This is a genomic window from Pseudomonas mohnii (genome assembly GCF_900105115.1).
GTDB lineage: Bacteria > Pseudomonadota > Gammaproteobacteria > Pseudomonadales > Pseudomonadaceae > Aquipseudomonas > Aquipseudomonas mohnii.
This window is the reverse complement of the sequence record NZ_FNRV01000001.1, coordinates 3161240-3272850: the sequence shown is the minus strand read 5'-3', so window position 1 is coordinate 3272850 and position 111611 is coordinate 3161240. Positions and strand designations below refer to the sequence as shown.

General features: G+C 59.1%; 106 protein-coding genes, 2 tRNA genes, 4 rRNA genes and 1 pseudogene (2 of these 113 running past the window's edge). 52 read left to right on the top strand and 61 right to left on the bottom strand.

Annotated features, from left to right (window positions below):
* Positions 1–557, bottom strand: the 5' portion of a protein-coding gene (gene fmt / locus BLV61_RS15145; RefSeq protein ID WP_090466166.1) for a methionyl-tRNA formyltransferase. It extends 403 nt beyond the left edge of the window; 557 of the gene's 960 nt are visible here — the first part of the coding sequence; the start codon lies at positions 555–557; the stop codon falls past the left edge of the window.
* Between the two features lie 70 nt (positions 558–627).
* A complete protein-coding gene (def, locus tag BLV61_RS15140; RefSeq protein WP_034149418.1) occupies positions 628–1134 on the bottom strand; it encodes a peptide deformylase in 507 nt (168 codons plus the stop codon).
* 171 nt (positions 1135–1305) lie between these two features.
* Here def and BLV61_RS15135 point away from each other — a divergent pair, with 171 nt between their 5' ends.
* The 3 genes from BLV61_RS15135 (at position 1306) to tsaC (ending at position 4131) form a co-directional block, all read left to right on the top strand.
* Positions 1306–2331 (top strand): LysM peptidoglycan-binding domain-containing protein, encoded by a 1026-nt coding sequence (locus BLV61_RS15135; protein WP_090466164.1) that lies wholly within the window; start codon positions 1306–1308, stop codon positions 2329–2331.
* An 81-nt stretch (positions 2332–2412) separates the two neighbouring features.
* Complete coding sequence (gene dprA / locus BLV61_RS15130; RefSeq protein ID WP_090466162.1) at positions 2413–3519, top strand: DNA-processing protein DprA; 1107 nt, start codon at positions 2413–2415, stop codon at positions 3517–3519.
* A 54-nt stretch (positions 3520–3573) separates the two neighbouring features.
* On the top strand, positions 3574–4131 hold the full coding sequence (gene tsaC / locus BLV61_RS15125; protein WP_047535709.1) for an L-threonylcarbamoyladenylate synthase type 1 TsaC: 558 nt from the start codon (positions 3574–3576) through the stop codon (positions 4129–4131).
* Between the two features lie 130 nt (positions 4132–4261).
* On the opposite strand, the gene BLV61_RS15120 is transcribed toward tsaC, so the two are convergent.
* The gene (locus tag BLV61_RS15120) at positions 4262–5239 is read right to left on the bottom strand and encodes an NADPH:quinone reductase (RefSeq protein ID WP_047535711.1); all 978 of its coding nucleotides are present in this window, start codon (positions 5237–5239) and stop codon (positions 4262–4264) included.
* A 165-nt stretch (positions 5240–5404) separates the two neighbouring features.
* Here BLV61_RS15120 and hemF point away from each other — a divergent pair, with 165 nt between their 5' ends.
* Positions 5405–6319 (top strand): oxygen-dependent coproporphyrinogen oxidase, encoded by a 915-nt coding sequence (gene hemF, locus BLV61_RS15115; protein ID WP_047535713.1) that lies wholly within the window; start codon positions 5405–5407, stop codon positions 6317–6319.
* A 13-nt stretch (positions 6320–6332) separates the two neighbouring features.
* Complete coding sequence (gene aroE, locus BLV61_RS15110) at positions 6333–7154, top strand: shikimate dehydrogenase (RefSeq protein WP_090466160.1); 822 nt, start codon at positions 6333–6335, stop codon at positions 7152–7154.
* 83 nt (positions 7155–7237) lie between these two features.
* Here aroE and BLV61_RS15105 read toward each other — a convergent pair whose 3' ends face one another.
* The 3 genes from BLV61_RS15105 to betC all read right to left on the bottom strand — a co-directional run bounded on the left by BLV61_RS15105 (position 7238) and on the right by betC (position 11362).
* Positions 7238–8806, bottom strand: coding sequence for a SulP family inorganic anion transporter (locus BLV61_RS15105; protein ID WP_090466158.1), 1569 nt, complete (start codon positions 8804–8806; stop codon positions 7238–7240).
* Between the two features lie 104 nt (positions 8807–8910).
* The gene (choX, locus tag BLV61_RS15100; RefSeq protein WP_047535718.1) at positions 8911–9831 is read right to left on the bottom strand and encodes a choline ABC transporter substrate-binding protein; all 921 of its coding nucleotides are present in this window, start codon (positions 9829–9831) and stop codon (positions 8911–8913) included.
* Between the two features lie 16 nt (positions 9832–9847).
* Entirely contained in the window at positions 9848–11362 is a 1515-nt protein-coding gene (gene betC / locus BLV61_RS15095) for a choline-sulfatase (protein WP_090466155.1), read from the bottom strand.
* A gap of 114 nt (positions 11363–11476) precedes the next feature.
* Here betC and BLV61_RS15090 point away from each other — a divergent pair, with 114 nt between their 5' ends.
* Entirely contained in the window at positions 11477–12427 is a 951-nt protein-coding gene (locus BLV61_RS15090; RefSeq protein ID WP_047535723.1) for a choline sulfate utilization transcriptional regulator, read from the top strand.
* Here BLV61_RS15090 and BLV61_RS15085 read toward each other — a convergent pair.
* Positions 12424–13086 (bottom strand): NAD(P)-dependent oxidoreductase, encoded by a 663-nt coding sequence (locus BLV61_RS15085; RefSeq protein ID WP_090466152.1) that lies wholly within the window; start codon positions 13084–13086, stop codon positions 12424–12426. The two genes, BLV61_RS15090 and BLV61_RS15085, sit on opposite strands and share 4 nt — an antisense overlap.
* A gap of 84 nt (positions 13087–13170) precedes the next feature.
* Between BLV61_RS15085 and BLV61_RS15080 the strand changes: the two genes are divergently transcribed.
* Entirely contained in the window at positions 13171–13497 is a 327-nt protein-coding gene (locus BLV61_RS15080) for a DOPA 4,5-dioxygenase family protein (RefSeq protein WP_090466149.1), read from the top strand.
* On the opposite strand, the gene BLV61_RS15075 is transcribed toward BLV61_RS15080, so the two are convergent.
* Positions 13498–13899 carry a GFA family protein gene (locus tag BLV61_RS15075; protein WP_090466146.1) on the bottom strand — a complete coding sequence of 134 codons (402 nt, stop codon included), beginning with the start codon at positions 13897–13899 and terminating at the stop codon, positions 13498–13500.
* Between the two features lie 320 nt (positions 13900–14219).
* On the opposite strand from BLV61_RS15075, the gene BLV61_RS15070 reads away from it, so the two are divergent.
* The 9 genes from BLV61_RS15070 to BLV61_RS15030 all read left to right on the top strand — a co-directional run bounded on the left by BLV61_RS15070 (position 14220) and on the right by BLV61_RS15030 (position 24575).
* A complete protein-coding gene (locus BLV61_RS15070; protein ID WP_047535731.1) occupies positions 14220–15527 on the top strand; it encodes a CitMHS family transporter in 1308 nt (435 codons plus the stop codon).
* Between the two features lie 85 nt (positions 15528–15612).
* The gene (locus tag BLV61_RS15065; protein ID WP_047535732.1) at positions 15613–16380 is read left to right on the top strand and encodes a TerC family protein; all 768 of its coding nucleotides are present in this window, start codon (positions 15613–15615) and stop codon (positions 16378–16380) included.
* A 287-nt stretch (positions 16381–16667) separates the two neighbouring features.
* Entirely contained in the window at positions 16668–18326 is a 1659-nt protein-coding gene (locus BLV61_RS15060; protein ID WP_047535733.1) for a Na/Pi cotransporter family protein, read from the top strand.
* 102 nt (positions 18327–18428) lie between these two features.
* A complete protein-coding gene (locus BLV61_RS15055; protein WP_090466143.1) occupies positions 18429–19805 on the top strand; it encodes a M16 family metallopeptidase in 1377 nt (458 codons plus the stop codon).
* 175 nt (positions 19806–19980) lie between these two features.
* Positions 19981–21009, top strand: coding sequence for a DUF5924 family protein (locus tag BLV61_RS15050; protein ID WP_090466139.1), 1029 nt, complete (start codon positions 19981–19983; stop codon positions 21007–21009).
* A 54-nt stretch (positions 21010–21063) separates the two neighbouring features.
* Positions 21064–22212 carry an ABC transporter permease gene (locus BLV61_RS15045; RefSeq protein ID WP_090466136.1) on the top strand — a complete coding sequence of 383 codons (1149 nt, stop codon included), beginning with the start codon at positions 21064–21066 and terminating at the stop codon, positions 22210–22212.
* Complete coding sequence (locus tag BLV61_RS15040) at positions 22209–23012, top strand: ABC transporter ATP-binding protein (RefSeq protein WP_047535743.1); 804 nt, start codon at positions 22209–22211, stop codon at positions 23010–23012. Before BLV61_RS15045 ends, BLV61_RS15040 begins: the two co-directional genes overlap by 4 nt.
* Before the next feature lies 1 nt (position 23013).
* Entirely contained in the window at positions 23014–23952 is a 939-nt protein-coding gene (locus BLV61_RS15035) for an MlaD family protein (RefSeq protein ID WP_047535745.1), read from the top strand.
* Positions 23949–24575 carry an ABC-type transport auxiliary lipoprotein family protein gene (locus BLV61_RS15030; RefSeq protein ID WP_047535747.1) on the top strand — a complete coding sequence of 209 codons (627 nt, stop codon included), beginning with the start codon at positions 23949–23951 and terminating at the stop codon, positions 24573–24575. The genes BLV61_RS15035 and BLV61_RS15030 overlap by 4 nt, the downstream gene beginning before the upstream one ends.
* A 127-nt stretch (positions 24576–24702) precedes the next feature.
* Here the strand turns inward: BLV61_RS15030 and BLV61_RS15025 are convergent, their stop codons facing one another.
* The 5 genes and pseudogenes from BLV61_RS15025 to BLV61_RS15005 form a co-directional block, all read right to left on the bottom strand.
* Positions 24703–25932, bottom strand: a complete 1230-nt coding sequence (locus BLV61_RS15025) for a nucleoside recognition domain-containing protein (RefSeq protein WP_090466133.1) — start codon at positions 25930–25932, stop codon at positions 24703–24705.
* A gap of 226 nt (positions 25933–26158) precedes the next feature.
* On the bottom strand, positions 26159–27490 hold the full coding sequence (gene gltP, locus BLV61_RS15020; protein ID WP_047535749.1) for a glutamate/aspartate:proton symporter GltP: 1332 nt from the start codon (positions 27488–27490) through the stop codon (positions 26159–26161).
* 770 nt (positions 27491–28260) lie between these two features.
* Positions 28261–28350, bottom strand: a pseudogene (locus BLV61_RS32120) (inhibitor of vertebrate lysozyme family protein); the annotation flags it as partial.
* A gap of 2 nt (positions 28351–28352) precedes the next feature.
* Positions 28353–28517, bottom strand: a complete 165-nt coding sequence (locus BLV61_RS15010; protein WP_003170804.1) for a DUF1328 domain-containing protein — start codon at positions 28515–28517, stop codon at positions 28353–28355.
* A 72-nt stretch (positions 28518–28589) separates the two neighbouring features.
* Entirely contained in the window at positions 28590–28877 is a 288-nt protein-coding gene (locus BLV61_RS15005; protein WP_090466130.1) for a hypothetical protein, read from the bottom strand.
* Positions 28878–29259: 382 nt separating this feature from the next.
* Between BLV61_RS15005 and algB the strand changes: the two genes are divergently transcribed.
* Both algB and BLV61_RS14995 read left to right on the top strand, forming a co-directional pair.
* The gene (gene algB, locus BLV61_RS15000) at positions 29260–30606 is read left to right on the top strand and encodes a sigma-54-dependent response regulator transcription factor AlgB (RefSeq protein WP_047535787.1); all 1347 of its coding nucleotides are present in this window, start codon (positions 29260–29262) and stop codon (positions 30604–30606) included.
* Positions 30607–30613: 7 nt separating this feature from the next.
* Complete coding sequence (locus tag BLV61_RS14995) at positions 30614–32404, top strand: KinB sensor domain-containing domain (RefSeq protein WP_090466126.1); 1791 nt, start codon at positions 30614–30616, stop codon at positions 32402–32404.
* A 6-nt stretch (positions 32405–32410) separates the two neighbouring features.
* Here the strand turns inward: BLV61_RS14995 and BLV61_RS14990 are convergent, their stop codons facing one another.
* The 7 genes from BLV61_RS14990 to BLV61_RS14955 form a co-directional block, all read right to left on the bottom strand.
* On the bottom strand, positions 32411–34024 hold the full coding sequence (locus BLV61_RS14990) for an EAL domain-containing protein (RefSeq protein ID WP_047535792.1): 1614 nt from the start codon (positions 34022–34024) through the stop codon (positions 32411–32413).
* 76 nt (positions 34025–34100) lie between these two features.
* Positions 34101–34880 carry an N-acetylmuramoyl-L-alanine amidase gene (locus tag BLV61_RS14985; RefSeq protein ID WP_090466123.1) on the bottom strand — a complete coding sequence of 260 codons (780 nt, stop codon included), beginning with the start codon at positions 34878–34880 and terminating at the stop codon, positions 34101–34103.
* A 103-nt stretch (positions 34881–34983) separates the two neighbouring features.
* Positions 34984–37044, bottom strand: coding sequence for a GGDEF domain-containing protein (locus tag BLV61_RS14980; RefSeq protein WP_090466120.1), 2061 nt, complete (start codon positions 37042–37044; stop codon positions 34984–34986).
* On the bottom strand, positions 37041–37919 hold the full coding sequence (locus BLV61_RS14975) for an endonuclease/exonuclease/phosphatase family protein (RefSeq protein WP_047535800.1): 879 nt from the start codon (positions 37917–37919) through the stop codon (positions 37041–37043). The genes BLV61_RS14980 and BLV61_RS14975 overlap by 4 nt, the downstream gene beginning before the upstream one ends.
* A 14-nt stretch (positions 37920–37933) precedes the next feature.
* On the bottom strand, positions 37934–38575 hold the full coding sequence (gene dsbA, locus BLV61_RS14970; protein WP_090466117.1) for a thiol:disulfide interchange protein DsbA: 642 nt from the start codon (positions 38573–38575) through the stop codon (positions 37934–37936).
* Positions 38576–38774: 199 nt separating this feature from the next.
* On the bottom strand, positions 38775–39398 hold the full coding sequence (locus BLV61_RS14960; protein ID WP_047535802.1) for a c-type cytochrome: 624 nt from the start codon (positions 39396–39398) through the stop codon (positions 38775–38777).
* Positions 39399–39444: 46 nt separating this feature from the next.
* Positions 39445–39735, bottom strand: a complete 291-nt coding sequence (locus BLV61_RS14955) for a c-type cytochrome (RefSeq protein ID WP_047535803.1) — start codon at positions 39733–39735, stop codon at positions 39445–39447.
* A gap of 191 nt (positions 39736–39926) precedes the next feature.
* Here BLV61_RS14955 and yihA point away from each other — a divergent pair, with 191 nt between their 5' ends.
* Positions 39927–40568, top strand: a complete 642-nt coding sequence (yihA, locus tag BLV61_RS14950) for a ribosome biogenesis GTP-binding protein YihA/YsxC (RefSeq protein ID WP_047535804.1) — start codon at positions 39927–39929, stop codon at positions 40566–40568.
* Positions 40569–40859: 291 nt separating this feature from the next.
* Here yihA and polA read toward each other — a convergent pair whose 3' ends face one another.
* Positions 40860–43664, bottom strand: a complete 2805-nt coding sequence (polA, locus tag BLV61_RS14945) for a DNA polymerase I (protein WP_090466113.1) — start codon at positions 43662–43664, stop codon at positions 40860–40862.
* A gap of 74 nt (positions 43665–43738) precedes the next feature.
* On the opposite strand from polA, the gene BLV61_RS14940 reads away from it, so the two are divergent.
* On the top strand, positions 43739–44029 hold the full coding sequence (locus tag BLV61_RS14940) for a DUF2782 domain-containing protein (RefSeq protein ID WP_047535807.1): 291 nt from the start codon (positions 43739–43741) through the stop codon (positions 44027–44029).
* Between the two features lie 57 nt (positions 44030–44086).
* Positions 44087–45037 carry a homoserine kinase gene (locus BLV61_RS14935; RefSeq protein WP_047535808.1) on the top strand — a complete coding sequence of 317 codons (951 nt, stop codon included), beginning with the start codon at positions 44087–44089 and terminating at the stop codon, positions 45035–45037.
* A gap of 45 nt (positions 45038–45082) precedes the next feature.
* On the opposite strand, the gene BLV61_RS14930 is transcribed toward BLV61_RS14935, so the two are convergent.
* The gene (locus BLV61_RS14930; protein ID WP_177329338.1) at positions 45083–46003 is read right to left on the bottom strand and encodes a zinc ABC transporter substrate-binding protein; all 921 of its coding nucleotides are present in this window, start codon (positions 46001–46003) and stop codon (positions 45083–45085) included.
* A 66-nt stretch (positions 46004–46069) separates the two neighbouring features.
* Here BLV61_RS14930 and zur point away from each other — a divergent pair, with 66 nt between their 5' ends.
* Genes zur through BLV61_RS14910 form a run of 4 tightly spaced genes read left to right on the top strand, consistent with a single transcriptional unit; the run spans position 46070 to position 48875 of the window.
* Positions 46070–46552 (top strand): zinc uptake transcriptional repressor Zur, encoded by a 483-nt coding sequence (gene zur, locus BLV61_RS14925; RefSeq protein ID WP_047535811.1) that lies wholly within the window; start codon positions 46070–46072, stop codon positions 46550–46552.
* Positions 46552–47337, top strand: a complete 786-nt coding sequence (gene znuC / locus BLV61_RS14920) for a zinc ABC transporter ATP-binding protein ZnuC (RefSeq protein WP_090466108.1) — start codon at positions 46552–46554, stop codon at positions 47335–47337. The genes zur and znuC overlap by 1 nt, the downstream gene beginning before the upstream one ends.
* Positions 47330–48118: a zinc ABC transporter permease subunit ZnuB gene (znuB, locus tag BLV61_RS14915; protein WP_047535815.1), complete on the top strand. Its 789-nt coding sequence runs from the start codon at positions 47330–47332 to the stop codon at positions 48116–48118. Before znuC ends, znuB begins: the two co-directional genes overlap by 8 nt.
* A gap of 37 nt (positions 48119–48155) precedes the next feature.
* Positions 48156–48875 (top strand): PA5502 family lipoprotein, encoded by a 720-nt coding sequence (locus tag BLV61_RS14910; protein ID WP_090466105.1) that lies wholly within the window; start codon positions 48156–48158, stop codon positions 48873–48875.
* Positions 48876–48980: 105 nt separating this feature from the next.
* On the opposite strand, the gene katE is transcribed toward BLV61_RS14910, so the two are convergent.
* On the bottom strand, positions 48981–51119 hold the full coding sequence (katE, locus tag BLV61_RS14905; protein WP_090466102.1) for a catalase HPII: 2139 nt from the start codon (positions 51117–51119) through the stop codon (positions 48981–48983).
* 209 nt (positions 51120–51328) lie between these two features.
* Here katE and BLV61_RS14900 point away from each other — a divergent pair, with 209 nt between their 5' ends.
* From BLV61_RS14900 to BLV61_RS14890, 3 genes are all read left to right on the top strand, one after another.
* Positions 51329–52336, top strand: a complete 1008-nt coding sequence (locus tag BLV61_RS14900) for a methionine ABC transporter ATP-binding protein (protein WP_090466098.1) — start codon at positions 51329–51331, stop codon at positions 52334–52336.
* Positions 52336–53010: a methionine ABC transporter permease gene (locus BLV61_RS14895; protein WP_047535826.1), complete on the top strand. Its 675-nt coding sequence runs from the start codon at positions 52336–52338 to the stop codon at positions 53008–53010. The genes BLV61_RS14900 and BLV61_RS14895 overlap by 1 nt, the downstream gene beginning before the upstream one ends.
* Before the next feature lie 74 nt (positions 53011–53084).
* Positions 53085–53858, top strand: a complete 774-nt coding sequence (locus BLV61_RS14890) for a MetQ/NlpA family ABC transporter substrate-binding protein (protein WP_090466094.1) — start codon at positions 53085–53087, stop codon at positions 53856–53858.
* 197 nt (positions 53859–54055) lie between these two features.
* On the opposite strand, the gene BLV61_RS14885 is transcribed toward BLV61_RS14890, so the two are convergent.
* From BLV61_RS14885 to BLV61_RS14865, 5 genes are read right to left on the bottom strand one after another with little or no spacing between them, the layout of a single operon-like run.
* Positions 54056–54691 (bottom strand): SCO family protein, encoded by a 636-nt coding sequence (locus BLV61_RS14885; RefSeq protein ID WP_047535832.1) that lies wholly within the window; start codon positions 54689–54691, stop codon positions 54056–54058.
* Positions 54688–55587, bottom strand: a complete 900-nt coding sequence (cyoE, locus tag BLV61_RS14880; protein ID WP_047535836.1) for a heme o synthase — start codon at positions 55585–55587, stop codon at positions 54688–54690. The genes BLV61_RS14885 and cyoE overlap by 4 nt, the downstream gene beginning before the upstream one ends.
* A complete protein-coding gene (locus tag BLV61_RS14875; protein ID WP_090466091.1) occupies positions 55575–56648 on the bottom strand; it encodes a COX15/CtaA family protein in 1074 nt (357 codons plus the stop codon). The genes cyoE and BLV61_RS14875 overlap by 13 nt, the downstream gene beginning before the upstream one ends.
* Before the next feature lie 10 nt (positions 56649–56658).
* Positions 56659–57252 (bottom strand): hypothetical protein, encoded by a 594-nt coding sequence (locus tag BLV61_RS14870; RefSeq protein ID WP_047535841.1) that lies wholly within the window; start codon positions 57250–57252, stop codon positions 56659–56661.
* Entirely contained in the window at positions 57218–57958 is a 741-nt protein-coding gene (locus BLV61_RS14865) for an SURF1 family protein (protein ID WP_090466088.1), read from the bottom strand. The genes BLV61_RS14870 and BLV61_RS14865 overlap by 35 nt, the downstream gene beginning before the upstream one ends.
* Before the next feature lie 70 nt (positions 57959–58028).
* On the opposite strand from BLV61_RS14865, the gene BLV61_RS14860 reads away from it, so the two are divergent.
* Complete coding sequence (locus BLV61_RS14860) at positions 58029–58232, top strand: twin transmembrane helix small protein (protein WP_008064738.1); 204 nt, start codon at positions 58029–58031, stop codon at positions 58230–58232.
* Positions 58233–58289: 57 nt separating this feature from the next.
* On the opposite strand, the gene BLV61_RS14855 is transcribed toward BLV61_RS14860, so the two are convergent.
* The 4 genes from BLV61_RS14855 to coxB form a co-directional block, all read right to left on the bottom strand.
* Entirely contained in the window at positions 58290–59177 is an 888-nt protein-coding gene (locus BLV61_RS14855) for a cytochrome c oxidase subunit 3 (protein ID WP_047535850.1), read from the bottom strand.
* A 25-nt stretch (positions 59178–59202) separates the two neighbouring features.
* A complete protein-coding gene (locus BLV61_RS14850) occupies positions 59203–59757 on the bottom strand; it encodes a cytochrome c oxidase assembly protein (RefSeq protein WP_047535851.1) in 555 nt (184 codons plus the stop codon).
* Positions 59758–59892: 135 nt separating this feature from the next.
* A complete protein-coding gene (gene ctaD, locus BLV61_RS14845; RefSeq protein WP_047535857.1) occupies positions 59893–61479 on the bottom strand; it encodes a cytochrome c oxidase subunit I in 1587 nt (528 codons plus the stop codon).
* 82 nt (positions 61480–61561) lie between these two features.
* Positions 61562–62689, bottom strand: a complete 1128-nt coding sequence (gene coxB / locus BLV61_RS14840; RefSeq protein WP_047535858.1) for a cytochrome c oxidase subunit II — start codon at positions 62687–62689, stop codon at positions 61562–61564.
* A gap of 370 nt (positions 62690–63059) precedes the next feature.
* Between coxB and BLV61_RS14835 the strand changes: the two genes are divergently transcribed.
* Positions 63060–63701 carry a hypothetical protein gene (locus tag BLV61_RS14835; RefSeq protein ID WP_047535859.1) on the top strand — a complete coding sequence of 214 codons (642 nt, stop codon included), beginning with the start codon at positions 63060–63062 and terminating at the stop codon, positions 63699–63701.
* A 120-nt stretch (positions 63702–63821) separates the two neighbouring features.
* Here the strand turns inward: BLV61_RS14835 and BLV61_RS14830 are convergent, their stop codons facing one another.
* The 3 genes from BLV61_RS14830 to BLV61_RS14820 form a co-directional block, all read right to left on the bottom strand.
* Positions 63822–65348, bottom strand: a complete 1527-nt coding sequence (locus BLV61_RS14830; RefSeq protein ID WP_090466081.1) for a SulP family inorganic anion transporter — start codon at positions 65346–65348, stop codon at positions 63822–63824.
* Positions 65349–65437: 89 nt separating this feature from the next.
* Positions 65438–66169, bottom strand: coding sequence for a carbonic anhydrase (locus BLV61_RS14825; protein ID WP_047535864.1), 732 nt, complete (start codon positions 66167–66169; stop codon positions 65438–65440).
* Positions 66170–66410: 241 nt separating this feature from the next.
* Positions 66411–67469, bottom strand: coding sequence for a PA0069 family radical SAM protein (locus BLV61_RS14820; RefSeq protein WP_090466078.1), 1059 nt, complete (start codon positions 67467–67469; stop codon positions 66411–66413).
* A 207-nt stretch (positions 67470–67676) separates the two neighbouring features.
* On the opposite strand from BLV61_RS14820, the gene BLV61_RS14815 reads away from it, so the two are divergent.
* From BLV61_RS14815 to BLV61_RS14805, 3 genes are all read left to right on the top strand, one after another.
* A complete protein-coding gene (locus BLV61_RS14815) occupies positions 67677–67976 on the top strand; it encodes a hypothetical protein (protein ID WP_090466075.1) in 300 nt (99 codons plus the stop codon).
* A gap of 99 nt (positions 67977–68075) precedes the next feature.
* On the top strand, positions 68076–68606 hold the full coding sequence (locus BLV61_RS14810; protein ID WP_090466072.1) for a hypothetical protein: 531 nt from the start codon (positions 68076–68078) through the stop codon (positions 68604–68606).
* 118 nt (positions 68607–68724) lie between these two features.
* Positions 68725–69369, top strand: coding sequence for a phosphatase domain-containing protein (locus BLV61_RS14805; protein WP_047535876.1), 645 nt, complete (start codon positions 68725–68727; stop codon positions 69367–69369).
* A gap of 45 nt (positions 69370–69414) precedes the next feature.
* Here BLV61_RS14805 and BLV61_RS14800 read toward each other — a convergent pair whose 3' ends face one another.
* Together BLV61_RS14800 and prlC are read right to left on the bottom strand one after the other, a co-directional pair.
* Positions 69415–69702, bottom strand: a complete 288-nt coding sequence (locus tag BLV61_RS14800; RefSeq protein WP_047535880.1) for a YheV family putative zinc ribbon protein — start codon at positions 69700–69702, stop codon at positions 69415–69417.
* Complete coding sequence (prlC, locus tag BLV61_RS14795) at positions 69699–71750, bottom strand: oligopeptidase A (RefSeq protein ID WP_090466069.1); 2052 nt, start codon at positions 71748–71750, stop codon at positions 69699–69701. The genes BLV61_RS14800 and prlC overlap by 4 nt, the downstream gene beginning before the upstream one ends.
* 88 nt (positions 71751–71838) lie before the next feature.
* Between prlC and BLV61_RS14790 the strand changes: the two genes are divergently transcribed.
* On the top strand, positions 71839–72384 hold the full coding sequence (locus BLV61_RS14790; RefSeq protein ID WP_047535886.1) for a gamma carbonic anhydrase family protein: 546 nt from the start codon (positions 71839–71841) through the stop codon (positions 72382–72384).
* A gap of 44 nt (positions 72385–72428) precedes the next feature.
* Positions 72429–73079 (top strand): HAD family hydrolase, encoded by a 651-nt coding sequence (locus BLV61_RS14785; RefSeq protein ID WP_047535889.1) that lies wholly within the window; start codon positions 72429–72431, stop codon positions 73077–73079.
* Between the two features lie 39 nt (positions 73080–73118).
* Here the strand turns inward: BLV61_RS14785 and BLV61_RS14780 are convergent, their stop codons facing one another.
* Positions 73119–74210, bottom strand: a complete 1092-nt coding sequence (locus BLV61_RS14780; protein ID WP_047535892.1) for an aminopeptidase — start codon at positions 74208–74210, stop codon at positions 73119–73121.
* A 59-nt stretch (positions 74211–74269) separates the two neighbouring features.
* Between BLV61_RS14780 and BLV61_RS14775 the strand changes: the two genes are divergently transcribed.
* Positions 74270–74692: a PA0061/PA0062 family lipoprotein gene (locus tag BLV61_RS14775; RefSeq protein ID WP_047535895.1), complete on the top strand. Its 423-nt coding sequence runs from the start codon at positions 74270–74272 to the stop codon at positions 74690–74692.
* 40 nt (positions 74693–74732) lie between these two features.
* Positions 74733–75152 (top strand): PA0061/PA0062 family lipoprotein, encoded by a 420-nt coding sequence (locus tag BLV61_RS14770; protein ID WP_090466066.1) that lies wholly within the window; start codon positions 74733–74735, stop codon positions 75150–75152.
* Positions 75153–75158: 6 nt separating this feature from the next.
* Here the strand turns inward: BLV61_RS14770 and BLV61_RS14765 are convergent, their stop codons facing one another.
* Complete coding sequence (locus tag BLV61_RS14765; RefSeq protein WP_047535900.1) at positions 75159–75392, bottom strand: DUF1161 domain-containing protein; 234 nt, start codon at positions 75390–75392, stop codon at positions 75159–75161.
* Positions 75393–75547: 155 nt separating this feature from the next.
* Entirely contained in the window at positions 75548–75979 is a 432-nt protein-coding gene (locus BLV61_RS14760; RefSeq protein ID WP_047535904.1) for an OsmC family protein, read from the bottom strand.
* Positions 75980–76219: 240 nt separating this feature from the next.
* Here BLV61_RS14760 and BLV61_RS14755 point away from each other — a divergent pair, with 240 nt between their 5' ends.
* Positions 76220–77221, top strand: a complete 1002-nt coding sequence (locus BLV61_RS14755) for an LLM class flavin-dependent oxidoreductase (protein WP_047535907.1) — start codon at positions 76220–76222, stop codon at positions 77219–77221.
* A 62-nt stretch (positions 77222–77283) separates the two neighbouring features.
* Here BLV61_RS14755 and BLV61_RS14750 read toward each other — a convergent pair whose 3' ends face one another.
* Both BLV61_RS14750 and BLV61_RS14745 read right to left on the bottom strand, forming a co-directional pair.
* Positions 77284–77505 carry a DUF1161 domain-containing protein gene (locus tag BLV61_RS14750; protein WP_047535910.1) on the bottom strand — a complete coding sequence of 74 codons (222 nt, stop codon included), beginning with the start codon at positions 77503–77505 and terminating at the stop codon, positions 77284–77286.
* 122 nt (positions 77506–77627) lie between these two features.
* The gene (locus BLV61_RS14745; protein WP_047535914.1) at positions 77628–77843 is read right to left on the bottom strand and encodes a dodecin; all 216 of its coding nucleotides are present in this window, start codon (positions 77841–77843) and stop codon (positions 77628–77630) included.
* Positions 77844–78000: 157 nt separating this feature from the next.
* On the opposite strand from BLV61_RS14745, the gene BLV61_RS14740 reads away from it, so the two are divergent.
* Complete coding sequence (locus tag BLV61_RS14740) at positions 78001–78327, top strand: ElaB/YgaM/YqjD family protein (RefSeq protein WP_047535917.1); 327 nt, start codon at positions 78001–78003, stop codon at positions 78325–78327.
* On the opposite strand, the gene BLV61_RS14735 is transcribed toward BLV61_RS14740, so the two are convergent.
* Positions 78324–79217, bottom strand: a complete 894-nt coding sequence (locus tag BLV61_RS14735; RefSeq protein ID WP_090466063.1) for a LysR family transcriptional regulator — start codon at positions 79215–79217, stop codon at positions 78324–78326. The genes BLV61_RS14740 and BLV61_RS14735 overlap by 4 nt on opposite strands.
* A gap of 121 nt (positions 79218–79338) precedes the next feature.
* Between BLV61_RS14735 and trpB the strand changes: the two genes are divergently transcribed.
* From trpB to BLV61_RS14720, 3 genes are all read left to right on the top strand, one after another.
* Positions 79339–80559 carry a tryptophan synthase subunit beta gene (trpB, locus tag BLV61_RS14730; protein ID WP_090466060.1) on the top strand — a complete coding sequence of 407 codons (1221 nt, stop codon included), beginning with the start codon at positions 79339–79341 and terminating at the stop codon, positions 80557–80559.
* On the top strand, positions 80559–81371 hold the full coding sequence (gene trpA, locus BLV61_RS14725; RefSeq protein ID WP_047535924.1) for a tryptophan synthase subunit alpha: 813 nt from the start codon (positions 80559–80561) through the stop codon (positions 81369–81371). Before trpB ends, trpA begins: the two co-directional genes overlap by 1 nt.
* Before the next feature lie 121 nt (positions 81372–81492).
* Positions 81493–81927, top strand: coding sequence for an anti-virulence regulator CigR family protein (locus BLV61_RS14720; protein ID WP_047535926.1), 435 nt, complete (start codon positions 81493–81495; stop codon positions 81925–81927).
* 136 nt (positions 81928–82063) lie between these two features.
* On the opposite strand, the gene BLV61_RS14715 is transcribed toward BLV61_RS14720, so the two are convergent.
* From BLV61_RS14715 to BLV61_RS14665, 11 genes are all read right to left on the bottom strand, one after another.
* A complete protein-coding gene (locus tag BLV61_RS14715; RefSeq protein ID WP_090466057.1) occupies positions 82064–84025 on the bottom strand; it encodes a DUF7844 domain-containing protein in 1962 nt (653 codons plus the stop codon).
* On the bottom strand, positions 84022–84342 hold the full coding sequence (locus tag BLV61_RS14710) for a DUF2388 domain-containing protein (RefSeq protein WP_090466054.1): 321 nt from the start codon (positions 84340–84342) through the stop codon (positions 84022–84024). Before BLV61_RS14710 ends, BLV61_RS14715 begins: the two co-directional genes overlap by 4 nt.
* Before the next feature lie 28 nt (positions 84343–84370).
* Complete coding sequence (locus BLV61_RS14705; protein WP_090466051.1) at positions 84371–84688, bottom strand: DUF2388 domain-containing protein; 318 nt, start codon at positions 84686–84688, stop codon at positions 84371–84373.
* A gap of 107 nt (positions 84689–84795) precedes the next feature.
* Positions 84796–85116: a DUF2388 domain-containing protein gene (locus tag BLV61_RS14700; protein WP_090466048.1), complete on the bottom strand. Its 321-nt coding sequence runs from the start codon at positions 85114–85116 to the stop codon at positions 84796–84798.
* 145 nt (positions 85117–85261) lie between these two features.
* Entirely contained in the window at positions 85262–85471 is a 210-nt protein-coding gene (locus BLV61_RS14695) for a DUF1127 domain-containing protein (RefSeq protein ID WP_090466046.1), read from the bottom strand.
* Positions 85472–85727: 256 nt separating this feature from the next.
* Positions 85728–85943, bottom strand: a complete 216-nt coding sequence (locus tag BLV61_RS14690; RefSeq protein ID WP_047535938.1) for a DUF1127 domain-containing protein — start codon at positions 85941–85943, stop codon at positions 85728–85730.
* 319 nt (positions 85944–86262) lie between these two features.
* Positions 86263–87756, bottom strand: coding sequence for an acetyl-CoA hydrolase/transferase family protein (locus BLV61_RS14685; RefSeq protein ID WP_047535941.1), 1494 nt, complete (start codon positions 87754–87756; stop codon positions 86263–86265).
* Positions 87757–87969: 213 nt separating this feature from the next.
* Entirely contained in the window at positions 87970–89418 is a 1449-nt protein-coding gene (locus BLV61_RS14680) for an NAD(P)(+) transhydrogenase (Re/Si-specific) subunit beta (RefSeq protein ID WP_047535943.1), read from the bottom strand.
* Positions 89418–89741 (bottom strand): NAD(P) transhydrogenase subunit alpha part 2, encoded by a 324-nt coding sequence (locus BLV61_RS14675; RefSeq protein WP_003187010.1) that lies wholly within the window; start codon positions 89739–89741, stop codon positions 89418–89420. Before BLV61_RS14675 ends, BLV61_RS14680 begins: the two co-directional genes overlap by 1 nt.
* Before the next feature lie 15 nt (positions 89742–89756).
* The gene (locus BLV61_RS14670; protein ID WP_047535946.1) at positions 89757–90878 is read right to left on the bottom strand and encodes a Re/Si-specific NAD(P)(+) transhydrogenase subunit alpha; all 1122 of its coding nucleotides are present in this window, start codon (positions 90876–90878) and stop codon (positions 89757–89759) included.
* A gap of 435 nt (positions 90879–91313) precedes the next feature.
* Positions 91314–92213, bottom strand: a complete 900-nt coding sequence (locus tag BLV61_RS14665; protein WP_047535949.1) for a LysR family transcriptional regulator — start codon at positions 92211–92213, stop codon at positions 91314–91316.
* A gap of 157 nt (positions 92214–92370) precedes the next feature.
* Here BLV61_RS14665 and BLV61_RS14660 point away from each other — a divergent pair, with 157 nt between their 5' ends.
* The 8 genes from BLV61_RS14660 (at position 92371) to rrf (BLV61_RS14620) (ending at position 100802) form a co-directional block, all read left to right on the top strand.
* Positions 92371–93552 carry an acyl-CoA dehydrogenase gene (locus BLV61_RS14660; RefSeq protein ID WP_047535952.1) on the top strand — a complete coding sequence of 394 codons (1182 nt, stop codon included), beginning with the start codon at positions 92371–92373 and terminating at the stop codon, positions 93550–93552.
* Positions 93553–93565: 13 nt separating this feature from the next.
* Positions 93566–94786, top strand: a complete 1221-nt coding sequence (locus BLV61_RS14655) for a CaiB/BaiF CoA transferase family protein (protein ID WP_090466043.1) — start codon at positions 93566–93568, stop codon at positions 94784–94786.
* 581 nt (positions 94787–95367) lie between these two features.
* Positions 95368–96904 (top strand): 16S ribosomal RNA (locus tag BLV61_RS14645).
* A gap of 80 nt (positions 96905–96984) precedes the next feature.
* Positions 96985–97061: transfer RNA gene (locus BLV61_RS14640), tRNA-Ile, on the top strand.
* Between the two features lie 28 nt (positions 97062–97089).
* A tRNA-Ala gene (locus BLV61_RS14635) sits at positions 97090–97165 on the top strand.
* 247 nt (positions 97166–97412) lie between these two features.
* Positions 97413–100304 (top strand): 23S ribosomal RNA (locus tag BLV61_RS14630).
* A 155-nt stretch (positions 100305–100459) separates the two neighbouring features.
* A 5S ribosomal RNA gene (gene rrf / locus BLV61_RS14625) occupies positions 100460–100575 on the top strand.
* Between the two features lie 111 nt (positions 100576–100686).
* Positions 100687–100802 (top strand): 5S ribosomal RNA (gene rrf / locus BLV61_RS14620).
* Together the 16S, 23S and 5S rRNA genes with 2 tRNA genes alongside form the textbook arrangement of a ribosomal RNA operon.
* A 157-nt stretch (positions 100803–100959) precedes the next feature.
* On the opposite strand, the gene BLV61_RS14615 is transcribed toward rrf (BLV61_RS14620), so the two are convergent.
* The 5 genes from BLV61_RS14615 to BLV61_RS14595 all read right to left on the bottom strand — a co-directional run bounded on the left by BLV61_RS14615 (position 100960) and on the right by BLV61_RS14595 (position 107962).
* Positions 100960–101427: an SRPBCC family protein gene (locus BLV61_RS14615; RefSeq protein ID WP_090466039.1), complete on the bottom strand. Its 468-nt coding sequence runs from the start codon at positions 101425–101427 to the stop codon at positions 100960–100962.
* A gap of 29 nt (positions 101428–101456) precedes the next feature.
* Positions 101457–104873, bottom strand: a complete 3417-nt coding sequence (locus BLV61_RS14610) for a non-ribosomal peptide synthetase (RefSeq protein ID WP_090466036.1) — start codon at positions 104871–104873, stop codon at positions 101457–101459.
* 12 nt (positions 104874–104885) lie between these two features.
* Positions 104886–105815, bottom strand: coding sequence for a diiron oxygenase (locus tag BLV61_RS14605; protein ID WP_090466029.1), 930 nt, complete (start codon positions 105813–105815; stop codon positions 104886–104888).
* A complete protein-coding gene (locus tag BLV61_RS14600) occupies positions 105812–106588 on the bottom strand; it encodes a DUF3050 domain-containing protein (RefSeq protein ID WP_047535964.1) in 777 nt (258 codons plus the stop codon). Before BLV61_RS14600 ends, BLV61_RS14605 begins: the two co-directional genes overlap by 4 nt.
* Positions 106589–107251: 663 nt before the next feature.
* On the bottom strand, positions 107252–107962 hold the full coding sequence (locus BLV61_RS14595; RefSeq protein WP_047535967.1) for a GntR family transcriptional regulator: 711 nt from the start codon (positions 107960–107962) through the stop codon (positions 107252–107254).
* A 196-nt stretch (positions 107963–108158) separates the two neighbouring features.
* Between BLV61_RS14595 and lapG the strand changes: the two genes are divergently transcribed.
* On the top strand, positions 108159–108851 hold the full coding sequence (lapG, locus tag BLV61_RS14590; RefSeq protein WP_090466026.1) for a cysteine protease LapG: 693 nt from the start codon (positions 108159–108161) through the stop codon (positions 108849–108851).
* Between the two features lie 14 nt (positions 108852–108865).
* Complete coding sequence (lapD, locus tag BLV61_RS14585) at positions 108866–110812, top strand: cyclic di-GMP receptor LapD (RefSeq protein WP_090466023.1); 1947 nt, start codon at positions 108866–108868, stop codon at positions 110810–110812.
* Between the two features lie 141 nt (positions 110813–110953).
* Here lapD and BLV61_RS14580 read toward each other — a convergent pair whose 3' ends face one another.
* Together BLV61_RS14580 and bcsC are read right to left on the bottom strand one after the other, a co-directional pair.
* A complete protein-coding gene (locus tag BLV61_RS14580) occupies positions 110954–111319 on the bottom strand; it encodes a hypothetical protein (RefSeq protein WP_047535976.1) in 366 nt (121 codons plus the stop codon).
* Positions 111320–111504: 185 nt separating this feature from the next.
* Positions 111505–111611: the 3' portion of a cellulose synthase complex outer membrane protein BcsC gene (bcsC, locus tag BLV61_RS14575; protein ID WP_341865086.1), read on the bottom strand. The gene runs 3445 nt beyond the window's last position; 107 of the gene's 3552 nt are visible here — the last part of the coding sequence; the start codon falls outside the window, past its right edge; it ends in the stop codon at positions 111505–111507.

The following is a 111611-nucleotide window of genomic DNA, read 5'->3' as shown; positions in this document are numbered from 1 at the left end:
CCGGCAATGGCTTGAATCACCGCAGGCGGGCCCATTTCGGCCAGGCGATCATGCAGGCTGCCGCCGGTGTCTTCGGCGCAGATCGGCGTGATGACCTTGAGCAGCATCGGCCCGGTGTCGAGTCCCGCTTCCATGCGCATCACGGTCACGCCGCTCTCGGCGTCGCCCGCTTGCACGGCGCGCTGGATCGGCGCCGCACCGCGCCAGCGCGGCAGCAGCGAGGCATGGCTATTGATGCAGCCCAGGCGCGGAATATCCAGCACCACTTGCGGCAGGATCAGGCCGTAGGCGACCACCACCATCAAGTCCGGTTTCAATGCGGCCAGTTCAGCCTGGGCGTCTTCGTTGCGCAGTGTTGGCGGTTGCAGCACCGGGAGGTTGTGTTCCAGAGCAAGCTGCTTGACCGGGCTCGGCATCAGCTTCTGGCCACGGCCTGCCGGGCGATCCGGCTGGGTGTAGACCGCAACGATCTCATAAGGGCTGTTCAACAGGGCCTTGAGGTGTTCAGCGGCGAATTCCGGGGTGCCGGCAAAGACGATGCGCAGTGGCTCAGTCATGAAGGGCTCTCTATTGCAAAGCATCTTGAAAAGAAAAAGGCTTGCCGCAGCAAGCCTTTGAAGGAGGGCATCAAGCGTTCTGGCGATGGAGCTTTTCCAGCTTCTTCTTGATCCGGTCGCGTTTGAGCGTCGACAGGTAATCGACGAACAATTTGCCGTTCAGGTGGTCGCATTCGTGCTGGATGCACACCGCGAGCAGATCTTCGGCGATCAGTTCGTAAGGTTGACCGTCGCGGTCCAAAGCCTTGACCTTGACCCGTTGTGGGCGATCGACGTTTTCGTAGAAACCCGGCACCGACAGGCAGCCTTCCTGATACTGACCCATGTCGTCGGTCAGCGGCTCGAGCTCAGGGTTGATGAACACGCGCGGTTCGGTGCGGTCTTCGGAGAGGTCCATCACGACGATACGTTTGTGCACGTTGACCTGGGTCGCGGCGAGGCCGATGCCCGGTGCTTCATACATTGTTTCAAACATGTCATCGACCAACTGACGCACTTCGTCGTCCACTACGGCCACTGGTTTGGCGATAGTGCGCAGGCGCGGATCAGGGAATTCGAGGATGTTTAAAATGGCCATAAGCTTGATGACTGCACGTGTGAAGTAAGGTCGGATCGATGGCCTGGCGAGTCCGAAGATGCAGGCTATCTATGTAAAACGTAGCTCCCTTCTATTCATAAGCAAGCCGGGAGCGAGCCACTGACGGCTCTGGCGTTTCACGCGAACGCACATAATAAAGGGATTCACCGCATGAGGAAATCACTACTCGCCTTGCTCCTTCTGGCCTCGGCAGGCTGGGCGCATGGGCAAGTGCAGCTCAGGGAAGGTTTTCCACAGACATACACAGTGATCCCAGGGGACACACTCTGGGACATCTCGGCAAAATTCCTTCGTGAGCCGTGGCAGTGGCCCGAGCTCTGGCAGGCCAATCCGCGGATCGAAAACCCCGACCTCATTTATCCCGGCGACTCGCTGGCGCTCGTCTACGTCAATGGCCAGCCACGGTTGACCCTCGATCGCGGTGCGTCCCGAGGCACCCTCAAGCTCTCGCCACGGGTGCACAGCAGCCCGGTGGCGGAAGCCATTCCGAGCATTCCTCTGAGGTCGATCAAAAGCTTTCTGCTGAGCAACCGCATCGTCGACAAGGTCGAGGATTTCGACAAGGCGCCCTACATCGTGGCCGGGGACGCCGAGCGGGTGCTCAGCGGCGTTGGCGATCGCATCTTCGCTCGCGGCCAATTCGACCCGGCACAGCCGGTCTACGGCATCTTCCGCCAGGGCAAGACCTACACCGATCCACAGACCCAAGCGTTTCTGGGGATCAACGCGGATGACATCGGCAGCGGAGAAGTCCTCGCCACCGAAGGCGACGTCGCCACGCTGGCGCTGCAGCGCACGACTCAGGAGGTGCGCCTCGGCGACCGCTTGTTCAGCGGTGAAGAACGCTCGATCAACACAACCTTCATGCCCAGTGCACCGAAAAATGAAATCAACGGCTTGATCATCGATGTCCCGCGCGGCGTCACCCAGGTGGGCGCGCTCGACGTGGTCACCCTGAACAAGGGCCAACGCGACGGTTTGGCAGAAGGCAATGTCCTGGAGGTGATGAAGACCGGCGAAACCGTGCGCGACCGGATCACCGGCCAGCCGCTGAAAATTCCCGATGAGCGCGCCGGACTGCTGATGGTTTTCCGCACCTACGACAAGCTGAGCTACGGGCTGGTACTCAACGCATCGCGCTCGCTGGCGGTGATGGACAAGGTACGAAATCCGTAAGCGTGCTTCACAAGTTACCAACAGAGTTATCCACAGCTTATTCCCGTTTGTACGGGTGCTCATAACGATCAAGGATGATCCATGTCGATGCTTGCCACTGCACCGGTTTCCCCTGCGGAACTGGAAGCTCGTTTACGTCTGCACCGTCTACCTGAACTGGGGCCGGCGCGTTTCAAGAAACTGCTGGAGGCGTTCGGTTCGGCGTCCAAAGCCATCAGCGCACCCGCCAGTGCCTGGCGTGCGCTGGGTTTGCCGCTGGCCTGTTCCGAGGCCCGGCGATGCGCTGAAATTCGCGATGGCGCCAGTCATGCTTTGGCCTGGCTAGAGCGTCCGGGCCAGCGTTTACTGATGTGGGACCAGCCTGACTACCCTTCACTGCTGGCGCAGATCAGCGACGCGCCGCCGCTGTTATTCGTCGCCGGCGACCCCGGCATTCTGGAAAAACCGCAGTTGGCGATGGTCGGCAGTCGTCGTGCGTCACGACCGGGCATGGACACCGCCGCAGCGTTTTCCCGCAGCCTGGCCGGCGCGGGATTTGTCATTACCAGCGGTCTGGCCCTGGGCATCGACGCGGCCGCTCATCAGGCGGCGTTGGACATTGGCGGGCAAACGGTCGGCGTGCTTGGCACGGGTCTTGAAAAGTTTTATCCACAGCGCAATCGACGACTGGCCGACGCGATGATTGCCACCGGTAGCGCCGTGCTTTCGGAGTTCCCGCTGGATGCCGGTCCGAGCGCCAGCAACTTCCCGCGACGCAACCGGATCATCAGCGGTTTGTCCCTCGGCGTGCTGGTGGTGGAGGCCAGTGTGGCCAGCGGTTCGTTGATTACCGCGAGGCTCGCGGCGGAACAGGGGCGTGAGGTGTACGCGATTCCCGGGTCGATCCATCACCCCGGCGCCCGTGGTTGCCATCAACTGATCCGCGACGGTGCCGTGCTGGTGGAAACCGTCGAGCACATCCTCGAAGCCCTGCGCGGCTGGCAGCAGCTGCCGTTTTCCACAGAAGTGTCTGCGACGGCTGCGCCTCACCCGTTGCTGACCCTGCTTCACGCCGCGCCGCTCTCCAGTGAGGCACTGGCCGATGCCAGCGGCTGGGCTTTGCCCAAAGTGCTGGGGGCGTTGACGGAACTGGAGATGGAGGGGCGTGCGGTTTGCGAAAACGGCCGTTGGTTTGCACGAGTGAGCTAGGTTTTATAAACAAGATCGGTAAACTGCGCAGAGCCTTATTCTGGAGTGTTTTTCATGGTCAACAGTTGGCGTGTGCAACAAGCCGCGCAAGCAATTCGCGCCGGGGCGGTGATTGCCTACCCAACCGAAGCAGTCTGGGGTCTGGGTTGCGACCCGTGGGACGAAGAGGCCGTGGAGCGGCTGTTGCTGCTCAAGGGCCGGTCTGTGGATAAGGGCCTGATTCTGGTCGCCGACAACATCCGTCAGTTCGACTTCCTCTTCGAAGACTTCCCTGAGCTGTGGATGGATCGCATGGCCAGCACCTGGCCGGGGCCGAACACCTGGCTGGTGCCGCATCAGAACATGTTGCCGCAGTGGATTACCGGGGTGCATGAAACCGTGGCCCTGCGGGTCAGCGATCACCCGCTGGTGCGGGACTTGTGCTCACTGGTCGGGCCGCTGGTATCGACGTCCGCCAACCCTCAGGGCCGGCCGGCGGCGCGCACGCGGATTCGCGTGGAGCAGTATTTCCGTGGACAGCTTGATCTGGTGTTGGGCGGGAACCTCGGCGGGCGCAAGAATCCGAGTGTGATTCGCGATCTGGCGACCGGCCAGGTCATGCGCGCGGGTTGACGTTCGCGTCATCGTTCGCTGGCAAACCCGCTCCCACGGTGATTTCGGGTGTTCACAGTATTTGTATTCACCACCGAAACCTGTGGGAGCTGGCTTGCCAGCGATGAGGCCCTGCCAGTCGCTGAAAATCTTAAGGCAACAGAACAACCGACCCGGTCGTGCGCCGCGCCGACAACTCGGTCTGCGCCTTCGCTGCTTCAGCCAGTGGATAACGCTGGCTGATATCGACCGTCAGCTTGCCGCTGATGATCATCTCGAACAGTTCGTCGGCCATTCGCTGCAGGTTCTCGGCGTTGTTGGCGTAGGTCGCCAGTGTCGGGCGGGTCACGTACAGCGAACCCTTCGCCGCCAGAATCCCCAGGTTCACCCCGTCCACCGCACCGGACGCATTGCCGAAACTCACCACCAGCCCCCGGGGCGCCACGCTGTCGAGCGAAGTCAGCCAGGTGTCCTTGCCGACGCCGTCGTACACCACCGAGACCTTTTTGCCGTCAGTCAATTCCAGTACGCGCTGTGCGACGTTTTCATGGCTGTAGTCGATGGTCGCCCAGGCGCCATTGGCCTTGGCCAGTGCGGCTTTCTGCGCTGAACTCACGGTGCCGATCAACTTCACGCCCAATGCCTTGGCCCATTGGCACGCCAGGGAGCCCACGCCACCGGCCGCGGCGTGGAACAGGATGGTTTCGCCGCCCTTGAGTTCATAGGTCTGACGCAACAGGTATTGCACGGTCAGGCCTTTGAGCATGACCCCTGCCGCCTGTTCGAAGCTGATGGCGTCCGGCAGATGCACCAGGTTGGCTTCGGGCAATACATGCACGTCACTGTAGGCGCCCAACGGACCGCTGCCATAGGCCACGCGATCACCCACCTTGAACCGGGTCACTTCGCTGCCGACGGCCTCGACCACGCCCGCCCCTTCGGAGCCCACGCCCGATGGCAGGGACGGCGGCGAATAGAGGCCGCTGCGGTAATAGGTATCGATGAAGTTCAGGCCGATGGCCTTGTTGCTCACCCGAACTTGCTGCGGGCCGGGCTCGGCGGGTTGGTAATCCACATACTCGAGCACTTCGGGGCCACCGTGGGCACGGAACTGAATACGCTTTGCCATCTGCACTCTCCTGAGATCGTTTCTACCAAAGCCTCCTATCGGACTCCTAAGCTTGATCTTCGTCAACTGCGACGAGCGCATCGGCGGTGGTATGCTACGCGCCCATTTGCGCCGGCTGAGCTCCAATGGAGCGCCGCGTAGCTTTGCCCGATCCAAGGTGATGCCATGACTACCCGCACCGAGGCCGTAAAAGCCTACCTGCTCGACCTGCAAGACCGCATTTGCGCTGCCCTGGAAGCCGAAGACGGCGGCACGCGCTTCGTCGAAGACGCCTGGAACCGGCCTGCCGGTGGAGGCGGACGTACGCGGGTGATCGAAAACGGCGCAGTCATCGAAAAGGGCGGCGTCAATTTTTCCCACGTTTTCGGCAGCGGTCTGCCCCCGTCCGCCAGTGCCCATCGGCCAGAACTGGCCGGGCGCGGGTTCGAAGCCCTGGGCGTGTCCCTGGTGATCCACCCGCACAACCCGCACGTACCGACCTCCCACGCCAACGTGCGGTTTTTCATCGCCGAAAAAGAAGGCGAAGAGCCGGTCTGGTGGTTCGGCGGCGGCTTCGACCTGACCCCTTACTACGGCAATGAAGAAGACTGCGTGCACTGGCACCGCATCGCCGAGCAAGCCTGCGCGCCGTTCGGTCCGGAGGTCTATTCGCGCTACAAGGCCTGGTGCGACAGCTACTTCCACATCAAGCATCGCCACGAGCCACGGGGCATTGGCGGCTTGTTTTTCGATGACCTGAACGAGTGGGACTTCGACACCAGTTTCGCCTTCATGCGCGCCATCGGCGACGCCTATATCGAGGCTTATCTGCCGATCGTGCAACGGCGCAAGAACGATGCGTTCACCGCCAAACAGCGAGAGTTCCAGGAGTTCCGCCGCGGGCGTTACGTCGAGTTCAACCTGGTTTACGACCGTGGCACCTTGTTCGGCCTGCAATCGGGCGGGCGTACCGAGTCGATCCTCATGTCCCTGCCGCCGCAAGTGCGCTGGGGTTATGACTGGAAGGCCGAACCGGGCAGCGAAGAAGCACGCCTGACTGAATACTTCCTGCAAGACCGCGATTGGTTGGCCAAGGCCTGAACGAGGAATCCTGATGGACCGTTACGTCGTATTCGGCAACCCGATTGGTCACAGCAAGTCGCCGCTGATCCATCGCCTGTTTGCCGAGCAGACCGGGCAGAAACTCGACTACAGCGCCTCGCTGGCGCCGCTCGACGATTTTTCCGGCTGTGCCCGGGCGTTTTTCCTCGAGGGTCGTGGGGCCAATGTCACAGTGCCGTTCAAGGAAGAAGCCTACCTTCTGGCCGACAGCCTGACGGCGCGGGCACGACGGGCCGGGGCGGTGAATACCCTGAGCAAACTGGCCGATGGCACTCTGCTGGGCGATAACACCGACGGTGCCGGCCTCGTGCGCGACCTGACGGTCAACGCCGGGTTCAGCCTCAAGGACAAACGCATCCTGCTGCTCGGTGCTGGCGGCGCGGTGCGCGGTGCACTGGAACCCTTGCTGGCAGAACAACCGGCGTCGGTGATCATCGCCAACCGTACGGTGGACAAGGCGGAGTTGCTGGCGGAGCTGTTCTGCGACCTGGGCCCGGTATCGGCCAGCGGTTTTGACTGGTTGCAGGAATCGGTGGACCTGATCATCAACGCGACGTCCGCCAGCCTCTCGGGCGAAGTCCCGCCGATTGCCAGCAGCCTGATCGAGCCGGGCAAAACGGTGTGCTACGACATGATGTACGGCAAGGAACCGACCTCCTTCTGCCGCTGGGCCAGCGAACACGGTGCAGCGGCGGCGATGGATGGCTTGGGCATGCTCGCCGAACAAGCGGCGGAGGCTTTTTTCCTGTGGCGCGGCGTGCGCCCGGATACGGCGCCGGTGCTGGCCGAGCTGCGTCGGCAGCTGGCCCTCTAGGCCTTTGTGGCGAGGGCGCTTCGCACCCGAGCGGGAGCAAGCTCCCTCGCCACAGGCTATGCGGTTGTCACAACCATGGTGTTTCAGTCCTCAAACCGGATCGGACATTTCTCTGCCCCTTCCAACTTCCTCAGTTCTTCCACCACCTGCGGCCGCGCCTGGCGCAGGGTCAGGCTGCGATTCTGGCGCAGCAGTCGCCGCGCTTCCTGATGCAGCATTTCCACGCCCGAATAGTCGATGAAGTTGATCTGCTGCGCCTCGATCACCACCCGTGCGCCGTGCATCCGTTGCAAACGCACCTGCAAGTAATGGCTGGCGCCGAAGAAGATCGAGCCGCCGACCCGCAGAATGTCCTCATCACCCTCGCGTATATGCTGAACCCGAGGTTGCGAGGTGCGCTTGAGGTAGAAGAACAGCGACGCCAGCACGCCGGCATAGATCGCCGTCTGCAATTCCAGGAGCAAGGTCGCGACGCAGGTCAGCGCCATCACCACGAACTCGGCACGGCTGACCCGCAGCAAGGCGCGAATGCCGCGATGGTCGATCAAGCCCCAGGCGATCAACAGAATGCTGCCAGCCATGGCCGGGATCGGGATGTGCGCGATCAGGCTGGCGCCGAAGATCGCGAACAGCGCCACCCACAACGCCGAAAAAACGCCCGCCAACGGCGAACAAGCGCCCGCGTCATAGCTCAGGCCTGAGCGGGTGAACGAACCGGCTGACAGCGATCCGGAGAAAAAGGCCCCGACAATGTTCGACAAGCCTTGGGCGCGTACTTCCTGATTGGCATCGAGCAACTGCTGTGAACGGGCGGACAGCGAGCGGGCGATCGACAGGCTGGTCACCAACCCGAGCATGCCCACGGCCACGGCACTGGGCAGCAGACGCAAGATCAGGTCGAGGTCCAGCGGCAACGGGCTGAACGGCGGTAACTTTCCGGTGAAGGCGCTGACCCGTTGCACATGACCGAACATCGCGGGCCAGAGCCAGACCAGCAGCGCGCCCAGCATCAGGGTGATCAACAGGGTCGGCCAGCGCGGTAGCAACAGTTTCAGGATCGCGCCGACCACGACGGTGGCCAGGCCCAGCACGAGCGACGGTTTGTCCACCTTGTCGAGATGCCTGAATAAATTGATGAAGCTGTCCAGTGCCGTGGCCTGGCTCGGCAAGTCCAGTCCCAACAGGTTAGGCAACTGGCCGACGGCGATCACCACGGCCGCACCCAGCGTGAAGCCCAGCACCACCGAGTGAGAGACGAAATTCACCAATGCGCCAAACCGCAACAAACCCAGCAGCCATTGGAAGATCCCGGCGAGGAACGTCAGTAGCAAGATCAAAGTGACGTAGTCCTGCGTCGCGGGAACGGCCAGAGGACTGACGCTGGCGTACAGGACAATGGAGATGGCCGCCGTAGGACCGCAGATCAAATGCCACGACGAACCCCACAGACAGGCAATCAGCACCGGGATGATCGCCGCGTACAGACCGTATTCCGGTGGCAGGCCGGCAATCAGCGCGTAGGCAATGGATTGCGGCAGCGCGAGAATCGCGCCACTGAGACCGACAATTAGATCACGACCAATGCTGGCGCGGGTTTGTCGGGGTAACCAGGTGAGGAACGGAAAGAGTGAGTGGCGGCTGGGAAGGGCCATGGGTCCTCTCGGCTGGGGGTTTTCGCAAGGGTAGCAGGACGACAAAAATTATGTGGCGAGGGAGCTTGCTGTGGCGAGAGGGGCCCCCTCGCCACAGGTCATTGTCAGAGCTTGGCTTTCACCGCCGGTAATGCATCCTTGCCGTCCACGGTCTTCACGCCATCAAGCCACTTGTCCAGCACCGCCGGGTTGGCCTTGATCCACGCCTTGGCCGCGTCGGCATTGCTGACTTTCTTGTTTACCACCTCGGCCATGATGCTGTTTTCCATCTCCTGGGTGAAACTCAGGTTGGTCAGCAGCTTGCCAACGTTCGGACAGGCCTGTGCATAACCTTTGCGGGTCAGGGTGTGGACGCTGCCCGTGTCGCCAAAGTATTGCTCGCCACCCTTGAGGTAATGCATTTTCAATTGCACGTTCATCGGGTGCGGGGTCCAGCCGAGGAAGGTCACGAACTTCTGTTTTTTCACGGCGCGAGACACTTCGGCGAGCATGGCCTGTTCGCTGGATTCGACCAGTTTCCACTGACCCATGTCGAAGTCGTTCTTCTTGATGATTTCCTGCAACGAGGCGTTCGCTGGCGCGCCGGAGCCGATGCCGTAGATCTTCTTGTCGAACTTGTCGGCGAACTTGTTCAGGTCGGCAAAGTTATGCACACCCGCATCCCACACGTAGTCCGGGACGGCGAGGGTGAATTCGGTGCCGTCGAGGTTCTTCGCCAGTTGCGTGACATCGCCGGTGGCGACGAATTTGTCGTAGAAGCCCTGCTGCGCCGGCATCCAGTTACCCAGGAACACATCGACCTGGCCATCCTTGAGCCCACCATAGGTGATCGGCACCGCGAGCGTGTCGACCTTGGCCTTGTAGCCCATGCCGTCCAGCAGAAACCCGGTGATGGCGTTAGTCGCGGCGATGTCGCTCCAGCCTGGATCGGCCATTTTCACCGTCTCGCAGCTCTGGTCGGCAAATGCCGAAGCGCTGCCCAGCGCCAGGAGCCCGACTGTCAGTACTGTGGATAACCTTTGCATGGACTTCCCCTTAACATTATTGGTTTTGGCAGGGTTGTGGATAACGTGCTTTACGCTCCAGATCATCGAGGTCGATGTGGTTGCGCATGTACTGCTGACTGGCGTCCACCAGCGGCTGGTGATCCCAGCTCTTCAGCTTGCCGATGGTCAGCGCATCGGCGACGAAACGCCGGCGTCGCTGGCTCGCGAGCACCTGTTGGTGGATCGCGGGAATGTCCCAGCGGGCCCGCGCTTCGGCGAGAAAATCGTCGAATAGCTGGCGATGTTGCGGCGACTGGCTGAGTTCTTCCAATTCGTGCGGGTCATTGTGCACATCGAAGAGCAGGCAAGGGTCGTCTTCGCTGTAGATGAATTTGTAGGCGCCGCGGCGAATCATCATCAACGGGCTGATGGTGCCTTCGGCCATGTATTCGCCGAACACTTCGTCGTGGCCGCCCTGCCCTTGCAGGTGCGGAACCAGTGAGCGGCCATCCAGCGGCAAACCCGGTTCCAGCGAACCGCCCGCCAGCTCGACGAAGGTTGGCAGCAGGTCGGCAGTGGACACCGAGGCGCTGACCCGACCGGCGCCGAATTGCCCTGGGGCACTTATCAACAGGGGCACGCGAGCCGCCATTTCAAACCAGTGCATTTTGTACCAGAGGCCCCGCTCGCCGAGCATGTCACCGTGGTCGCCGGAGAACACGATGATGGTGTCATCGATAAGCCCGGTATCTTCGAGTGTTTGCAGGAGTTTGCCGACGTTACTGTCTATATAGCTGCACGCACCGAAATAGGCGCGGCGGGCGTCACGGATCTTATCCACAGGCAGCGGCTTGTCCCACAGGTCGTAGACCTTGAGCAAACGTTGCGAATGCGGGTCGAGCTCGTGTTGATCCGGCGTCACAGGCAACGGGATATCGGCGTCGTCGTACAGATCCCAAAAGGCTTTTGGAATGGTGTACGGATCATGGGGGTGAGTCATCGAAACGGTCAGGCAAAACGGCTGGTCGCCGTCTTCGCGGATGTGATCGAACAGATACTGCTGGGCCTTGAACACCACTTCTTCGTCGAAATCGAGTTGATTGGTGCGTACGCAGGGTCCGGCTTGCAGCACCGAAGACATGTTGTGATACCAGGACGGGCGCACGTCTGGCTCATCCCAGTTCACCGCCCAGCCGTAGTCGGCCGGATAGATATCGCTGGTCAGACGTTCTTCATAGCCGTGCAATTGGTCCGGGCCGCAGAAATGCATCTTGCCCGATAGCGCGGTGCGGTAGCCGAGGCGACGCAGGTAGTGGGCATAGGTCGGTACATCGGCCGGGAAATCCGCCGCGTTGTCGTAGGCGCCGATTTTGCTCGGCAACTGGCCGCTAACCAGGGTGAAGCGCGATGGCGCGCACAGAGGGCTGTTGCAGTAAGCGGCGTCGAATACCACGCCTTGGGCGGCTAGGCGGCTTAGATTAGGCAGTTTGATCGGTGAAGGACCGTAGAACGGCAACATTGGCGCGGCCATCTGATCGGCCATGATGAAAAGAATGTTCTTGCGCTTCATGTGATCGCGGCATTCCATAGTGGATGTTTATGCGAGAGTGCTGCGATCGAGCATGTAACCCATGCACATTGCGGTAAAGCCCATGCACGGCAATGACTAGGATAAGCGCAGCTTATGTATGACGCCTTGGGTGACCTGTCCCTGGATTTGCTTCGCGCGTTCGAGTCCGCGGCCCGCCAACGCAGTTTCACCGCCGCGGCCGTTGAACTCGGCACCACGCAACCGGCCATCAGCCAGCAGATCAAGCGGTTGGAAGAGCAACTGGCGACCCGTCTGTTCGACCGCATCTATCGCGGTATCGAACTGACCGAGGCCGGGACGGTTCTTTTCGAGCAAGTTCAGCTCGGTTTGCAGCAAATCGATGCCGGATTAAGTGCTATCAGCGCGCAACAACAGCATGAGGTGCTGCAAGTCGCCACCGATTTCGCATTCGCGGCCTATTGGCTGATGCCGCGCCTGCACCGCTTTCACGCGGCCCACCCGCAAGTGGATGTCAGCCTGGTGACCAGTGAACGCAGCCATAACATGCTACGTACCGATATCGACGTGGCGGTGCTGTTCGGTGATGGCCGCTTCAAACAGGGCGAAAGCCATTGGCTGTTCAGTGAAGAAGTGTTCCCGGTGTGCAGCCCGCAGTTGTTGAGTGAGCGATCCCTGCCCTTGCCTGCCCAGTCGCTGCTGGAATTTCCGTTGCTGCACCTTCGTGGTGAAAACAGCAGCAACTGGTTTGACTGGAGCGGCGTGTTTCGCGAATTGGGCATTACCTCTCCCCCGGCGCCGGGCCAGTTGCGTTTCGACAACTACACCCTGCTGATACAGGCCGCCATTGGCGGTCAGGGCGTGGCCATTGGCTGGCGCCACCTTGTGGATAACTTGTTGGCGCAGGGCCTGTTGTGCCGCCCCATCGCCGAGACGGTGATATCCAGGCTGGGCTATTACGTGGTCCTGCCGCAACGCAAGCGGCGCGGGGCGCTGATTCAACAGTTTGTGGATTGGTTGATGGCCGAGCAGGCCCGCAGTGCGCAATCGCTCAATGGTCTGGCCCTGCCCTCGATTGCGGTTTAGGGTTCAGTCGCGATGAAGTTGACGTGCTCGCCGATGTGCAGGTTTAAACGCAATTCGTCGGCGATCCCCACGGCAGTCCGGCTCAAACGATTCAATGGCTCTGCCAGGCCCGGCTCGAGGCTGCTGCTGACCTGACTGAAATGTTCGAGGGTCAGCCCGGAGACGCCGCGCGGGGCGTTCACCAGCGTCCACTGCAAGGCACTGCTTTGTAGCGCTTCACGTATTTCTTCGGCTGCGTGGCGTTGCAGGACGTCGTCGATCTCGGGATCGTCCAGCACCGCGAAGTCCCCCACCAGAAACAACCGTGCAACGCCTGCCGCCTGCATGCCATCGATCAACGCATCGACCGCCAGCACCTGCTCGACCGGGCCTGGCACGAACGTCTTTTCCACATGTTCGCTGTTGAAGGGTAATCCCGGTGCGTCCAGTAAACAGACGACAGCCGAGCTGCCCGCCACGCTTTGCTTGACCCGCTCGGCTTCAAACAGGTCGCCCGTCTTGGTGCGCAAGCCCGGACGTGGCGCGAGGGCCGTCAGGTCATCGAGAATGGCGATCACTTCATGTTGGCGACGCAACATTTCAGCCATCAGCGCGCTGCCGAAGCTACTCATGGCACCATATAGCACCACTTTCACCACCGGTGTTTCAGCATTTTTCATGGCCAGGCTCCGTTATTTCCTGCGTATATGGCGTGTGACCTGTGGGAAACGGTGAGGGTTCGACCGGGTTTTGGAGGGATTCACATGCAACGGATCAAGGGCTATCACGCCCATGTTTACTTCGATGCCAGCACCATCGATCAGGCACGGGCGTTATGTGAGCAAGCAGCACAGCTGTTTCCGCTGAAGATGGGCCGCGTCCACGAGCGCTTGGTCGGCCCGCATCCGGACTGGAGTTGCCAGTTGGCCTTCGAACCTGAGCTCATCGGCGATGTGTTGCCGTGGTTGGCGCTCAATCGCAAGGGGCTTGTGGTGTTCCTGCACCCGGACACCGGCGACGATCTGCTGGATCACAGCGAGCACGCCATCTGGATGGGTGCGATTCGCCCACTGGACCTGTCTATTTTTTGATCAGATGCTTTCTTCGGGCTCGCCCGGCAAATGCTCATCCAGGTGCAGCCAGGGCAAGCGGTTGTCGGTCCAGATATGGCGTTCGGCCGGCGCCTGTTCGGGATGGTCGAGGGTGGCGATGGTCACGTCGATGCTCGCAGGGCTCAGGTGGGTCACCAGCGCCAGTTGCGCGCCACAGTGACCGCAGAAATATCGTGCACAGGTTGCCGATGAGTCGTAGCGCGTCGGTGTTCCGGCCACCCATTGAAAGGCGGACGCCGGCAGTGTGATCCAGGTCGTCACGGTACCGCCGCTGACCCGACGGCAAATCGAGCAATGGCAGTGGGCGATATCGTGCAATGGCCCGCTGAATTGATAGCGCAGTTGTCCGCAGTGGCAACCGCCGGTGTGAAGCGCATTCATCTCGTTTTCTCCCGGGCCCGAATCGATGGGCTCAAAACCTGTCCGACGACCGGTTATACATCCGGTCAATGCTTTCATCGGCGAAAGCTGGCTGAAAGCTTCCCCGATTAGGATCGCCCCCACTGCCGGCACAGACCGGTTGGCCAACACGAGCGTTCGATTGCTCGCCTGGCCCATTTAACAACAACAATGGTGATCCTGATGCCCTCTGCTACCCGCCGCTTCGCTATAACTCCGCCCGTACGCCTCGTGCTTGCCGTTTTGCGCTGATCCCGCCCGATCCGCCCTTTCCCTAGCCGCGCTACGCCTGGAGTACTCCCATGCTGACTTTCCTTGGCTTCGCCATGGTCATCACGTTCATGTTCCTGATCATGACCAAGCGCCTGTCCGCGCTGATCGCCCTGATCATCATCCCGATCGTCTTCGCCCTGTTCGGTGGTTTTGCCCCGAAGATCGGCCCGATGATGCTCGAAGGCATTACCAAGCTGGCGCCGACCGGCGTGATGCTGATGTTCGCCATTCTGTACTTCGCCCTGATGATCGACTCGGGTCTGTTCGACCCGGCCGTGCGCAAGATCCTCAAGCTGGTCAAGGGCGACCCGTTGAAAGTTTCGGTCGGCACCGCCGTACTGGCGCTCGTCGTCTCCCTCGATGGTGACGGCGCGACCACTTATATGATCTGCGTGGCCGCCATGCTGCCGCTCTACAGCCGCATCGGCATGAGCCCGCGGATCATGGCCGGCCTGATCATCCTCGCCGGTGGCGTGATGAACATGACCCCGTGGGGTGGCCCGACGGCCCGAGCGGCCAGTGCGTTGCATGTGGACCCGTCGGCGATCTTCGTGCCGATGATTCCGGCGATGGCTGCCGGTGTGCTGGCGATCCTGGTCATTGCCTACTTCTACGGCAAGCGTGAACGGGCGCGTCTGGGTGAGCTGCACCTGGTTGGCGATGAAATCGACCACAGTGAAATCAGTGTTTCGCAGTTTCCGGATGCCCGTCGGCCGAAGCTGATCTGGTTCAACGGCGCCCTGACCCTGGCGTTGATGTGCACCCTGATCGCCGGTCTGTTGCCGCTGCCTGTGCTGTTCATGGTGGCGTTCAGTATCGCGATGATCGTCAACTATCCGTGCCTGCAACAGCAGAAAGATCGTGTCGCGGCCCATGCCGGCAGCGTGCTGGCGGTGGTCGGGCTGATCTTCGCCGCCGGCATTTTCACCGGCATCCTGTCGGGCACCGGTATGGTCGATGCCATGTCGAAAAGCCTGCTGGCAGTGATCCCTGATTTCCTCGGCCCTTACCTGGCCGTGATCACGGCGCTGGTGAGCATGCCGTTCACGTTCTTCATGTCGAACGATGCATTTTATTACGGCGTGTTACCGGTACTTGCCGAAGCCGCCAGCCACTACGGTATAACCGCGGTGGAAATGGCACGTGCCTCGATCGTCGGTCAGCCCGTCCACTTGCTGAGCCCGCTGGTACCATCGACCTACCTGTTGGTGGCCCTGGCCGGTATCGATTTCGGTGACCACCAACGCTTCACCCTGAAGTGGGCAGTGCTGGTGTGTATGTGCATACTGGTTGCCGCGTTGCTGATGGGGATTTTCCCGCTGTTCAGCACTCTATAAGCCCAAGACTCACCACCTCGGGTCCAGGCTTTGTGGTTTGAAGCCCGGACCCTTCGTGGTTTAACACTCGCTCAAAGGAATACACATGGAATGGCTGACCAACCCTGAAATCTGGGTTGCCTTCTTTACCCTGACCGCCCTGGAAATCGTCCTCGGTATCGATAACATCATCATGATTTCGATCCTGGTCAGCCGCATGCCCAAGCACATGCAACAGCGCACCCGGATTTTCGGGCTGGCGCTGGCCATGGTCACGCGGATTCTATTGTTGCTGTCGATCACCTGGGTCATGCGCCTCACCGCCGACCTGTTCGTCGTGTTCGGCCAGGGTATTTCCGGGCGAGACCTGATCCTGTTCTTCGGTGGCCTGTTCCTGTTGTGGAAAAGCTCGCAGGAGATGTACCACGCGCTGGAAGGTGAGGACGAAACCAACGACGAGCCGAGTGGCGCGGGAGGCAACTTCTTCTACACCATCATCCAGATCGCGATCATCGACATCGTGTTCTCTCTGGACTCGGTGATCACTGCGGTCGGCATGGTCTCCCACGTACCGGTCATGGTCGCGGCCATCATCGTGGCCGTATTGGTGATGATGTGGGCTTCCGGCACCATCAGCGAATTCATCGACAAGCACCCGTCGCTGAAGATGCTGGCGCTGTCGTTCCTGTTGATCGTCGGTACCGTACTGATTGCCGAATCCTTCGACGTGCACGTGCCAAAAGGCTACGTCTACTTCGCCATGGCGTTCTCGCTGGCGGTGGAAGCGATCAACATCAAGATGCGCACCGCGATTGCGAAAAAGAAAAAGCAGCCAGACCCGGTGAAACTGCGCAAGGACATTCCGGGCCAGTAACCCGGTAATACGCAACACCCTGTGGGAGCGAGCTTGCTCGAGATAGCGGTCCATCCGTCAACATCAATGTTGAATGTGAGGGCCCATCGCGAGCAGGCTCGCTCCCACAGTTGTTTTGAGTGGCTGGAAGGCCAGGGTTTCATGACAGTTTTGTTTCAATCGCGTCTTTAGCTATGCGATGCTGGCGCCCAGACCGTTAGCCAACTACAGCTTAAGTACAGAACGTAGAACGTCGCGCGGCACCGTCAACTTGCTCCTTTGGGGCGCTACCACCACAGGGGGCCTGTATGCTCACCCTGCTCAATTTATTATCTGCCGTGGCCCTGTTGATCTGGGGCACGCACATCGTCCGAACCGGCATCCTGCGGGTTTACGGTTCCAACCTGCGCCACGTGATTGGCCAGAACATGTCCAGGCGCGGGCTGGCGTTCATCGCGGGGATCGTGGTGACGGCCATGGTCCAGAGCAGCAACGCCACCGCCATGCTCGTGACCTCGTTTGTCGGTCAGGGCCTGATGGCGCTGACCCCGGCGCTGGCGACCATGCTGGGCGCCGATGTCGGTACGGCGCTGATGGCGCGGGTGCTGACCTTTGATCTGTCATGGCTGTCGCCGCTGCTGATCTTTCTCGGGGTGATTTTTTTCCTGTCGCGCAAACAGACCCGGTTGGGACAGATGGGCCGTGTGGCCATTGGCCTGGGTTTGATCATTCTGGCGCTGCAATTGATCGTCGAGGCCGCCGCACCCATCACCCACGCCCAAGGGGTGAAGGTGATCTTCGCCTCGCTGACCGGCGATATCCTGCTCGATGCCCTGGTCGGCGCGCTGTTCGCGATGATTTCCTACTCGAGCCTGGCGGCGGTCCTGTTGACCGCAACCCTGGCCGGCGCCAGCGTGATCAGCCTGCCGGTGGCCATCGGCCTGGTGATCGGCGCCAACATAGGCAGCGGCGTTCTCGCGTTCCTCAGCACCAGCATGCAGAACGCCGCCGGCCGCCAGGTGGCGCTGGGCAGCCTGTTGTACAAGCTGATCGGCCTGTTGCTGATCATTCCTGTGCTCGACCCGCTGGTGCACTGGATCGATAGCCTGGACTTCAGCCCGCAGGAAATGGTCATTGGTTTCCACCTGCTCTACAACACGGCGCGTTGCCTGATCCTGCTGCCCAGTGTCGGGCCGATGGCCAGGTTCTGTGCGTGGGTACTGCCGGAGCGCCCGCAACCCAATGGCATGGCCAAGCCCCGGCACCTTGATCCGACGGCGTTGGTCACGCCAAGCCTGGCGCTGGCCAACGCCGCCCGGGAAACCCTGCGCATGGGGGATCTGATCGACAACATGCTGGAAGCCATGCTTGATGTGCTGAACGGCAAGCAAACGGCCGTGACCCAGGAAATGCGGCGTCTGACCGATGACGTCGAGGCGCTCTACAGCGCGATCAAACTGTATCTGGCGCAAATGCCCCGGGAAGACCTCAGCGATCAGGACAGTCGACGCTGGGCGGAAATTATCGAGCTGGCGATCAACCTCAAGCTCGCCAGCGACTTGATCGAACGCATGCTGCGCAAGGTGCAACAGCAGAAAACGTCCCAGCGTCGGTCGTTTTCCGAAGTGGGCGTGGAAGAGTTGGCAGGGTTGCACAGCCAGTTGATCTCCAACCTGCGCCTGGGATTGTCGGTGTTCCTCAGCGCCGACAAAGAAAGTGCCCGTCAGTTATTACGCGAGAAACGTCGCTTTCGCGCTCAGGAACGCCGCATGGCCCATGCGCATGTCAGCCGTTTGCAACGTAAGATTGTGCAGAGTATCGAGACCAGTTCGCTGCACCTGGAGCTGATCGCCGATATGAAGCGTCTGAACTCACTGTTCTGCAGCAGTGCCTATGTGGTGTTGGAAACGTCCGAAACCGGTGCGCTGGCTGTCGACGATTTGACCGACATTACACATTCGCCTTGAACGTCTGGCAGTGTGGTCAGTCAGTAGCATTGATTCAGTTCCAAGGCCGTCTTCGCGGGCAAGGACGAAACGGATCTCCGATGGGTTGCCGGGAAGCTTGTTATGCGTTGTCTGTTGTTCGCCTGTCTGTTGCTTGGCTCACTCCCTTCGTTTGCCCTGGATCGCTTCCAGGTCGAGGGTTATTCCCTGCGCAACGGTCTGCAATTGCTGCTCAAACCCGGCATGGAACGCGGTCATGTGGCGATTCGGCTGGTGGTGGGCGTCGGTCTGGATGACTTCAGCTGCGCCGATAAGGAACTGCCACACCTGCTTGAGCACTTGTTGTTCAGCGGCATCGACGCCAGCGGTGAAGGTGGCCTCGAAGAGCGCATGCAGGCGTTGGGTGGTGAATGGAACGCCTACACCAGCAATGCCGACACCACGTTCGTGATCGAGGCCCCGGCGAAAAACCAGCGCCAGGTACTCGACCTGCTGCTGGCGCTGCTGACCCAGACCCGTTTCGACGACAACGCCATCAACGCCGCCAAGCAGGTGGTCGAGCGCGAAGACGGTGGCCATTACTCTCACCTGCAGCGCTGGCTGGATCGCCAGGACCTGGGCCACACCGCCAGCAACCAACTGGCGGTGGAGCTGGGCCTCAAATGCCAGGAGCGGGCAGAGGTTGACTACCTGACCCATGAACAACTGGAGAAGGTGCGCAAGGACTGGTACGCGCCGAACAACATGACGCTGATCGTCGTCGGCGACCTCGACCGATTACTGCCGGCCTATCTGGAGCGCACGTACGGCGCTCTCGAGGCGATCAATCCCACCGACCACCCGCCTCTGCCACAGATCCAGGCCAGCGCCGCCCATGAGCGCGACCTGACCCAGGGCTTTGTCGGCGGCGGCGCCAAACTGCACTGGTTGGTACCGGAGCCGGTTCAGGAAGATGAGCACGATGTCACCTTCGACCTGCTCAAGGACTATCTGGACTGGGCGCTCTATCGTCAGTTACGTCTGGAGCATGGCTTGTCCTATGGCCCCTGGGCCGAGCGCGAGGTATTCGGTGGCGTGGGCTTCATGAGCCTCAACGCCGATCTGGAGCGTGACGATGTGGCCGAGGCACAACGGGTGCTGGATGAACTGAAAGCCGGTTTGCTCAAGGACGGTCTCAATGCCGAGACCTTCAACCGCCTCAAACAGGCCGCTATCGCCCGCCAGGCCTGGGCCGTGCAAGGCAACAGCGCGTTGGCCGATTACTATTGGGGCGCCCTTGGGGACTATGAGGACGGACGTTTCGTCGACCCGGCCCGGGAGCTGCAAGGCGTAACGCTGGAGGAAGCCAACAAGGCCATGCGCGAGTTGCTCATGCAACCCGGCTATCTGCGGGTCGAGAAGCCGTTGATGAGTTATGACCAGGTGCTGTGGGCGATCGGTGGGGTGTTGGGCCTGCTGATACTCGGGCTATTGGCATGGCGCATCCATCGCAGACATTAACCGACCCCCGTAGGAGCTGGCTTGCCAGCGAAGCTCGTTAACGATAACGGGTGTTGTCTGGGTAAACGCGGGGCCTTTGGCAGCCAGCGCCACAGAAGTCAGTGGCCTCTCGCCACACTGCCCTGCCGGCGGTAACCTGTCAGGGATTTTTCCTACGACTACTGTGAACCGCCGAATGCCGACCCTGACCCTTTTTATCCAGCGCATCCTCGAACTGATGAAGCGCTACCCCGGGGTCATTGCGCTCGGTGGTTTTATCTCCGGGGTCTGCAGCTTCATCCTGGTGGACCGTCAGCAAGGTCTGGCGAGCTGGATCACCACCATCATGCTGGTGAGCTGGGTCTGGCTGATGCTGGAAAACAGCCTGACCAAACTGTTCACCAAGGTCTTCAAGCGGGAAATTCCCCAGCCCCTGCTGCGTTATGCGACGCAGATGATCCACCAGGAAAGCCTGTTTTTCGTCCTGCCGTTCTTTTTCATCACCACCACCTGGAACAGCGGCCAATTATTGTTCACCGGGTTGCTGGCGATCGCGGCGCTGATTTCCATCACCGACCCGCTCTACTACAAATGGCTGGCGCCACGGCGATGGGCGTTCCTGGCGCTGCATACCCTGACGCTGTTCGCCACCCTGCTCACCGCCCTCCCCGTGATCTTGCACCTGACCACGTCCCAGAGTTTCAAACTGGCGCTGGGCACCGCCGTCGTACTGTCGTTCCCGAGCCTCGCTTCGATTTTCCCGATTCGAACCCTGCGCAACGCCTTGGCGATTCTGAGCATTACCGTGGGGATCGGCGGCGTTGGCTGGGTGCTGCGATCGTGGGTGCCGCCAGCGACCCTGTGGATGACCGACGTGGCCATCAGCATGCAATTGCAGGACCGCACCCCCGGTGACAGCCTTGAAGAGGTCAGCGCCGAGCAGATTCGAGGCGGCGGTCTGTACGCCTACACCGCGATCAACGCCCCCCGCGGCCTGGACGAGCGCATTTATCACGTCTGGCAGTTCAACGGTAAAGAAGTCGACCGCATCCCTCTGGATATTCATGGCGGTCGCAAGGAAGGCTACCGCGCCTGGACCCACAAGCAGAACTTCCCCGGCAACCCCGCAGGCGACTGGCAGGTTCGGGTGTTGACCGAGGACGGCCAATTGATCGGCGTGCTGCGCTTCAAGGTCACCGACAGCACCGCGATCAAAGAAAAGTAATGCGGTTCGTGCTATTACGTAGGTCAGCGTAACAGCCGAAAAAGCACGGAGCTTATGACCAGCAACACTGCGGCGGGCAATGCCCAACTGGATACCTCGCGCACCCCGCCCCAGATACGGGTCACAGGGGACTGGACGCTCGCCCATTACGCCGACCTCAAATTGCTGAGAGAAAAGCTCGAAGGTCGATACGACGACAGCACCCGCATCGACCTCAACGGCCTCGGTGCCCTCGATACGGCAGGTGCCTCGCTGTTGGTTGAACTGTTGGGCTCCGAGCGCCTGGGCCGCTCAGCCGAACACCCCGATTGCACCATTTCTTCTGCCGACCGCGCGTTGTTGCAAACGGTCTACCGCTCGCTGACGGATTTCTGTGTGCCGATCAAGGAACCGGAAGTCAGCGTCGGCGTTCAACTCCTGGCTCGCATCGGCCGTGCGGTGGATGCGGTCTGGCAAGACACCCTGCAGTTGCTCGGCTTCGTCGGCCTGATTCTGGAAACCATCGCCCGTAACCTGTTTCGCCCCAAGCGCTGGCGCATCACGCCGATGGTGGCGCACATCGAGCAGACCGGCCTCGACGCGGCGCCCATCGTGGCCCTGCTGACGTTTCTGGTAGGCGCCGTGGTGGCGTTTCTCGGGGCGACGGTGCTGGCCAAATTCGGCGCCACGGTGTTCACCGTGGACCTGGTGGCGTTTTCTTTTCTGCGCGAATTCGCCGTGTTGCTCACCGCGATTCTGATGGCCGGGCGCACCGCCAGTGCGTTCACCGCTCAGATCGGCTCGATGAAGGCCAACGAAGAAATCGACGCGATTCGCACGCTGGGCCTCGATCCAATGGAGTTGCTGGTGGTGCCGAGGGTCCTGGCGCTGCTGGTCTCGCTGCCGATGCTGACCTTTCTGGCAATGCTGTCGGGGATTGTCGGCGGTGGTGTGGTCTGCGCGGTGACGCTGGATATTTCGCCGGCGATGTTTTTATCGCTTTTGCAATCGGACATCGGTGTTCAGCACTTTTTGGTGGGGATCGTCAAAGCGCCGATCTTCGCGTTCCTGATCGCTGCCATTGGTTGCCTGGAAGGCTTCAAGGTCAGCGGCAGCGCCGAGTCTGTCGGCGCGCACACCACATCGAGCGTGGTGCAATCGATCTTCGTGGTGATCGTGCTCGACGCCGTGGCTGCGCTGTTTTTCATGGAGATGAGCTGGTGAGCCGTTTACCCCGAGCGCCTGCCGAGGCGGTGATCGAAGTCCGTGGGCTGTGCAATCGCTTCGGCAGTCAGAGCGTGCACGAGAACCTCGATCTGGATTTGTACAAGGGCGAAATCCTTGCCGTCGTCGGCGGCTCTGGCAGCGGCAAGTCGGTGCTGTTGCGCAGCATTGTCGGTTTGCGTCAGCCCAGCGAAGGCATCGTGAAGGTCTTTGGCAAGAACCTGCCGACCCTGCCCGAGCACGAGCGCTCGATGATCGAACGGCGGTTCGGCGTGCTGTTCCAGAAAGGCGCGTTGTTCTCTTCGCTGACCGTGACCGAGAACGTCGCCCTGCCCCTGATCGAACACGCCGGCCTGAGCCGCAATGATGCCGAGCACCTGGCGGCGGTGAAACTGGCGTTGGCCGGGTTGCCGCTGTCGGCGGCGGACAAATACCCCGCCTCCCTGTCCGGCGGCATGATCAAGCGTGCGGCGCTGGCGCGGGCCTTGGCGCTGGACCCGGACATCCTGTTTCTCGACGAGCCTACCGCCGGCCTCGATCCGATTGGCGCCGCGGCCTTCGATCAACTGATCCTGACCCTGCGCGATGCCTTGGGCCTGAGCGTGTTCCTGGTGACTCACGACCTCGACACGCTTTACACCATCACTGACCGGGTCGCGGTGCTGGCGCAGAAGAAGGTGCTGGTGGCGGACGCCATCGACAAGGTTTCGGAAACTGACGACGCGTGGATTCACGAATACTTCCATGGCCCTCGCGGCCGCGCGGCGTTGAGTGCCGCTAAACAGTTCAACGAGGTCTGACATGGAAACCCGAGCCCATCATGTATTGATCGGCCTGTTCACCGTGATTGTGGTGACGGGCGCCCTGCTCTTCGGCCTGTGGCTGGCCAAGTCCAGTGTCGACACCGAGTTCAAGGATTACGAAGTGGTGTTCAACGAGGCGGTCAGCGGCCTGTCCAAGGGCAGTTCCGTGCAGTACAGCGGGATCAAGGTCGGCGACGTGGTGTCGCTGCGACTGGACCCGAAAGACCCGCGCCGGGTGCTGGCGCGGATTCGCCTGGGTGGCGACACCCCGATCAAGGAAGATACCCAGGCCAAACTGGCGCTGACCGGTGTTACCGGGACGTCGATCATCCAGCTCAGTGGCGGCACGCCGCAAAGCCCGGCGTTAAGGGGCAAGGACGGCAAATTGCCGACCATCATCGCAGCGCCCTCGCCCATCGCCCGTTTGCTGAACGACAGCAATGACCTGATGTCCGGGGTGAACACGCTGATGCACAACGCCAATCAGATGTTTTCCGAAGAAAACATCGAGCGCATCAGCAAGACCCTGGAGCATCTGGAACAAACCACCGGCACCATCGCCGATCAGCGCGGCGACCTGGGTCAGGCGATCAAGCAACTGGCATCGGTCGGCAAGCAAGCCAGCACCATGATGGAGCAGACGTCGGCGCTGATGCGCAACGCCAATGGCTTGCTCAATGATCAGGGCAAGCAGATGTTCGGCAGCGCCGAGCAGGCGATGAAGTCACTGGAACAGAGCAGCGCGACCATCAACAAACTGCTGGCCACCAATCAGGACTCGCTCAATAGCGGCATGCAGGGCCTCAATGGCCTGGCCCCGGCGGTACGGGAGTTGCGTGAAACCCTGAGCTCGCTGCGCGCCATCTCCCAGCGTCTGGAGGCCAACCCCAGCGGCTACCTGCTGGGCAGTGACAAGAACAAGGAATTTACCCCATGAAGCTGACCCGTCTTGCCCTCCTCGCCAGCTTCACGCTGATCAGTTCGTGCTCGATCCTGCCCAAGTCCGAACCGTTCGATGTCTATCGATTGCCGTCCGCCCAAAGCGCAGCCACCAGCAGTCATGGGGCGCCGCAGCGCTGGTCGTTGCGCCTGAACAAGCCCCAGGCCAGCGAAGCGTTGAACAGCCCGAACATTGCGGTGATCCCCCAGGGCAATGTGATCATCAGCTACAAGGCTTCGCGCTGGAGCGATCCGGCGCCGGTGCTGTTGCGTAATCGTCTGCTCGACGGGTTTCAGCGTGATGGCCGCGTGACGCTGCTGAGCACCGACGACAGCAATTTCCAGGCAGACCTGGAGCTGGGCGGCAGTCTGCAGGCATTTCAGACCGAGTATCAGGGCACCAGCGCCAGCGTGGTGGTGCGCCTCGATGCCTTGCTGGTGCGTGGCGCCGACCAGCGAATCCTCGCCAGTAAACGCTTTGAAGTGCGCCAGCCGCTGAGCGATGTAAAGGTACCGGCGGTAGTGACCGGGTTCGGTCAGGCGACCGATCAACTGACGGCGCAAGTGGTAGGTTGGGCGGTTGAGCAAGGGCAGAAACTCGCGCCGCCAGCGCGACTTTGAAGTCTACACAGACCCTCTGTAGGAGCGAGCCTGCTCGCGATGATCGTGAACGATGACGCTGGGCACCAGACACCCCTCGGTGCTCTCGGGTTGATCGCGAGCAGGCTCGCTCCTACGGGGGGCTCCGTTACCCGAAGAACCAGTAGCAAACCCCGATGGCGCCCAGCACCCCCGCCAGTTCCGCCAGCAATGCACACCCCACCGCATGCCGCGCGCGCTGGATGCCGACCGAGCCGAAGTACACCGCCAGCACGTAGAACGTCGTTTCAGTACTGCCCTGAACCGTCGCCGCGACCAGCGCCGGGAAGCTGTCCACGCCGGAGGTCTTCATGGTTTCGATCAGCATCGCCCGGGCGGCGCTGCCAGAGAACGGCTTGACCATCGCGGTCGGCAGCGCATCGACAAAACGCGTATCGAGGCCTGCCCATTGCACCAGATGACGAATCCCGTCGAGACCGAAATCCAGGGCTCCGGATGCGCGCAAAACTCCGACGGCACACAGCATCGCCACCAGATACGGCAACAGGTTTTTCGCCACGTCGAAGCCTTCTTTCGCGCCTTCGACGAATGCCTCGTAAACCTTCACTTTGCGCAGTGCGCCAATCACCAGAAACAACATGATCAGCCCGAACAGCGTCAGGTTGCCGAGGATCGACGACAGACCGGCCAATGCAGTGGCCGATAGCGTCGCCAGCAGCGCCATGAAGCCACCGAGGGCGAGGGCGCCGGGGATCAGATAGGCCAGCACCACCGGCTCCCAGATACGCAGGCGTTGCATGAACGCCACGGACAGAAAGCCGACGATGGTCGAGCAACTGGTGGCCAACAGAATCGGCAGGAACACCAGCGTCGGGTCGGGCGCGCCTTGCTGGGCGCGGTACATGAAGATCGTCACCGGCAGCAGGGTCAGGGAAGAGGCGTTGAGCACCAGGAACAGGATCTGCGCATTACTGGCGACCGTTGCGCTGGGGTTGAGCTCTTGCAGGGCTTTCATGGCCTTGAGGCCGATTGGGGTGGCGGCATTGTCCAGGCCCAGGCCGTTGGCGGCGAAGTTGAGGGTGATAAGGCCGATGGCGGGGTGGCCGGGCGGGACTTCCGGCATCAAGCGCAGAAACAGCGGGCCAAGGGCCCTGGCCAGCCATTCGACGATCCCGGCTTTTTCGGCGATTCGCAGAAAGCCCAGCCAGAGGGTCAGCGTGCCGAACAGCAAGACCATGACTTCGACCGATAACTTGGCCATGGCGAATATGCTTTCTACCATCGCCGCGAAAATCCCGGCGTTACCGCCGATCAACCACTGCGCCAGCGCCGACACGGCTGCCACGATGAAGAAGCCAAGCCAAAGGCCGTTTAGCATCAGTTAAATCCCCCAAAAGATGCGCGAATGATAGCGGGGTGGCCAGAAACGACAAACCCCGGAATTCTCCGGGGTTTGTTTAATACGGCATGCGCGGACCCCTGTAGGAGCGAGCCTGCTCGCGATGAACGACAACGATGACGCGGGCATTCTGGATGAGCGCGGTGCTCCTGTTGCCATCGCGAGCAATCGAGCGTCGACCGACTGCTCTTACAGGGGGCCTGCGTTAGTGACGGGAAATCTCGCCAGCCGGCAGCTTTTCTTTGCTGCGCCAGTGCGGCAGGGAATTCCAGTAGCGCTGGCCCTTGGCGTCGTCGTACATGCCTTCCCAGCGAGAGATGACCAGCACGGCCAGGGCGTTGCCGATCACGTTCAGGGCAGTACGGGCCATGTCCATGACGCGGTCGACACCGGCGATGAACGCCAGGCCTTCCAGTGGAATACCCACACTGCCCAGGGTGGCCAGCAGCACCACGAAGGACACACCCGGTACACCGGCGATGCCTTTGGAGGTCACCATCAGGGTCAGGACCAGCAGCAGTTGCTGACTGATCGACAGGTCGATGCCGTACAGCTGGGCAATGAAGATCGCCGCGATGCTCTGGTACAGGGTCGAACCGTCAAGGTTGAAGGAGTAACCGGTTGGCACCACGAAGCTGCAAATGGCCTTCGGTGCGCCGTAGGCTTCCATCTTCTCGATGACGCGTGGCAGCACGGTTTCGGAGGAGGCGGTGGAGTAGGCCAGTACCAGTTCGTCCTTGAAGATGCGCATCAGCTTGATCACGGAGAAGCCGAACAGGCGAGCGATCAGGCCCAGCACCACGAAGGCGAAGAAGGCGATGGCGACGTAAACCAGGATCACCAGCTTGGCCAGTGGCAGCAGCGAGGCGAAACCGAAGTTGGCCACGGTCACCGCGATCAGTGCGAAAACGCCGATCGGGGCGTAGTTCATGATCATGTGAGTGACCTTGAACATGCTTTCCGATACGCCCTGGAACATCTTCACCAGCGGTTCGCGCAGGTCCGGTTGCAGGCTCGACAGACCAAGACCGAACAGCACGGAGAAGAAGATGATCGGCAGCATTTCGCCGCGGGCCATGGCCGCGAAGATGTTCGACGGAATCAGGTTGAGGATGGTTTCGATGAACGCGTGTTCATGCTGAACCTCGGCCGCGGTCGCCTGGTACTTGGAGATGTCCACGGTACCCAGGGTGCTCATGTCGATGCCCGAGCCCGGATGGAACAGGTTGGCCAACAGCAGGCCGACCACAATGGCGATGGTGGTGACGATTTCGAAGTAGATGATGGTCTTCAGGCCGATGCGCCCGAGTTTCTTCGCGTCGCCGACGCCTGCGATGCCGACGATCAACGAGGAGATCACGATCGGGATCACAATCATCTTGATCAGACGGATAAAGATATCGCCTGCCGGTTGCAGGACGTTGCTGACCCACCAGGCTTTCTCGGCACTGAAATGGTTGAGCAGTGCACCGATTGCTATCCCCAATACCAGACCGATGAGGATCTGCCAGGCGAGGCTAAGCTTTGCCTTCTTCATATCTTTACCCTTACTTCAGTTTGACTCGAGCGAATGCATGGACCGGGTCGCTTGTGGCGAAAAAGTCTGTGCATCCGCCCCCGTATAAGGAGCCCCGGAGCGCTTGTTAATGGCTCTCTGGCAGGCGAAAAAAGGCGCAACTATTCCGATGCAAGGAAGCGACGTCTAATGCCGTAAACGCCTACCCTATGCCGAATCGGCATGAGGTTTTTTAACTGAAACCCGCGTCCCAATCGGTTCGAATGTGACATTTCGGCAGGCATAAGTGCCGTGAACCGGCCATCACAGCGCAGATTGATTATTTATTGAACAATAGAATAGACGATAAATTTCGGGAAAATCCCACGAGGTTCAGGGAAAACTGACAGCCGAATAATGGCCATTTTTCTCGATATACGGTCAGTCGCGAGCAACCGGGAAAGGTACTTGAGGGGATGAGAGGGGGATTTTCCGCGGGAGGGGGCTAAACAAATGCGTCGCTCTGGCTCGACGTTGTGAGCGTGCAAGCTCTCCGCAAGTCCGTCGAGCCATGCTTGACCGGCGAACTTGCGTCGCAGCTTTTACCTGACCCGGCCCTTGCGCAGGCACTCCATGTGCCCGTAGGTCACTCCGCCCCTGAAACAGGCAGAACGTCCCGACCCCTTGGTCATGCGCCGACCTTCCTCAGGTGGGCGCAGTGGAAGAGGCATTTAGCCCCTTTCATGTTTCAAATTCGGTATCGATGCCTCGATACCAACGCGATTTTTTCAGTTGGCATTCCATTGCCCTTTGACCCGCGTCTGCCCGTCATTGGCAGCCATGGCGATGGCGCAGCCGCCCAGTAGCAGGGCGGCTGCCAGTGTCTTTAACCCAACGTTCATGCTTAGCCTCGACCGCGACGGCCAAAGAAGAAGGAAGCAATGAACATCACCAGGAACACGACAAAGAGAATCTTGGCGATACCCGTGGCGGTGCCCGCGATACCACCGAAGCCCAGTACGGCAGCGACAATGGCAATGATCAAGAATGTGATTGCCCAGCTCAACATGGTGATTCTCCTTACGCTTCTATTTAGAGGTGTTGCTCGTTACGGCGCGGCGATCGCGCCAAAGGTGTGAACCTAGAACACCCAGCGCTCCTGACGAGGCATCTCATCGTCTGGCCGAGCCTGATCGACATCCATCATTCGTATGGAGGTGTTGTCGCTCATGCCGCTGCTGGCGGCGCTGAAGTGAGTCTGTGTCGGATGTTGAAAGGAAACGCGCGACGCTTCCTGCTGTTGGTTCTGCTCCCAGCGCAGGAACTGTTGGCCTGCGATCAACGTGATCAGCAGCGCGAGCACGGCGAACAGACCTTGCTGCAGATGCAGTGGCGAGAAAAGCAATTGGGCGGCACGTTGGCAATTCATCCTGAGGCTCCTCCCACGCTGGGGTTCATTTCGTTGAGGGCGTTTGTTGTTGCCCTGCATTACTCAGGTTGTTGCAGCCTGCATGCCAGCTTTTTTATATGGAAAAATCGTTATAAATCAATCTATTAGATAATTTGCGCAAAGGACTGCGGACGCATCCTGCACGATGGCCCTTTGCGCCGTCGTGCGTAATGCACGATCGATTTGCCCGAGGTCGCATAATTTTTGAATTGAGCGTAGGGCGCAGGTGTCAGAAATGGACACAAGGCATCGTGTCAAGAGAGAGCTAACCTGCCATGGAAGGAATGCATCAGAATAAACCATGCAACTTGCCCGATTTTTCCGGGACTAACCAAGATCATTCGTTAAGGAGCGTAGGAAAATGGAATCCGCCACTGAGCACCAAGGTCGTATTCTTCTGGTGGATGATGAGTCTGCCATCCTGCGTACCTTTCGCTATTGCCTGGAAGACGAGGGCTATAGCGTGGCGACCGCCAACAGTGCTGCGCAGGCCGACGCGTTGTTGCAACGTCAGGTCTTCGACCTGTGCTTCCTTGATTTGCGTCTGGGAGAAGACAACGGTCTGGATGTGCTGGCGCAGATGCGGATTCAGGCGCCCTGGATGCGCGTGGTGATCGTCACCGCGCACTCGGCCGTGGACACTGCTGTGGATGCTATTCAGGCCGGTGCTGCCGATTATCTGGTCAAACCCTGCAGTCCCGATCAATTGCGCCTGGCAACCGCCAAACAGTTGGAAGTCCGGCAATTGTCGGCGCGTCTGGAAGCCCTGGAAGGCGAAGTGCGCAAACCCAAGGACGGCCTGGATTCCCACAGTCCGGCGATGAAGGTGGTGCTCGAAACCGCCCGCCAGGTGGCGGTGACCGATGCCAATATTTTGATTCTCGGCGAATCCGGCACCGGTAAAGGCGAACTGTCCCAGGCGATTCACGGCTGGAGCAAGCGGGCGAAAAAATCCTGCATCACCATCAATTGTCCGTCGCTGACCGCCGAACTCATGGAAAGCGAGCTGTTCGGTCACAGCCGTGGCGCGTTCACCGGGGCCAGCGAAAGCACCTTGGGGCGTGTCAATCAGGCAGACGGCGGCACGCTGTTTCTTGATGAGATCGGCGATTTTCCCCTGATTTTGCAACCCAAGTTGCTGAGATTCATCCAGGACAAGGAATACGAGCGTGTCGGCGATCCGGTCACCCGCCGCGCCGATGTACGCATTCTCGCGGCCACCAACCAGAACCTCGAAGACATGGTCCGCGATGGCCGTTTCCGGGAAGACCTGCTCTATCGTCTGAACGTCATCACCTTGCACTTGCCACCGCTGCGCGAACGCAGAGAAGACATTTTGACCCTGGCCGACCGGTTCCTGGCGCGGTTCGTCAAGGAGTACGCGCGTCCGGCCCGGGGCTTCAGCGATGAGGCGCGTGAAGCGCTGTTGAGCTATCGCTGGCCGGGGAACATTCGCGAGCTGCGAAACGTGGTGGAGCGAGCGAGCATTATCTGCCCGCAGGAGCTGGTCGAGATCGTTCACCTGGGGATGGCCGACACGCCAGTCAATAATGCGCCACGCATCGGCGCGGCGTTGAGCCTGGATGAATTGGAAAAGGCCCACATCGGAGCCGTCCTGGCCACTGCCGGCACGCTGGATCAAGCGGCGAAGACTTTGGGTATCGACGCTTCGACCCTGTACCGCAAACGCAAGCAGTACAACTTGTGAGCCTCCGATGAAACTGGCGATGAAGTTGCGGACCCGGCTGTTCCTGAGTATTTCCGCGCTCATCACCGTAGCGCTGCTCGGGCTGCTGCTCGGGCTGGTCAGCGTGATGCAAATGGCCGGGAGCCAGGAAGCCCTGGTGCGCAACAACTTCAGCACGCTGGACCTGGGCCTCAAATTGCGCCAGACCCTGGGCGATCAACTGATCATCATGCTCAGTGAAAACCATGACGCCGCGGCCTTTGAGGCTTCCAAGCAGCATTACCTCGAGCTTTTGGATCAAGGCATTGCCAAAGAGTTGCCGGTCGAAGGCAATGAGAACGGCTTCAGAAAAGCCAAGGCTGACTACTTGAGCTTCATCCAGGCGTATGAAGCGGCCGATGAACCGACGCATGTGCTAAGTGGCAACCAGGCGCTCACTGAAAAATTCAATGCGCTGCGAACGGGTTTGCTCAATGAGCACAAGCAGGCGCTGGATAACATCAGCGCGACGGAGCGTTCGTCCCGTGAGCGAGCGCTGCTGATCGCCGGGCTTCTGGGGTTGGTCGGTCTCGCGGTGCTGATCATTGGTTTCGTGACCGCTCATGCCATCGCCCGGCGTTTCGGGGAGCCCATCGAAGCTTTGGCGCAGGCGGCGGACAATATTGGCCAAGGCAAATTCGACGTCACGCTGCCGATTTCCTCGGCGGTGGAGTTGAACCAGTTGACCAAGCGTTTCGGGATCATGGCCGAGGCGCTGCGTGAACATCAGGCCACGAACGTCGATGAGTTGCTGGCGGGCCAGCAGCGGTTGCAAGCCGTGCTCGACAGCATCGATGACGGCTTGCTGATGATAGATCGTCAAGGGCGCCTGGAGCACCTCAACCCGGTAGCGCAACGTCAGCTGGGTTGGGACACCGATCGCCTCGGCCAAGGGCTGGGCACCGCCCTGGAGCGTCCCGAGCTCGATGAGCAGCTGCAACTGGTGCTGCGTGGCGGAACGCTGGAGCGGGCGCCGGAGGACTTGAGTGTCGAGGTCGATGGAGAGTCGCGCCTGCTGACCTATAGCCTGACGCCGGTCAGCCATACCCAGGGCCATATTCTCGGCGCGGTGATGGTGTTGCATGACGTCACCGAGCAGCGCGCTTTCGAGCGGGTACGCAGCGAGTTCGTGTTGCGCGCTTCCCATGAGTTGCGCACCCCGGTCACCGGCATGCACATGGCGTTCGGGCTGTTCCGCGAGCGCACGCATTTCCCCCCGGAATCCCGTGAGGCCGATCTGCTGGACACGGTGAACGAAGAGATGCAGCGCTTGATGCAGTTGATCAACGACCTGCTGAATTTTTCCCGTTACCAGAATGGCCTGCAGAAACTGACGCTCGCGCCCTGTTCCATCGAGGATCTGTTGGAGCAAGCGCAGTTACGATTTGCCGAGGGCGCCGAGCAGAAGGGCATTGAGTTGTTGGTGGAAATGCAGGGGCCATTGCCGCACTTGCAGGCCGACCAGCCGCAACTGGACCGTGTGCTCGATAACCTGATCGACAATGCGCTTCGCCACACCGCCCGTGGTGGGCTCATCCGTTTGCAGGCCCGGCGCCACGGCGAGCGGGTCATTATCAGTGTCGAAGATAATGGAGAAGGCATCGCCTACGGGCAGCAAGGGCGTATTTTCGAGCCCTTTGTGCAGGTGGGTCGCAAAAAAGGTGGAGCGGGGCTCGGCTTGGCGTTGTGCAAGGAAATCGTGCAGCTGCATGGTGGGCGGATGGGGGTTTATTCGCGGCCGGGGCAGGGCACTCAGTTCTATATGGCGCTGGCGGTGTAGCGGCTTTCAGGCCTCGTCATCCAGGCGTCGCTTGTTCACTCGGCGACCCCGAGTAATCAGTTCGATGAGTTGTACTGCACTCAGCGCATGGGCGAACAACCAGCCCTGGCCGAACTTCACGCCTTCACTGCTCAACAACGCGGCCTGGGATTCATGCTCGATGCCCTCGGCGATGACCTTCAAGTGCAGTGACTGAGCCATGTGGATGATGTGCGGGGCCACGCCGCTGCTCGCCGCGTCATGACCCAGTGCATCAATAAAGGCCTTGTCGATTTTCAGGCAATCCACGGGCAGGGTTTGCAGGTAGGCAAGGCTGCAATAGCCGGTGCCGAAGTCATCGATCAACACCTGATGCCCGACGTCCCGCAAGGCTTGCAGGTTTTCCCGCGCCACCTCGACATCGATCAGTCCGCGTTCTGTGACTTCGAAGGCAATTTGCTTGGCCGCGACCCGGTGCAAGGTGAGCAGGCGTGCCATCACCTGGCCGATGCGCGGGATCATGACATCACACGCCGCCAGGTTGACCGAGATGTAGAGCTGCGGATTGGCCCGCAGCACTTGCCCGAGCTGCTCAAGCAGGCGTTGCAGGACGAAGTCGGTCATCTGCCGGATCTGGCCGGTATTCTCGGCCATGGGGATGAACAGGTCGGGACTGGTCAGGCTGCCGTCCGGCCTGCGCCAACGCAGCAAGGCCTCGGCCCCGACGCAGTTGCGACTGTCGAGATCGAAAATCGGCTGATACAACACTTGCAGCTCGCCGCGGCGAATGGCCCCCGTCAGTTCCGCATCCAGCGACTGTCGCTGGCGTACCAGCAGGAACACCAGGAAGCCGACAAAGGCAGCCAGCACCAGACTGACCGGTAACAACCACCACCACATCGGCGGTATATGGGTGCTCGTGCGGGGGCTGATCAGCACCAGTTGGAATTCCGGGTTGGCGGTGGGCATGCGGTAAATCAGACGATACTGCGTGACTTGCAGTGCGTCGCGGCTATTGAGTGGCCAAGGTTCGGTGAGCGACCAGACCTGTGAGTCACCCAACACCGGAATTGCCCTGGTGCCATGATCGAGAACCACCAACAAACTGCTGCCCGGTGACAGGTCGACCATGTCGGTCAAGTGGCCGCGAGACGTGGCCACACGAAAATTGCCACGGCCGAGCATCAGCGCCGCACGGTTTTCATCGGGTTCAGTGGTGGTGTTCAGCCAGTAACTGTAGGTGGGCCCCTTGATGTCCGGTGGCCGGGTCAGCGACAAACCTTCCTGGCGGGGGCGGTTCGAGCAGATCCGCTCCGCGTCCATATAGGCGGCTTCATACACAAAGCGGTAATTGAAGCTGACTTGCTGCAGGGTCGCGATCATCTCGTCATTGCAGGTTCGCAATGGCTGCGCTTCCAGGTCATCGAGGCTTTCGCGCAATTGCCCGAAAAGTTGCTCCAGGCGGGCGAGGAAACGTTCGCTTTGGGCATTCATTTCCTGACTTTCGTTTTGTTCGACCTGCTGGATGGCCACGAAGTAGCTGCCGGCCAACAGCAGTGAAGCACTTAAGACAGCAGCGAGCATCGCCAAGAACCAGGGGCGATAGAACCAGCTACGGAGCATGTCTCGAGCAGCAGTCATTTTGGAATATCCGACGGATTACCAATGAGTTATAGCTGCTGATTGAGAAAGTGCGTTGACCGCCGGGCGGGCGTCATTATTTCGTCTGATTAAGCACCTGAAGGAGGGCTGCCGTTTGCGCGTCCGGGGTTCCGTCGTAGCGTGACGGCCGGAAGTGCATTTGAAAGGCGGTGAGCACGTGGCGGGTTGCCACGTCCAGTTCGCCGGTTTGCGGCGTGTCGTAACCGACGCGGGCCAGCTGTGTCTGAAACCAGGTGATGCTCGGCAACTGTGCCTCGAATATCGCTTGTTGCCTCGCGACGGCTTGCTCGTTCGGCCAAATGCCGATGCCTTCGCTCGCCAGGCGTTTCCAGGGAAACAGCGGCCCGGGATCGAGTTTGCGCAGCGGTGCGATGTCGCTGTGGCCGATGATGCTGCGAGGGCTGATGGCGTGGCGCTTGCTGATGTCCTTGAGCAGGACGATCAGCGACTGGACCTGGGCTTCGCTGTAGGGATACCAGAGACGTCCGGTCGGAGTGTCCTTGAACCCCGGATTGACGATTTCGATGCCGATGGAACTGGAGTTGAGCCAGGTCCGTCCTTGCCATTGGCTGTCCCCGGCGTGCCAGGCTCGCTGGTTTTCGTCCATCAGTTTGAAAATGGTCGCGTTCTTGTCGTCGCCAATCAGGTAGTGGCTACTGACTTCACCGTGGGTGAGCAGTTGCAGAGAGGCCTCCTGGGATGCATTGGTGTAATGCAGCACCACGAACTGAATCCGGCTGTCGTGGTTGGCGGAGGGGTGGCTGGTGTCGAAGCGGGGGCCGCTGGCGCAGCCAGCCAGCAGAATCAGCGACACGATAAGAGCGAAATATTTCATGGTCGAGGGCAATACACGCAAGGCAGTAATGCAACAGTGTAACGTACTGCCTTGCGTGCGGACGCCTATCGCGCAGTTTTAAACAAAATGGAACAATTGCCCGTCAGCCCAGTTCCACCCGGTTTCGTCCTGCATTTTTTGCCCGGTATAGCGCCTGATCGGCTCTCTTAAGCACCAGGTCGCTATGTTCCCCAGGCTTGAACGCCGTCAGGCCCATGGAAATAGTGATCGTCACCCGCTCACCCTTGAAGTGGAAAGGGCAGGCTTCAATGGATGCGCGCAGGTATTCCAGCAGCTTCATGCCGGCCGCCGGCACGGTGGAGGGCATCAACAGGACAAACTCTTCGCCGCCGAAGCGTGCAATGAAATCCGTGCCACGCAGGCGTTTGCGCAGCACGCTGGCGATGAGTTTCAGCACTTTGTCGCCCGCCAGGTGACCGTAGTTATCGTTAATACGCTTGAAGTGATCGAGGTCGAGCATCGCCAGCATCAGCGTGTTGCCGTGTTGCTGCCACTCGCTGATTTCGTGGTCCAGGCGTTCGCTCCAGGCGGCGCGGTTGGGCAGGCCGGTCAGCGGGTCGATCAAGGCTTTCTGGCGTTGCTCTTCGAGGTGTTCGCGAAAGCCCAGGGCCTCCTGCTCCATGAGGGCCACCCGTTCGGCCAGGCTTTTCAGGCGGCCCGCCACCTCCTGCTCACGCTCGTCGCGTTGCTTGCGGTGCTGGTCCATGGTGCCCAGCAGGCCTTCGAGCTGGTTCTCCAGTACTTGCTTGAGGTCATCCAGGTCTGCTGCTTCATGCATGCTGTTCTGCAAGCCGTCGACTTGTTCGCGGATCTGCGTGTCCATGGCTTGCGCGGCAGACCGGCTGTCGGCATGACCGTCGCTGGCAGCCTGCAGATTGCTCTGGAACGATTCGAGTCGTTCGTTGAGTCGTTGCAGGTAAGTCTCGAATTCGTGCTGGCCGCTGTCGGAGATCGCCAGCATCAAGGTGGCGAGATCGTCGAGGATCGGTAGCAACTCGTACCAGTTCAAACCATTTTTCAGGCGGTCACGCATCGACTCGGCTTGCGGGCGGTGACGTTCAGGTAGCGTCAGGTCGTCGAGCAGGCCCAGCAAGGTATCTTCGATGTGTTTGGCGACCGAGCTGTACGACGGCTCGGGCGAGTCCGGCAGGGCATAGAGTACGTCGTCCTCGGATTGCTCCGGATCGATGGCCGCCAGTGCCTGGGCCATGGGCGTCGGGAGTGGCAGGGTGTCGAGAAACACCACCGGGGTCAGTTCGTCAGGGTTGGTCCCCAGCTCAGTCTGCGCCACTGGCACGACGGAGGAGGATTCCGCTTCCCTGGGTGCCTCTGAAGCAGGTGGGGCCGTCATCTCGATGGGCGAGTCGGGCTTTTGTCGAGGTTCCGGGGCTGGCGGAACAACTGCGTGTACGGCTGACGATTCTGTCGTTTGCGATGAAGTTTCGATGGCCGGTGGGGTGGAAACCGCTTCGGGAGAAACCGGAAGCGCCTTCGGCGGTTCGTCGACGGCGGGTGCGAGATCCACAGGTACTGAGGGGGTCGCGGCAGCCGGTGCGGAAACGGCTTCGGCGGACGGCGCGATGGGGGCCTGTTCCAAGGCGACGGCCGCTTCCTCGGTTTCGCGGTGACCGAACAGCCGCTGCAACAGCCCCGGTCGATCGGGTTCTGTGGGGCTATCCAGCTGACTCAGGGCCTTGCCTTGCAGACCGCTGAGCTCACTCAGGAGCAAAGGGATCTCGCGGGCCTGGCTGACCCGACTGTCCAGTTGTTTGGCGAAATTCTTCAGTGGTCGCCGGACTTCTCTGGGCAGCGGCAATTTTTGCAGTTGAGTGACCAGGGCGGTCAGTGCGGCGCTGGTCTGGTTGACACGTGTCTCCCGGCGCTGCTCGGAGTCGAGCACGGCTTTTTCCAGGCGCGGGAGCAGGGCGGCCAGGCCGGCGTCCATGTCGTCGGAGCGCACCACTTCGCGCATTTCCTTCATGCACTGGTCGACGGCGCGGTCGGTGCCTTCCGCCGCCAGGGTGCTGCGTACCAGGCCGCGGCGCAGCAAGTCGAGGCGTGCGTCCCAGCGACGTTCGAGCTTTTCCTGTTGTTCGATGCTTTTGAGGTATTTCTCTTTCCAGCGCTGTGTTTCGTCGCTCATTCAAGGGATCCGCGAGGGGCAGGACTCAACGCGGGCAATGCATCGGCCGTGAGCGAACCCGGCAGACGAATCTCTACCGCGACCGGCAGGTGATCGGAAATGGGCTGGGCCAGCACTTCGACCTTTTCAAGGGTCAGGGTCGGGCTCAACAGAATATGGTCCAGACAGCGCTGCGGACGCCAGCTGGGGAAGGTCGCTTCCAGTTGCGGGGCCAGCAGGCCGAGGTCACGTAATGGCGAGTTTTGCAGCAAGTCGCTGGCATGAGTATTCATGTCGCCCATCAGTACCTGGTGCTTGTAATCGCCAATCAGATCACGGATATAGGCCAGTTGCAGGCTGCGGGCGCGGGCGCCCAGTGCCAGGTGCATCATGACCACCACCAAGGCCTCCGGGCCCTCGCCGAAGCGCACCAGAATCGCCCCGCGGCCTTTTGGCCCCGGCAGCGGATGATCTTCAATCGCCCACGGACGCAGGCGGCTCAGCACGCCGTTGCTGTGCTGAGCGAGACGCCCGAGATTTCGATTGAGTTGTTGATACCAGTAGGGGAAGGCGCCGAGGTGGGCCAAGTGTTCGACTTGATTGATGTAGCCTGAACGCAGGCTGCCGCCATCGGCTTCCTGCAAGGCGACCAGGTCGAAGTCGCCGAGCAGATTGCCGATTTTCTGCAGATTGTCGGCACGCCCGGGGTGCGGCAACAGATGTTGCCAGCCTCGGGTCAGGTAGTGCCGATAGCGCTCGGTGCTGATGCCGACCTGAATGTTGAAGCTGAGCAAGCGCAGACGGCTGTCCGCCGGCAAGCCCGTAGACTCCAGATGGTGTTCGTTGACCTGCGGATCATGCAGGCCAACGACGCGTTCGGTTCCCCAGCGGCGCATGCTCAGTACCGCGCTTAGTTGGCAGCAGCCTTATTGGCGGCTCGCTCTTTGTCGACCAGTTTGTCGGCCAGTTGCAGAGCCTGTTCGGCACCACCGGCAGAACCCACGTCAAAGCGATACTTGCCGTTGACGATCAGGGTTGGCACGCCGGTGATTTCATATTTCTTGGCCAGTTCGCGGGCCTGGACGATCTTGCCCTTGATGGCGAAGGAGTCGAAGGTGGCCAGGAACTTATCCTTGTCTACGCCCTGGGTGGCCAGGAAGTCCGCCATGTCATTCTTGTCGGTCAGCTTTTTGTGTTCTTTCTGGATGGCATTGAACACCGCAGCGTGCACCTTGTGCTCGACGCCCATGGCTTCAAGGGTCAGGAACATTTGGCCGTGGGCGTCCCATGGGCCACCGAACATGGCCGGGATACGTACGAAATTCACGTCGGACGGCAGTTTTTCGACCCACGGATTGATCACTGGCTCGAAGGCGTAGCAATGCGGGCAGCCGTACCAGAACAGCTCCACCACTTCGATCTTGCCAGGCACGGCAACCGGAACCGGATTAGTCAGTTCGACATAAGGGGCAGCGGGGGCTTCGGCGGCCTGGGCAGTCATGCCGAACAGGCTGGCAGCGACGAGTGCGGCGCTGATGATCAGATTACGCATGCTTTACTCCTGGACAAATTTATCGCCACGCGCGACCTGTTTTCAGACAGGTTCTGGCGGGCTTGAGTTCTGTAGTGTAACGGCAGCGGCCACAAAAAAGGGCGGCCAAAGCCACCCTTTTTATACTTGCTGCGACGGATTAATCGAGCGTTAACGTGGCAGGCGATAGACGCCCTGCGCAACGCCCGATTCGCCGGTCTTAGTGCAGGCCCTGAATGTAGCTGGACACCGCTTCGATGTCTTTGTTGCTGAGCTTCGCGGCAATACTGCGCATGACCATGGTGTCGCCGTCGTTCGTACGGTTACCTTCACGGAAGTCAGTCAGTTGCTTGGTCACGTATTGAGCATGCTGACCGCCCAGGTGCGGGAAGCCGGCTGCCGCGTTACCCGCGCCATTAGGCGAGTGGCACCCGGTGCACGCGGGCATGCCCTGATCCACTTTGCCGCCACGGAACAAATCCTGACCGCGAGCCACAAGTTTCTCATCGGCGGCACCGACACTGCCTTTCTGGCTGGAGAAATAGGCAGCGATATCGGCCAGGTCCTGATCGCTCAGGTTGGTCAGCAGGCCCGTCATTTCCAGAACCGTGCGCTTGCCCGACTTGATGTCGTGCAGTTGCTTGGTCAGGTAGCGTTCGCCCTGGCCGGCCAGCTTCGGAAAGTTAGGCGCCATGCTGTTGCCATCCGGGCCATGACAGGCACCACATACGGCGGCTTTTGCCTGGCCTGCAGTGGCGTCACCAGGTTTTACTGGCTCACCTGCAGCATGGGCAATGCCGGAGATCCCCACGGTCAACAGCAGACTCACGATCAATTTGTTCATCAGCTAATCCAACTACGGCTAAGGGTTAAAGAGTTATGGACCGGGATCACTCGCTCATCCAATGGATGATGGCCTGGTAATCCTCGGCACTGCAGTCCATGCACAAACCACGCGGCGGCATCGCCTTGAAACCCTGGGTCACGTGTTGCACCAGCGTCTCCATACCTTTCGCCAACCTCGGCGTCCAAGCTGCCTGATCGCCCTTGCGGGGCGCCATGGGTAGTTGGCCGGAATGACAGGCACCACAAACACGGTTGTACACAGCTTCCGGATCCTGTGTAGCCTGAGCGCTGTAAAGCGGCATCAAGACACCGGCAACTAGCAGCCATTTCGTCATAAAACGACCTTTTCAGGGTTGAGAGCGTGTTGCGTTCTAATGCGCAATCAAGGTCTATCGCTCTCATGAACTTCATCCTACGCTGGGACAAAGCGCACACAAAATCTGCGGCATTATATACTGGCGTCAGTGAAACGGAAGCGACACCGCTTGCCGCGCCCATTCCAGGCGCCGCCCACATCGGAAATCCCATGCAACTCAAGAACCCCATCCTCGGTCTGTGCCAACAGTCCACCTTCATGCTCAGCGCCGCCAAAGTCGACCAATGTCCGGATGACGAAGGCTTTGAAGTGGCCTTCGCCGGTCGTTCCAACGCCGGCAAGTCCAGTGCGCTTAACACCCTGACTCACGCGAGCCTGGCGCGAACCTCGAAAACGCCAGGTCGCACACAGTTGTTGAACTTCTTCAAGCTAGACGATGAACGCCGTCTGGTCGACCTGCCAGGCTACGGATACGCAAAAGTACCCATTCCGCTCAAGCAGCATTGGCAGCGTCACCTGGAAGCGTATCTGGGCAGCCGCGAAAGCCTGAAGGGGCTGATTCTGATGATGGATATCCGTCATCCAATGACCGACTTCGACCTGCTGATGCTCGATTGGGCCGTGGCCAGCGGCATGCCCATGCATATCCTGCTGACCAAAGCGGACAAGCTCACCTACGGTGCAGCCAAGAACACGCTGCTCAAAGTGCAGTCGGAAATCCGCAAGGGTTGGGGCGATGCCGTGACCATTCAGCTTTTTTCGGCGCCAAAACGCATGGGCCTGGAAGACGCCTACACTGTACTGGCGGACTGGATGGAGCTGGCGGACAAGGGCGCCGAAGCGGCCGAGTAAAAGCTGCAGGCAAAAAAAACCCCGGACTTCTATGGGGAGGGGGAAGGTCCGGGGTTCAAGTTCTAGACCGCTAGGGCGGGGTCCAGATATCTGCCAACACTTAACACAACATAGGAGCATCGAAGGGCTTCACCAGCCATTCAGTAACTCTGAGTGGTGTTTTGGCCGATTAGTTCAGATTTTTTTCGAATGCCTTTGGAATAACCCTAAGTGCCTTCCGGAATAATCACCCTTCGCTTGCTCTGCTGCGGCACTTCGCCGCAGCAGGAGAGCAGTGTCTCGTCAGAAGGCTCAGTGAGCCTCATCCCAGTTGTTGCCCACGCCCACTTCCACCAGCAATGGAACGTCCAGCTTCGCCGCGCCACTCATGTGCAGGCGAATTTCCTCGCTGACCTGTTCGACCAGGTCTTCACGCACCTCAAGCACCAGTTCATCGTGCACTTGCAGGATGACTTTGGCATCGAGGCCGGATGTGGCCAGCCAGTTATCCACCGCGACCATGGCTTTCTTGATGATGTCCGCTGCCGTGCCTTGCATCGGTGCGTTGATCGCTGTGCGTTCAGCGGCGGCGCGTTCCTGCGGCTTGTTGGAGTTGATCTCCGGCAGGTACAGCCGCCGCCCGAAGAACGTCTCCACATACCCTTGATCCGCCGCCTGCGCACGGGTGCGGTCCATGTATTGGCGAACGCCGGGGTAACGGGCGAAGTAAGTATCGATGTAGGCCTTGGCGGTCTTGGTGTCCACGCCAATGTCCTTGCCGAGCTTTTGCGCGCCCATGCCGTAGATCAGACCGAAGTTGATCGCCTTGGCGCTGCGGCGCTGGTCGGAAGTGACGTCGGCCAGTTCGACCTTGAACACTTCGGCGGCGGTCGCGGTGTGCACGTCCAGATTGTGACGGAAGGCGTTCATCAAGCCTTCATCGCGGGACAGGTGAGCCATGATCCGCAACTCGATCTGCGAGTAGTCCGCCGCCAGCAACTTGTAACCGGCCGGGGCCACGAAAGCCTGGCGGATGCGACGCCCCTCAGCGGTGCGCACCGGAATGTTCTGCAGGTTCGGATCGCTGGAGGACAGGCGCCCGGTGGAAGCCACCGCCTGATGGTAAGACGTATGGATGCGCCCGGTACGCGGGTTGATTTGCTCCGGCAGGCGATCGGTATAGGTGCTTTTCAGCTTGCTCATGGAACGGTATTCCATCAGCACTTTCGGCAGGCGATAGTCGTCCTCGGCCAGTTTGGCCAATACTTCCTCGGCGGTGGATGGCTGGCCCTTGGCGGTCTTCTTCAGCACCGGCAGACCGAGCTTCTCGTAGAGGATGGTCCCCAGCTGCTTGGGCGAACCGAGGTTGAACTCTTCGCCGGCGATCTCAAAGGCTTCGCGCTCCAGCGCTACCATCTTGTCGCCCAGTTCGATGCTTTGCACGCCCAGCAGGGCGGCATCGACAAAAGCCCCTTGGCGTTCGATGCGCGCCAGCACCGGCACCAACGGGATTTCGATGTCGGTCAGCACGCTGGCCAGGCTCGGGATAGCGGTGAGTTTCTCGAACAGCGCCTGGTGCAGGCGCAAAGTGATGTCGGCGTCCTCGGCAGCGTAAGGCCCGGCCTGCTCGAGGGCAATCTGGTCGAACGTCAGCTGCTTGGCACCTTTACCGGCGATGTCCTGGAAACTCACGGTGGTGTGATCCAGGTACTTCAGCGCCAGGCTGTCCATGTCATGGCGGGTCGCCGTGGAGTTGAGCACGTAGGACTCAAGCATGGTGTCGAAGGCGACGCCGCGAACGGTGATGCCGTTGGCCTGGTCGCCGCCGATGGCGCAGTTGGCCAGGATATTCATGTCGAACTTGGCGTGTTGGCCGACCTTGAGCTTGTTCGGGTCTTCCAGAATCGGTTTGAGGGCGCGCAGGACTGTGTCGCGGTCCAGTTGCTCGGGCACGCCGATGTAGGAGTGGGTCAGCGGGATGTAGGCCGCTTCGTTGGCCTGCACGGCGAACGACAGGCCCACCAGTTGCGCCTGTTGCGCGTCGATGCCGGTGGTTTCGGTGTCGAAGGCGAACAATTTGGCGTTGTTCAGTTTCTCCAGCCAGACATCGAACCGTGCTTGATCAAGAACGGTTTCGTACCGGGTTTCGGAGGTGGCCGCTGGCGTTTCGGCGTTGGCGGCGCTGAACAGATCGGCGAGCGGCTCTGGCTCGGCGGCAGCGCTCAGTTCGATACGCTTGGCGTCGCGTTGCAGATCGTTCAACCAGCTCTTGAACTCCAGCAGGCTGTAGAGCTCGTAAAGTTTTTCCGGATCTTCGGCACCCATTTGCAGGTCGTCGAGGCCGATATCCAGCGGCACGTCGACCTTGATGGTCGCCAGTTGATAGGACAGGAACGCCATTTCCTTGTGCTCTTCGAGCTTGGCCGGCAGGGTCTTGGCGCCCCGGATCGGCAGGGTCGGTACGATATCGAGCTGGGCGTAGAGCTCGGTCAACCCGCCATTGACCCCGACCAGCAGGCCGGAAGCGGTCTTCGGACCGATGCCCGGAACTCCCGGAATGTTGTCGGAAGAATCGCCCATGAGCGCCAGATAATCGATGATCTGCTCGGGAGCGACGCCGAATTTCTCCTTCACGCCCTCCACGTCCATGCTGCTACCGGTCATGGTGTTGACCAAGGTAATGTGGCCGTCGACCAGTTGCGCCATGTCCTTGTCGCCGGTGGAGATGATCACCGGACGGTTGGCGGCTGCGCTGCTGCGGGCCAGCGTGCCAATCACGTCATCGGCTTCGACGCCATCAACGCACAGGAGCGGGAAGCCCAGAGCGATCACGCTCTGGTGCAGCGGCTCGATCTGCACACGCATGTCGTCGGGCATGCTCGGACGGTTGGCCTTGTATTCGGCGTACAGGTCATCGCGAAATGTCCCACCCTTGGCATCGAACACCACGGCGAACGGACTGTCCGGGTATTGCTTGCGCAGGCTCTTGAGCATGTTCAGTACGCCCTTGACCGCACCGGTCGGCAGGCCTTTGGACGTGGTCAGTGGCGGCAGCGCGTGAAAGGCGCGGTACAGGTAAGAAGAACCGTCCACCAGGACGAGGGGAGCTTGGCTCATGAGCAGGATCAACCTTTTCGGCGGGTCCGGCGCTAGAATAGCGGGACCGTTGACGACAAAGGGACAAGGTTATCATGTGCACACTCAATCGCCTGTTGCTGGCTGGCTTGTTTGCGATCGCTCCATTAGCCGCCATGGCGGCGGACAATGCGCCTTCCGCAGATCCGGAAGTAACCATTCGCACGGAAGGCGATAAAACCATTCAGGAATATCGGCAGAATGGTTTCTTGTATGCCATCAAGGTCACGCCGAAGTTGGGTAAGCCGTACTTTCTTGTGCGTGCCGATGGCACCGATGCAAACTACATCCGCTCGGATCAGCCGGATATGCTGATTCCGGCGTGGAAGATCTTTGAGTGGAAATAGTTTCTTAATTTCAATTGGCGCTGGCCCACTGGCGGCGCCCGTACTGGCAGTTTAAACATGTCTGTGTTCACTCCCCTGGCTCGGCCCGAGCTGGAAGCTTTTCTCGCCCCTTATGGCCTCGGCCGCCTGCTTGATTTCCAGGGGATTGCCGCCGGTAGCGAAAACACCAATTTCTTTATCAGCCTGGAGCAGGGCGAATTCGTCCTGACCCTGGTCGAGCGTGGCCCGGTCCAGGAGATGCCGTTCTTCATTGAGCTGCTCGATGTGCTGCACGAGGCTGATCTGCCGGTGCCTTACGCCTTGCGCACCACCGACGGTGTTGCCCTGCGCGAACTGGCCGGCAAGCCAGCGCTGTTGCAACCGCGCCTGGCCGGCAAGCACATCAAGGAAGCCAATGCGCAACATTGCGCGCAAGTCGGCGAGCTGCTCGGTCACCTGCACCTGGCGACCCAAGCCAACATGATCAAGCGCAAAACCGATCGCGGCCTCGACTGGATGCTGGAAGAGGGTACGCAGTTCCTGTCGCACCTGAATGCCGAGCAGAAAGACCTGCTGCAACGGGCACTGGAAGAAATCACCCGGCAAAAAGAGAAAATTCTGGCGCTGCCGCGAGCCAACATCCACGCCGATCTGTTCCGCGACAACGCGATGTTCGAAGGTACGCACCTGACCGGATTGATCGACTTCTACAACGCCTGTTCGGGGCCGATGCTCTACGACGTGGCGATTGCCTTGAATGACTGGTGTTCGGACGAAGAGGGGTTGATCGATGGGCCACGCGCCCGGGCTTTGTTGGGGGCTTATGCGGCCCTGCGGCCATTCACTGCTGCCGAAGCCGAGCTATGGCCGACCATGCTGCGGGTGGCTTGCGTGCGCTTTTGGCTGTCACGCCTGATCGCGGCGGAGTCGTTCGCCGGGCAGGACGTGTTGATTCATGATCCGATGGAGTTTCAGTTGCGGTTGGCGCAGCGCCAGAAGGTCAGTACGCCGCTGCCTTTCGCTCTTTGATGGGTAGTGAGGGGGTAAGCCCCCTCACCACTGGTTTCGCGTCACTTATAGCGACTCCAGGCAGCCTGCCAGGTCATTGCCCAATTTTTCCATTACCTGCTCATACCCCTGGGCAGTCGCGGGCGTGTATCCGCCCAGCGCATCCAGTTCCGCCAGTTTCACCGGCAGCCCGGCCACCAGGGTTTCCGCCAGGCGCGGACGCAGCGGCGGTTCGCTGAACACGCAGGTCTTGCCCACTTCCTGCAGCCGCGCGCGCATCGCCGCGACATGCTGGGCGCCGGGCTGCACTTCGGCTGCAACACTGAAAACGCCGGTGTGCTTGAGCCCATAAGCGTCCTCGAAGTAATCGAAGGCTTCGTGGAACACGAAGTAAGGTTTGCCTTCAATGCCGGCCAGACGTTTCTTCAGGCGCAGATCCAGCGCATCGAGACGTTCATCGAACGCCTTGAGATTGCTTTGATAGCGCGCAGCGTTGGCGGGATCGGCGGCACTGAGGTCAGCCGCCATTTTCGCCGCGATGACACGGGCGTTGATCGGCGATAGCCACAAATGTGCGTCCAGGCTGCCGGGCCGGTGATCGTGATCATGCTCGTCGGCATCTTCGGCATGCGAGTGGCTATCTTCGGCGAAACGGCGCAGCTTCATGCCCGGCAGATCCTGAACGGCGACGCTCGGCAGCGTACGACCGTTCAGCACGCGTGGCAGGAAGCCTTCCATGTCCGGGCCGATCCAGTACAGCAGATCCACCGATTGCACTTTTCGTACGTCGGAAGGGCGCAAGGCATAGTTATGCGGTGAGGCTCCCGGCGGCAGCAGTACTTCCGGAATCGCCACGCCGTCCTGCACCGCAGTGGCAATCAATTGCAGCGGCTTGATGCTGGTGAGGACTTTGACTTCGGCGTGGGCCGAACCGATCAGCAGAAAACTGGCGATAAACGCGACAAAAACAGAAAAAAGTCGGGACACGATGACCACTCGAAGAGGCGAGAACGGGTAACATAATAACGTCTCTCACCATACGCGTCGCCGCTCATGCCTAAAACACCGATTGCCAGCCGTCCCCACGACCACTCTCATTGCGTTCACAGCGCTTTGTCCGAGGCCGATGCGCTATGCGCTCGCCAGGGCCTGCGCTTGACCGCCTTGCGCCGGCGGGTGCTGGAACTGGTGTGGCAAAGCCACAAACCGCTGGGCGCGTACGACATTCTCGCGGTGCTGAGTGAGCAGGACGGCCGCCGCGCCGCGCCACCGACCGTGTACCGGGCGCTGGATTTTCTATTGGAGAACGGCCTGGTTCACCGGATCTCCTCGCTCAACGCCTTCATCGGCTGCAATCACCCGGAGCACGCGCATCAGGGCCAGTTCCTGATTTGCCGCGACTGTCACGCGGCGATCGAGCTCGAACAGAAGTCCATCAGCGATGCGATCATCGCCAGCGCCCAGGATGTCGGGTTTGTCGTTGAAGGCCAGACCGTCGAAGTGATCGGTCTTTGCTCTGGTTGTCAGGGGGCTTGATGAGCAACGCGCTGATCCGCCTCGAGCAGGTTGCCGTCACGTTTGCCGGGCAAAGTGTGCTGGATAATATCGAGCTGAGCGTCGAGCCGGGCCAGATCGTCACCTTGATCGGCCCCAATGGCGCAGGCAAGACGACGTTGGTGCGCGCCGTGCTCGGTCTGTTGAAGCCAGACAGTGGCAGCGTCTGGCGCAAGCCGAAACTGCGCATCGGTTACATGCCGCAAAAACTTCACGTCGATCCGACACTGCCGCTCTCGGTTCTGCGCTTCTTGCGTCTGGTGCCGAGCGTGGACCGCGCAATGGCCCTGGCGGCCCTCAAGGAAGTCGGTGCCGAGCAGGTGATCGACAGCCCGGTGCAAAGTGTTTCCGGCGGTGAAATGCAGCGTGTCTTGTTGGCCCGGGCCTTGTTGCGCGAGCCGGAACTGCTGGTGCTCGACGAACCGGTGCAAGGTGTCGATGTGGCCGGTCAGGCCGAACTCTATGGCCTGATTACCCGTCTGCGTGACCGTCACGGTTGCGGGGTATTGATGGTGTCGCACGACCTGCATCTGGTGATGAGCACCACTGACCAGGTGGTTTGCCTCAATCGCCACGTTTGCTGTTCCGGTCACCCTGAGCAAGTCAGCGGCGATCCGGCCTTCGTCGAGCTGTTCGGAAAAAACGCACAAAGCCTGGCGATTTATCACCACCATCACGACCACGCCCACGATCTGCATGGCTCGGTGGTCAAGGCGCCCGGATCGGGCCATACCCATGTCCATGGAGATAGCTGCAAGCATGGCTGATTTTCTGCTCTACGCCCTGCTTGCAGGTCTGGCCCTGGCGGTAGTCGCGGGGCCTCTGGGTTCCTTCGTGGTCTGGCGGCGCATGGCTTATTTTGGCGACACCTTGTCCCACGCGGCCCTGCTGGGCGTGGCGTTGGGGTTTTTGCTGGATGTCAGTCCGACCGTTGCGGTGACCGTGGGCTGCTTGCTGTTGGCGGTGTTGCTGGTGACTTTGCAACAGCGTCAGCCGCTGGCGTCTGACACGCTTTTGGGAATTCTCGCACCCAGCACGCTCTCTCTGGGCCTGGTGGTACTAAGCTTCATGCACGAAGTGCGGATCGACCTGATGGCGTATTTGTTCGGCGACCTGCTGGCGATCAGCCCGACCGATCTGGCCTGGATCCTGGGTGGTAGCGCGGCCGTTCTGGCGCTGCTGGTAGCCTTGTGGCGGCCGTTGTTGGCCATCACCGTGCACGAGGAGCTGGCCAGGGTCGAGGGCTTGCCCGTAGCCGGATTACGCATGGCGCTGATGCTGTTGATCGCCGTGGTGATTGCCGTGGCGATGAAAATCGTCGGTGTGTTGTTGATCACTTCGTTGCTGATCATCCCGGCGGCTGCGGCACAGCGTCACGCCCGCTCACCGGAACAGATGGCACTGGGTGCGAGCCTGCTGGGCATACTTGCCGTGTGTGGCGGATTGGCGTTGTCCTGGTTCAAGGACACCCCGGCCGGCCCGTCAATTGTGGTGACAGCCGCTGCGCTGTTTCTGCTGAGTTTTGTTCTGCCCCGTCGAGGGGTGTAGACTTGCTCGTTTTTTGCGCAAATAGAGAGTCGCAGGAATGAAGTCGTTCGCCTCCCGTTATCTGCTCCTTGTCGCATTTTCCGTGCTGCTGGGCGCTTGCCAAAGCACGCCACCGGCGGCCACCGAAGCCCCCGATGCGCGGGCCGCCGCCATTGCACAGCTTGAGCAAAGTCTGGCCAGCAGCGAACTGGCCACGGCGGAAGATCAACTGGCTGCCTTGCAGGCCGAATCGCCCAACGATCAATCCCTTGAGCAATACCAGCGTCAACTGGCTGAAGCCTATTTGATGCGCAGTCAGATCGTGTTGCAAAAAGGTGATGTAAACGCCGCAGCCACCGCCCTGAGTCGTGCCCGTGCGCTCATGCCCAAGGCGCCGGCGCTGACTGGTGGGGTCAATGGCGCCATCGCCCAAGCGCGCAAGGCTGAACTGGAAAAGGCCGAAGCTGCTCTGCAGGCAGCCGAAGCCCAGCCAAAAGCCAAGGTCATCGACCCCACGGCTGAAAGCACCACGGTTGCGCTGAATATCAACGATATGGGCAAACTGCGTCGACAACTGGACGCTATCGCCGCCGATGTGGTGAATTTTCAGTGTGATGTGAGCATTCAGGCTCCGCGTACTGATGATTATCCCTGGTTGGCGAATTTGCTGAGCAAGCGGGTGAAGAAACTCGATCCGGAGTTCGACCTGAAGCTGGAGCGGCAGATTCTGCGCAGCGTTCCGGCGCAGATGGTGCTCAGTCCTCGCAAAAAACCTTAAAAGCATCGCGAGCAAGCTCGCTCCCACGTTCGATTTGTATTCACTGCAAATCAACTGTAGGAGCGAGCTTGCTCGCGATGACGGCCTTTCAATCGCTATAAATTTTCAGGCCGGAACAGCCTTGGCCTTCGGCTCCCTGTCCCAAACCCGATGCTGCCCGATGGCCGCAAAAAACGGTTTGATCAGCTTCGCATCCGCGCCAACGATCAACCCCGCGTCGGCTTCCAGTTTCAACACATCCAGTAACTGCTTCGCCTCGCCCTGCAGCGCGATCGCTTTCAAGTGTTTGTAGGCTTCGAGCAGGTAATGCAGGGCCACGCCGTCTGCGCTCAAGGCTTTGATCGATGGGGCTCCACCCGGCACGAACACCGCGTCGAACGCCACTGAAGGCAAACCTTCCATGGATGCATCCACTGGCAATGCCTTGCCATCGGCGGTCGTCACGGGGGCGGAAGTCGGGCCAAGCAGTTTGGCGTGCGCACCTTCGGCTTCCAGCGCTTTCTTCATGGCATCAATGGCCGCACCATCGACACCGTTGGCTGCAAGGATGGCGACTTTTCGCGTCTTGATATTGCCCGGTAGCAGATTGGCCTGGCTCAGGGCAGGCGAACGCTCCAGAGAAATCTTCGGCACATCGACCGTTCCGGCCTTCGGTGCCGGCAAGCCCAGGTTCTGCGCCACGCGCTTGGCCAGTTCCAGGTCGATGTTGGCGAGGATCTCGTTCACTTGCCGTGCGCGGATGAACTCCCGTTCAACCTTGCCCAGCTCGAAGCTGTACGCCGAGATGATGTGCTCCTGCTCATGCTTGCTCATGCTGTGGAAAAACAGCCGTGCCTGGGAGAAGTGGTCGCTGAACGACTCGCTGCGCTGACGAATCTTGTTGGCATCGATGCGTTCAGGATACGTCTCGAAACCACCGTCCTGCGCGGCGGGTGGTGTTTCTTTCGGCCAGCCGCCGTCGATTGAGTTTGGTTCGTAGGATGTGCGGCCCTTATCAATCGTGGTGCGGTGCAACGCATCCCGCTGGCCGTTGTGGAACGGCGTGACCGGACGGTTGATGGGAATCTCGTGAAAGTTCGGTCCGCCGAGTCGACTGATCTGCGTATCGGTGTAGGAAAACAGCCGGCCTTGCAGCAGCGGATCGTTGGAGAAATCGATTCCCGGCACAATGTGGCCCGGGCAGAAGGCGACCTGCTCGGTTTCGGCAAAGAAGTTATCGGGGTTGCGATTGAGCACCATTTTGCCCAGCGGTGTGATGGGTACCAGCTCTTCCGGAATCAGCTTGGTGGGGTCGAGAATGTCGAAATCGAAGGCATGTTCGTTTTCTTCCTCGATGACCTGTACGCCGAGTTCCCATTCCGGGTAGTCCCCCATCTCGATGGATTCCCAGAGGTCGCGACGGTGGTAGTCGGTGTCCTTGCCCGCCAGTTTCTGCGCTTCATCCCACACCAGCGAACAAGTCCCGGCCGTAGGGCGCCAGTGGAATTTGACGAAGCGTGATTTTCCTTCGGCATTGATCAGGCGGAAAGTGTGAACGCCGAAACCCTGCATGCTGCGCAGGCTTTTCGGGATCGCCCGGTCGGACATGGCCCAGATCACCATGTGCGCCGATTCCGGCTGCAACGAGACAAAGTCCCAGAACGTATCGTGGGCCGAGCCGCCGGTGGGTATCTCATTGTGGGGTTCGGGTTTCACCGCATGCACGAAGTCAGGAAACTTGATGGCGTCCTGAATGAAAAACACCGGCATGTTGTTGCCCACCAGATCGAAGTTGCCTTCGTCGGTGAAAAACTTCACCGCGAAGCCTCGTACATCACGGACCGTGTCGCCCGATCCACGAGGGCCTTGCACGGTGGAAAAACGAACGAATACCGGCGTTTTTTGGCTTGGGTCCTGCAGGAAACCCGCCTTGGTCAGCACGCTATGGTTCTCGTAGGACTGAAAGAAGCCATGGGCACCCGTGCCCCGAGCGTGAACGATGCGCTCGGGAATGCGTTCATGGTCAAAGTGCGTGATTTTTTCACGCATGATGAAGTCTTCCAGCAGCGAAGGCCCGCGGGCCCCGGCCTTCAGGGTGTTTTGATTGTCCGCCACCTTCACGCCCTGATTGGTGCGCAAGGCCTGATCGGTGGCGTCGGAGCGGAATTTTTCCAGGCTATCGAGTTTGGCGTTGGTGTTGCTGCGGTCCAGGGTATCGGTCCCGGCCAGTGCGCTCTTGGGGGCGGCAGGCTTCTTGGTACTCATCAGGCATAACTCCTCGGGCTATTTTCGAGTGGCTTAAGTAGTGACTGATGACGTTTTTGACCGTTCCTTTTATCTGACCTTTGATCGCGTTATTGCCAAATGGCTGGTTGAATGCGAAATAAATGCTAAGAACCTCTATACGGACAGGCTAAAATGCGCGCCCGGCTAACCGCTGATCCTTTTCTAACGCGCCCCACAAGGTTCGCTACGTGATCGAGTTTCAAAACGTCCATAAAACCTACCGCGTCGCCGGTAAGGAAATTCCCGCCCTGCACCCGACCAGTCTGACGATTGAGAACGGTCAGGTCTTTGGCCTGATCGGCCACTCCGGTGCGGGAAAAAGTACCCTGCTGCGCCTGATCAATCGCCTGGAAAGCTCCAGTGGCGGCAAGATCATCGTTGATGGCGAAGAAGTCACGGCGCTCGACGCCAACGGTTTGCGCCGTTTCCGTCAACAGGTCGGGATGATCTTCCAGCATTTCAATTTGCTGGCGTCCAAGACCGTTGCCGACAACGTCGCGCTGCCACTGACTCTGGCCGGTGAGCTGTCGCGTGCTGACATCGATCGGCGTGTGGCCGAATTGCTGGCCCGGGTCGGTTTGTCCGACCACGCCAAAAAGTACCCGGCGCAATTGTCTGGCGGTCAAAAGCAGCGTGTCGGCATTGCCCGCGCCCTGGCGACCAAGCCGAAAATCCTGCTGTGCGACGAAGCCACCAGTGCCCTGGACCCACAGACCACGGCCTCGGTTCTGCAATTGCTGGCCGAAATCAATCGCGAGCTGAAGCTGACCATTGTGCTGATTACCCATGAGATGGATGTGATCCGTCGTGTCTGTGACCAGGTGGCGGTGATGGACGCTGGCGTGATCGTCGAGCAAGGCTCGGTGGCCGAGGTGTTCCTGCATCCGAAGCACCCGACCACCAAGCGCTTCGTGCAAGAAGACGAGCAAATCGACGAAAGCGAACAGCGCGATGATTTCGCTCACGTACCGGGGCGCATCCTGCGTCTTACCTTCCAGGGTGAAGCGACCTACGCGCCGCTGCTGGGTACCGTCGCGCGGGAAACGGGTGTGGACTACAGCATCCTCGCCGGTCGTATCGATCGCATCAAAGACATTCCCTACGGGCAACTGACCCTGGCCGTGACCGGTGGTGACATGGAGGCGGCCTTCGCCCGCTTCAGCGCCGCCGACGTCCACATGGAGGTGCTGCGTTGATGGAAGCCCTGACAAGTTTCTTCGCCAATATCGACTGGTTCGAAATCTGGCTGGCCACCGGTGACACCTTGCTGATGCTCGGTGGTTCGCTGTTGTTCACCGTATTGTTGGGTCTGCCGCTGGGTGTGTTGTTGTTCCTCTGCAGCCCGCGTCAGTTGCTGGAAGCCAAAGGCATTTACGCGATGTTGTCGCTGGTGGTGAACATCCTGCGCTCGCTGCCGTTCATCATTTTGCTGATCGTGATGATTCCGTTCACCGTGTTGATCACTGGTACTTCCCTCGGTGTCGCCGGTGCGATTCCGCCTCTGGTGGTGGGCGCCACGCCGTTCTTCGCGCGACTGGTGGAAACCGCCTTGCGTGAAGTGGATCGCGGCATCATCGAAGCGACCCAGTCCATGGGTGCGACGACGCGGCAGATCATCACCAATGCGTTGCTGCCTGAAGCCCGTCCGGGCATCTTCGCGGCGATTACGGTGACAGCGATTACACTGGTGTCCTACACGGCGATGGCGGGTGTGGTCGGTGCGGGTGGGCTGGGTGACCTGGCGATTCGTTTCGGTTACCAGCGTTTTCAAACTGATGTGATGGTGGTCACCGTGATTTTACTGCTGGTACTGGTTCAGGTACTGCAAACCGTCGGCGACAAACTGGTTGTCCACTTTTCCCGTAAATGATCAATGAACTGGCCATTGGCTGGCAGGCGCTGGTTTCAGGCGTCGCAAGCGAGTACCCACAAGGAGTTAGCTGAATGAAAAAACTACTCGTCGCATTCGCTGCTGTTGCAGCTTTTTCCGCTCACGCTGCCGACACCCTGACGGTCGCGGCGACCCCGGTTCCACACGCGGAAATCCTCGAATTCGTTAAACCGGCCCTGGCCAAAGAAGGCGTGGACCTGAAGGTCAAAGTCTTCACCGACTACATCCAGCCGAACGTGCAGGTCGCGGAAAAACGCCTGGATGCCAACTTCTTCCAGCACCAGCCGTACCTCGATGAATTCAACAAGGCCAAGGGCACTAACCTGGTTTCGGTAGCCGGTGTACACCTGGAGCCGCTGGGCGCCTACTCCAGCAAGCATAAAAAACTGGAAGATCTGCCGGGCGGCGCAAACGTGGTGATCCCGAACGACGCCACCAACGGCGGTCGCGCCTTGCTGCTGCTGGCGAAGGCTGGCCTGATCAAGTTGAAGGATTCGAACAACATCCTGTCGACCGTCAAGGACATCACCGAAAACACCAAGGACCTGAAAATCCGTGAACTGGAAGCCGCGACTATCCCGCGCGTGCTGACCCAGGTCGACCTGGCCCTGATCAACACCAACTACGCGCTGGAGGCCAAGCTCGATCCGGCCAAGGATGCACTGATCATCGAAGGCAGCGACTCGCCTTACGTGAACATCCTCGTTGCCCGTCCGGACGACAAGGACAGCGATGCGATGAAGAAACTGGTTGCTGCGCTGCACAGCCCGGAAGTGAAAGCGTTCATTCTCGAGAAGTACAAAGGCGCGGTGGTGCCGGCGTTCTGATTGGCTGAAAGCAACGAAAAAGGGGACGCCATGAGCGTCCCCTTTTTTATGCCGATTACACCGCCTTCTGTAGGAGCGAGCTTGCTCGCGAAAAACAAAAGGACGCCACTGGGCATCTGGATTTACGCGTTAACGTTCACGACCATCGTCGGAACGCCGCTCGAAGCAAGCCCGCTCCTACAGGTTGCGTGGCGTTCTCACTGACGCTTCAACATCACCGGCAATTGCGCCACCAGTTTCTGGTTGTTCAACGGCGCCCGGATAAAACCGCGCTGTGTCCCGTCCGGTCCGATCACCGCCAGGTTGCCGCTGTGGTCGACGGTGTAGTTCGGTTTGCTGGTGTCCGCCGGAATGAACGGGATGCTCACGGCATTGGCGACTTTTTGCAGTTCTTCGACCGATGCCGGGGCCAGGCCGATGAACTGTGGATCGAAGTAGCCCAGATACTGCTTGAGCTGCTTGGGCGTGTCGCGATTCGGGTCAACGCTGACCAGTATGATCTGCAACTTGTCCACCGCCTCGGGCGGCAGTTCGCTTTTGATCTGGCGCAGTTGGGCGAGGGTGGTCGGGCAGATGTCCGGGCAGAAGGTGTAGCCGAAGAACAGCAGGCTCCATTTGCCTTTCAACTCGTTGATCGTGACCGGTTGGCCGTCCTGATTGGTCATCGTCACGCTCGGCAGACTGCGGCTTTGCGGCAGCAGGATAATCCCCGCATCGATCAGCGCCGTCGGGTCGCCCTGGCCTTTGCCCGACAGCACTTTGTTGATGGTCAGGCCCAGGACCAGCGCGATCAGGGCGACGAGGATGAAGACGGTTTTCTGGGTTCGAGTCATAGATTCAACAATAAGTAGTGGTCAACGAGCAGGGCGATGAACAGCAGGAACAAGTAGTAAATAGAGTACTTGAAGGTGTTGATCGCCGCGTGCGGCCGAGTGCCACGGTACAGCACCACCGCCCATTGCAGAAATCGGGCGCCCAGTCCGATGGCGCAAATCAGGTAGAGCAGGCCACTCATGTGAATCACATACGGCATCAGGCTGACGGCCAGCAGCGCACCGGTGTAAAGCAGGATATGCACCTTGGTGTAATGCTCGCCATGGGTCACCGGCAGCATCGGAATATCGGCCTTGGCGTATTCTTCTTTGCGGTGAATGGCCAGGGCCCAGAAGTGTGGCGGGGTCCAGGCGAAGATGATCAGGACCAGCAAGAGCGGTTCGGCGCTGACATGACCGGTGGCGGCGGTCCAGCCGAGCAAGGGCGGAGCGGCACCGGCCAGCCCGCCGATGACAATGTTCTGTGGCGTCGCGCGCTTGAGGAAACCGGTGTACACCACGGCATAGCCGAGCAGGGAGGCGAGGGTCAGCCAGGCCGTCAGCGGATTGGTAAAGGCCAGCAGCAAGGCCTGGCCGAGCACCGCCAGCACCAGGGCAAAGGTCAGCGCGGCGGCCGGCGTCACCCGGCCTTCAGCCAGTGGCCGTTTGTGCGTGCGGGCCATCACCGCATCGATGCGCCGGTCCACCACATGGTTGACCGCTGCCGCACCGCCCGCGCACAGGGCGATTCCCAGATTGCCGAACAGCAACACGGTCCATGGCACACCGGCGCGGGTGGCGAGAAACATCCCCACCAGTGAGGTGATGAGCATCAGCACCACCACTTTCGGTTTGGTCAGCTCCAGGTAGTCACGCCAGATCGCCTGACTGGGACGTTCGCCGATCAGAATCGCCATGGCATCTCTCCTTTTATTGTTATGGGCCCGGCTGTTTGTTTACGCGGACTGAAGCGCCAGCGAGTCGGTTGTTTGACCCGAATCAGGCTGGTGCGGGCGTGATAATTGACCAACACCATGGTCAGCAGCAGCGCAGCGCCCCCGGCGTTGTGCGCGACGGCCACTGGCAGGGGCAGATGAAACAGCACGTTGCTGATACCGAGGGTGATTTGTGCGGCGAGAGCGATCAGTACCAGGCCCGCCAGGCGCGTCATGCCGACCGCCTTCAGTTGCCACGCCAGACCCAGTAGAACGAGGGTCACCAGCAACGCGCCGATGCGGTGCGTCAGGTGAATCGCGGTGCGGGCATCGCTGTCCAGTTGCCCGCCGAGGTAATTCGGGCCGATGTGTTGGGTCAGGTGAAAGCCGTTGGCGAAGTCGGCGGGGGGCAGCCATTGACCGTGGCAGGTCGGGAAGTCGATGCAGGCCACGGCGGCGTAGTTGGAACTGACCCAGCCGCCGAGGGCAATTTGCAGGATCACCAGCAGCAACCCGGCCGTCGCCCAGTGTTGCAAGCGTCGTGGCACGGTCAGCGCCGGCAGTACGCCGGACAGGCGCAAGGTCAGCAGAAACAACAGGCTCAGCGTGGCAAAGCCGCCCAGCAAATGCCCGGTGACCACTTGCGGCCAGAGCTTGAGCGTCACCGTCCACATGCCGAACGCCGCTTGGCCAAACACCACCGCCAGCAGGAACAACGGCAGCTTCAGCGGTTGTCCCGGATGCCAGCGATTGATCCAGGCACGTCCGGCCAGCACCGAGATCAGCATGCCAAGGGTGCCGGCAAAGTAGCGATGGATCATCTCGTTCCAGCCCTTGTGGGCCTCTACTGGAGCGTCAGGGAAATGCAATTCGGCATGGGCCAGTTGGGCTTCGCTTTTCGGCACACTGATAAAGCCGTAGCAGCCCGGCCAGTCCGGGCAGCCGAGGCCGGCGTGGGTCAGGCGGGTATAGGCGCCGAGCAACACCACAATCAGCGCCAGCAAGGTGGCAAACAGCGCGAGGCGAAATCCAGGTTTGGCCATGACGATGCCCTTATCCGATGTTCGACAGTTTCAGCAGGTGGCGCAGGTCGTTGAGCAAGTCCTTGCCCTTGACCGACGGGTCGTAGCGCAGCACCAGATTGCCGTGTGGATCGATGATCCACAGTTGCGGCGTGGTCTTGTCGCCGTTCGATTGACTGAAAGTGCTCAAATCCAGCGGATAGCGCTGCAGCTGCGGATATTCCCGAGTCAGTTTGGCGTCGTACTCGGACGTCAGGGGCTGGGCGGCGGCAAGTGCGTGGCTGGCGCGAGAGGCATCGCGACCGAGGCCGATCTGGATTTGCCGTGCCAGATACACCAACTGCTGGCAGTCCAACGCGCAATCCTTCGGCGCGGTGACCAGCATCTGCCAGCGGTCCTCCTGCGCCTGCACGCCGATGTCGGCGCGTGTCTGACCGTTGCCGATCAGTTCGCCGTGATAACTGCGGCCCTCCGGCACCCAGAACTGCAGTTTGTACATGCCGGTGGCGAGGATCATCGGACCGATCACCCCGAGCAGGATCAACAGCAACTGCAAGCGACCCTTGCGCCGACTCGCCGGCGTTTTCGCCTCAGACATGCTGGGTGGATTCATGGCCGCTCCCATGGTGTTTCTCCTTTGCGTTGTGCCAGCCGAGGTAGAGATAAAGGCCGAACAGGGCGATCGCCATGGCGAACCACTGCACGGCGTAAGCGATGTGTTTTTCCGGGCCCATGGCGACCACCGGCCAGTCAGCCTGGTAGGACGCGGGGCCGCTTTCCTCGCGTAATTCGTAGGCGAACCCTTCGCGCTCGAGGGCTGACCAGAGTTTTGCCGGGTCAACCGCCGTGACCAGTTGAGGCCAGGTCGTTGAGTTGGGATCGGCATGGAGCTGGAAGGTCGCGCCGGGGGAGACGTAGACCCACGCGTCGAGACTCAAGGCATCGGCAGGGGTGGTGAATTGAGGCGGTGTGCGCCGGTCCGGCCATGGCAGCCAGCCGCGGTTGACCAGCAGCCAGAGTCCGGTCGCCTGATCCTGAAATGGTTGCAGCAGTTCGACCCCGACCTTGCCATCGCGCTGACGGTTATCCAGCAGCAGGCTGTGGGCGGCATCAAACTGGCCGTGCAGGCGCACGCGGCGAAAGGCCGGGTCTGCGGTGTGTTGCAGCTCGGTGCTGGCCATCGGCTCGGCGGCCCGGCGCTCGGTGTAGCTTTGCAGCAGCGCGCTTTTCTCCGCGCCCCGGCTCAATTGCCAGAACCCCAGGGACACCAGCAGTGGCAGCAACAGCGTCACCACCAGTGTCGGCACGATGCCCGGCCGGAAGCGCTTCATGGCGTCGCCAGAAAGTCGGTCATTGCGATAGCTATACTCAAATGCATCGCCTGTCCCCCGGAGTTCCACCATGCTCAAAGCAGCCATCGTCCTGATGCTGATTGCCACGGTTGTCAGCCTGTTCAGCGGCCTGTTTTTTCTGGTCAAGGACGACAGCAGCTCGAACCGCCTCGTCATTGCCTTGAGTGTCCGTGTTGCACTGGCCGCCATTACCGTCGGCTTGATCGCCTGGGGTTTTTTCAGCGGCCAGTTGGTTTCCCATGCCCCTTGGTAGCTTCAAGCTTCAAGCGCTTCCAACTTGAGGCTTGCAGCTTGCGGCTTATAGCTGCTCTTAAAGCACGTAGACGAAAACGAACAGTCCGATCCACACCACGTCCACGAAGTGCCAATACCAACTCGCCGCCTCGAAGCCGAACTGATGATCGGCGTCGAAGTGCCCGCGCATGATCCGCATCAGCATCACGAACAGGATGATGGTGCCGATGGTCACGTGGGCACCATGGAAGCCGGTGAGCATGAAGAACGTCGCGCCATAGATGCCCGAGCCCAGGGTCAGGCCCAGTTCGTGGTAGGCGTGCATGTACTCTTCGGCCTGGAAGGTCAGGAACGCGCAACCGAGCAGCACGGTGATCGCCAGCCAGAGTTTCAGCGCGCCGCGATGGCCTTTCTTCAAGGCGTGGTGGGCGATGGTCACCGTCACGCTGGAGCTCACCAGCAACACGGTATTGAGCAGCGGCAGGCCCCAGGGGCTGATGACCTCCTTGGGCGGCGGGAAGAGTTTGGAGTCTGGATTGTTCAGCAGTGGCCAGGTGAACTGGAAGTTCGGCCACAGCATATGGGCGATGCCTTTGGCGCCTTCGCCACCCAGAGCCGGGCCGGAGACGTGGCGCACATAAAACAGTGCGCCGAAAAAGGCGATGAAGAACATGACCTCCGAGAAGATGAACCAGCTCATGCCCCAGCGGAACGAGCGATCCATCTGCGGGCTGTACAGTCCGCCGCGACTTTCCTTGATCACCGCGCCGAACCAACCGAACAGCATGTAGGCCAACAGCAGGCCACCGACGAAAAAAATCAGTGGGCCGTGGGATTCCGGCCGCGCGGCTTTCAGGTCGTTGAACCAGGTGGCCAGGCCGAACACGGTGGTGAGCATGCCGAGCGTGGCAATGATCGGCCACTTGCTCTGGGCGGGAACGTAATAATGTTCATGAGTTGCCATTGATTGTTCTCCTTATCGGGCACGCTCAACCGCCAGTGTTTGCAACGACTACCGGTGGATGTCGGGCGGTGATATCGAACAGCGTGTAGGACAGCGTCAGGTGCTTCACATCCTTGGGCATGTCACGGTCAACGATGAAACGTACCGGCATCTCGATCCGTTGACCGGGCTGCAGCACTTGCTGGGTAAAGCAAAAACATTCGGTCTTGTGGAAATACGCCGCCGCGGTGCTGGGCGCGATGCTCGGGACAGCCTGGGCGCTCATCGGGCGGTCGGTGGGGTTATGCGCGATGAAGATCATCTCGTTCACCGCCCCCGGATGGGCCACCAGATCATCACCCTTGGGATAGAACTCCCACGGCATGTCGGCGTTATTCATCGACAGAAACTGCACGCGAACCTGCCGCGAGGTGTCGACCGTTTGCTCGCCCTCGTACTGCCCGGCGGTCTTGCCATTGATGCCGAATGCCTTGCACATCACGTCGTAGATAGGCACCAGGGCAAAGCCGAAAACAAACATCGCTACCACCACCAATAGCAGGCGGGTGACCAGTTTCTTCATCGAAATCGAGTCAGCCATGGTTCCAACCCGCAACCGGGCCCCCTGTGGGAGCGAGCCTGCTCGCGATGGTCGTCAACGATAACGCTGCAAGCCTGATGCTCCGCGGCGCTCTCAGGTTTTTCGCGAGCAGGCTCGCTCCTACAGGGGTTACGTTCATTTCACTTCCGGCGGCGTGGTGAAGGTGTGATACGGCGCCGGCGACGGGATGCTCCACTCCAGGCCTTCGGCCCCATCCCACGGTTTGGCCGGTGCTGGCGGGCCGCCGCGAATGGTCTTGATCACGATGAACAGGAAGAAGATCTGCGTGGCGCCGAACATGAACGCGCCGATCGACGACACCATGTTGAAGTCGGCGAATTGCAGGTTGTAGTCCGGAATCCGGCGCGGCATGCCGGCCAGCCCTACGAAGTGCATCGGGAAGAAGGCCATGTTCATGCCGATGAACGACAGCCAGAAATGCAGCTTGCCGAGGGTTTCGTCGTACATGTGGCCGGTCCATTTCGGCATCCAGTAGTAGGCCGAGGCGAAGATCCCGAAGATCGCCCCTGGCACCAGCACATAGTGGAAGTGCGCGACCACGAAGTAGGTGTCCTGGTACTGGAAGTCCGCCGGGGCGATGGCCAGCATCAACCCGGAAAAACCGCCGATGGTGAACAGGATCACGAACGCTACGGCAAACAGCATGGGTGTCTCGAAGGTCAGCGAGCCCTGCCACATGGTGCTGGCCCAGTTGAACACCTTCACGCCCGTCGGCACCGCGATCAGCAGCGTGGCGTACATGAAGAACAGCTCGCCCACCAGCGGAATGCCGACCACGAACATGTGGTGCGCCCAGACGATGAACGACAGGAACGCGATACTCGCCGTGGCGTAGACCATCGAGGTGTAGCCGAACAGCGGCTTGCGCGAGAAGGTCGGGATGATCGAACTGACGGCGCCGAAGGCCGGCAGAATCATGATGTACACCTCGGGGTGGCCGAAGAACCAGAACACGTGCTGGAACAGTACCGGGTCACCGCCACCGGCGGCGCTGAAGAAGCTGGTGCCGAAATGGATGTCCATCAGCATCATCGTCACGCACCCGGCCAGTACCGGCATCACCGCAATCAGCAGAAACGCGGTGATCAGCCAGGTCCAGACGAACAGCGGCATTTTCATCAACGTCATGCCGGGGGCGCGCAGGTTGAGGATGGTGGCGATCACGTTGATCGCGCCCATGATCGAACTGATCCCCATCAAGTGGATGGCGAAGATGAAGAACGTCACGCTTTCCGGTGCATAGGTCGTTGACAGCGGAGCGTAGAAGGTCCAGCCGAAGTTCGGTCCGCCACCGGGGGTGAACAGGGTCGAGACCAGCAGGATGAACGCAGCCGGCAGCAGCCAGAAGCTGAAGTTGTTCATCCGCGGCAGGGCCATGTCCGGCGCGCCGATCATCAGTGGGATCATCCAGTTGGCGAGGCCGACGAACGCGGGCATCACCGCACCGAACACCATCACCAGACCGTGCATGGTGGTCATCTGGTTGAAGAACGCCGGTTCGACGATTTGCAGGCCTGGCTGGAACAATTCGGCGCGGATCACCATCGCGAACGAACCGCCGAGCAGGAACATGGTGAAGGCAAACCACAGGTACAGCGTGCCGATGTCCTTGTGGTTGGTGGTCAGCACCCAGCGCATCAGGCCTTTGGCGGGGCCGTGGGCGTGGTCGGCATGACCGTGGTCATCGATAACGGCGCTCATGGCCTGTCTCCTGTCAACAGATGGGCTGGGCAGGCCGGGGCACTGTGCCTCGACCGGTTCCTTACATGCGCAATAGACCGGGTCATTTGCTTTCCGCCTGTTTCAGCTCCAGCACTTCTTTAGGAGTGACCATGTCGCCCTTGTTGTTGCCCCAGGCGTTACGTTCGTAGGTCACGACCGCCGCGATATCGACTTCCGAGAGCTGCTTGCCGAACGCCGCCATGGCGGTGCCTGGCTTGCCGTGGAAGACCAGGCTCAGGTGAGCCTCTTTCGGTCCGGTGGCGATTTTCGAGCCCTTGAGCGCCGGGAACATGGGCGGCAGTCCCTGGCCTTCGGCCTGGTGACAGGCTACGCACGTGGTGTGATAGATCTTGTCGCCGCGCTCCTTGAGCTCGTCGAGGGTCCATTCCTTGCTGGTCAGTTCTTTAAGCTGAGCGGCTTCGGCTTTGCGGTCGGCCAGCCACTTGTCGTAATCGGCCTTTTCCTTGACCTCGACCACGATCGGCATGAAGCCGTGATCCTTGCCGCACAGCTCGGCGCACTGGCCACGGTAGATGCCGGGTTTGTCGACGCGGGTCCAGGCTTCGTTGACGAACCCCGGGATCGCATCGCGCTTGACCGCAAAGGCAGGCACCCACCAGGAGTGGATCACGTCGGCGGATGTCACCAGGAAGCGCACCTTGGCGCCAATCGGCAGCACCAACGGCTTGTCGACCTCAAGCAGGTAATGCTCGCCCTTGGCTTCCTTGTTGTGGATCTGGTTGGCGGGGGTGGCCAGGTTGCTGAAAAACTCGACGTCCTGGCCCAGGTATTTGTAATGCCACTTCCACTGATAACCGGTGATCTGGATATCGATATCCGGCTCACTGGGGTCGTACATCTTGATCAGGGTCGCCGTCGCGGGAACCGCCATGGCCACCAGAATGATGAAGGGCACGATGGTCCAGAGGATTTCGACGGTGGTGCTTTCATGGAATTTTGCGGCCACCTGCCCGGTCGAGCGGCGGTGCAGAATCATCGACCAGAACATGGCGCCAAAGACGATGATGCCGATCACTACACAGATCCAGAAAATGGTCATGTGCAGGTCAAATACAGCGTGACTGATTTCAGTCGCTCCAGGCGCCATATTCACAGTCCAGGCGGCTTGCGCCTGGCTGAAAATCGACCACAACAGGAGGCCCATCCAGACATGTGGATGTCGCATCATTGCGGGTTCCCCTTATCGTTCTTGTTATCCCGCCGGCTTTCACCTGCGGCAAGGGAGCGGCTGCATCAGACTACGAACTTGAATCGCCGGGCCTTGCTGCATTTGCAGTCGGGCGTCATCAGCTAACTCCATTCAAGTCCGAGTATAGACAGCGACTCTCACCTCGCAATGCGAAGGCGTAAATGATCTGAAACAGCATTAACTTGCGTTGCAGGCCACGAATGGAGAAGGATGCAGACGAGTGGTGGCAAATCGATATAACGCAGGTGTCTCAAGGATGAAATAATTATGACAAATGCGTCTTAGCATTTTTCGTAAGCCAGCTAAGTTATGTCTTCCCTATTTCACTGCCTTGTTTCCTGGAGTTTTCATGAACACCGCCGCATTGCGCGAGCAGATCCAAAAAGCCCAACAACACGAATCCGAAACCGGCCTGCTGACGCGTCAGCTGGAAAGCAAACTGCCTCGCTTGCACCCGGCGATCCAATTGCCGGAGGCGGATGCCAATGGCGTACTGACACGTTTTGTCGCCGCCTACATCGACGAAGTTCCTGATCTGCTGGACGCAGCCAATGAAGTCGCCAGGGAAGCGGGTATCGAGTCACAGATCAAACCGGTGCTGAAAATCGCCGAGCAGTATTTCCTCCAGCCACCGGCGATCATGGCCGGGCACGTCGGGCTCGACAGCCTGCTGGACGAGGCCTACCTGGCGCATCGGTTTGTCGAAGAGGTCAATGACCTGTACATCAAGCATTTTGGCCAGCCACTGATCCCCTTGGACATGACTGTCGCCAACCTGATTGCCCACCAATTGATCGGTGAGGAATTCGCCAACCAACTGGACGAGGCAGTGCATCACGCCATCGACGAGATGCTCAACGAAGAGAGTTTCGCTCTGGAGTCGGTAGAGGCCTACCGCGAGAAGCTCAGCAGCCCGGACACCGGCGCCGCGTGGAAGCGTTGGCCGTGCATGTCCCGCCGCCTGGGCGTGGGCCTGGAGCTGGAAGCCTGATCCACCTCCGTCCACTGTAGGAGCGAGCCTGCTCGCGATGGTCGACAACGGTTACGCGGGTATCCTGACACCACCCGCTGTGTTCTTTTGCCCATCGCGAGCTCGCTCCTGCAGGGGTATTCAGCCCGATGCACCTATACCGGTGTTGGTCCGTACCCGTCCCTCCAACCGGCGCTTCAATCCCCGGGACTCGATCAAGAACTTCGAGCCCTTCGCCGCATTCGCCCGACCCCATTCCTCCAGTAGCTCCAGACACGCATGATCGATGTAGCTCAGATTATTGAGCGGCACATGCACCGTCGCGCCGTCAGGAATGCTTGCGAGTATCCGGGTCAGCGCCGGCACTTTGAGAAAGGTGGCCGCGCCCACCAGCCGCAACTCCATTTCTCCCTCTTTGCGCAGGTCGATCAGGCTGACCTTCAAGCGTGAGGCTTTCCAGGCCAGTTTGGCCAGGGTCAAGCCAAAGCCGATCAGCACGCCGGTCAGCAGATCGGTGAAAACGATCGACAGCGCGGTCGCGGCGTAAGTGAACATCGGCAGGCGGCCATAACGTCCGAGGCTGCGAAACGCCTTGAGGTCGACCAGTTTGAAACCCGTATAAACCAACACGCCGGCCAGACTTGCCACGGGAATGCTTTGCAGCACGCTCGACAGCAGCATCACGAACGCCAGCAGCCACAGTCCGTGGAAAATCGTCGAGTACCGTGTGGTGGCTCCGGCTTGTACATTGGCTGAGCTGCGAACGATCACGCCGGTCATCGGCAGCGCGCCAAGCAGACCGCAGAGCATGTTGCCGATTCCTTGTGCTGACAGTTCGCGATCGAAATCCGAACGCTGACCACTGTGCATGCGGTCTACTGCGGCGGCGGACAGCAGGGTTTCGGCGCTGGCGATAAAGGCCACGGCAAACGCGGCGATCAGCAGGGTGGGATCCGCCAGGTTGAGCAGGTCGGCTGGCCGCAACCAATCAATGGCTTCGGCCAGGTTGGCCGGGACTTCCACGCGCTTGACCTGCAATGCCATCACCAGGCTGGTGACCGTGGCAAGACCAACGCCGAGCAACGCACCTGGAATGAAGCGCAGGGATTGCGGGCGTAGTTTTTCCCACAGCCACATCACCGCGATGGTTCCCAGCCCGAGCAAACCGGCCTGCCAGCCAAAAGAAGGCAAGGCCTGGGACACGGCAGCGGGGAGCGCCGCCAGGTTATCCAGTCCCGAAGGCTTGGGCGCGGCATCGAGCATCACATGCACCTGTGACAGGACGATCAATACCCCGATGCCGGCGAGCATGCCATACACAACGGCAGGCGCCGTCACCCTGAACCAGCAGCCAAGTTTCAATCGACCGGCCACCAGTTGCAGAAAACCCGCCAACAACAGGATCGGCCCGAGCATGTCCACACCATGCTGGCGCACCAGTTCGAACACCAGCACCGCCAAGCCTGCCGCGGGGCCGCTGACCTGCAAGGGGGAGCCGGCCAACCAGCCCACCACCAAACCACCGATGATCCCGGTGATCAGGCCTTTGGCTGGGGGAAGTCCCGAAGCAATGGCAATGCCCATGCACAAGGGCAGGGCTACCAGGAATACAACCACCGAAGCCAGTAGCTCACGTGGCAGAACAGCTTTGAGTTGCGCAGCACGCATGTTGATTCTCCCGAAGTTTTCTTCAGGCATGGCAAAGCCAGGCTGCCTGATCGGCAGCCTCGGTATAACCACGCGGGATTTAGGAGTATTTAGAAGCGCGCTTTGGGCGTCGCCACAGGAATCGGCAGGCTGCCATTAAGCGGCAGGAAACAGCCCTGATCGGCATCGTAGGCTTTGATTTCGCTGGTTTCGATGTTGTAAACCCAGCCGTGGATAAACAACTGACCATTGGCCATGCGCGAAGCCACTGACGGGTGCGTGCGCAAGTGCTGTAACTGGGCGATCACATTTTCCTCGGTGAGGACGTGCATGCTTTCGCTTTCATTGGCGCAGTTGCAGTTCTCCTGAACCATGGTTTTCGCCACTTCGGCATGTCGAAGCCAGGCTTTGACCGTCGGCATTTTCTCCAGGCTCTGCGGGTTGAGCACCGCGCGCATCGCGCCACAGTCGGAGTGCCCGCAGATAATGATGTGATGCACGCCAAGAGCAAGCACGGCGTACTCGATGGCCGTGGAAACACCACCGTTCATTTGGCCGTAAGGCGGTACGACGTTACCCACATTGCGGGTGACGAACAGATCGCCGGGGGAGCTTTGAGTGATTAATTCAGGAACGATGCGCGAATCCGCACAGGCGATGAACATCGCTCGCGGTCGTTGGGCGGTCGCGAGTTTTTTGAAGAGTTCTTCCTGTTGCGGAAAGATCTCATGATGAAAATGCAAAAAGCCGTCAACGATATGCTGCAGCGCCGCATCGGCGGTTTCCACCTCCGGTTGGGCAGACGCCGACGCAGCCAACGGCTGTTTATCCTTGTCACTCATGATTCATCCTCTTTTGCGGAGTCAGGGAATTTCCCTTTTATCCGGTGTGAAGCCAGTGGCTGTTTAAAAACATCCAGGTCAAAAAAATCTGACCCGTCAGTCACTCGATGAACAAGGTAGTCGCCGAATCTTAACTCAAACTGAATCAAGCGCTCTAGAACGTGTGTTCCAGGTCACAAAAAACGTGACCAGCCCAATGCCTGCAAGCGCTTCCCAATACTCAGCAATGGGTCAATCGTCCTTAAATCAATGACATTTGGCGACCTGGCGGACAAAAGGATTCGCAATCCAGGTTAAACCCTTCCCGTTGATTAAGCCCCAGGCGCCTGATGGTTTTGGAGAAGCGCTGTGCCAACAGGTCGGCAAAGGGACCTTCGCCGCGCATCCGTGCGCCAAAACGGCTGTCGTACAACTCACCACCACGGCTCTGGCGAATCAGGCTCAGGACATGAGCCGCCCGTTGCGGGTAATGAGCGCCCAGCCATTCCTCGAACAGCGGTGCAACTTCCAGCGGCAAGCGCAGCATCATATACGCCGCACTCTGGGCTCCGGCCGCATGGGCCTCGGTCAGCAGGCTTTCGAGTTCGCTGTCGTTGATCATGGGAATCATCGGTGAGCACAGCACTCCCACCGGAATTCCCGCCTCACGCATGACCCTGATCGCGCGAAGTCGGGCCTTGGGCGCCGCCGCTCGGGGTTCAAGGATGCGTTTGAGTTCGTCATCCAGCGTGGTCAGGCTGATCATCACCGCCACCAGTCTCTGCCGGGCGAGTTCGGCCAACAGGTCCAGATCGCGCAGGATCAACGAACCTTTTGTGATGATGGTCACCGGATGGCGATAGCGCAGCAGCACTTCCAGGGTTTGGCGGGTGATCTTGTGTTCGCGCTCGATCGGCTGATACGGGTCGGTGTTGGAGCCAAGATTGATCGGCGCGCATTGATAGCCACGCTTGGAGAGTTGTTCCTCCAGCACTTGAGCGGCGTTGGTCTTGGCGATCAGGCGCGTTTCGAAATCCAGTCCCGGGGACATGTCCCAATAGGCATGGCTCGGTCGTGCATAGCAATAAATGCAACCGTGCTCGCATCCGCGGTAAGGATTGATCGAACGATCAAAGGGCAGATCTGGCGAATTGTTGCGGGTGATGATGGTTTTCGCCGTCTCGATGCGCACCTCGGTGCCTTGCGTGATCGGCACTTCCTGATACCAGCCGTCGTCCTCGGCCACCGAACGATTTGGGGCGAAGCGATTGTGCGGGTTGGTCGCGGTGCCGCGGCCGCGTGGGGGCAATGGCGTTTGCATGGGGGTATCCTGTTAGCTGTATGTACATACAGTATATCGCTGCGCCGTGGTCGACCAGTGCCGTTCGGCATTTTTCTGTTTTAATTATATAAATCAGAGTGTGGTAATTAATAGATACATATGTAGTCTGGTTTGCAGGTAATAAGTATCGGTATTATTTTTTTGCAGCAAACCCTAATTATGGATATCGCTTAAAAGGATTTAATAATGTCGTATTTCAATCGTCGTGGTATTTTTCTTCAAAAACTTGGCCCGACCGTAGTCGATCCGGATGAAGTGCTGGTTTCCATGCAGTTCGCTCTGAAAGAGTCTGCAGAGGATGAAGAAGGAGCGATCACTGAAAAGTTGCTTGATTCCACCATTTTCATTGCATCCTCTACTGACGGTGGCCAATCTTTCAGTATTGGCAACGCCAAAGATGTAGATGGTGATGGCGATATCGATAATGACGACAGGGCCAGATTGCTGGCACTCGCCAAAGCCTATGCAAATATCGTTCGTCCCTGATTCATGATTGCCAGTCACTGTCGGCACGTTCAGTTGCCGAAGGTGGAGTGGCATGCTGCGCACACGAGCTGTGCGCAGCTGCAGATAAGGAAGTCCATCATGTGGAATCCCGCAAGCACGGGTGTGTTCTTACAGCGAATAGAAACACCGGAAAGTAATAAAATAGTTCTAAAAATTCTGAGGAAGCCATCTGGTGCTGGTTACGCAGATCTTGCTGAAGAAACAGTCACGGTTTTGAATTTTAATCCGAACGATACTGAAGAATACTCTCTGCAGTTTGATCCTTGGTCCGACATAAATGTTGTTGCGGATGGCAGCATTGATGAGAAAGATATAAATGTGATCACTCGGCTCGCGCTGGAGTTTCGTGATCAGACAGCAATCAGCTCGGATAGCGGAGTTTTTCTTGAAGTCACTCCTGTCGAGGGTAAAAGGCTTCTGGTGAAAGTTAGTGTGTTGGACCTGGAAGATGTTGAGCAGCCGGAATTCAATTATGTTCTGAACGCCACTTCTTTTGATAAGGGTGAAAGTTTCTCAGTAAGAAGGATCAATCCCCATTCCGACCCAGCTGTCAAAGAGACCCCCGGCCTGGAAAACCTGATAAAAGCGTTCATCAAAATGAGACTGTAAATTCAGCTGATCCGCGCATATTTCACGTTTCATTGACACCTGCCTCACGGGCCTTTGACCGCTCAGGGCTGAACATAGGACATCAACATCCAGTCTCTCCCTGAACGGTCAACCGAGCATGCCCCTACCGCGCATTTTTCCGGCGATGTGCCTATCGCTTGTTGCACTTTTCAACCATGTACCAGTTTTCGCAGACGATACGGCGTTGCCTCGTCCGCCAGAGTGGGCGCAACCCGTCGAGGTGCAGTACAACCTCTTTCAGATGAGCCCGACGCTCTATCGCAGCGCACTGCCCGACAGTGGCGCTGTTTCGCTTCTGGAAAAACTCAAGATCGGCACCGTGATCAGTTTTCTCCCTGAAGCGGATTCAAGCTGGTTGTCGACACCCGGTATCGCCCAGGTACAACTGCCCTATCGCACAAACCATGTGGATGACGCAGACATCATCAAGGCCCTGCGCACCATTCAAACCGCCGAAGCCAAAGGCCCGGTTTTGATGCACTGCAAGCATGGATCTGACCGAACCGGTTTGATCGCGGCCATGTATCGGGTTGTGGTGCAGGGCTGGAGCAAGGAAGACGCACTGAACGAAATGACTCATGGTGGCTTTGGCGACAGCACCCACTTCAAGGACGGTATTCGTTACATGATGCAGGCCGATGTCGACAAACTTCGCACCGCGCTGGCCAACGGCGATTGCAGCACTAGCCCGTTCGCGGCGTGTTCGATGAAAAGTTGGTTCAAATCGGCACATGTCGAGTAAACATGCCCTCCACTGCATTGCGCAGTGGAAGGCGGTTCATGTCACTCAGTGTTGCTCGTCTGACTTTTTCTTCAGCTTCGGGTTCGGGAAGAACTGCACTGCCTGAACCTTGGCATCCGGTGCTTTCAAGGCGGGGGTGTTGACCCGGGTACCCAGCTCCTTGGGTACTGACAAGCCCTGTTCGTTCAGCGTGTCGGAGTAACCGCAGGCCACGCATTCGCGGTGCGGCACGCCATCCTCGCTCCACATCATCAATTTGTCCGGCTCGCTGCAAGCCGGGCAAACTGCACCGGCGATAAAGCGTCGTTTTGTTACCACTGGACCCTCACTCATGCTGCTGCGTCCTCACTCAGGCCGCTGTGACGCAAGAGTGCGTCAATCGATGGCTCACGACCACGGAAATCGATGAACAACACCATCGGCTCCTGGGAGCCGCCACGCGCCAGAATGGCCTCGCGGAACGCGCGACCGGTGTCGGCGTTGAGCACGCCATCTTCTTCAAATTTCGAGAAGGCGTCGGCCGAGAGCACTTCAGCCCATTTGTAGCTGTAGTACCCCGCTGCATAACCCCCGGCAAAGATGTGCGCAAAGCTGTTGGGAAAGCGGTTGTAGGCGGGTGGACGCATGACTGACACCTCGTCGCGCACGCCTTCGAGCACTTGCAGCACGCCACGACCGTCGCCATGGGTGGCGTGCAGTTCGAAGTCGAACAGCGAGAACTCCAGTTGACGCACCATCATCAGGCCGGACTGGAAGTTTTTCGCCGCGAGCATTTTGCCCAACAGGTCCTGAGGCAGTGGCTCACCGGTTTCATAGTGGCCGGAAATCAGCGCCAGGCCTTCAGGTTCCCAGCACCAGTTTTCCATGAACTGACTTGGCAACTCGACCGCATCCCACGCCACGCCATTGATGCCGGACACGCCAGCGTGCTCGACCCGGGTCAGCAGGTGATGCAGGCCATGACCGAATTCGTGGAACAGGGTGGTCACTTCATCGTGGGTCAGCAGGGCAGGTTTGCCGCTGTCGGCCGGGGTGAAGTTGCACACCAGATTGGCCACCGGGCTTTGCAGAACGCCGCCAGCGGTACGACGACGGTCGCGCGCACCATCCATCCAGGCGCCGCCGCGCTTGTTGGCTCGGGCATAGAGGTCGAAGAAGAAGCGGCCGACGTGCTGACCGTTTTCCTTGATCTCGAACAGGCGCACGTCCGGGTGCCAGGTGTCGAAGCCTTTGAGTTCGGCGATTTCGATGCCGTACAGGCGTTGCACGATAGCGAACAGCCCGCTCAGCACTTTATCGATCGGGAAGTAGGCACGCAGGGCTTCCTGGGCCACGCTGTAGCGCTGTTCGCGGAGTTTTTCGCCGTAGAAACCGCTGTCCCAGCTTTGCAGGTCCGGGCAGCCTTGTTCCGCCGCGTAAGCCTTGAGCTGCTCCAGGTCCTGGACGGCAAAAGGTTTGCTGCGCTTGGCCAGATCACGCAGGAAGCTCAGGACCTGACCGCTGGATTCGGCCATTTTGGTGGCCAGGCTCAACTCGGAGTAACTGGTGAAGCCCAGCAGTTTTGCCAGTTCCTGACGCAGATCGAGGATTTGTTCCATCACCGGGCCGTTATCGTTCTGACCGGCATTCGGGCCTTGGTCCGACGCACGGGTGCAGTACGCGGCGTAGACTTCTTCGCGCAATTTCCGGTCTTGGGCGTAGGTCATTACCGCGTAGTAGCTTGGGAACTCCAGGGTGATCAGCCAGCCGTCCAGGTCTTTGGCCTGGGCAGCGGCAGCCATTTGCGCCTTGGCCGAATCGGTCAGGCCGGCGAGGGCGGCTTCATCGGTGATGTGCTTGGTCCAGGCCTGAGTGGCGTCGAGCAACTGGTTGGAGAAGCGGCTGCCCAGTTCGGACAGCTTGCTCTGCACTTCGGCATAACGCTTTTGCTCGGCTTCCGGCAGGTCGATACCCGACAGGCGGAAATCGCGCAGGGAGTGTTCCAGAATGGTTTTCTGCGCCACGTCGAAACCGGCGGCTTCCGGGCTGTTCGCCAGGGCTTCGAAGGCCTGGAACAGTTCGCGATTCTGACCCAATTCGGTGGCGTAGGCGCTCAGGGCCAGCAGGCAGGACTCGTAGGCCTCGCGCAGTTCGGCGCTGTTGCACACGGCATTGAGGTGGCTGACCGGGCTCCAGGCAGCGCCGAGGCGGTCGTTGAGCTCGTCCATCGCCAGTACCAGCCCAGCCCAGGTCGGCTGTTTGCCCTGGGTTTTGAGGATCTCGATAATGGCGGCACGGTTGTCAGCCAGGATCTGTTCAATGGCCGGTTGCACGTGTTCGGCACGGATCGTGGAGAACGGCGGCAGGTCGTAGGGCTGCAAGAGAGGGTTGTTCACGCTCACGGTTGATACCTTGGCTGGAGAAACATGCAGCCATCTTAATTACAATCGACACTCACCGCAGCTATCAGCGACAGAGAGAGAACCTATCGTGTCCCTTCGCAAGTATCAGAACCACACGCCGCTGCTTGGCAAAGGCGCTTTTGTCGACCGTTCGGCGGTGGTGATTGGCGACGTCGAAATCGGTGAAGACAGCTCCGTCTGGCCATTGACGGTGATCCGTGGCGACATGCACCGCATCCGCATCGGTGCGCGCACCAGCGTGCAGGACGGCTGCGTACTGCACATCACCCATGCCGGGCCGTTCAACCCCGAGGGCTTCCCATTGCTGATCGGTGATGACGTGACTATCGCCCACAAGGTCATGCTGCACGGCTGCACCGTGGGCAGCCGGGTGTTGATCGGCATGGGCAGTATTGTCATGGACGGTGCGGTGGTCGCCGACGATGTGATCATCGGCGCCGGCAGCCTGGTGCCACCGGGCAAACGCCTGGAAAGCGGTTTCCTTTATGTGGGCAGCCCGGTGAAGCAAGTCCGGCCGCTGACTGACAAGGAGCAAGCCTTTTTCACCTACAGCGCGGCGAACTACGTGAAGCTCAAGGATCTGCATCTGGCCGAAGGCTACGACCAGCGCTGAGCCCCGGATAACGGACAGCCTCCCACGATTGCCCAGGAATTTTCATGCATTACCAGACCGTTTTGTTCGACCTCGATGGCACCTTGACCGACCCCCGTGAGGGCATCACCCGTTCAATTCAGTTTGCCCTGGGCAAACTGGGCATCGATGAGCCCGACCTGAGCAAACTCGAACACTTCATCGGCCCGCCGTTGTTACAAGCGTTCATGCAGTTCTACGACTTCGACGAGGCCAAGGCCTGGGAAGCGGTCAATTTTTACCGGGAGCGCTTCAAAGTGACCGGGCTCTACGAGAATCGGGTCTTCGACGGTGTCACCCCGCTACTGGAAACCCTCGGCGGACAAGGGCGACAGCTTTACATTGCGACGTCCAAACCCTGGGTGTTCGCCCGGGAAATCGCCCGGCATTTCGATTTCGCCAGGCACTTCAAGGTGATTTACGGCAGCGAACTGGATGGCACCCGTACCAACAAAGTCGAGTTGATCGCTCACTTGATCGCCGAAGAAGGCCTGGACCCGGCCAATACCCTGATGATCGGCGACCGCAAGCACGATTTGATCGGTGCGCGGAGCAATGGGATGGATGCGGCGGCTGTCGGTTATGGCTTTGGCAGTCGGGAAGAACTGAGCGCCGAGGCGCCGACCTATCATTTTGAAACCCTGGATGACATGCATCAGGCGTTTTTGCGGCGTTAGGCAAACGGCCTTCGCGGGCCTGCCTGCGAAGAGGCCTGTTCAGCCATCGGTACTCTTGGGTTCCGCCATTGCCTTGAGCACCGCCTTGCGCTGCTCAACCGGCAAAGCCCCAAGCTTCTCGACCTGCGCATAAAACCTCACCCAATCGCCTCCCTGTTGCTTGAACAGCGCCGCAAACGCCGGCACCCACTGGTCGTACAGGCCAAACGGCAGCAACCGTGCGTTGTTCAACGGTGCGTTGATCCAGGCGTCATAACGTTTGTCTCCAGCCCATTGGTCATCGCGCAACTGACGGTATTCGGCGCGTAACTGCTCGAACGCTGCGACTTTACGCTGGCGCATTTGCTCGGGCGGCAGCGGCAGGGCGTAGAGCGCTTCCAGTTGTGTCCGGGTGTTCAGAACCAATTGAATGAACTGGTCCCGATGTCGTGCCTGTTTATTATCGTCCGGTGGAAGGCTACGGAATGCGCGCCATTGGCGGGTGCCTTCCTGTTCGACGAAGGTGGCGAATGACTCGTTGAACTCTGTGTCGTCTTTCACATACACACGTTGATGCGCCAGTTCGTGAAAGATCAGCGTGGCCAGGCGCTCATCGCCCCAGCCCATCATCGAATTCATGATCGGATCGTTGAACCAGCCCAGGGTCGAGTAGGCCTCGACACCGCCGATCGACACGTCCATGCCTTGCAGACGTTGCAGCGCCGCCTCGCCCCGGGCAGCACTCTGGCTGTAGTAACCGCGGTAGGCCACGCAACCGGCAATGGGGAAGCAATGGTTCTGAGGCTTCAGGGAAAATTCCGGCGTGACGAATACATTCCAGACCACATAGGGCCGACCGATGTCGGCATACAAACGGTAGCTCTGGTTATCCGGCAGATGCAGCTGCTGGCTGGCAAATGTGCGGGCTTTCTGTGATTGGATCAGGTGCGCGCGCAGTTTTTGATCGCGATCGGGATCGGCAATCACACTGGAAACCGGCTCCCGTGCCCGCAGCAACTGCAGTTGACCGCTGGCCAGCTGGCTGTAGTAGCTGACGCTGGCACAACCGTTGAGCAACAAAAACAACATGCCCGGAAACAAAACGCGCAAAACGCGATCAAGTAACCCAAGGCTTGGACGCGGCCTGATCAAAATAAAAAATCCCTGGAAAGTCTGCTCGCAAGACTATCCCGCTTGACTGGAGCTCCGCTATGCGCAAGTTGATGCTGACGGGAGGCCTGCTGATGCTGGCCGGATGTGCTGGATTCGGAATACCACGCCAGGATCCGTCACAGGCGTGGATCGATCTGGATTCGCAGCAGGAAGATACGGCGTTGCAAGCGTTGGCAGTGGATAAACAGGCGGCCAACGATAAACGCTATTTCGAGGTGCAACCCGGCAGTCATGAGCTGAAGGTTCGCTACCAGTTCCCGGTTCAACCCAGCAATATCGGCCCCAACGCGGAGACACTGTGGCGTGATTGCCAGATAAACGTGAAATTCGATGACTTCAATGCGGGTGAGCGTTATCAGCTGCAAGCGGGGAATATTGGTTTCAGGCCGTGGGCCAGGCTTTACGATCAACAGCGAAAAGTGATCGGCAAGGGCACACCGGCGGGCTGCCAGCGCACCTGATCGGCGCTATGCTGAATACCTGATATTCGGGACATTCATCATGCGCAGGTTGATGCTGTTACTCGCTGCAAGTGTGGTCGCCGGTTGTTCGAGCCCTATGCCGGCGGTCAACCCGCAGATGGCGTGGGTCGATTTCTCTACGCCATTCCCCAATGACAAATTGCTGATGGCCGAACGGCTGGACAACGTGCGATCACGCGACGGGCGTTTTTTCCAGGTGACGCCCGGTAGTCACGAGCTGACTGTGCGCTTTGATTTCGAGGTGCCCGGCGGGAGCTCTGACTTGTTCGACGGAGGTACGGAACGGCTGTGCTACATGATCATCAAGTACGATCATTTCGAGGCCGGTCAACGTTATCTGCTGGAAGCCCGGTCCATGGCGTTTACTCCCGAGGCACGGTTGTTCAACGCCAAGCGTGAAATTGTCGCCGAAGCCAGGCAGATCAATTGCATACCGTGAGGCCGATCAGCGATCGTTCTTCTGGTAGATGATTTTCTTGGTGCCGTATTCGCACGAGCCAACGACCATATTCTGATCGTGCACTTCTTCGTTTTTGACGATCTCCAGTGTGTAGGACGTAACCCCTCGGGCCTGGATCTTGGCTTCGATTTCGGCCTTGAGTTCTTCACAGGGTTTCGGTGCCGCCATGACCGAAGTGGCCAGTGCGCAACAGATAACCGCCAAGGTAAAACGTTTCATGGTTGAAGCTCCCTTGAGGCAGCGCGGATGATCATGCGATTCGGCTGCTGTCATTTATTCGACCACAGTTTTATTTGGCAAATCTCTGGCCACGCAAAAAAAGATCGCCGCTTCGGCAGGTTCTTTGAGCTGCCGAAGCGGCGATGTTTAATGCGCTAGCTGACCAGAGTCGCATCCAGACTGATCTTGGCATTCAACAGTTTGGACACCGGGCAACCTTCTTTGGCCTTGTTGCTCAACTCCTCGAACTGAGCCTGGCTAGCTCCGGGGATTTTCGCCTTGAGGATCAGTTTCACCGCCGTGATCGCAAAGCCGCCGTCCACTTGGTCCAGGGTCACTTCGGCGCTGGTATCGATGCTGTCGGCTTTGAGACCGGCGTCACCGAGAATCATGGAAAACGCCATGGAGAAACAACCGGCGTGGGCCGCGCCAATCAGTTCCTCGGGGTTGGTGCCCTTGCCGCCTTCGAAACGTGCCTTGAAGCCGTAGGGCGCTTCCCTGAGAACGCCGGTTTCCGTGGATATCGAACCGATGCCGGTTTTCAGGTCACCTTCCCAATGAGCCGATGCTTTTTTGATGATAGCCATGCTTGTCTCCTCAAGAGCCGGCGCGGAGCGTCGCGCCTACGTGATTTGCCTCGCTAGGGTTCTGAGGATAGACCGTGGTGCAAAGTTCACCTGATCTGATCACGCCGCCTATTCGGCAGTAATTTTCGCTGTGCTATTGAAACTCGGGTATATGCCCTCAATTCATTAAACACGCTGTTGGATTCGGCAGGTTTTCGTTCGCAAGAAAAAACCTGCGCCCTCAATTGGAGAAGCAGGTTTATGAAACGACTGTCCGATATCAAGTTTTCGACCCTCGATCTGGTGCCTGTACGTGAGAACGGCAGTGCAGCCCAGTCGTTGCGCAACTCGCTGGACTTGGCGCAGCACGTCGAAAAGTTCGGCTATAACCGCTTCTGGGTCGCTGAACACCACAACATGGATGGCATCGCCAGTTCTGCCACCTCGGTATTGCTCGGTTATCTGGCCGGCGGTACTTCGACCATTCGCGTCGGTTCGGGCGGAGTGATGTTGCCCAACCATGCACCGCTGGTGATCGCCGAGCAGTTCGGCACCCTTGAAAGCCTGTATCCCGGCCGGATCGACCTGGGCCTGGGGCGTGCTCCCGGTTCCGATCAGATGACTGCTCGCGCGTTGCGCCGTGAACGCTCCGGCAGCGCCGATGACTTCCCCGAAGACGTCGCCGAGCTGATGCGTTACCTCGGGCCGCGCACTCCGGATCAGCGAGTCATCGCAATGCCGGGCACCGGCACCCAGGTGCCGGTCTGGCTGCTGGGCTCCAGCCTGTTCAGTGCGCAACTGGCCGGTGAGCGTGGTTTGCCCTATGCGTTCGCCTCACATTTCGCACCGCGTTACATGCATGAGGCGATTCGCGTCTATCGCAACCATTTCAAACCTTCAGCGGTGCTGGACAAACCCTACGTGATGCTCGGTGTGCCACTGGTGGCGGCCGATACGGATGAGCAGGCCGATTATCTGGCTACTTCGGTGTTCCAGCGCATTCTTGCCCTGATGCGTGGCCAGAGCCTGGTACAGCGCCCACCGGTGAAAACCATGGACGGTCTGTGGCTGCCCCATGAGAAAGAAGCCGTCAGTGATTTCCTGGGCCTGGCGATGATCGGCAGCCCGCAGAAGATCCGCGCCAGGCTGGAGGTGCTGATCGAGCAGACTCAAGCCGATGAGCTGATTTTTACCTGCGACCTGTATGAACATTCCGATCGGATCCATTCATATGAACTGCTGGCGCAGGTTATGAAGGGCTGAGGTTCAAGCCGCGGCTACAATAAAGCCGACGCCATGGCGTCGGCTTTTTAATGGGTAATCGCCTATTTCTTGTAGACAATGACCTTGGCGCCGCCTTCACATTTACCGACGATTTTCCCGCCGGCAGCAGCGCCTTTATCGACGATCTCCAGCGAGTATCCGGAAATGCCCTTGGCATCGAGTTTTGCGGCGATTTCGGCTTTGAGCTCTTCACACGATTTGCTGGCTGCCAATGCGCTGCCTGCAAGGCTCAATAAACCTACCGCCAAAATAAACTTCTTCATTGGTCGCATTCCCAGGTCGGATCAAAGGAGCGTCCAGCCAGCCGCCGGACGCAGTGATGTAGCGTTTTGCTACTTCATGTGGCACTCGGCCAGCGCACGAGTTCAGAAGCCAGGATAAAAACTCAGCTACTGGCGATCCGGAACCCGACTTTGAGTGTCACCTGGAAATGCGCAGCCTTGCCGTCCTTGATGTGCCCACGGGTTTCCGTCACTTCAAACCATTCCATGTACTTGAGACTTTTACTGGCCTCGGTCAATGCGTTGTTGATCGCATCTTCGATACTGCTGGTGGACGAGCCTACCAGTTCGACTTTTTTATAGGTGTGATGGTCAGTCATGGCGTTCTCCTTAGGGTGTGAAATACAGCCTAGCAGTGATTTTCTGTCTTACTTTTGTCGCTCGGTTTGACAGAGAGGTTCACATTTACTGCACTTTCTCGAGCCTCTGGAGTCCCAACCAACACACGCCACTCATCAACAATGCAGGAGAGCCACCATGGCCAACAGCTCGTTACGTAAAGCCTCATTGCAAAGCATGGAAGCGGAAATCGAGAGTCTGCTCAAATCCCTGGAAAACCTGAAGGACGATGCCTCGGACGAGTCGCGTAAAACCCTCAAGGTGCTCAAAGGCAACGCCGAGAACGCATTGAGGCATTCGCGCCATCTACTGGCCGATGCCTATGAAGAGGTCAAGGTCAAAACCCGGGAAACGGGGATCGCTACCCGGGACTACGCCCAGGAACACCCTTGGACTACAGCTGGTGTCGCCGTGGGGGCGCTGGGTCTGTTGGCGGCCTATCTGTTGTGCAAACGCGGTGACTAATTTGTCTGGCGCAGCTCGTTTTTGAGCCATTGCGCCAGTTGCCGGGCGCGCCCGTCCGCAGCGCGCTTGGGCAGCCACAATGCCAGTTGTGCCGGGGTTTCGCTGAAACCCCAGGGTGCGACCAAGCGACCAGCCTTCAAGTCCTCGGCGACCAATGGCTGCGGGGCAATCGCCACGCCCAATCCGGCCACGGCTGCTTCCAGCAAGTAATACAAATGCTCGAATCCCTGCCCGTATTTCAACGCCTTCACGTCGAGGCCGCTTTGCTCTGCCCAGCTGGGCCAGGCTTGTGGGCGCGAGGTGGTGTGCAGCACGGATTCCTGCAGCAACGCTGTGGCCGGTGCATCTTTCAGCCGTTCATAGCCGACGAATCGCGGGCTCAAGACCGGCCCTATCCGCTCGCTGGCCAGTTCGAACACCTGCATGTCCGCCGGCCATGGCGGTTCGGCAAATACCAGTAAGGCATCCAGGCCCGGGCGACGGGGATCAAGATCGCCTTCCCCGGCAGACAAATGCAGGCGCAGGTCCGGCAGATCAGCATTCAACCGCCCCAGTCGCGGAATGAACCAGCGCGCCAGCAGGCTTCCCGAGCAGCCAAGGACGAACGGTGCATCGGCAGTGCTCTGCGTGAGTTCGGCGCACACCGTACGCAGGCGCTCAAAGGCCTCAGTACTGGCGTCGCGTAAACGTATTCCGGCATCTGTGAGTTTCAGGCCACGTCCGTCCTTGATGAACAGGCTCACGCCAAGGTGTTCTTCGAGCAGCTTCAGTTGTCGGCTGACCGCGCCGTGTGTGACGTGCAGCTGTTCGGCCGCCTGACTCACGCTGTTCAAGCGAGCAGTGGCTTCAAAGGCGCGCAGGGCGTTGAGCGGTGGGAGGTCGTGGCTCATGATCTGTGAGTTTTCCTGACAGGTTGTGGCGATCTTATCGGTTTTCAGTCCGGGGCGTCAGGGGTAGAGTGAATTCACTCTCTCTTTACACGTCACTTCACGCATTCAACTGGAGCGCCAAATGACTCAGACAAATCTGCGCAACGGCCCTGACGCCAACGGCCTGTTCGGTACGTTTGGCGGCCGTTACGTCGCCGAAACCCTGATGCCGTTGATCCTCGATCTGGCCCGCGAGTACGAAGTTGCCAAGGAAGATCCTGCATTCAAAGAAGAATTGGCCTACTTCCAGCGTGACTATGTCGGACGTCCAAGTCCGCTCTATTACGCTGAGCGTCTGACAGATTTCTGCGGCGGCGCGAAGATCTATCTCAAACGTGAAGAGCTGAACCACACTGGCGCTCACAAGATCAACAACTGCATCGGCCAGATCCTGTTGGCTCGACGCATGGGTAAAAAACGCATCATCGCCGAAACCGGCGCCGGCATGCACGGCGTGGCGACCGCCACCGTGGCTGCGCGTTTTGGTCTGGATTGCGTGATCTACATGGGCACCACTGACATCGAACGTCAGCAAGCCAACGTGTTCCGCATGAAGCTGTTGGGCGCCGAAGTCATCCCGGTGGTATCCGGCACCGGTACATTGAAAGACGCCATGAACGAAGCCCTGCGTGACTGGGTGACCAACGTCGACAATACCTTCTACCTGATCGGCACCGTGGCCGGTCCGCATCCTTATCCCGCGATGGTTCGCGACTTCCAGTCCGTGATCGGCAAGGAAACCCGTGAGCAGATGCAGGCCCATGAAGGCCGTCTGCCGGACAGTCTGGTGGCGTGCATCGGCGGTGGTTCCAACGCCATGGGCCTGTTCCATCCGTTCCTCGACGACAAGAGCATCGAGATCATCGGTGTCGAAGCGGCCGGTTATGGCATCGAAACCGGCAAGCATGCGGCCAGCCTGAACGGCGGCGTACCGGGCGTGCTGCACGGCAACCGCACCTTCCTGCTGCAGGACGACGATGGCCAGATCATCGACGCTCACTCGATCTCCGCTGGCCTGGACTACCCGGGTATTGGCCCGGAACACGCCTGGTTGCATGACATCGGTCGCGTTCAGTACACCTCGGTGACCGACGACGAAGCCCTCGCGGCGTTCCACCAATGCTGCCGCCTGGAAGGGATTATTCCTGCCCTGGAAAGCGCCCATGCCCTGGCTGAAGTGTTCAAGCGCGCGCCGAGCCTGCCGAAAGATCACCTGATGGTGGTCAACCTGTCGGGCCGTGGCGACAAAGACATGCAAACCGTTATGCACCACATGGAACAATCGAAGCAGGAGAAACACTGATGAGCCGCCTGCAAACGCGCTTTGCCGAACTCAAGGAACAGAACCGCGCCGCCCTGGTGACCTTCGTGACCGCAGGCGACCCGAGCTACGACACCTCCCTGGCGATCCTCAAGGGCCTGCCGGCGGCTGGCGCCGATGTGATCGAATTGGGCATGCCCTTCACCGATCCGATGGCCGACGGCCCGGCGATCCAGCTGGCCAACATCCGTGCGTTGGCTGCCAAGCAAAACCTGGCGAAAACCCTGGAAATGGTTCGTGAGTTCCGCAAGGACAATAACGAAACGCCGCTGGTGTTGATGGGCTACTTCAACCCTATCCACAAGTACGGCGTGCCGCGTTTCATTGCGGAAGCGAAAGAGGCCGGCGTCGATGGTCTGATCGTGGTCGACATTCCGCCCGAGCATAACGGCGAATTGTGCGACCCGGCGCAGGCCGCGGGCATTGACTTCATCCGTCTGACCACGCCGACCACTGACGATGTGCGTCTGCCAACCGTGCTCAATGGCAGCTCCGGCTTTGTGTATTACGTGTCGGTGGCCGGTGTGACCGGTGCCGGCGCGGCGACTCTGGAGCACGTCGAAGCAGCGGTCGCGCGTCTGCGTCGTCATACCGATCTGCCGATCAGCATCGGTTTCGGCATCCGCACCCCGGAACAGGCAGCGAATATCGCGCGTCTGGCTGACGGTGTGGTGGTGGGGTCGGCGTTGATCGATCACATCGCCAATGCCACGACGCCGGAGCAGGCGGTGGATGGCGTGCTGAGCCTTTGTTCGGCGCTGGCCGAAGGTGTGCGTAAAGCGCGCGTCAGCTGAGGGTAAAGTTCCTGATACAGAGGAATTAGCGCCCTCCGGCACAGACTAATGAGCAAGACCCAGGGCTTCAGAACCTCGTTCTGAAGCCCTTTTTGTTGCGTGTGTCGTGAGGAAAAACCTGATGAAAATGTCGAAGCGTCTGATTGCCAGCCTGGGCGTTCTGATGCTCAGTGCCACTCCGTTGTTGCCGGCCATGGCAGATCAACACGACGATCGCGGTCATTACGATAACCGTGGTGACTATCATGGCGATGATCATCGCGACCATGACAACCCTCGTGGCGGTCCACCACCACGGGACTTCGGACCGGTGCGCCAGACAATTCACGACAATCACGGTTACTTCGTACGGGGTGCACCGCCGCCACCGGGTGTCATTGTGGTGCGTGGGCGGCCGCTGCCCCGAGGTTATTACGGCGAGCGCCTGGATAATCGGGCGTTGAACCACTTGCCGTATTACCCCGGTTACGAATGGCGCCGGGCGGGTGCGGATGTTGTGCTGATCGCTGTAGGAACGGGGATTGTCTATGAGGTATTGCAGGGGGTTCTGTACTGACAGGTTTGTAGGCTGATGGGCGAACGTCCTGACCCTTGTTAGAGCGAGCTTGCTCGCGATGGCGGCAGGCCAGCCAGTCTCTATGCTGGATGTGCCGGCCTCACCGCGAGCAACCTCGCTCCTACAGGTTCTGGTCTTAAGGTAACTCCAGGCCGCCCGCTGCCTTGTGCAACTTGCGCAGGTGCTCTCCGATTTGTTTCACGTTGGCTTCATTGGCCGCCATTTCGGCTGCACGGCTCGGTTCAAGCAGCGCTCTGACTTCCTTATCCAGATCGCCGGACAGTGCCAGCAGTTGTTTCTGTCGCTGGCTGCTTTCCGATTCCAGATGTTGCGATTCACTGGGCTGTGGCAAGCCATATCCGCCGGTGCCGAGCAATTCTGCCGGTCGGCTTAGAAAGCCGCTGTTATCGAGAATCTGCCTCAGTGTCTCGTTCGCCTTGTCCATTCCACCGTTTTTCAATTCTCTGGCGCCCAGATAGCGCTGTTTGACCTCGTCCTGGGCCAACAGCAACTGGCGGCGAAAGCTGGCTTGTTCCAGCAGGAGCAACGCGGCGCTCGTACGCAAATCAGCCTGTTCGAACCATTTGCGGCGCTCTTCGGCTTTCAAGTCCAGCCAGTCCTCTACGGTTTCCTGCTTGACCGGCAAGTGTTTTTTCAACACTTCGAACATGGCTTGATAACGATCGCGGAAAGAGTCAAAGCGATAGCCCAGGCGCAGGGCTTCACGAGGGTCGTCGAGTACGCTGGTATCCGCCAGTCCGCGACCTTTGAGCACTTCCAGCAGACCGTTTGGCATGATGTTGTCCAGAGCGACCAACTTGGGATTGTTGGTGCCGCCACGCAGTAACTTCAACTCCTCCACCGCGCAGTTGTTTGACAGGAAGAAGTAGTTGCCGTCGTAGCTCCAGTGCATTTCGGCGGCGCGTTCCACGACATCTTCAATCTCGCGGCGCGACAGGTTCAGGGGTACCGAGGCCAGGCTGCGCAATTCAGTCTTGGTGTATTCGTCGATCACTTGGGCCAACGGCAGAACAAACAGGCGCGACGGGTATTTACCGACCAAGCCATCCCAACTCGACAGCTGAACATCGCCGACGAAGGCGCGGTAGGACAGTACCAGATGCTGGTCCAGGTCCAGTCGACAATCCGGCCCACGCGGTCGGCCTGGTGCACAGATCACCAGCCGCAACATGCTATGACCCCAGCGGCTGACCCAGTTCTGGTTGGCCTCCGCCAGCAGATAGTCGACAGCGTAAACCCGCTCCGGATCGACCTGCCCCAGGGGAGTTTTGGCGAAATCGTTACCGGCATTCAGGAAGGCGAAGGTTTTGCCGCAAGCACCCTTGGCATTGGGTGCCCAGCCGAAGTGCTCCTTGTAGTAGCGGTACAGCGCTGGGCGGCGACAGGCATAGCTCGGGTCAAGGAGGAAATACTCCATGTTGACCGCGACGAACTCCTTGGGGCTGCTGGTCTCGTAAATATCCGGACTGCGAGCGATCTGACGGTTGTGCTGTTCGCGTTCGCCACGACGGCCGACGTATTGCTGCCATCCGGCGAGGTCGAGCAGGCGTGGGTCATCGCTGAGGGTAAAGCGGCGATCGGACTGACCGCGGCATTCGTCCGGGATACCGATCAGCCCCGAGCTGTTTTGGCGCCGGGTGCAGCGCTGAATCAGTTGGCGCTCCGACTTCGACCACAGGCGTGAACGGTCATAGATGTGAGTCAGTTCGTGCAGCACCGTCGCCAGCATCTCGCGGCGCACGGTGCCATGGGGGCGATAGGTCTTTTTGCTTGCGGCGCTGCCGTCGGTGAGGCTGGCCAGCAAGTTGCGATTCAGGTCGAGTTCCGACACCAGCGACGCCTGGCCGTAGGCGTTGCTGGGCATGTCGTCGGTCCAGCCGACGTCGATGCGCCGGTCGAGTTGCTCGATGAAGCGCGGCGGCAGAGCCTGCATGGCTTCATCGAGCAAGGCTTGGCTGGCTTGCTGTTGGGCGGGACTCAGACCGTCGCTCTTGAGATGTAATTCAAGGCCGGCATGGGCTGTGTTGCCGAACAGCAACAACGCCCCGGCCCACAGCCAGGCAGCTGGAAACCTCACAGCGCGAGAATGGCTTCGGCGAGAACCTGATCACTGGCGTCACGGACCTCCGGTACGCGGGTGCGCAACATTCCCAGGGCTGCTTCCAGGTGTGCACCACGAATGTCGCCGTTGCTGGCAACGAAACTCGCGGCATCGTCCTGGGCATCGCGGACGATTTTCGAATCCCGGATGGAGGTGGTGGTATCGGATGTGAAATCAAGTGTGCGCTGGGTGGCACGAATCAGCATGTTACTGGTGGCAACCAGGGTATGGGCCTGGGCCACGTCGGCGAGCAGCAGCAGGCCAAGGGTGGCGGCAATCAGCGGGTTACGCATGGAACGACTCCGGAGAAACTTGGGATAGCTATTGGACGAGAATTGCTTGTGCCAGTTCAAGGTCGCTGGCTTGAAGTTTTGGCTGGGTCCGGCGCAGGTAATTCAGGGCCGATTCCAGCTGTGCGCCTCTCAGTTGGCCGTCACTGGCGATGAATGCTGCAGCGTCATCCCGGGCGGCGAGCAGCAGTTTATGGTCGAAGGGCGCCGAGGTCACCATGCTTGTGGCGTAACCGCTGGCGACAGTGCCTTGTGTAGAGAGGTTGAAGGCATCGAAAGCGTGGGCCGAACCCGAGTGGATGGCCGCGAAAAACACCGTAGAGATCAACAGATTTGAATGAAAGCGCATGAGACTCGACAGTTGAAGGTGAGTCCCAAGGCTAGCGCAAGCACCGGTCTAGAGCCAGCATCGCAACATGGGGACACGACTGGCGTGTCCCGCTCCAGGCCAGCCGCTTAGATGGTCAGAATCGCTTGCGCCAGTTGCGCGTCGGTTGCATTCAGTTGTGGCGCCTGATTACGAATGTAGTCGAGTGCACTTTCCAGTTTTACGCCGCGGATCGCGCCTTCAGTGGCAACAAAGCTCGCCGCGTCGTCACGGGCAGCGAGGACGATCTTGTTATCCTTGAACGACGACGAGACGACATCGGTGGTCGCATCGGATGTGGCCTTGAGCGCGTTGACGACCGCATCGGTGGTCACGATGAAGCTGCTGGCGTGGGAATTGGCAGCCACGGCAAGCAGGGCTGCAGCGCTGAGCAGACGAAGACGGGACATGGTGTAACTCCTTTGGGTAAATCGATTGAAAGAGGGCGCGGTGCCTGAATAGTCAGACGCCAGGCATTCGGCGTTCGCCACGTTCTGGTTTGATATTAGGCCTGCGCGTGGCAATTAGCACAGTGTTGTCTGTTCGAGTGGAGCATTAGCGCCAGAACGGTTTGTCCAGTTCGCTGACACGATCGGCATGGCTGATGCCCATGTCCGAGAGTTGCCGATCATCGAGTTGGCCGAGTATTCGCCGGGTTCTTGCCCTTTCAAGGCTGTTGCAGAGCCCTCTCAAGAGTCTGCGAAACCAGTGTGAACGTGGGTTTGATTGAAGCGTGGAAGCAGGCGCATCTACCAAGTGATTCATGGCGCAGTCCCTTGTGCTGAATAGAGGCCCTATCGTGATACCGAGGCTATTTCCATGACAGACACAATGCGCCTAAATTGTACTGGTTCAGTTCTGGTTTTTACTTAACTGTACCTGTCTGGCGCTACCTCTACTGTGTGGCCATATTTAGTGAACCTAAACGACAAAACCCGTCGTGGTTTCCCACGACGGGTTTTGTTTTTTCAATTCGGGTTGCTGGCGGTGGACCCTACAGGTCAGAGCCAGCGACGCTAACTTAGCGCCAGAACGGCTTGCTCAGCTCTTCGTAGCGTTGTGCTTCGCTGATCCCGGCATCGGCCAGCAGACGCGAATCCAGACGAGCCAGTTGATGGCGGCTGGAGATGCGGCGCTGCCACAGCATCAGGTTGGCGATAACGCGCAGAGGCATGGAAGCCTGGGTTTTTGCAGCAGTGTTTTCGAGAAACATATCGGAACTGATTGTACGTTCCATGGTGGTCATCCTTCCGCTTGTGGCGGCATTAGGTAGTGGTTTAACTGGTGCCCATGATCCTCTCGTTTGCCTAGTCTCTGTAGATACAGTTCACCTGTATTGTGAGGGCTCAGTTAACTGTTTAAGGGGGGTGTACTGGTCGAAATTGAGGCAACTGTACTTGTCTGCACCATTATGGCGCGATTTTGCGGATTTTGAGCGGGGGTGTAGGCCGATTCGGTAGGAAATGACCGGTACAGCAGTACAGTTTTTGAAGGGATAGTGCTTGAAGGTAGCCCGCTGACGAAACTGTGTTTGCGTCAGCGGCTATCTGTACCCGTTACGCCAGGAGCATTTTCCCGGTTTCTTCCAGGTTGATGTGCCAGCTCAGGGCATCACGCAGGATGTGTGGCGTATGGCCGCCAAGGGCGCAAGCGGCCGAGAAGTAGTTATTGAGCGCTTCGCGATAGTCCGGATGCACACAGTTATCGATGATCACGCGAGCTCGCTCCCGAGGCGCCAGGCCGCGCAAGTCCGCCAGGCCGACTTCGGTGACGAGAATGTCGACGTCATGCTCGGTGTGGTCAACGTGGCTGACCATCGGCACCACGCTGGAAATGGCTCCGCCCTTGGCAATCGACTTGGTCACGAAGATGGCAAGATGCGCGTTGCGCGCGAAATCGCCCGAGCCGCCAATGCCGTTCATCATCCGCGTGCCGCAGACGTGGGTGGAGTTGACGTTGCCGTAGATGTCGAATTCGAGCGCGGTGTTGATACCGATGATGCCGAGTCGACGCACCACTTCCGGGTGGTTGGAGATCTCCTGGGGGCGCAGCACCAGTTTGTCCTTGTAGCGTTCCAGATTGCCGAACACATCGGCGTTGCGACGGCTCGACAAGGTGATCGAGCTGCCCGAAGCAAAGCTCAGTTTGCCGGCATCGATCAGGTCGAACGTCGAATCCTGCAGCACTTCGGAGTACATCGTCAGGTCTTCGAAGGGCGAGTCGATCAGGCCACACATCACCGAGTTGGCGATGGTGCCGATGCCGGCCTGCAGCGGGCCGAGCTTGTTGGTCATGCGCCCGGCGTCGACTTCCTGCTTGAAGAAGCTGATCAGGTGGTCGGCGATGGCCTGGGTTTCAGCGTCCGGCGCCAGCACGGTGGATGGCGAGTCGGGTTGGTTGGTGATCACGATCGCGACGATTTTTTCCGGCGGGATCGGGATGGCGGTGCTGCCAATGCGATCGTCGACCTTGACCAGCGGAATCGGCGTGCGGGTCGGACGATAAGTCGGGATATAAATGTCGTGCAGGCCTTCGAGATTCGAGTTGTGCGCCATGTTGATCTCGACGATCACGTGTTTGGCGAAAATCGCGAAGCTGGCCGAGTTGCCCACCGAGGTGGTCGGCACGATATGCCCTTGTTCAGTGATCGCCACCGCCTCGATCACGGCGATGTCCGGCAGCTTCAGTTGCTGGTTGCGCAGCTGTTCGACGGTTTCCGAGAGGTGTTGGTCAATGAACATCACTTCGCCGGCGTTGATCGCCTTGCGCAGGGTGCTGTCCACCTGAAACGGCATGCGCCGCGCCAGTACGCCGGCTTCGGTGAGCTGTTTGTCGAGGTCGTTGCCCAGGCTGGCGCCGGTCATCAGGCTGATCTTCAGCGGCGTGACCTTGGCCCGTTCGGCCAATGCGTGGGGTACGGCTTTGGCTTCGCCGGCGCGGGTGAAGCCACTCATGCCGACGGTCATGCCGTCCTGAATCAGAGCGGCGGCGTCGGCGGCGCTCATCACTTTATCCAACAACGAAGGCAGGCGAATACGGTCACGGTACATGGATTGTTATCTCGGGAAACGGGTAGCAGGATGTGCAGTCTAGTGAATTTTGAAGGTTCACGTCCCGCTACCAAGGTCGCAAAAGGGCCGTCCATTCCTGATGTTTTAAACAAAACACTGTTACTGAATCGGTAACAAAGCGGCGGTTTGTCCGACGGTCTTCACCAATAAAAACGCCCCGACAAGTCGGGGCGTTTGCGGTGCCAGCGAGAATTACTCGACAGCCTTCACCATGTCCTCGATGACCTTCTTGGCGTCGCCGAACACCATCATGGTCTTGTCCAGGTAGAACAGTTCGTTGTCCAGGCCGGCATAGCCGCTGGCCATCGAGCGTTTGTTGACGATGATGGTCTTGGCCTTGAACGCTTCGAGGATCGGCATGCCGGCAATCGGCGATTTCGGATCGTTCTTCGCGGCCGGGTTGACCACGTCGTTGGCGCCCAACACCAGGACCACGTCGGCCTGACCGAACTCGGAGTTGATGTCTTCCATCTCGAACACCTGGTCGTAAGGCACCTCGGCCTCGGCCAGCAATACGTTCATATGGCCAGGCATCCGCCCTGCCACCGGGTGGATCGCGTACTTCACGGTCACGCCACGGTGGGTCAGCTTCTCGGTCAGTTCCTTCAGCGCATGCTGGGCGCGGGCCACCGCCAGGCCGTAGCCCGGAACGATGATCACGGTGTCGGCGTTGGTCAGCAGGAAGGTCGCGTCGTCAGCCGAGCCGGATTTCACCGGACGGGCTTCCTGGGCGCCTGCCGGGCCTGCGTCGGCTGTGTTGCCGAAACCGCCGAGCAACACATTAAAGAAGGAGCGGTTCATCGCCTTGCACATGATGTACGAGAGGATCGCACCGGACGAGCCCACCAGGGAGCCGGCAATGATCAGCATCGAGTTGTTCAGCGAGAAGCCGATACCCGCCGCCGCCCAGCCGGAGTAGCTGTTGAGCATCGACACCACCACCGGCATGTCGGCGCCACCGATCGGGATGATGATCAGCACGCCCATGACGAACGCCAGGGCCAGCATCAAGGCGAAGGCGCTGAGGTTGCCGGTCAGCATGAAGGTCACGCCCAGCGCCAGTGTGGCCAGGCCCAACAGCAGGTTCAGTTTGTGCTGGCCGGCGAACTGTACCGGTGCGCCCTGGAACAGGCGGAACTTGTACTTGCCGGACAGTTTGCCGAACGCGATCACCGAACCGGAGAACGTGATGGCACCGATGGCCGCGCCGAGGAACAGTTCCAGACGGTTACCCGCCGGAATCGAATCACCCAGGTGCTTGACGATGCCCAGGGACTGCGGCTCGACGACGGCGGCAATGGCGATGAACACCGCGGCCAGACCGATCATGCTGTGCATGAACGCGACCAGTTCCGGCATCTTGGTCATTTCAACGCGCTTGGCCATGATCGAACCGGCCGTGCCGCCGATCAGCAGGCCGACAATCACGTAACCAATGCCGGCTGTCGCCCCGCCTTGTCCAAAAGAGAGCGCGCCCAGCTTATAGATGAGGCCGACGGTGGTGAGGATCGCCAGCGCCATGCCGAGCATGCCGAACAGGTTGCCGCGACGCGACGTGGTGGGGTGCGACAGGCCTTTGAGGGCCTGGATGAAGCAGATCGACGCGATCAGGTAGAGCGTCGTTACGAGGTTCATGCTCATTACTTCGGCGCCTCTTCTTTTACGGCTTTCGGGGCTTTTTTCTTGAACATCTCAAGCATGCGGCGGGTGACCAGGAAGCCACCGAACACGTTGACCGCCGCCAGCGCGACCGCGAGGGTGCCCATGGTCTTGCCCAGTGGCGTCACGGTCAAAGCCGCTGCCAGCATGGCGCCGACGATCACGATCGCCGAAATGGCGTTGGTCACGGCCATCAAAGGCGTGTGCAGCGCAGGTGTAACGTTCCAGACCACGTGATAACCGACATAAATCGCCAGCACGAAGATGATCAGGTTGTAGATACCGGGGGAGATAAGCTCTTCCATCGTCTGAATCCCTGCTTAGGCGTTTTTGCGGATGACTTGGCCGTCGCGGCACATCAGGCACGCGGCGACGATGTCGTCTTCGAGGTTGATCTCGAACTGGCCTTCCTTGGTGAAGACCAGTTTCAGGAAGTCCAGCAAGTTGCGGGCATACAGCGCTGAAGCATCTGCCGCGACCGCACCGGCGAGGTTGGTCGGACCGACAATGGTCACGCCATTTTCGACGACCACCTGATCGGCCACGGTCAGCGGGCAGTTGCCGCCCTGCGCGGCGGCAAGGTCGATGACCACCGAGCCCGGTTTCATCTGTGCCACGGTTTCGGCGCTCAACAGCGTCGGCGCCTTGCGGCCCGGAATCAGCGCGGTGGTGATGACAATGTCAGCTTGTTTGGCGCGCTCGTGCACGGCCACCGCCTGGCGCTGCATCCAGCTGCCCGGCATGGGCCGCGCGTAACCGCCGACACCGACGGCGCATTCACGCTCTTCGTCGGTCTCGTAGGGCACGTCGACGAACTTGGCGCCGAGGGATTCGATCTGCTCTTTTACCGCGGGGCGCACGTCAGACGCTTCGATCACGGCACCCAGACGTTTCGCCGTGGCGATCGCCTGCAGCCCGGCCACGCCGGCGCCGAGAATCAGCACGCGCGCCGCTTTCACGGTACCTGCAGCCGTCATCAGCATCGGCATGAAGCGCGGATAGTAATGAGCGGCCAGCAGCACGGCTTTATAGCCGGCAATGTTGGCTTGCGAGGACAGCACATCCAGGCTTTGGGCGCGGGAGGTACGCGGTGCGGCCTCCAGCGCGAACGCGGTCATGCCGCACTCGGCCATTTTGGCGATGGTTTCATTGCTGAACGGGTTGAGCATGCCCACCACAACGGTGCCGCGCTTGATCAGCGCCAGCTCGCTGTCGCTGGGCGCGACCACCTTAAGAATCAGCTCCGCACCAAACGCATCGTTGGCGCTGCCAATGATCGCGCCTGCCGCTTCATAAGCACTGTCGACAACACTGGCGTTAATGCCGGCGCCGCTTTGTACAGTGACCTTATGACCCTGGCCGATCAGCTTCTTGATGGTTTCCGGGGTTGCAGCAACCCGTGTTTCACCCGTCTGGGTTTCGAGAGGAACACCAATGTGCACGTCAAATCTCCTGCGTGATCTTATTGAGTAAACCCATGCACTACGGATGGTGCGACTGGGGCGGCTGATCAGCACGATCCCGCCAAATCAGGGCGGGGCGCGGCATTTTGCAGGCGAACTTTGTGCCCTTCAAGGGATTATGACGGGTGACGGAAAATTAACTACAAGTCACCCCGTGACCGAATGTCGCAACTAATCGGCTCAATCCCTTATAACCCGTGCCTTGCAAGGAGTTTGGCGGATTTTCAGCAATTTATGCATCGGCCATATGAATGATGCGGCATTGCTTTCAGATAGAAGCTCAAAGCCACGTCTTCAGGCGCTTGTAGGACGTCTGTACTACCTTTGTCTACAGTCTGCGAAAATGCGACAAATACTTATATCTGTAGGGTTTTCATTTTGCTGACTACGGGGTCAGCAAATGCCTATGAGCCTTCATTTCTCTAGGCTGTAGCTGTGTGCTTGATTCACCAACCAATCTCGAAAAGCCCGTAATGACGCAGATTCGACCTTTCGTTCAGGAATCATCAGGTAATAAGCCTTGATGCTCGAGAGGGCTTGAGGGTTGGCGATCACCAGGCGTTTCTCGGTCAGTTCGCGCTGAATCAGGAATGGCGGAATCAGGGCAATTCCCATGTCGTGCATGGCTGCCTGAGCCAGCATGGAGAATAGCTCGTAGCGTGGCCCTGTCATGTCGCGAGGGACATTCAGGTGCTGGGAGTCGAACCACTGCCGCCAGGCATAGGGGCGAGTGGTCTGCTGCAGGAGGGGCAGTTCCGCGATTTCATCGGCTGTCAGAACGGTCTTGTTTCCCAGTAGGGCGGGGCTACATACCGGGAGCGGATGCTCGCCCATCAGGCGGTGGGATTCTGTACCCGACCAGTCCGCGTCACCAAAGTAAATCGCGGCATCAAAGTCGGTGTCGGCAAACAGGAAGGGGCGTGTGCGGTTAGTCAGGTTGACCGTCACTTCCGGGTGCTTTTTCTGGAAGTCCTTCAATCGAGGTAGCAGCCATTGGGTGCCGAAGGTCGGCACCACGGCCAACTCGATCACGTTGGCACCCTGCTGTCCCATCACGGACAAGGTGTCGCGCTCCACCGCGTCCAGTTGAGTGGCGACTCGGCGGCTGTAAGAAAGTCCGGCTTCGGTCAGTTTGACTCCGCGTCGCGAGCGTCGGAACAGCTCTACGCCGAGGAAGTCTTCGAGGCTGGCAATCTGGCGGCAAATGGCGCCCTGTGTCAGCGAAAGCTCCTGTGCTGCCTTGGTAAAGCTCTCGTTGCGCGCTGCCGCTTCGAAACTGATCAGGGCGGTTGTACTGGGTATTTTTCTGCGCATGTACGCCAACCTCACTAATTCATTGCATTAAATGGGTTTCGCGACGTTTCGGAGTGAGAAATTAGCACAACAGTATGCAAAATCCTCGTTTGTCGGGAGGTCGAACCCGGCCTAGCATCAGTCCACGTTATTAGACCTGTTTCGAGAGGACATACTCATGGCCGGTAAAGCTAGCTTCAACTGGATCGATCCCTTGCTGCTGGATCAACAGCTCACTGAAGAAGAGCGCATGATCCGCGACACCGCTGCGCAGTTCGCTCAGCAGAGCCTCGCGCCGCGCGTTCTCGAAGCTTTCCGTCATGAAAAGACCGATCCGGCGATCTTCCGCGAGATGGGTGAAGTGGGCCTGCTGGGCGCGACCATCCCTGAACAGTACGGTGGCAGCGGCCTCAACTATGTCAGCTATGGCCTGATTGCCCGTGAAGTCGAGCGTGTCGACTCCGGCTATCGTTCGATGATGAGTGTGCAGTCCTCTCTGGTGATGGTGCCAATCAATGAATTTGGTACTGAAGCGCAGAAGCAGAAGTACTTGCCGAAACTGGCCTCGGGTGAATGGATCGGCTGCTTTGGTCTGACCGAACCCAACCATGGTTCCGACCCAGGCGCGATGATTACTCGTGCGCGCAAAGTGGAAGGTGGCTACAGCCTGACCGGTAACAAAATGTGGATTACCAACAGCCCAATCGCTGACGTGTTTGTCGTTTGGGGCAAAGACGATGCGGGTGATATCCGCGGTTTCGTTCTGGAGAAAGGCTGGAAAGGCCTGAGCGCTCCGGCCATTCACGGCAAGGTCGGCCTGCGTGCGTCGATCACCGGTGAAATCGTCATGGACAACGTATTTGTTCCGGAAGAGAACATCTTCCCCGATATCCGTGGCCTTAAGGGTCCTTTTACTTGCCTCAACTCGGCTCGTTACGGGATTGCCTGGGGTGCACTGGGTGCTGCCGAGTTCTGCTGGCACACCGCTCGCCAATACACACTGGATCGTCAGCAGTTCGGTCGCCCATTGGCCGCCACTCAACTGATTCAGAAGAAGCTGGCTGACATGCAGACCGAAATCACCATGGCGCTGCAAGGCTGCCTGCGTCTGGGTCGCATGAAAGACGAAGGCACTGCGGCGGTCGAAATCACTTCGATGATGAAGCGCAACTCCTGCGGCAAGTCTTTGGACATCGCTCGCATGGCTCGCGATATGCTCGGCGGCAATGGCATCTCCGATGAGTTTGGCGTCGCTCGCCATCTGGTCAATCTGGAAGTGGTGAATACCTATGAAGGTACGCATGACGTCCACGCGCTGATCCTTGGTCGTGCGCAAACCGGCATCCAGGCGTTCTATTAATAGGAGAACGGCCATGGGCGCGCTTTCGCATCTACGGGTTCTGGATTTATCGCGGGTGCTGGCCGGGCCGTGGGCCGGACAGATTCTTGCGGACCTTGGCGCTGATGTGATCAAGGTCGAGCGTCCGGGCAATGGCGATGACACGCGTGCCTGGGGCCCGCCGTTCCTTAAAGACGCTGATGGCGAGAACACCAGCGAGGCCGCCTATTATTTGTCGGCCAATCGCAACAAGCAGTCGGTCACCATCGACTTCACGCGTCCGGAGGGGCAGAAGCTGGTGCGTGAGCTGGCGGCTAAATCGGACATCCTGATCGAGAACTTCAAGGTCGGTGGACTGGCCGCCTATGGGCTGGACTACGCGTCGCTGAAGGCGATCAATCCAGACCTGATTTATTGCTCGATCACCGGGTTTGGTCAGACCGGTCCTTATGCCAAGCGTGCGGGTTATGACTTCATGATCCAGGGGCTTGGCGGGCTCATGAGTCTGACGGGGCGACCTGAAGGTGAAGAAGGTGCGGGGCCGGTCAAGGTCGGCGTCGCGTTGACGGATATTTTGACCGGGCTTTATTCGACGGTGGCGATCCTGGCGGCGCTTGCGCATCGGGGTCAGGGCGGTGGCGGTCAGCATATTGATATGGCGTTACTGGATGTTCAGGTGGCCTGCCTGGCCAACCAGGCGATGAACTACCTGACTACCGGCAATGCACCCAAACGCCTGGGCAATGCTCATCCGAACATCGTGCCTTATCAGGATTTTCCTACGGCGGATGGCGACTTCATTCTTACAGTAGGGAACGACGGACAGTTCCGAAAATTTGCCGAGGTGGCGGGTCAGCCACAATGGGCAGACGATCCGCGGTTCGTTACCAATAAGCTGCGGGTGGCTAACCGTGCAGTGCTCATCCCGCTGATTCGTCAGGCGACGGTGTTCAAGACCACCGCTGAATGGGTGGCACAGCTGGAGCAGGCGGGAGTGCCGTGCGGGCCTATCAACGATCTTGCGCAGATGTTTGCGGATCCTCAGGTCAAGGCGCGAGGGTTGTCGATTGAGTTGCCGCATGCGTTGGCCGGGATGGTGCCGCAAGTGGCAAGCCCTATCCGGTTGTCCGAGACGCCCGTGGAATACCGTTATGCGCCTCCGCTGCTGGGAGAGCATACGTCGGAGGTTCTGCAGCGGGTGTTGGGGCTGGGCGCGGATGTGGTGGCGTCGTTTAAAAAGTCCGGAGTGCTCTAGGGGCTTCTTCTATATAGAGGGATGGTTTGCTCCTCCTTTGCATGGGGGGGCGGCTGTTTTCCTGCCTTTCGTAAGTAATTGATAGAAAACCCAAATCAGTGGTTGACGGCAGATTCTGGAAGCCTATAATTCGCCCCACTTCCGGCGCAGTCGAAACGGAAAACTCCTTGATAAACAATGAGTTACGCGGTTTTCGGCAGTGGGTTGCTTCAGGTCATCGAAGTCGAAAGGAAGTTGAAAAAGAGGTGTTGACAGCAGCGAGTAACGCTGTATAATTCGCCTCCCGCTGACGAGAGATCGAAGGCGCAAGTGGTTGAAGTTGTTAAGGAATCCTTGAAAACTTCTGAAAATAATCACTTGACAGCAAATGAGGCTGCTGTAGAATGCGCGCCTCGGTTGAGATGAAAGATCTTAACCAACCGCTCTTTAACAACTGAATCAAGCAATTCGTGTGGGTGCTTGTGGGGTCAGACTGCTAGTCAACAGATTATCAGCATCACAAGTTACTCCGCGAGAAATCAAAGATGTAACCAACGATTGCTGAGCCAAGTTTAGGGTTTTCTCAAAACCCAAAGATGTTTGAACTGAAGAGTTTGATCATGGCTCAGATTGAACGCTGGCGGCAGGCCTAACACATGCAAGTCGAGCGGATGAAGAGAGCTTGCTCTCTGATTCAGCGGCGGACGGGTGAGTAATGCCTAGGAATCTGCCTGGTAGTGGGGGACAACGTCTCGAAAGGGACGCTAATACCGCATACGTCCTACGGGAGAAAGCAGGGGACCTTCGGGCCTTGCGCTATCAGATGAGCCTAGGTCGGATTAGCTAGTTGGTGAGGTAATGGCTCACCAAGGCGACGATCCGTAACTGGTCTGAGAGGATGATCAGTCACACTGGAACTGAGACACGGTCCAGACTCCTACGGGAGGCAGCAGTGGGGAATATTGGACAATGGGCGAAAGCCTGATCCAGCCATGCCGCGTGTGTGAAGAAGGTCTTCGGATTGTAAAGCACTTTAAGTTGGGAGGAAGGGCAGTAAATTAATACTTTGCTGTTTTGACGTTACCGACAGAATAAGCACCGGCTAACTCTGTGCCAGCAGCCGCGGTAATACAGAGGGTGCAAGCGTTAATCGGAATTACTGGGCGTAAAGCGCGCGTAGGTGGTTTGTTAAGTTGGATGTGAAAGCCCCGGGCTCAACCTGGGAACTGCATTCAAAACTGACAAGCTAGAGTATGGTAGAGGGTGGTGGAATTTCCTGTGTAGCGGTGAAATGCGTAGATATAGGAAGGAACACCAGTGGCGAAGGCGACCACCTGGACTGATACTGACACTGAGGTGCGAAAGCGTGGGGAGCAAACAGGATTAGATACCCTGGTAGTCCACGCCGTAAACGATGTCAACTAGCCGTTGGGAGCCTTGAGCTCTTAGTGGCGCAGCTAACGCATTAAGTTGACCGCCTGGGGAGTACGGCCGCAAGGTTAAAACTCAAATGAATTGACGGGGGCCCGCACAAGCGGTGGAGCATGTGGTTTAATTCGAAGCAACGCGAAGAACCTTACCAGGCCTTGACATCCAATGAACTTTCCAGAGATGGATTGGTGCCTTCGGGAACATTGAGACAGGTGCTGCATGGCTGTCGTCAGCTCGTGTCGTGAGATGTTGGGTTAAGTCCCGTAACGAGCGCAACCCTTGTCCTTAGTTACCAGCACGTAATGGTGGGCACTCTAAGGAGACTGCCGGTGACAAACCGGAGGAAGGTGGGGATGACGTCAAGTCATCATGGCCCTTACGGCCTGGGCTACACACGTGCTACAATGGTCGGTACAGAGGGTTGCCAAGCCGCGAGGTGGAGCTAATCCCACAAAACCGATCGTAGTCCGGATCGCAGTCTGCAACTCGACTGCGTGAAGTCGGAATCGCTAGTAATCGCGAATCAGAATGTCGCGGTGAATACGTTCCCGGGCCTTGTACACACCGCCCGTCACACCATGGGAGTGGGTTGCACCAGAAGTAGCTAGTCTAACCTTCGGGAGGACGGTTACCACGGTGTGATTCATGACTGGGGTGAAGTCGTAACAAGGTAGCCGTAGGGGAACCTGCGGCTGGATCACCTCCTTAATCGACGACTCAGCTGCTCCATAAGTTCCCACACGAATTGCTTGATTCATTGAAGAAGACGATAGAAGCAGCCCGAAATTGGGTCTGTAGCTCAGTTGGTTAGAGCGCACCCCTGATAAGGGTGAGGTCGGCAGTTCGAATCTGCCCAGACCCACCAATTTTGTGTGGGAAACCTGTAGAGATACGGGGCCATAGCTCAGCTGGGAGAGCGCCTGCCTTGCACGCAGGAGGTCAACGGTTCGATCCCGTTTGGCTCCACCACTACTGCTTCTGAAGTTTGAAAGCTTAGAAATGAGCATTCCGTCGAAGGATGGTGAATGTTGATTTCTAGTCTTTGGCTAGATCGTTCTTTAAAAATTTGGGTATGTGATAGAAAGATAGACTGAACGTTACTTTCACTGGTAACGGATCAGGCTAAGGTAAAATTTGTGAGTTGCTCTTTATTGAGCGGCGCGAATTTTCGGCGAATGTCGTCTTCACAGTATAACCAGATTGCTTGGGGTTATATGGTCAAGTGAAGAAGCGCATACGGTGGATGCCTTGGCAGTCAGAGGCGATGAAAGACGTGGTAGCCTGCGAAAAGCTTCGGGGAGTCGGCAAACAGACTTTGATCCGGAGATGTCTGAATGGGGGAACCCAGCCATCATAAGATGGTTATCTTAAGCTGAATACATAGGCTTAAGAGGCGAACCAGGGGAACTGAAACATCTAAGTACCCTGAGGAAAAGAAATCAACCGAGATTCCCTTAGTAGTGGCGAGCGAACGGGGACTAGCCCTTAAGTGGCTTTGAGATTAGCGGAACGCTCTGGAAAGTGCGGCCATAGTGGGTGATAGCCCTGTACGCGAAAATCTCTTAGTCATGAAATCGAGTAGGACGGAGCACGAGAAACTTTGTCTGAATATGGGGGGACCATCCTCCAAGGCTAAATACTACTGACTGACCGATAGTGAACTAGTACCGTGAGGGAAAGGCGAAAAGAACCCCGGAGAGGGGAGTGAAATAGATCCTGAAACCGTATGCGTACAAGCAGTGGGAGCAGACTTTGTTCTGTGACTGCGTACCTTTTGTATAATGGGTCAGCGACTTATTTTCAGTGGCGAGCTTAACCGAATAGGGGAGGCGTAGCGAAAGCGAGTCTTAATAGGGCGTCTAGTCGCTGGGAATAGACCCGAAACCGGGCGATCTATCCATGGGCAGGTTGAAGGTTAGGTAACACTGACTGGAGGACCGAACCGACTACCGTTGAAAAGTTAGCGGATGACCTGTGGATCGGAGTGAAAGGCTAATCAAGCTCGGAGATAGCTGGTTCTCCTCGAAAGCTATTTAGGTAGCGCCTCATGTATCACTGTAGGGGGTAGAGCACTGTTTCGGCTAGGGGGTCATCCCGACTTACCAAACCGATGCAAACTCCGAATACCTACAAGTGCCGAGCATGGGAGACACACGGCGGGTGCTAACGTCCGTCGTGAAAAGGGAAACAACCCAGACCGTCAGCTAAGGTCCCAAAGTTATGGTTAAGTGGGAAACGATGTGGGAAGGCTTAGACAGCTAGGAGGTTGGCTTAGAAGCAGCCACCCTTTAAAGAAAGCGTAATAGCTCACTAGTCGAGTCGGCCTGCGCGGAAGATGTAACGGGGCTCAAACCATACACCGAAGCTACGGGTATCACTTAGGTGATGCGGTAGAGGAGCGTTCTGTAAGCCTGTGAAGGTGAGTTGAGAAGCTTGCTGGAGGTATCAGAAGTGCGAATGCTGACATGAGTAACGACAATGGGTGTGAAAAACACCCACGCCGAAAGACCAAGGTTTCCTGCGCAACGTTAATCGACGCAGGGTTAGTCGGTCCCTAAGGCGAGGCTGAAAAGCGTAGTCGATGGAAAACAGGTTAATATTCCTGTACTTCTGGTTATTGCGATGGAGGGACGGAGAAGGCTAGGCCAGCTTGGCGTTGGTTGTCCAAGTTTAAGGTGGTAGGCTGGAATCTTAGGTAAATCCGGGATTCTAAGGCCGAGAGCTGATGACGAGTGTTCTTTTAGAACACGAAGTGGTTGATGCCATGCTTCCAAGAAAAGCTTCTAAGCTTCAGGTAACCAGGAACCGTACCCCAAACCGACACAGGTGGTTGGGTAGAGAATACCAAGGCGCTTGAGAGAACTCGGGTGAAGGAACTAGGCAAAATGGCACCGTAACTTCGGGAGAAGGTGCGCCGGTGAGGGTGAAGCACTTGCTGCGTAAGCCCACGCCGGTCGAAGATACCAGGCCGCTGCGACTGTTTATTAAAAACACAGCACTCTGCAAACACGAAAGTGGACGTATAGGGTGTGACGCCTGCCCGGTGCCGGAAGGTTAATTGATGGGGTTAGCTAACGCGAAGCTCTTGATCGAAGCCCCGGTAAACGGCGGCCGTAACTATAACGGTCCTAAGGTAGCGAAATTCCTTGTCGGGTAAGTTCCGACCTGCACGAATGGCGTAACGATGGCGGCGCTGTCTCCACCCGAGACTCAGTGAAATTGAAATCGCTGTGAAGATGCAGTGTATCCGCGGCTAGACGGAAAGACCCCGTGAACCTTTACTATAGCTTTGCACTGGACTTTGAATTTGCTTGTGTAGGATAGGTGGGAGGCTTTGAAGCGTGGACGCCAGTTCGCGTGGAGCCATCCTTGAAATACCACCCTGGCAACTTTGAGGTTCTAACTCAGGTCCGTTATCCGGATCGAGGACAGTGTATGGTGGGTAGTTTGACTGGGGCGGTCTCCTCCTAAAGAGTAACGGAGGAGTACGAAGGTGCGCTCAGACCGGTCGGAAATCGGTCGTAGAGTATAAAGGCAAAAGCGCGCTTGACTGCGAGACAGACACGTCGAGCAGGTACGAAAGTAGGTCTTAGTGATCCGGTGGTTCTGTATGGAAGGGCCATCGCTCAACGGATAAAAGGTACTCCGGGGATAACAGGCTGATACCGCCCAAGAGTTCATATCGACGGCGGTGTTTGGCACCTCGATGTCGGCTCATCACATCCTGGGGCTGAAGCCGGTCCCAAGGGTATGGCTGTTCGCCATTTAAAGTGGTACGCGAGCTGGGTTTAGAACGTCGTGAGACAGTTCGGTCCCTATCTGCCGTGGACGTTTGAGATTTGAGAGGGGCTGCTCCTAGTACGAGAGGACCGGAGTGGACGAACCTCTGGTGTTCCGGTTGTCACGCCAGTGGCATTGCCGGGTAGCTATGTTCGGAATAGATAACCGCTGAAAGCATCTAAGCGGGAAACTAGCCTCAAGATGAGATCTCACTGGGACCTTGAGTCCCCTGAAGGGCCGTCGAAGACTACGACGTTGATAGGTTGGGTGTGTAAGCGCTGTGAGGCGTTGAGCTAACCAATACTAATTGCCCGTGAGGCTTGACCATATAACACCCAAGCAATTTGCTGACCTGAAAAGGCACCAGATTGCGGTGTGTGAAGACGCAATGAACCGAAAGTTCGCAACCATTCACAAAAGCCGCACAAACTATCGCATACCCAATTTGCTGAAGCGTCGAAAGACGGTTCGGTACCCGAATTTCTTGACGACCATAGAGCATTGGAACCACCTGATCCCATCCCGAACTCAGCAGTGAAACGATGCATCGCCGATGGTAGTGTGGGGTTTCCCCATGTGAGAGTAGGTCATCGTCAAGATTAAATTCCAAAACCCCTATCTGCGCATGCAGGTAGGGGTTTTGTCTTTAAGAGTAGAAGCATCAAGAATTCGTTGGCACGTCATTACAGGCGGACCGGCACACAGAATTTCTTGACGACCATAGAGCATTGGAACCACCTGATCCCATCCCGAACTCAGCAGTGAAACGATGCATCGCCGATGGTAGTGTGGGGTTTCCCCATGTGAGAGTAGGTCATCGTCAAGATTAAATTCCGAAACCCCTATCTGCAGATGCAGGTAGGGGTTTTGTCGTTCTGGACCAGTCAAAAATCATCAGCCACAAAAAAGCCAGCCCCTGGACTCAGAGGCTGGCTTTGTAGCAGCAACCGAAGTGGTCGGCTGGCAGAGAAGCAAGCCCAGCCTTATGCAAACACCTTCAACACATTATTCATCGCATCATCGGCAAAGCCCTGAACGAAATCCTTGAACCCAGGTAGCGCATCAGCACCACCCTGGGCGGGTTCGGCAATGATCGTCCAAGTGGCCCGCGATTGACCTGCTCCGAGTGATTCCACGTTCATGGCCGCCCACAAATTGGCCACGCCCAAGGTGTTGTAAATCGTGGTCCAAGTCATGCTCAGAGCCTGGTCGTCTCGGGAGTTGAGTTGCTCGACCACCAGGTTGCCGTCCCTGAAGAACTTCTTGCGTAGGGACGACACGCCCTCGCCGGTCATCTCGATGTGCGACAGCGCCGGGATGAATTGATCGAAGCCGGCGAAGTTGCCGACCACGGCCCAGACTTTTGCGGCATCGACTGGTACTTCCACCGAGGACACCACCTGGCAGCCTTGCGGGTTTTTGATCAGGGTGTCGGGTTGCAGAGTGCTCATGGTTTTTCTCCGTTCTTGGTTGGGATGGATCAGATGAAATTGATTTCTTTGAGGTAGTCGCAACCGCGTCGCAGCAGTGCAGGGGACTTTTCCGGGTAACACGCGCCCATTTGCCGAACGCCAGCCTTGGCGTTGTCATGGCCGATCATGGAGATGTCGCCGATGTCTTCCTCGAAGCCGTTGAGGTAGAAACCCAACACCCCGAACAACGCGTTGTCGCTGTCGACCCGACCCAGTTGTTGCTGCCAATCGGTGACACTGACCAGGGAAAATTCGCGACCCGCTTCGCGAAAGGAGGCAACGTAGGTGCCCCAATCCAGCGGTTCGGGGTTGTGCAGGTTGAACACCGGCCTTTGCGGCTGATAACGGCTGGCATGAAAGGCGATAAAACGGGCGAGAAAATCCACCGGCATCAGGTCGAAATTCAGCGCGAATGCCGGCACCTGCCCGAGCTGGATCGACCCCTTGAGCATCAGCATCAAACGGTTCTTGTGCGGCTGGCACACGCCTGTGGCGCTGTTGAAACTGATGTTGCCGGGGCGATAGAGATTGACCCATACCCCGCGCTCCCGCGCGCGTTCAAGAATCCGTTCACCGACCCACTTGGACAGGTTGTAGCCATTCTTGATGTAGATCGGCGGGGTATGTGCCGCGGGTAACTCAAGCACCCGACCTTCGGCGGAGATGGTGCTGGAGGCCGAAAGCGTCGAGACGAAGTTGAAGATCTTTTTGCTACGCCCTTCGCACAGGCGCAGGCACTCGAAAATCGGCTCGACGTTATCCCGCGCCAACGACTCGTAATCGAGCACGTGATTGACGTTGGCGGCGTTGTGCACCAATGCACCGAACTCTCGATCCAGCCGCTCATATACATCAGCGGCCAGCCCCAGTTGGGGACGTGTGATGTCCGCTGCGTATACCCGTACCCGACTCAGGTCCAAATGCTCCAGACGGTTTTCCCGTAGCGCATGGGCAAACCGTTCGGCAGCCGGTTGCCCATCGCTGTCGCGCACCAGGCATGCGACTTCACTGGCACCCCACGCCAGCAGCGCTTCGACAATATGGACCCCGACAAAACTGTTGGCACCGGTGACGATGACTTTATGCACATCACCCAGGCGGTTGGCGGGCAATGGCTGCACCTCCAGTTCGCGCAGGACATCGGCCATGGCTTGCGGGCTCAACACCTCTTCGCTACCGGAGCCGCGAACCAGCGTCGCCAGCTTGGTGATGGTGGGCAGCTCGATGAAGCGGTTGATCGAAATGCTGCGACCGAACTCCTCGCGTAAACGCAGGAGCATGCGCGACAGCAGGATCGAGTGACCGCCCAGATTGAAGAAGCTTTCGTCGGTGGAAATATCGCTGCTCGGCAACTCCAACAGCTCGGCCCAGATCTGCAGCAACAGCGCTTCATCGGCACTGACAGGCAAGCGTCGCGAGGTGCTTTCGCTGACGGTGATCGGCAGTTCCAGCAGTGCCTTGCGATCGATTTTGCCGTTGCTGGCGTACGGCATGCTCGCCATTTCGGTCCAGGCGATGGGTTGCATGTAGTCCGGCAAGTGCTGCGCCGCATGGGTCTTTAGTGCTTGGCGAGCGGCACCGATTCGATCTTCCTGAGGCTGGGCGAGGAAGGCCAGAATCCGTCGCTGGGCGTCGATGACCACCGCCACCTGCCGGTACAACTGACTGTCGCGCAGGCAGCGTTCGATTTCCTCCGGCTCGACCCGGAAGCCGCGAATTTTCACTTGATTATCACGCCGTCCGCACAGCTCGACCCCCTCAGGGGTCCATTTCGCCATGTCGCCGGTTCGGTAGGCACGCAGGCTTTGGCCATCGGGCAGGCTCAAGCTCAGATAACGTTCGGCGGTCTGCTGCGGATTATTCAGGTAACCCAGGCAAACACCCGGCCCGACGATGAACAACTCGCCAACGGTCTGTTCGCTAACAGGCTGCAAGTCTTCATCGAGAATCAGCACCCGACTGTTGGCGATCGGGCCGCCCAGCGACCGATTGTTATCGCCGGTCCGCAGTCGTCGCGCAGTAATCAGCACCGTGGCTTCGGTGGGGCCGTACAGGTTGTAGAGCGTGCCTTGGCGGGTCAGTTGCTGGATGACCCAGGGCTCGCAGACATCGCCGCCGGTCATCACGTGATCGAGGTCTTGCAGTTGCTCCAGCGGCAGGATGCTCAGCAAGGCCGGCGGCAAAAAGGCGTGGCTCAGACGTTGATGGCGGATCAACTCAACCAATTGCAGTGTGTCGCAACGCTGGTCCTCGCTGGGCACGATCAACTCGGCACCTTGCAGCAGGGTCGGGAAAATATCGATTAACGAAGAGTCGAAACTCAGCGACGAAAACTGCAGCACCCGACTTTGCCCGGTCAGCTGCACATAGTCGGCGTACCACGCCGTGAAGTGGGCGAGATTGGCCTGGCTGAGCAGCACGCCCTTGGGGTGACCCGTCGTGCCCGACGTGTAGAGCGCCATGCACGGTGCGTCGAGATTGGGGCGTTGGTGCATCAGCGGTTGATCGGGATCCGCCTCATCGACGTCGATAAGGGTAATGTCCAGCCCCGGCATTTCTGATGAGAGCGGATGTTGCCCGTCATGCAGCAGTAAGACCGCGCCGGCGTTCGACAGGATGTATTGCTGACGCTGTAACGGATGGCTCGGCTCCAGTGGCAGATACACTGCGCCGCAACCGAGGATCGCCAGAATTCCCGCGTACAACGCGCTGCATTTGGGCAGGCAGATGCCCACCACAATGGGGCCTGGATGCCGGGCCAGCAGCGGTTGCAAACGCTGGGCGATGGCTCGGCTGTGGTTATGCAGTTGGCCGTAGTCGATTGATGTGCCGGCAATGTTCAGCGCAGGGCGATCGGCAGACCGAGTCAATCGCTGCTCCAGCCGCTCGATCATTGGCGTCTGTGCCAATTGCAGCAGGCGCGGTTCATCGGTGGCATTGAGCCGATGCACAAATGCCAGGCTCTCGAGAAACAGCAGACTTTCCACGCGCTCGAATGACGCCGAAGGGGTGGGACCGGCCAGCAAAAAACAGTCGGCGTCCCTGGAGAAGCGGCTGACCAGCAGCGCCACGTGATCCACCAGTTCCGCTACTGCGCGCAGGCGCAAGGACTGGCCATTGCCCGAGGGTTCATCGGCCATCGGGACACGGCTGACCAGCGCGCAATCGTGCAGGCACAGCAAATCCAGCGACGGCAGCCCGGAAGCGCCCGGCAAACCGATGCCCAGTTGCAGCGTCAGTCGCGGTACATCCTCGAAGCGCTGAACCGTCAATGTGGCATCGTCGATCAACAAGTCCACGGGCTTTGGCATCAGCGCATCGCCGTCCTTTACCCGCGTCAGTACATGACCGTGTTGTTCGAGTTCCAGCGCCAGGTCGGTCAGGGCCTGGCTGTGTCCAACGAGCAATATGTCGAGACGTCTCATGTTGGCTCCTCCTCAAATCAGGTAGTCACTCAAGGCGCGTTGCACGCACGGCGAATCCAGCAGCGAACTGCTGTGGAAGAACCGCACGATGTTGGTCACCAACGGGTGATGGCGATTGATCGGGAAGGCCAGCCCCGACACTTCACGCTTGAGGGCGTGCCGCGCCGTGTCGCTGATTCGCAAGGCATCGATCAACCGGAAGTCGAAGGACTTCTGGATGTCGTTGGTCAGGTAGTGGCCGATGAACACCGGCAGGATCCGTGCGATGCATTGGCGGTCTTCTTCGCTCGCGGTGTGCCAGTAGATGCGCACCATCCGCGACCAGAAACCGGAGTGCCGGCCTTCGTCCAACAAGTGATCGGCCATCAAGCCCTTGATCGACTGCTTGACCGTATCGTCCTTGGCGAAGGCCGCCACATCGCCGGTCACGGTGTTTTCGGCGATGGCCACGCAGATCAGCTCCACAGCGCCACGCAGGTGCTGCGGCGCGAGTGCCACGGCCGTCGGGATTGCGCGGCTCAGCTCGATTTCGCCCGGCAGTTCGATGGGGGCAATGCCGGTCATGGCGACCGTCTGCTGCATGAAATCCATCGCCACCAGCGCGTGGTAATCCTCGTCCACAACGACAGTCATGGCGTCATAACGGCAGGCGAACGGGAAGGCCACGTCGAAGCGATTCTTGGCGATGCTGCGGGCGGTCTTGTCGACGATCTCGGTTTCGAAAATCACCACGTCGTTGATGAATTTGTAGAGCGTCTGCACCAGGGCGAAGTCGCGCTGTTCCGGGCACGCACGCTGGAAACTATCACTGAGCACCAGCGGTTGGCGGCTTAATGGGAAGATCAGTTTGTCGTCGTTCTCCAGCACGCGACGCGGACGGGTGCGAATGGTCGCGCGGCTTTCCCACGCGTCGGCGAAAGACTGGTAGTCGGCGGCGTTCATGCGTTCACCTGCGCGAGGTGTTCGCTCATGCTCAGGCGCAGGCCGTCCCACAGAGCGATTCGGCTTTCCACCGCGGCGATGGCGCTGGCATACACGTCTTCCTGCCGTTGCGGATCACCATCGACCAGCCGGGCGAGGAGTTTTTCCGCGGCCGGGCCGTGGTCTTCGGAGTCGACTTCAATGTGTCGTTGGAGGTAATAGCGGAAGGTCGGCGCCTGTTCGATGCCGATGCCCCAATCGTCGAGAATGCGCTGGAACATCTGCGGAATGACGCTCTCGCGGCCGTGTAGAAACGCTGCCGCCACGCTATGGCCTGGCGCATGTAGCGCGGTGTGCAGCGTATGGCGTACAAACCGAGCCGCCGCTGGATCGACGTTCACGCTTTGCAACGCCACGTCGTAACTCACGCCTTCTTGTTGCAGCGCGACGAAGTGCTCGATGGCGGAGGTGCTGGCGCCGACTTCACGCATCGCATCCAGATACAGTTCGAAATGGCTGTAGTGACCATGGACCGGGCGGTCGTCCGACTCTTCGCCCAACACGATCTCATTGATTAACCGAGCGGCCTGTGGATCTTGCGGCGGCAGCCACGGCAGCTGGATGCACGTCAATTCTTGCTGTAGACGCTTGGTCAGGGACATGAAGTCCCACACGGCAAACACATGGGTTTCCATGAAGCGTTGCAATACAGACAGTGAATGTATTTCCGAGAAAATCGGGTGTGAACCAAGCTCGGCTTTCTTCTGGTTGAGACGGTCTTTAGTTGGTTTCATGGGCGAACCTCTAAATAGTCAGATGGACTGTAGTTGTGCACTAACTGTTGATATTGTTTTTCTGTTGGCGAGGGCGTACCTCAAATGAATTGATCTGTTTAGTTGCATTTGGACCAGCGTTATATGGTGCTGCCGTCGGCGTGCATGGGCGGCGTGGAAAAAACTAGTACATAAATTAAGTGTTGGGCAAGTTATTTTGTTGGGTTTTTAAAGTTAAACTTTCTCGAGTGCGAGTAGTTTCAATAAAACTTCTTATATAAGTTTTATTGGCATGTCGTTGCTCCTTCCGTCTTATATAAGTCAGAATTTAAATGAAGAGTGAATGCCTCACTCGAAGCAACTTTCTGATTTGAAGGGGTGAGGTGATTTGACTAAGGGAGATGTGTCGGGGGTGACACCGACTCTTCCGCTCCCGTGGCAAGGCTCCTTCCGTAGGTTTCTGGTGCGAGGACCGCGCCGCGGTCATCGTTCGTTGTCGACCCAAGAGTGAGCGTAATTCAAGGCAGCCGCTATCACCGAGGTGTGCGGATGGGAAAGGAAGGTAGAGGCGGGAAATTTGTAGGGGGATCGTTCGCTTTCAGGTACTAAAGAAACCGTGTGCAGATTTTGTGGCCGCTGCGCAGCCCGGCGAGAGCAAGTTCCCTCGTCACAGGCCGATTGGTGTCACTTGGAGGTTTTTATGTTCTGGGCTTCAAGGCTGCCCAGGTAGCGAGTAATGACCTCGACCCCACGATTGAGGTGGTTTTCCAGCAACGTTACCGACCTTTCGACGTCCCGGTCTTCGGCGGCCCGCAGCAGCGCCCGGTGATCTTCCTGGGATAACTGGCCCAGGCCCATGGCTTCCAGATTGAAGCGCAGGAAACGCTCTTCTTCGTTTAAGCCGTCTTCGACCAGTGTCAACAGCCGGCGATTGGGGGCCTTGCTGTAGAGCGACATATGGAACAAGCGATTGAGTCGACCGATTTCGGTGTAGTCAGTTTCCGTTTCCAACTCGTCGATGTAGCGGCAAGCCTGGGCGAGATCCTCGTCTTCGAGCAAGGGAATCGACAAGCGCAGCGCTTCGGACTCCAGCAGGATCCGCAGTGCATAGGTTTCAGCGGCGTCGCCCTGCACCAGCGGCGCAACGACCGCGCCTTTATGGGCGACCACGTTGAGCAGTGCCTGGGCTTCGAGTTGGCGCAGGGCTTCGCGAACCGGCATGCGGCTGACGCCAAACAAGTCGGCGAGGTCTTGCTGGCGCAAGGCCGTACCGCAGGGAATACGACCGTCGAGAATGGCTGAGCGCAGGGTTTGTTCTATCACTGAGCGTGCCAGATGAGCGGGAATCGGCCCGTTGACCTTGATACTGCCGAGAGGGTTGGGCTTTTGTGTCACTACTACGCACCCTGATTGATTGAGGTTTTTGGATCCAACTGACACTAGTGACTGCCGGACAGGTTGTCAAACGCCCAACATAGGAGGCTTTGTCATAGTCTAGCGCGTGGTCGTTGATCTCAGCGTGCCATTGTTTTTTAACGGGCGAACCGACACCATCAACCGACGTTCACCTGACTACCCTGGATGCCTTGCATTGGCGGTACGTTTCCCGATCTCCCGGATATTGCGCTGCCTGTGCGGCGCCTTGCTCCTGGCCGGCGTGCTGCTGGGCGGGGTGCATGCCGATTGGGATTTTTCCCTGATCAGCGGTCGGGCGCGGGCATTGTACGGCCCTTTGGGCGAAGGTCAGCAGCGCATTGATGATTGGCAACACTTGTTGGCCACCCAGAAGCAGGTCGGCGAGCTGGACAAGCTCAATGTGGTCAACCGCTTTTTCAACAAACAAGTGCGCTACGTCGAGGACATCGACCTGTGGCACCAGGTCGATTACTGGGAAACGCCCATCGAAGCCCTGTGGAAGGGCGCCGGCGATTGCGAAGATTACGCGATCGCCAAGTATTTCAGCCTGCGCCACCTCGGCGTCTCCAGTGACAAGCTGCGCATCACCTACGTAAAGGCGTTGAGCCTGAATCGCGCGCACATGGTGCTGACCTACTACTCCAGCCCGGACGCCGAGCCGCTGGTGCTCGACAGCCTGATCGACGTGATCAGGCCGGCCAGCCAACGAAAGGACTTGCTGCCGGTCTACTCTTTCAATGCCGAAGGGTTGTGGTTACCGGGTGCCAAGGGTAATCAGATGGTTGGTGACACCAAACGTCTGTCCCGATGGCAGGATGTGCTGAAAAAAATGCAGGCCGAAGGATTCCCGGTCGAGACGACCCACTAGGAGCACGCCCACAGATGTCTTTGTTCAAACAGCTGTTGATCGCTATCTGTCTGTTTCTAGTCGTCGCCTTCACCGGCAACTTCGTGGTCAGCCTGGAGAGCTCGCGCACCCAATACGTCAATCAACTGCGCTCCCACGCGCAGGACGCTGCGACGGCGCTGGCGCTGTCCCTGACGCCGAACATCGACGACCCGGCGATGACCGAGTTACTGGTCAGCTCGATCTTCGACAGCGGTTATTACGCGAGCATCCGAGTGGTCGATATATCCAGCGATAAAATCCTGGTCGAACGCAGCGGCATTCCGGCCGATACCCATGTGCCGGACTGGTTCGTCAAACTCATTGGCCTGGAACCCGCTGGCGGCGATGCGATTGTCAGTCGTGGGTGGGAGCAGGCCGCGCGGGTCGAGGTGATCAGTCACCCGATGTTCGCACTGGCCAAACTGTGGCAGAGCGCATTGGGCAGCCTGGGGTGGTTGCTGGGTTGTGGCGTGGTCAGCGCGGTATTGGGCGCGCTGTTGCTGCGTCGGCAATTGAAGCCGCTGGATTACATGGTCCAGCAGTCCCACGCCATTGCCCGTCGCGAGTTTCTCAGCCTGCCGGAATTACCGCGCACGCCGGAATTGCGTCGAGTGGTATTGGCCATGAACCAGATGGTCGAGAAGCTCAAGGCGTTGTTTCAGGAACAGGCCGAACGCAGTGAAAAACTGCGAATCGAGTCCTATCAGGACAGCCTGACCGGACTGGCCAATCGACGTTATTTTGAGATGCAATTGAACGCACGGGTGAGCAATCCCGAACAGGCCAGTTCCGGTTATTTGCTGCTGTTGCGGGTTCAGGACCTGGCGGGTTTGAACCAACGGCTGGGTGGGCAGCGCACCGATCAGTTGCTTCAAGCGGTCGGCCAGCAGTTGTCCCGCGAGTGCGCCAGATACCCGGAAACGCAAAATCTGGTCACGCGGATCCGAGGCGGCGAATTTGCCGTGCTGGCGCCAGGGCTGGTGCGTGAGGAAGCCCTGCAACTGGCGCAGCACCTCGACAGCGCCCTGGCCAGCCTGCATGCGACCGGCGCCACGGACGTGGTCTCGGTGGCCGCCATCGGCCTGGCACCCTTTATTCATGGCGATACCCCGCAAGCCGTGCTCGGGCTGGCGGACCAGGCGTTGGCGCAGGCCGAGGGCCAGACTGACTCGAACTGGGTCTGCCTCGATCACAGTGCGTTGGCCGGGGGCGGTGACGACCACCATGCCTGGCATAAGATGCTGGATCAGGCGCTGAATCAGCGGCGATTCAAACTGTATTTCCAACCGGTCGTCGCCAGTCAGGACACACAGTTGGTGCTCAATTACAAAGTGCTTTCACGCTTGATCGACGATGAGGGTCAGAGCATCCCGGCGGGACGTTTCCTGCCATGGCTTGAACGGTTCGGCTGGGCTGCACGACTGGACCGGCTGATGTTGGAGCTGGTGCTGGAACAGATGGACGATCACGAACATTCACTGGCGTTGAACCTGTCGTTGGCGACTCTGCAAGATCCGCAAGCGTTGAATGCGCTGTTCGAGACGCTACGTTCGCATTCCCGTCTGGGGCCACGACTGACCCTGGAAATCGGCGAAGAGCAATTGCCGGAGCAAGCCGATCTCGAAGACCTGACGCGGCGTTTGCGCGAACTGGGGTTCTCGTTGAGCCTGCAACATTTCGGTGGGCGCTTCAGCATGATCGGCAACCTGGCGAGACTCGGATTGGCCTATCTGAAAATCGACGGCAGCTACATCCGCGCGATCGATCAGGAGAGCGATAAACGCCTGTTTATCGAAGCCGTTCAACGTGCCGCCCACAGTATTGATCTGCCGTTGATTGCCGAGCGTGTCGAAACCGAAGGGGAGTTGGCGGTGATTCGCGAGATGGGTGTGTATGGGGTTCAGGGGCGGTTGGTCGGAGAGCCCAAGCCTTGGGCTTAGGGCGTGGGGTTGTGTCGTCTTTGATGCCGCCATCGCGAGCAAGCTCGCTCCCACAGGTTTTTGTATTGCTCATGCATCCTGCGACGGCCCAGTGATGGGCGCGAGCTTGCTCGCGATGGCGTCAGTAACGTCAGCGAAGCGTCAGATAAACCCTTCCTCATCATCCTCAACCAGAAGACTCAGCCCACCCAAGGCCTCACGGGCCTGGCTGCGGTCCATGAATTTGGCCTGCGCCGGCGCTGGCAGATCGGTGACCAGGATCACGCCTTTGCTGATCAGCACCTCGATCAAGTCATCGAGTACCCGGATCATTTCCAGGTCACTCTGCCTCAGTTGCTTGAGCTGTTTAATTTGCAGCAGTTGTTTGTGGCTGGTGGCCATGACTTCACTGGCGAACCAGGCCTGGAGGTCAGGGTGGTCGGCCGGAAGCGTTTCCGTGGATTCGGCGTAAGCTTCGGCTTCCACGCGCATCAGGTGGCCTTCTGCATTGCGTTGCACGTAGAACATCAATCATCCCCCCCAATAGTGAACAGCATCATGCTGTCAGCAGCATAGCCAACATCGCGCCGATGGAGGGCTCACCGCACATCCCCGAATACCCGTGACCCCGTCACTCACGGCTCCCGGTGAGCTTAACCGTGAACGCGTTCGCTTCTAGAGCCCAGGGGTTGCTGCCGTGAGACCTCCCTTCATCACCGCATGTCCGAATACGGCGTTATGGGTTCGATCGGCATCGGGAGGTTGCCCTGCCATTCATCGAAGGTGTAACGCAGGTACAGCATCACCCGGCTTGGGGCGT

What these genes read in the sequence shown, in the direction of transcription:
- algB (WP_047535787.1), top strand. Translation starts at nt 29,260, where the DNA reads ATGGAATCCGCCACTGAGCACCAAGGTCGTATTCTTCTGGTGGATGAT.
- BLV61_RS14810 (WP_090466072.1), top strand. Translation starts at nt 68,076, where the DNA reads ATGTGGAATCCCGCAAGCACGGGTGTGTTCTTACAGCGAATAGAAACA.
- BLV61_RS14975 (WP_047535800.1), bottom strand. Translation starts at nt 37,919, where the DNA reads ATGCGCCGCTGGGGAACCGAACGCGTCGTTGGCCTGCATGATCCGCAG.
- BLV61_RS14660 (WP_047535952.1), top strand. Translation starts at nt 92,371, where the DNA reads ATGGCCGGTAAAGCTAGCTTCAACTGGATCGATCCCTTGCTGCTGGAT.
- BLV61_RS14755 (WP_047535907.1), top strand. Translation starts at nt 76,220, where the DNA reads ATGAAACGACTGTCCGATATCAAGTTTTCGACCCTCGATCTGGTGCCT.
- znuC (WP_090466108.1), top strand. Translation starts at nt 46,552, where the DNA reads ATGAGCAACGCGCTGATCCGCCTCGAGCAGGTTGCCGTCACGTTTGCC.
- BLV61_RS14740 (WP_047535917.1), top strand. Translation starts at nt 78,001, where the DNA reads ATGGCCAACAGCTCGTTACGTAAAGCCTCATTGCAAAGCATGGAAGCG.
- BLV61_RS14835 (WP_047535859.1), top strand. Translation starts at nt 63,060, where the DNA reads ATGAACACCGCCGCATTGCGCGAGCAGATCCAAAAAGCCCAACAACAC.
- cyoE (WP_047535836.1), bottom strand. Translation starts at nt 55,587, where the DNA reads ATGGCGATTCTGATCGGCGAACGTCCCAGTCAGGCGATCTGGCGTGAC.
- BLV61_RS14960 (WP_047535802.1), bottom strand. Translation starts at nt 39,398, where the DNA reads ATGAACAAATTGATCGTGAGTCTGCTGTTGACCGTGGGGATCTCCGGC.
- hemF (WP_047535713.1), top strand. Translation starts at nt 5,405, where the DNA reads ATGACTACCCGCACCGAGGCCGTAAAAGCCTACCTGCTCGACCTGCAA.
- trpB (WP_090466060.1), top strand. Translation starts at nt 79,339, where the DNA reads ATGACTCAGACAAATCTGCGCAACGGCCCTGACGCCAACGGCCTGTTC.
- BLV61_RS14710 (WP_090466054.1), bottom strand. Translation starts at nt 84,342, where the DNA reads ATGCGTAACCCGCTGATTGCCGCCACCCTTGGCCTGCTGCTGCTCGCC.
- BLV61_RS14890 (WP_090466094.1), top strand. Translation starts at nt 53,085, where the DNA reads ATGAAAAAACTACTCGTCGCATTCGCTGCTGTTGCAGCTTTTTCCGCT.
- BLV61_RS15120 (WP_047535711.1), bottom strand. Translation starts at nt 5,239, where the DNA reads ATGGCAAAGCGTATTCAGTTCCGTGCCCACGGTGGCCCCGAAGTGCTC.
- BLV61_RS14935 (WP_047535808.1), top strand. Translation starts at nt 44,087, where the DNA reads ATGTCTGTGTTCACTCCCCTGGCTCGGCCCGAGCTGGAAGCTTTTCTC.
- lapD (WP_090466023.1), top strand. Translation starts at nt 108,866, where the DNA reads ATGTCTTTGTTCAAACAGCTGTTGATCGCTATCTGTCTGTTTCTAGTC.
- BLV61_RS14615 (WP_090466039.1), bottom strand. Translation starts at nt 101,427, where the DNA reads ATGAGCACTCTGCAACCCGACACCCTGATCAAAAACCCGCAAGGCTGC.
- BLV61_RS15135 (WP_090466164.1), top strand. Translation starts at nt 1,306, where the DNA reads ATGAGGAAATCACTACTCGCCTTGCTCCTTCTGGCCTCGGCAGGCTGG.
- BLV61_RS14685 (WP_047535941.1), bottom strand. Translation starts at nt 87,756, where the DNA reads ATGTACCGTGACCGTATTCGCCTGCCTTCGTTGTTGGATAAAGTGATG.
- BLV61_RS15065 (WP_047535732.1), top strand. Translation starts at nt 15,613, where the DNA reads ATGGAATGGCTGACCAACCCTGAAATCTGGGTTGCCTTCTTTACCCTG.
- BLV61_RS14580 (WP_047535976.1), bottom strand. Translation starts at nt 111,319, where the DNA reads ATGTTCTACGTGCAACGCAATGCAGAAGGCCACCTGATGCGCGTGGAA.
- BLV61_RS14855 (WP_047535850.1), bottom strand. Translation starts at nt 59,177, where the DNA reads ATGGCAACTCATGAACATTATTACGTTCCCGCCCAGAGCAAGTGGCCG.
- BLV61_RS14865 (WP_090466088.1), bottom strand. Translation starts at nt 57,958, where the DNA reads ATGAAGCGCTTCCGGCCGGGCATCGTGCCGACACTGGTGGTGACGCTG.
- BLV61_RS14750 (WP_047535910.1), bottom strand. Translation starts at nt 77,505, where the DNA reads ATGAAGAAGTTTATTTTGGCGGTAGGTTTATTGAGCCTTGCAGGCAGC.
- BLV61_RS14735 (WP_090466063.1), bottom strand. Translation starts at nt 79,217, where the DNA reads ATGAGCCACGACCTCCCACCGCTCAACGCCCTGCGCGCCTTTGAAGCC.
- BLV61_RS15010 (WP_003170804.1), bottom strand. Translation starts at nt 28,517, where the DNA reads ATGTTGAGCTGGGCAATCACATTCTTGATCATTGCCATTGTCGCTGCC.
- BLV61_RS14860 (WP_008064738.1), top strand. Translation starts at nt 58,029, where the DNA reads ATGCTCAAAGCAGCCATCGTCCTGATGCTGATTGCCACGGTTGTCAGC.
- BLV61_RS14875 (WP_090466091.1), bottom strand. Translation starts at nt 56,648, where the DNA reads ATGGCCAAACCTGGATTTCGCCTCGCGCTGTTTGCCACCTTGCTGGCG.
- BLV61_RS14830 (WP_090466081.1), bottom strand. Translation starts at nt 65,348, where the DNA reads ATGCGTGCTGCGCAACTCAAAGCTGTTCTGCCACGTGAGCTACTGGCT.
- BLV61_RS14985 (WP_090466123.1), bottom strand. Translation starts at nt 34,880, where the DNA reads ATGAAATATTTCGCTCTTATCGTGTCGCTGATTCTGCTGGCTGGCTGC.
- BLV61_RS14610 (WP_090466036.1), bottom strand. Translation starts at nt 104,873, where the DNA reads ATGAGACGTCTCGACATATTGCTCGTTGGACACAGCCAGGCCCTGACC.
- BLV61_RS14895 (WP_047535826.1), top strand. Translation starts at nt 52,336, where the DNA reads ATGGAAGCCCTGACAAGTTTCTTCGCCAATATCGACTGGTTCGAAATC.
- BLV61_RS14700 (WP_090466048.1), bottom strand. Translation starts at nt 85,116, where the DNA reads ATGTCCCGTCTTCGTCTGCTCAGCGCTGCAGCCCTGCTTGCCGTGGCT.
- BLV61_RS14765 (WP_047535900.1), bottom strand. Translation starts at nt 75,392, where the DNA reads ATGAAACGTTTTACCTTGGCGGTTATCTGTTGCGCACTGGCCACTTCG.
- BLV61_RS14720 (WP_047535926.1), top strand. Translation starts at nt 81,493, where the DNA reads ATGAAAATGTCGAAGCGTCTGATTGCCAGCCTGGGCGTTCTGATGCTC.
- BLV61_RS15080 (WP_090466149.1), top strand. Translation starts at nt 13,171, where the DNA reads ATGCAACGGATCAAGGGCTATCACGCCCATGTTTACTTCGATGCCAGC.
- coxB (WP_047535858.1), bottom strand. Translation starts at nt 62,689, where the DNA reads ATGATGCGACATCCACATGTCTGGATGGGCCTCCTGTTGTGGTCGATT.
- BLV61_RS14805 (WP_047535876.1), top strand. Translation starts at nt 68,725, where the DNA reads ATGCCCCTACCGCGCATTTTTCCGGCGATGTGCCTATCGCTTGTTGCA.
- BLV61_RS14885 (WP_047535832.1), bottom strand. Translation starts at nt 54,691, where the DNA reads ATGACTCGAACCCAGAAAACCGTCTTCATCCTCGTCGCCCTGATCGCG.
- dsbA (WP_090466117.1), bottom strand. Translation starts at nt 38,575, where the DNA reads ATGCGTAATCTGATCATCAGCGCCGCACTCGTCGCTGCCAGCCTGTTC.
- katE (WP_090466102.1), bottom strand. Translation starts at nt 51,119, where the DNA reads ATGAGTACCAAGAAGCCTGCCGCCCCCAAGAGCGCACTGGCCGGGACC.
- BLV61_RS14800 (WP_047535880.1), bottom strand. Translation starts at nt 69,702, where the DNA reads ATGAGTGAGGGTCCAGTGGTAACAAAACGACGCTTTATCGCCGGTGCA.
- zur (WP_047535811.1), top strand. Translation starts at nt 46,070, where the DNA reads ATGCCTAAAACACCGATTGCCAGCCGTCCCCACGACCACTCTCATTGC.
- BLV61_RS14910 (WP_090466105.1), top strand. Translation starts at nt 48,156, where the DNA reads ATGAAGTCGTTCGCCTCCCGTTATCTGCTCCTTGTCGCATTTTCCGTG.
- BLV61_RS15030 (WP_047535747.1), top strand. Translation starts at nt 23,949, where the DNA reads ATGAAGCTGACCCGTCTTGCCCTCCTCGCCAGCTTCACGCTGATCAGT.
- BLV61_RS14995 (WP_090466126.1), top strand. Translation starts at nt 30,614, where the DNA reads ATGAAACTGGCGATGAAGTTGCGGACCCGGCTGTTCCTGAGTATTTCC.
- BLV61_RS14690 (WP_047535938.1), bottom strand. Translation starts at nt 85,943, where the DNA reads ATGGAACGTACAATCAGTTCCGATATGTTTCTCGAAAACACTGCTGCA.
- BLV61_RS15070 (WP_047535731.1), top strand. Translation starts at nt 14,220, where the DNA reads ATGCTGACTTTCCTTGGCTTCGCCATGGTCATCACGTTCATGTTCCTG.
- BLV61_RS14705 (WP_090466051.1), bottom strand. Translation starts at nt 84,688, where the DNA reads ATGCGCTTTCATTCAAATCTGTTGATCTCTACGGTGTTTTTCGCGGCC.
- BLV61_RS14990 (WP_047535792.1), bottom strand. Translation starts at nt 34,024, where the DNA reads ATGACTGCTGCTCGAGACATGCTCCGTAGCTGGTTCTATCGCCCCTGG.
- BLV61_RS14600 (WP_047535964.1), bottom strand. Translation starts at nt 106,588, where the DNA reads ATGAAACCAACTAAAGACCGTCTCAACCAGAAGAAAGCCGAGCTTGGT.
- BLV61_RS15035 (WP_047535745.1), top strand. Translation starts at nt 23,014, where the DNA reads ATGGAAACCCGAGCCCATCATGTATTGATCGGCCTGTTCACCGTGATT.
- ctaD (WP_047535857.1), bottom strand. Translation starts at nt 61,479, where the DNA reads ATGAGCGCCGTTATCGATGACCACGGTCATGCCGACCACGCCCACGGC.
- BLV61_RS14770 (WP_090466066.1), top strand. Translation starts at nt 74,733, where the DNA reads ATGCGCAGGTTGATGCTGTTACTCGCTGCAAGTGTGGTCGCCGGTTGT.
- BLV61_RS14665 (WP_047535949.1), bottom strand. Translation starts at nt 92,213, where the DNA reads ATGCGCAGAAAAATACCCAGTACAACCGCCCTGATCAGTTTCGAAGCG.
- choX (WP_047535718.1), bottom strand. Translation starts at nt 9,831, where the DNA reads ATGCAAAGGTTATCCACAGTACTGACAGTCGGGCTCCTGGCGCTGGGC.
- polA (WP_090466113.1), bottom strand. Translation starts at nt 43,664, where the DNA reads ATGAGCCAAGCTCCCCTCGTCCTGGTGGACGGTTCTTCTTACCTGTAC.
- BLV61_RS14680 (WP_047535943.1), bottom strand. Translation starts at nt 89,418, where the DNA reads ATGAGCATGAACCTCGTAACGACGCTCTACCTGATCGCGTCGATCTGC.
- BLV61_RS14955 (WP_047535803.1), bottom strand. Translation starts at nt 39,735, where the DNA reads ATGACGAAATGGCTGCTAGTTGCCGGTGTCTTGATGCCGCTTTACAGC.
- BLV61_RS14820 (WP_090466078.1), bottom strand. Translation starts at nt 67,469, where the DNA reads ATGCAAACGCCATTGCCCCCACGCGGCCGCGGCACCGCGACCAACCCG.
- yihA (WP_047535804.1), top strand. Translation starts at nt 39,927, where the DNA reads ATGCAACTCAAGAACCCCATCCTCGGTCTGTGCCAACAGTCCACCTTC.
- BLV61_RS14655 (WP_090466043.1), top strand. Translation starts at nt 93,566, where the DNA reads ATGGGCGCGCTTTCGCATCTACGGGTTCTGGATTTATCGCGGGTGCTG.
- BLV61_RS14745 (WP_047535914.1), bottom strand. Translation starts at nt 77,843, where the DNA reads ATGACTGACCATCACACCTATAAAAAAGTCGAACTGGTAGGCTCGTCC.
- aroE (WP_090466160.1), top strand. Translation starts at nt 6,333, where the DNA reads ATGGACCGTTACGTCGTATTCGGCAACCCGATTGGTCACAGCAAGTCG.
- BLV61_RS15060 (WP_047535733.1), top strand. Translation starts at nt 16,668, where the DNA reads ATGCTCACCCTGCTCAATTTATTATCTGCCGTGGCCCTGTTGATCTGG.
- dprA (WP_090466162.1), top strand. Translation starts at nt 2,413, where the DNA reads ATGTCGATGCTTGCCACTGCACCGGTTTCCCCTGCGGAACTGGAAGCT.
- BLV61_RS15055 (WP_090466143.1), top strand. Translation starts at nt 18,429, where the DNA reads ATGCGTTGTCTGTTGTTCGCCTGTCTGTTGCTTGGCTCACTCCCTTCG.
- BLV61_RS15085 (WP_090466152.1), bottom strand. Translation starts at nt 13,086, where the DNA reads ATGAAAAATGCTGAAACACCGGTGGTGAAAGTGGTGCTATATGGTGCC.
- BLV61_RS15005 (WP_090466130.1), bottom strand. Translation starts at nt 28,877, where the DNA reads ATGAATTGCCAACGTGCCGCCCAATTGCTTTTCTCGCCACTGCATCTG.
- BLV61_RS15090 (WP_047535723.1), top strand. Translation starts at nt 11,477, where the DNA reads ATGTATGACGCCTTGGGTGACCTGTCCCTGGATTTGCTTCGCGCGTTC.
- BLV61_RS14605 (WP_090466029.1), bottom strand. Translation starts at nt 105,815, where the DNA reads ATGAACGCCGCCGACTACCAGTCTTTCGCCGACGCGTGGGAAAGCCGC.
- tsaC (WP_047535709.1), top strand. Translation starts at nt 3,574, where the DNA reads ATGGTCAACAGTTGGCGTGTGCAACAAGCCGCGCAAGCAATTCGCGCC.
- znuB (WP_047535815.1), top strand. Translation starts at nt 47,330, where the DNA reads ATGGCTGATTTTCTGCTCTACGCCCTGCTTGCAGGTCTGGCCCTGGCG.
- BLV61_RS14695 (WP_090466046.1), bottom strand. Translation starts at nt 85,471, where the DNA reads ATGAATCACTTGGTAGATGCGCCTGCTTCCACGCTTCAATCAAACCCA.
- BLV61_RS14870 (WP_047535841.1), bottom strand. Translation starts at nt 57,252, where the DNA reads ATGGGAGCGGCCATGAATCCACCCAGCATGTCTGAGGCGAAAACGCCG.
- BLV61_RS14775 (WP_047535895.1), top strand. Translation starts at nt 74,270, where the DNA reads ATGCGCAAGTTGATGCTGACGGGAGGCCTGCTGATGCTGGCCGGATGT.
- trpA (WP_047535924.1), top strand. Translation starts at nt 80,559, where the DNA reads ATGAGCCGCCTGCAAACGCGCTTTGCCGAACTCAAGGAACAGAACCGC.
- BLV61_RS14825 (WP_047535864.1), bottom strand. Translation starts at nt 66,169, where the DNA reads ATGAGTGACAAGGATAAACAGCCGTTGGCTGCGTCGGCGTCTGCCCAA.
- BLV61_RS15045 (WP_090466136.1), top strand. Translation starts at nt 21,064, where the DNA reads ATGACCAGCAACACTGCGGCGGGCAATGCCCAACTGGATACCTCGCGC.
- BLV61_RS15105 (WP_090466158.1), bottom strand. Translation starts at nt 8,806, where the DNA reads ATGGCCCTTCCCAGCCGCCACTCACTCTTTCCGTTCCTCACCTGGTTA.
- BLV61_RS14675 (WP_003187010.1), bottom strand. Translation starts at nt 89,741, where the DNA reads ATGGAAGAGCTTATCTCCCCCGGTATCTACAACCTGATCATCTTCGTG.
- BLV61_RS14785 (WP_047535889.1), top strand. Translation starts at nt 72,429, where the DNA reads ATGCATTACCAGACCGTTTTGTTCGACCTCGATGGCACCTTGACCGAC.
- BLV61_RS14850 (WP_047535851.1), bottom strand. Translation starts at nt 59,757, where the DNA reads ATGGCTGACTCGATTTCGATGAAGAAACTGGTCACCCGCCTGCTATTG.
- BLV61_RS15025 (WP_090466133.1), bottom strand. Translation starts at nt 25,932, where the DNA reads ATGCTAAACGGCCTTTGGCTTGGCTTCTTCATCGTGGCAGCCGTGTCG.
- gltP (WP_047535749.1), bottom strand. Translation starts at nt 27,490, where the DNA reads ATGAAGAAGGCAAAGCTTAGCCTCGCCTGGCAGATCCTCATCGGTCTG.
- def (WP_034149418.1), bottom strand. Translation starts at nt 1,134, where the DNA reads ATGGCCATTTTAAACATCCTCGAATTCCCTGATCCGCGCCTGCGCACT.
- BLV61_RS14940 (WP_047535807.1), top strand. Translation starts at nt 43,739, where the DNA reads ATGTGCACACTCAATCGCCTGTTGCTGGCTGGCTTGTTTGCGATCGCT.
- BLV61_RS14980 (WP_090466120.1), bottom strand. Translation starts at nt 37,044, where the DNA reads ATGAGCGACGAAACACAGCGCTGGAAAGAGAAATACCTCAAAAGCATC.
- betC (WP_090466155.1), bottom strand. Translation starts at nt 11,362, where the DNA reads ATGAAGCGCAAGAACATTCTTTTCATCATGGCCGATCAGATGGCCGCG.
- BLV61_RS14815 (WP_090466075.1), top strand. Translation starts at nt 67,677, where the DNA reads ATGTCGTATTTCAATCGTCGTGGTATTTTTCTTCAAAAACTTGGCCCG.
- BLV61_RS15050 (WP_090466139.1), top strand. Translation starts at nt 19,981, where the DNA reads ATGCCGACCCTGACCCTTTTTATCCAGCGCATCCTCGAACTGATGAAG.
- BLV61_RS14760 (WP_047535904.1), bottom strand. Translation starts at nt 75,979, where the DNA reads ATGGCTATCATCAAAAAAGCATCGGCTCATTGGGAAGGTGACCTGAAA.
- BLV61_RS15075 (WP_090466146.1), bottom strand. Translation starts at nt 13,899, where the DNA reads ATGAATGCGCTTCACACCGGCGGTTGCCACTGCGGACAACTGCGCTAT.